This window comes from Curtobacterium sp. UNCCL17 (assembly GCF_000686685.1).
GTDB classification, from domain to species: Bacteria; Actinomycetota; Actinomycetes; order Actinomycetales; family Microbacteriaceae; genus Curtobacterium; species Curtobacterium flaccumfaciens.
In genome coordinates, this window is record NZ_KK366001.1 from 420,957 (window position 1) to 530,948 (window position 109,992).

Here is a 109,992-nt window from a genome sequence, read left to right on the forward strand (position 1 = left end):
AGCAGGAAGAGGTGGCGTTCGGCGAGGTGCACGCCTTCGTCGGTGAGACCTTCTTCCTCGCCGTCGTGAAGGCCGACCCCCGCGGCAAGCAGACCGTTCCACGGGCGCTGCAGCGGTTGAGCGGCAAGCCGGGGCTGGTGACCGTCGGCCCGCAGGCGCAGCTCTGGGCGCTGATGGACTCCATCGTCGACGGCTACGTGCCGGTGATCGACGGACTCGAAGAGGACATCAACCAGATCGAGGACCAGCTGTTCTCGGGCGAGGCCGGGGTGTCCCGGCGCGTGTACGAGCTGTTCGGCGAGGTCGTCGACTTCCAGCGTGCGGCGCGTCCGCTCGTCTACATGATCGAGAACCTGCACCGCGGCGCCGAGAAGTACCACCTGCCGATCGAGATGCAGCGGCGGTTCCGCGACGTCCTCGACCACGCGATCCGGGTGGTGGAGCGCCTCGACACGTTCCGGCAGCTGCTGCAGAACGCCCTGACCGTCGACTCGACCCTGGCGGCGCAGAAGCAGAACGACGACACGAAGAAGATCTCCGGCTGGGCGGCGATCCTGTTCGCGCCGACGCTCATCGCCGCGATCTACGGGATGAACTTCACCCACATGCCCGAACTCGGCTGGACGTGGGGGTACCCGCTGTCGATCGTCGCGATGGTCCTGTTCGCCGCGATCCTCTACGTGGTGTTCAAGGTCAAGCGCTGGTTCTGAGCCGCGCCGCGACCTGAGCCGCAACCGGAGCCGCAACCGGAGCCGCGCCGCAGCCGGATTTGCAGCGGACGGCTCCGGACCGGAAAGCTCTGACGTGCAACGACGCCGACTGGAGCCCCGCATGCCGCACGAACTCGTCCACCTGACCGCCGGTGGCGTCTCGCTCGTCCTGGACTGCCGCGACGCCGCGCTCCCCGCCGTCGTGCACTGGGGAGCGGCACTCGGACCGCTCGACACCGAGGCGCTGACGGCCCTCGCCGACGCCGACGTCGCGCCCGTCGCACCGAACGAGATGGACGACCCGGTCCGCCTGTCGGTGCTGCCCGAGCCGCACCGGGGCTGGAGCGGTCGTCCGGGGCTCGCCGGGCACCGTGACGGCGCCGACTGGTCGCCGGCGTTCACGGTGACGTCGCTCGCGGTCACCGACTCCGCGATCACCGCCGACGCCGAGGACACGGTCGCCGGGCTCACCGTCCGGGTGACCATCGAGATGCTCGGTTCCGGGCTCGTGCGGGCCCGCGCGGGCGTGACGAACACCGCCGACGGCGTCTACACCGTCGACGACCTGACGCTCGCGATGCCGATCCCGTCGGGGGCCCGCGAGATCCTGGACTTCGCCGGCCGCTGGGGCAAGGAGCGGACCCCGCAGCGCCGCGAACTCGTCGTGGGGACCCACCAGCGCGAGGGCCGGAAGGGCCGCACCGGCACCGACGCCGCGACCGTCCTGACGGTGGGGGAGCCGGGCTTCGGCTTCGCGCACGGACAGGTCTGGGGCGTCCACACCGCCTGGAGCGGCAACCACCGGCACCACGCCGAACGCCTCGCCACCGGCCGCCAGGTCATCGGCGGCGGCGAACTGCTGCTGCCCGGCGAGGTCCGGCTCGACACCGGTGCCACGTACGAGGGGCCGTGGGTGTACTTCGCCCACGGGGACGGCCTCGACGACCAGGCCCGACGGTTCCACCGCTGGCTCCGGAGCCGCCCGCAGCACCCGACGACGCCCCGCCCGATGACGATCAACGTGTGGGAGGCCGTGTACTTCGACCACGACCTGGCCCGCCTCGTCGACCTCGCCGAGCGTGCCGCAGCCCTCGGCGTCGAACGCTACGTGCTGGACGACGGCTGGTTCCGCGGCCGCCGCGACGACCACGCCGGCCTCGGTGACTGGTACGTCGACGAGGAGGTCTGGCCGGACGGACTCGGCCCCCTGGTCGACCGCGTCCGTGCGCTCGGCATGGAGTTCGGCCTGTGGTTCGAACCCGAGATGGTGAACGAGGACAGCGACCTCGCCCGCGCCCACCCGGAGTGGATCCTGCAGGCCGACGGTCGGCTGCCCGCGCGTTCCCGCGACCAGCAGGTGCTCAACCTGGCGATCCCCGAGGCCTTCGACCACGTGCTCGAACGGATGACGGCGATCATCGGCGAGTACGCGGTCGACGCCGTGAAGTGGGACCACAACCGCGACCTCGTCGAGGCGGGGTTCCCGGGCGGCGGCGCAGCGGTCCACGAGCAGACCCTCGCCGCGTACCGGTTGATGGCGACGCTCGGCGAGCGGTTCCCGTCCCTGGAGATCGAGTCGTGCTCGTCGGGTGGCGGTCGGGTCGACCTCGGCGTCATCGAGCACACCGCGCGGGTGTGGGTGTCCGACGACATCGACCCGCTCGAGCGCCAGCAGATGCACCGGTGGACGCAGCAGCTCCTGCCGCCGGAGCTGCTCGGGTCGCACATCGCGAGCGGCCGGAACCACACGACCGGTCGCGTCCACGACCTCGCCTTCCGTGCCGGCACCGCCCTGGTCGGCCACCTCGGCATCGAGTGGGACCTGGCCGGCGCGACCGCCGACGAGTCCGCCGCGCTCACCGAGTGGATCGCGCTGTACCGCGAGCTCCGCCCGCTCCTGCACGGCGGTGACCTGGTGCGGTCCGACGAGGTCGACGACGCGCGGCTCGTGTACGGCACGGTCGCGCCGGACCGGCGGCAGGCCGTCTTCTTCCTCGCCGGCATCGGCCGCTCCGAGGTCTCCGGCACCGGTCGGGTCACCTTCCGCGACCTCGACCCCGACACGGCCTACCGCGTCGACCCGGTGGTCATCGGCGACGGTCACGACCTGGTGCGACCGGACTGGTGGTCCGGCCCGCGGGTGTTCAGCGGCCGGGTGCTCGGCACCGTCGGCCTGCAGCCGCCGCTCATGCCGGCCGACTGCGTGGTGCCGTTCCGGGTGACGGCCGTCTGACGGCGGGTGGTCGGGGCTCCCGGCCTGGAGGCCCGTCCCGCGTCCGGCGGCCCGTCGCGGTCCGTCATCGGGTGCGTCCAGCCCGTTAGGCTTCCGGTCATGCCGCACTCCGGACACGCGACCCCGGTCTGGGCCCTCAAGCTCGCCGTCGTCACCGCCCTGGTGGGCGTCTCCGGCGGCATCGCCGGCATCGCGGTCTGGCTCGCGCTCCAGCTCATCCAGTTCGTCGCCTTCGGGTACGGGTTCGGCGGGCACCTCGAGGCCGCCGACGCACCGTCCGGCCTGAACCGGTTCCTCGCGCTCACCGCTGCCGGCGTCCTGACCGGGTTCGCCTGGTGGGCGCTCCGTCGGTGGGGGCGCTCGATCGTCTCGGTCACCGCGGCCGTCGACGGCAAGCGGATGCCGGCCCTGGCGACGCTCGCGAACGCCGGCATCCAGATCCTGGCCGTGGGGCTCGGCGCGTCCATCGGCAAAGAGGTGGCGCCGCGCGAGGTCGGGGCCTGGCTCGCCCAGCTCGTCACCCGTCGTGCGGGGCTGACCGCACGCGAGACGAAGATCCTCGTCGCCTGCGGTGCCGCGGCCGGCCTCGCCGCCGTGTACGACGTGCCCCTCGGTGGCGCGCTGTTCGCGGTCGAGGTCCTGCTCGGGGAGATCAGCTTCGCGACCGCCCTGCCCGCCTTCGCCACGAGTGCCGTCGCCGCCATCACCGCCCGGCTCGTGATCCCGGACGAGGTGCTGTACCACGTGCCCGCGATGCACCTCTCGCCGTCGCTGCTCGTCTGGGCGGTCGTCGTCGGGCCCGTACTGGGGCTCGCCGGGGTCGGGTTCGTCAAGCTGACCAACCGGCTGCAGGGCATCGCCCCGAAGGGCTGGCACCTGCTCGTCGTGCTGCCGGTGGTCTTCGCGATGGTCGGGCTCATCGCGATCCCGTTCCCGGAGATCCTCGGCAACGGTCGGGCGCTCGGCCTCGTCGCGATGAACACCACGCTCGACGACGCCTCGTTCGCCGGCCTCTCGCCGATCGTGCTCCTGCTGCTGCTCGGTGTCCTGCGGACCGTGACCACCTCGGCCACCATCGGGGCCGGTGCGGTCGGTGGCACGCTGACCCCGTCGATCGCGATCGGTTCGGCGATCGGCGGTGGCCTGGGCGGTGCCTGGCTGCTGCTGTGGCCGGCCGACGGTCCGAGTCTGGCGGCCTTCGCGTTCGTCGGTGCGGCGGCCTTCCTCGCCACCACCATGCGGGCGCCGTTCACCGCCCTCGTGCTCGTCGTCGAGTTCACCCAGCAGGGCACCGACATCCTCGTGCCCTCGTTGCTCGCGGTGTCCGGGGCGGTCGCCGTCGGGTACGTGCTCGCCCGTCGTCGCAGCGCGCAGATGGTGTGAAGACCCCGAGCGTTCCGGTACGGACGGCTGCCCGGTGGCCTACTGTCGGCGCCAGGACGGAGCGACGGGCTCCGCACCGAGACGAGGAGCAGCCGATGGCGGGGTTCGACGACATCACGAAGAAGGCCCAGGAGTTCCTGAAGGACGGCAAGGTCCAGGACGCCCTGAAGAGCGAGAAGGCCGAGGGCGTCAGCGACAAGGTGCTCGGCGGCGTGGCCGACGCGGTCAAGAAGGCCACGGGCGGCAAGTACGACGACAAGATCGACGGTGCCCGCGACGCAGCGGACAAGAAGATCGGCAACGAGTAGCGGACGACGTGCAACGGCCCAGGACCCGGCGTGGTCCTGGGCCGTCGCCGTGCCGACTGGACGTGGTCGGGAACAACGGACACCATGGACGGGTTGCTCCGGACAGCAGCACCAGGAGGACGAGACGTGACAGTCGTGGCGCCGAACCAGCCGCTCACCGAGACCGAGGTCGAGGCGATCAAGCGGGACTTCCCGATCCTCGCGCAGGACGTGAACGGGCAGCCGTTGGCGTACCTGGACTCCGGGGCGACGGCTGAACGCCCGCGCCAGGTCCTCGACGCCGAGCGCCGGTTCCTCGAGCACGACAACGCCGCCGTCCACCGCGGGGCCCACACGCTCGCGGCGCTCAGCACCGACGCCTACGAGGACGCCCGCGCCACCGTCGCCGGCTTCATCGGCGCCGCCGCCCCGACCGAGGTGGTGTGGACCGCGAACGCCACCGATGCCCTCAACCTCGTCGCCTACGGCATGGCCAACGCCAGCCGTGGCCGCGGCGGTGCCGACGCCGAGCGCTTCCGCCTGGGCGCCGGTGACGAGATCCTCGTGACCGAGGCCGAACACCACGCCAACCTCGTGCCGTGGCAGGAACTCGCCGCGCTGACCGGTGCCACCCTGCGCTGGATCCCGGTCGCCGACGATGGCACCTGGACCGCCGACGACGCCGCGGCCCTGATCACCGACCGCACGAAGGTCGTCGCGTTCTCGCACGTCTCGAACGTCACCGGGATGATCGCCCCCGTCGAGCAGGTCGTCGGTCTCGCCCACGCCCGCGGCGCCCTCGTCGTGCTCGACGCCTGCCAGTCCGCACCGCACCGTCCCCTCGACGTGCAGCAGCTCGGGGTCGACTTCGCCGCGTTCTCCGGGCACAAGATGCTCGGCCCGAACGGCATCGGCGTGCTCTGGGGCCGTGCCGAGCTGCTCGACGCCCTGCCGCCGTTCCGCACCGGCGGCTCGATGATCACCACCGTGACGATGGAGGGCTCCGAGTTCATGCCGGCGCCCGAGCGGTTCGAGGCCGGCACACAGCCCGTCTCGCAGGCGGTCGCCCTCGCCGAGGCCGTCCGCTACCTGCAGGGCATCGGCATGGAACGCGTCCGTGCTCACGAGGAGCACCTCGCCCGCCGGATGCTCGACGGTCTGGCAGCAGTGCCCGGCATCCGCGTGGTCGGCCCACCCGCCGGCGTCCCGCGCTCCGGCCTGGTCGCGTTCGACGTCGACGGTGTGCACGCCCACGACGTCTCGCAGTACCTCGACGCGCAGGGCATCGCCGTGCGTTCCGGCCACCACTGCGCCCAGCCCCTGCACCGCCGCCTCGGCCTCGTCGCGACGAGCCGGGCGAGCACCTACGTCTACACGACCGAGCACGACGTCGACCGGTTCCTCGCAGCCGTCGCCGAGGTCCGCGACTACTTCGGAGCGACCGCGTGAACGCCCTCGACAGTCTGTACCAGCAGGTCATCCTCGACCACGCGAAGGCGCGTCACGGCGATGGTGTGATGCCCGACGCGGATGCCTCGCACTTCGAGCGGAACCCCACGTGCGGCGACGAGATCACGGTCAGCCTGCGGCTCGAGCCGGGCACCGACCGCATCGCCGGGCTCGCCTGGCAGGGCGACGGCTGCTCGATCTCGATGGCCTCGGCGTCCGTCCTCACCGACATGGCGGTCGGTCGCACCGTGCCCGAGTTCCTCGCACTGACCGAGGAGTTCCGCACCATGATGCGCTCGCGCGGCGTCGGTGAGCCCGACGAGGACGTCCTCGAGGACCTCGTCGCCTTCCACGGCGTCTCGAAGTTCGTCATGCGCGTCAAGTGCGGGATGCTCGCCTGGGTCGCGGCGGAAGCCGCCGCGCGCGAGGCGACCGCGTCCCGCTGACCCGGGTGCGGCTCGCGATCGCGAGCACCGGACAGTCGGGAGGCCCGTTGCGGGCCCGCCCCGCGCCTCCCGTCCGCAGCACGGTCAGGGGCAGACGTCCTGCGTTGCCGCCTTCGTGTCGTTGATGACGATCGTCGTCACGATGTCCTCAGCGCCGGAAGCGCCACCCGTGGTGTCGAAGTGCAGCCAGTGGCCATCCGCGGTCGGTGCCACGTACTCGCGGTAACCGCCGATCGGTGGCTCCCACGTGTCGATCGTCTTCTCGAGCCCGGGGTACGCCGCGCGCACGTCGTCTGCGGTGGAACCGAGCGCGATGCCCGTGGACGTCAGCACGGGCGACGAGAACGCTCCTGGGTCGGTTGCCTGTCCCGCAACGGAGATGTAGCGCACACCGGGCCCGGAGTCGTCGGACGTGACGAGGATCCGGTACCCGGACCCGCTGGGGGTGGACAGGTCGGCGGACTGCCACTCCCAGAACGTCGGGCAGCCGCTCGACGGCTGACGCGAGAACCCGGCAGCCGGCAGCACCGTGCTGGCGTCCGTGGCACCGAGCTGGACGGGGCCGAAGGACGCGTCGCCGAAGACCCAGCTCGCGGGGCCGCTCGGGCTGGACGACGGCCGGACGCTCGTCGGCGTCGGGGTCGGGGTCGATTTCGGGGTCGTCGTCGGCGTGGCGGCCGTCGCACTCGTCTGCGTGGCGGTCGGCGCGCTCGGCCTGGACGCTGTCGCGCAGCCAGCCGCTCCGATGAGGAGCGTGGCGATGCCGACGGTGAGGATGGTGGTGCGGAGCGTGGTCATGATTCTCCCTTCACCTTGCAGTGTCGTCGTCCGGGCGATCCTGACGGACGTCGGCGCGGACTGATGGCGGTCACGAGCCCGAGCACGAGGATGGACCACGTGATCGTCGAGACAGCGCGTCCCGGCGCGGCCGGATCCGACGCGATCGTGCGGGACTACCTGACGGAGGTCGCGTCGCGGTGGTACGGGCGGGCGGCGACGTCGGCCGAGGTCGACCGGGCGCTCGACGATGAACCGTACGACGACCTGCAGGGACACTCCGGGGTGTTCCTCGTCGCCGCCGACGGGGGAGCGGTGGTCGGTTGCGCCGGCGTGCGCTTCGTGGGTGCCGTCGGTGAGCTGACGAAGGTGTTCACGCTGCCGGAGCACCGCGGCCGAGGCGTCGGTTCGGCGCTCCTGCGCCACGTCGAGGACGTCTGCCGGGGACGCGGGATCACGTCGCTGCGGCTGGACACGCGGGCCGAGCTCGCCGAGGCCTGTGCGCTCTACGAACGGCTCGGCTTCGTCCGGGTGGCGCCGTTCAACGACGACCCGTACTCCGACCGCTGGTACGCGAAGGCGCTCGCTCCGGGGTAGCGATCAGGCGATGACGCCGATCTCGCGGAGCGCGTCGCCGACGGTGATGCGCTCGCCGCGTTCCTGCGCCCGTGCCCAGCGGGACTTCGCGAGCGCGACGGCGTCGTCGTCGAGACCGAGGAGTTCGTAGAGGCCGTCCAGCTCTCGGGGAACGAGGTCGGCGAGCGGCACGGGGAACTTCCGTTCGGGGCTCGCGTAGCCCTGCTGGGCGAGCTGTTCGAGCATCTCCGGGTCGGTCTCTCGCTGTTCCATGAGCAGGACGACGGTTCGTGACCTCGTCCCCATGAGGAAGGCGGAACGCACGTTCTCGTCCGGATCGGTCGCCAGTGTGATCTCGACGGCGAGGGGGAGGTCCTCTTCGCACGCGAGCTCCCAGCGCTGCGAGGTGTCCCCGTGGATCGCCGTGAGCATGTCCGGGTGGACGCCGAGGCCGCGCTCGCCGCGCTCCGGTCGCAGCGAGGTCGGGCGGGAGCCGTCCCCGGCGCGGGCCGTGGGGAAGCCGACACCCGTGTACGCGGTGTGGGCGATCGGCAGGAACTGGAGCGCCTGGTGCAGCGCGGTCGCGGCGTCCTGCACGGCCGGAGCGGTCACGTCACCGTCGGCGGCCGCGATGGCGGTGGCGTAGTCGGACAGCGCGGTGTGCTGCTGGTCGATCGCCAGTGCGAACATCTCCTTGCCCCTGGCGGTGTCGCCGAGGAGCCGCGGGTCCAGGTGCAGCGTCACGGCGCTCGGGTCCTGCAGGTGCCCCCGCGGCGTGCCACCGCCCGACATCGTGATCTGGAAAGCCTCGTCGTCTTGCTCGTGGGCATCGGTCACGTCGCTGAGGCTACCGGCTCAGGGGAGGGTGACGACGAGCTTCCGGGCGGAGACACCCGCGCGGAGCTCGGCGAGGGCGTCCGGGATCGCGGCGAGTCCCGATCCGACGACGGATGCGGTCGGGGTGGCGCGGTACCTCCCGGTGCGGAGCGCCTCGGGCAGGAAGTCACGGTAGATCGCGGGGCCGACCTCGGACTCCGTCGGGCGGCCGCCCCAGATCGCGGTGATGATGACCCCGTGTCGGCGCTCGAGGCGTGCACGGATCGTCGTCACCGGCGTTGGGTACGCCGATGCGAGTCGGCCGGAGCCGGTGGCTTCCCGGACGATCGGGAGCGTGCGGGTCAGCGAGCCCTGCCCGAAGGCGAGGGTGCCGGCGAGGTCCCGGTCGGCGAGTGCCTCGAGGATGCGGCGGGCGGCACCGTCGTCGCGGTAGTCGAACACGGCTTCGGCCCCGAGGTCCTGCACGAACGCGTGGTTCTTCGGCGAAGCGGTACCGATCACGGCGTACCCGGCGGCGCGGGCGAGCTGGACGGCGTTGGCGCCGACGCTCGTGGACGCACCCCACACCAGGACGACGCCGTCGCGGTCGATCGCATCGGCCGTGGGGAGCGGCAGCGCGAGCTGGTCCGGTTCGAAGAGCCCGGCGGCGGCGGTCGAGACGGCGAGCGGCAGGACCGCTGCCTGCTCGGCGGGCAGGGCATCCGGAACCGGGGTCGTCACACGGTCGAGCAGCAGGACCAGGTGTTGGAAGGCCCCTTCGGCAGCGCTGTTCCGGTGCTGCTCCTGTCCCGCGGCGTGCCCGACGACCCGGTCGCCGACACGGAACCGCTCGACGCCGGGACCGATCGCGACCACGGTGCCGGCGACGTCCGAACCGAGGACCGCGGGGAACCGCAGCTTCGGGTACACCAGGTGCCGGAAGAGCCCGCCGACGGCGTCGACCGGGTTGACGGCGACGGCCTCGGCGCGGACGACGAGTTCGCCGGGGCCGGGCTGGGGGACCGTGGCGGGCCCGACGGCGAACCGCCCGGTCGACGTGGTCCAGAGTGCTGCGCTGCCCGATGACGACATGGTGTCCCGATCTCTTGCTCGAAGTGGGTCATGACACGACGTGTCATCACCCAGTCAATCATGACACGACGTGTCATCACCAGTACTCTTGCCCCATGCGTTGGTCTCCGGATGCCCGAGGGCGACTCGAGCGAGCGGCGTTCGAGCTCTTCGCCGAGCAGGGCTACCAGGCGACGACCGTGCCGCAGATCACCGCACGGGCCGGCCTGACGACCCGCACCTTCTTCCGGTACTTCGCCGACAAGCGCGAGGTGATCTTCGCCGGCGACGAGATCCCCGATCTCGCCCGGGCCGCCATCGGGGGTGCGCCGGCCGGGATCGACCCGCTCGACATCGTGGTGCGCGGCCTCCGTACCGTCGCCGACGAGCGGTTCGAGGGGCGGCACGGTGAGGTCGGGTCGGTGCGGCGGCTGGTGCTGTCCGAGTCCTCACTGCGGGAGCGCGACGCCCGGAAGCGTGCCGACCTGACGGACGCGGTGCGCGAGGCCTTCGTCGACCGCGGGCTCGATCCGTCCGAGGCAGCGGTGATCGCCGAGACGACCGTGATGCTGTTCCACCTGGCCCTCGAGTCGTGGCTCACCGGACCAGCCGAGCGCCGGATGGCCGACGTCGTCGACGAGCAGCTCAGTGCACTCCGTGGGGTGCTCGATCGGCGGCCCGCAGCGTCATGAACACGTCGACGCCGTCGTCGGTGTCGAGCACGAAGCCGTGGCGTTCGTAGAGTCGGCGGGCAGGGCTGCCCACCAGCACGTTGAGCCGCGTCGGACCGTCGTGGGGCTCGTCGAGGACGGCGCGCAGCACCGTCGACCCGACTCCACGGCCCTGGACGTCGGGTGCGAGGTAGAAGTGCTCGACCCAGCGGACGTCGTCCTCGACCCGCACGGTGACCGACCCGACGTCGCGGCCGTCGACCACGACGATGCGGGTCAGCTGCGCCCGGAACGCGTCGCGGAGGCGCTGGCGGACGCGCGTCTCGTCGAACACCCCGAGCCGTGTCAGGTCGTCGCGCAGCACCACTGCCCGGAGCTTGACGAGCCACTCGAGGTCCTCGGTGGTGCTGTCCCGCAGTGCGACGTCCATCCCCTCAGCCTACGAACCCCGCGAGCGCTCAGGCCGCACTGCGGAGCGAAGCGACCATGCTCCGCAGGATCCGGCGGGCCTCGGTCTGCTGGTCGTCGGTCAGATCGGCGAGCATCCGCTGTTCGACGCCGCGGATCGCCGCGCTCGCCCGCGCCAGGCTCCGACGCCCGCTGTCGGTGAGCTCCGTGGGGAGTGCCTTGCCGACCGACGGCTCGGTGGCGCGGGTGACGAAGCCGTCCCGCTCCAGGGCCTGCAGCAACACGTTCATCGACTGCCGGGTGACGAAGGTGCCCCGCGCGAGTTCGGAGTTCGACAGGCCGGGGCGCTGTGCGAGCAGTTCGAGGCAGGAGTAGTGCGTCACCGTCATGCCGAGTGGGCGCAGTACGGCCTCCATCGACGCGCGGAGAGCGCTCGCGGTCTCCTTGAGCAGGTAGCCGATCGACGTCTCGAGGTGGATGCCGGTGTCGTCTTGACGCATGTCAGTAGTCTGACATAGCTTGTCCTGTGTCAGAAGACTGACACAACCCCGAGGAGCACCACATGCCCGTCACCGGCCCCGACTTCATCTCCCTGCAGACCCGCGACCTCGACACCTCGCAGGCGTTCTACGAGCGGTACCTCGGCCTCGTCCGCTCCGAGGCCGGCCCGCCGCACGCCGTCGTGTTCGAGACCACGCCGATCGCCTTCGCCCTGCGCGACCTGGTGCCCGGCACGGACCTCGACGCGGTGGCGCAGCCCGGCATCGGCGCCGCGATCTGGCTGCACGCGACGGACGTGCAGGCGATCCACGACGCGCTCGTCGCCGACGGGCACCGGATCGTCTCGGCGCCGATCGACGGTCCGTTCGGTCGGACGTTCACGTTCGCCGACCCCGACGGCTACCACGTCACGCTCCACGACCGCGCCTGAGCCCTGGAGCCGGCCCCGCGTCCGACGTGGGCGGCGGGGCGGGCGCGGGTCGCGCCTCCAGGCCGGTGCCGGAGCCGACCGTCACGCTTCGTCACGATCCGTGACGGTCCGAGGTGTCCGACGTAGCGTCTCGACCCGTGACCACCAGCAGCGAACACCGGCAGATCTGCTTCAACGCGTTCGACATGAACTGCGTCGCGCACCAGTCCTCCGGACTGTGGCGGCACCCCCGCGACCGGTCGCGGGACTACCGCGACCTGACCTACTGGACGGACCTGGCGAAGACGCTCGAGCGCGGGGCGTTCGACGGCATCTTCATCGCCGACGTCCTGGGCACCTACGACGTGTACGGCGGCTCGAACGAGGCCGCGCTCCGCACCGGGTCGCAGGTGCCGGTGAACGACCCGATCCTGCTCGTGTCGGCGATGGCGTCGGTGACCGAGCACCTGGGCTTCGGCATCACGGCCGGCACCGCGTACGAGCACCCGTACCCGTTCGCCCGACGCATGTCGACGCTCGACCACCTGACCAAGGGCCGGGTCGGCTGGAACGTCGTCACCGGGTACCTGCCGAGTGCCGCACGGAACATGGGCCAGACCGACCAGCTGTCGCACGACGACCGGTACGACGTGGCGGACGAGTACCTCGAGGTCCTCTACAAGCTGTGGGAGGGCTCGTGGGAGGACGACGCCGTCGTCGCCGACCGCGAAGCCGGCGTCTTCACGGACCCGGCGAAGGTGCACCCGATCGATCACCACGGCACGCACTTCGACGTGCCCGGCATCCACCTGTCGGAGCCGTCCGTGCAGCGCACACCCGTCATCTACCAGGCGGGCGCGTCACCGCGCGGCATCCGCTTCGCCGCGGAGAACGCGGAAGCGGTCTTCGTGGGCGCACCGACGCTCGAGCAGCTCGCGTCGACCGTCGCGAAGGTCCGGGACGCCCTGGAGGTCGCTGGTCGCGACCGGTACGCCGCCCGCGTCTACACGCTGCTCACCGTGATCACGGACGCCACCGACGAACTGGCCCAGGCGAAGTACGAGGACTACCTGTCGTACGCGTCGGAGCTCGGTGCGCTGGTGCTCAACTCCGGCTGGATGGGCGTCGACCTGTCGCAGTGGGACCCGGACCAGCCCCTCGGTGACGTCGAGTCGAACGCGATCCAGTCGGCGGCGGCGAACATCGCGGCGGCGACGGGGGAGGACGGATCGAAGTGGACGATCCGCGACCTGGCGCGGCAGACGGCGATCGGTGGACTCGGCCCGGTGGCGGTCGGCGGGGGAGCGACCATCGCCGACCGGCTGCAGGAGATCCAGGAGCTCACCGACGTCGACGGCTTCAACCTGGCGTACGCGGTGACCCCGGGCACGTGGGAGGACGTCATCGAGTTCGTGATCCCGGAGCTCCGTGCCCGTGGGGCCTACCCGGAGGAGTACGGGTCGGGGTCGCTCCGCCAGAAGCTGCACGGCCGCGGTGACCGGCTGCCCGACGAGCACCGTGGAGCGTCGTTCAGGATCGGGAGCCGGGCGGTCGTAGGCTGATCGGGTGATCGAGTCGTCCGTGGTCGTGCGTCCTGCGACCCCGGACGAGACCGACACCTGCATCGACCTGTGGGCCGCGGCCGTGGCTGCCCGCGACGGTGCCGCCGAGGACCCGGCGGTGCGGGAGCGCGCGCGGCAGAAGTTCGCGGCGGAGCACGTCGCCTGGTTGGTGGCTCCCGGCCCGGACGGTGCGGTCGACGGCTTCGTCCTCGTGACGGCACCCGGCACCGGGCGGTCGACGGACCCGTCGGACGCCGCCTACCTGTCGTTGCTCGCGGTGCGCCCCGGGGTGCAGGCCCGCGGGGTCGGACGGTCGCTGCTGTCCGAGGCGGTGCACGACGCCCGGGCTGCCGGACACCCCCGCGTGGTGCTGCACGTGCTCGGCGACAACGACCGGGCGGTGCGGCTGTACGAGGCGGGCGGCTTCGTGGCGACGGGCGACGAGTTCGCGCACGCGCTGAGCGGGGTCACCACCCGCGTGTACGTCGCGGGCTGAGCGGGCCGAGGCAGGCTCCGCGGGCCGACGCTGGCTCCGCGGGCCGACGCGGGCCGACGCTGGCTCCGCGGGCTGACGCGGGCTGACGCGGGCTACGCGTCCCGACCGCGCACCGGCGTCCACGTCGGGTAGGTCGCCGAGCGCCCGTCGCCCGACGACGTGCGGGTGATCCGACGCTGTACCCACGGCAGGACGTACTCGCGGTAGTAGCGGAGTTCCTCGCCCAGGCGGGCCCGGGCGGCACCGGCGTCCGCGGGCTCGACCGGCGCGGGGCCGTCGAGGACCGCGTGCAGCGCCAGATCCGCGACGCGCTGGTGCCCGGTGGCGTTCATGTGCAGCCGGTCGTCCGACCAGAACTCCGCGCGGCCGAGGTGCGGGTCGCGCGAGACGTCGACGAACGGCAGACCACGGCGTCGGGCGAGCGTGCCGAGTGCTTCGGCCCAGGCGTCACCGCGGCGGTTGATCAGGGAGCCGAGGGGCAGGCGGGCGCTCGGGTCGGCCGGGCTGAGGAGCGCCAGGCGGGCCCCGGTGGCCTCGACGCGGTCGGCTGCGGCCTCCACGAGCCCGATCAGTGCGTCCACGTCGAAGCGCGGGCGCAGCAGGTCGTTGCCGCCGGCGCAGAAGGTGATCAGGGTCGGCGCCGGGTCGAGCGCGAGCGCAGCCCCGAGCTGGCCGTCGAGAACCCCGGCGAGCAGTCGTCCGCGGACGGCGAGGTTCGCGTACGAGACGTGGGCGTCCGAGGCTCCCGCCATCGCGCTCGCGAGCCGTCCGGTCCAACCGGGGAACGGAGCGGGTCCGGCGTCGCCGATGCCCTCCGAGAAGCTGTCGCCGATCGCGACGTAGCGGATGGTGTCCTGCATGCGCCCATCATCGTGCACATGCCTGTGCAGGTTCCCGGCACGGCTGCCGTACCGGGAACCCGCATCAGCGAACCCTCACAGCACCGCCTTCGGCACCCGGTGCAGGGTGACCGCGCCGACGGCGGCGAAGGGGTGCAACGGGTCCGGGGCGGTGGAGCCGGTCGGCCCGCCGAGCTTCGAGTCACCGACCGCGCTGAGCACCGCGTAGGCGTCCTCGGCGGTCCAGCCGTGCTCGTCGACCAGGAACGCGAAGGCGTCCTCGTACCCGCGCCGGACGCTCTCCTGCACGGGGTCGCCGAGGCCGACGAACAGCCAGTCGTCGGCGGTCTCGATGCGGGGTGCGCGGAGCACCGGGCCGCCCTTGACCAGGTCGACGGAGACGATCGCGGTGCCCTGGGCCTCGATGGCGACGAACGATGACTCGCCCTCGGCCATGAGTGCGTGGATGTCGCCGATCGACAGCAGTGCACCGGGGACCCGGACGGGCAGGGACACGGTCGAGCCGGGGCGGGCCTCGGTGACGTCCATGTTGCCGCCCTCCGGGTAGGCCGGCATGATCGTCGAGTTCTCGCCCTCGGCCGGGGCCGTCCCGATGCACCCGATCATCGGCCGGACGGGGAACCGGTGCCGGTCGGACACCTGCACCGAGCCGTCCGAGATCGGGCAGCGGCGGGCGAAGACCCGGTCGCCCATCACGTGCTGCAGGGCCCCGGAACCGGGGAGGGACACCGACCAGCCGTGCGTGGTCAGCTCGATGGCGTGGATGGTCACCACGAGGGTGTCGCCGGGTTCCGCCCCCTCGACGAACACCGGGCCGGTCACCGGGTTGATCGGTGCCTGCAGCTGCGCCATGTCGTGGTGCTGGTCGAGTTCGGCGTAGACGGCGTCGGTGGTCTCGAAGCCGATGGTCTCGCCGGTGCCGGGGCGGACCCGCAGCACGGGCTCCCGGTCGGCCGAGAACCCGGGGCGGCCGAGGGTGTTCGGCAGGAAGTGGTCCGGGGTCATCGTGCGTCCTCCGTCGTCGGTTCTGCTTCGGAGCCGACCTCGGTGGAACGGCCGGTGCGTCGGTAGTACAGGAACACGGCCGCGCCGACGATCAGCCAGATGATCCCGCCGACCTTCGCCTCGACCGCGGCGTTGAGCAGGACGTACCCGATGATCAGGAACCCGATCAGCGGCACGACCAGGTGCAGCAGCCAGTTGCGCGACTTCCCCTTGACGACGTGGTGCACGAAGACGGACACGTGCAGGAGCATGAAGCCGAACAGTGCGCCGAAGTTCACCAGCGACGAGATCGTGTCGATCTGCCCGACGAAGAACAGCACCAGGATCGCGGAGAGCACCGAGACGACGATGATCGCGTTCTGCGGCACCTGGCGCCCGTTGAGCTTGTGCAGGAACGCGGGCAGCTGACGGTCGCGGCTCATCGAGAAGAGCAGACGGCTCGTCGCGGCCTGTGCGGCCATGGCGTTCGCGATGCCGACGGCGAGCACGTTGACGGCGAAGAACGCGGTGGCCCAGCCGCTCGACGAGGCCTGCTCGACGATGGTGAAGAAGGCGTTGCCGGCCTCGCTGTCCGAGAACGAGTCCCGCCCAGCGGCCAGGGCGGACGCGAGCCAGGTCTGCAGGATGAACAGGAACGCCACGATGACGAGCGCCAGGATCATCGCCGTGCCCGCTCCGCCACGACGGCCGGTGGACTCCTCGGACAGCGTCGAGATGCCGTCGAAGCCCAGGAAGCTCAGCACCGCGATCGACAGGGCCGAGGCGATGAGCGGCGCCGACACCTTGGCGGGGTCCCAGATCTGCTCGGTACCGAACGACGCGTCGGGGATCGTGCCACCGGTCAGCGCGACGATCGCGATGACGACGAAGATCGCGACGAAGACGAGCTCGATGAGCAGGAAGATGCGGTTCGCGAGCTTGAGCGAGGACACCCCGGCCAGGTTGATGACGGTGTTGATCGCGACGAACACGAGCGCCCACAGCCAGCGGGGCGTGCCCGGGAAGATGCCGACCATGCTCTCGGCGGCGAACACGTAGAGCAGCGTCGGGACGAGCAGGTAGTCGAGCAGGATCGCCCAGCCGGCGAAGAACCCGGCGGTGGGGTGGATGCCGCGGCCGACGTACGAGAACACGCTGCCGGCGAGGGGGATCGACTTCGCCATCTGCGCGTAGGCCAGGGCGGTGAAGATCATCGCGACGAGGCCGACGAGGTACACCAGCGGCACCATGCCGCTGGAGGCGTTGTAGACGGTCCCGAAGATCGCCCACGGGGCGATCGGGACCATGAAGACCAGGCCGTAGATGAGCAGGTCGGTGGTGGAGACGGAGCGCTTGAGCTCCTGCTTGTAGCCGTAGGCCTCGAGCTGCTGCTGTGCGGAGAGCTCACTGTGCTGCTGCGACATGTCGGGTTCCGTTTCGGGTGGAGGGACGGGTGCAGGGGGGGCGGTGCTGGGGAAGGGGAGCGGGTGGTGTCGTCGGGAAGGCGGGTGCGGCCGTTGTGGGTGGGGACTTCCTTCTCGGGAGGCGCGGGGCGGGCCCGTCCCGCGCCTCCCGAGAAGGTGGTGGCCTGGTCAGGCGTCGTCGTGCGCGGTCAGGAAGGTCGCGACGACCCGGCGGAACTCCGCCGGCTGCTCCAGGTGCGAGCAGTGGCTCGCGCCGGGGAAGACGTGCTGCCGGACGTCGGCGATCCGCTCGACGAACGGGGCCCACGTGGCGGGGGTGGCCTCGTCGTGCTCGCCGGCGACGACGAGCGTCGGCACGGCGATGCGGTCGAGCCGGTCGACGATGGTCCAGTCGCGCATCGTGCCGATGACGTGGAACTCGTTCGGGCCGTTCATCGTGTGGTAGACCGTCGGCTCCCGCTCCATCTGCTCTTCGGAGGCGACGAAGTCCGGATGGCTCGGGACCACGCGGCAGACGTGCCGCTCGTAGAAGACCTGCGTCGCCGCCAGGTACTCGGGGTCGTCGACGGTGCCGGCCGTCTCGTGCCGGGTCAGGGCATCCTGCACGTCGGCGGGCAGCTGCGCGCGGAGCTCGGCGGCGCCGTCGACCCAGAGCTGCATCGACGCGGGGGAGTTGCAGATCGCCAGCGAGCGGAGGCCAGCGGGCTGCCGCACCGCGATCTCGGCGCCGAGCATGCCGCCCCACGACTGCCCGAGGACGTGGTGGTCGCCGAGCCCGAGGTGCTCGACCAGGGCGGCGTACTCGTCGACGAACAGCTGCGGCTGCCAGGTGTCGACCGGAGCGTCCGGGCGGTGGCTGCTCCGGCCGCAACCGAACTGGTCGTGGTGGACGACGCTCCGGCCGGTCTCGTCGGCCAGGGCCGCGAGGTTCCGGAGGTAGTCGTGGGCCATGCCGGGCCCGCCGTGCAGGACGACGAGGGGCAGCGCGCCGGCGATCGGGGTGTCGGGCGTGGTGACCCGGTACCAGGTCTCGCCGTCGCGGAACGGCATCGTGGATTCGGTGATGCTGGACATGGGGGTCAGCATGGAGCGGAAAAAGGTCCCACGCAATACCTTTTCTGCTGCCTTAACGTGGTCGTAACACCGCGAAGGGGGTCCGTGTGTCCGATCGTGCGACCGAGACGCGCGTCGACGAGGTCGAGGACCGCCTCGTGACCGCCGTCGCCGTGGGCGAGTACCTGCCCGGCGCGAACCTGCCGCCGGAACGCGAACTGGCCGGCCTGCTCGGCGTCGCCCGGGTCACCGTGCGGGGCGCGATCGCCCGGCTCGTCGAACGGGGGCTGCTCGAGACCCGTCGAGGCCGGGGCGGTGGCACGTTCGTCCGCACCGAGTGGCCGGACAGCTCATCGGACGCCGTCGGGCGGGTGCTGCTCGCCCGGTGGGAGGCGATCCAGGACACCGCCGACGCCATCGCGCTGCTGCACGGGGCGCTCGCGACGGCCGCCGCGGAACGGGTGACCCCGGAGGACGCCGCCCTGATCCGTGCACGGCTCGAGGTGTTCCGCGACGCCACCTCGGGTCTCGAGAAGCAGCAGGCCGACGCCGTGCTGCACCGGACGATCATCGACGCCGCGCGGAACGACGCCCTGCGGACGGCGCTCGCCGGGTTGGAGGCGCAGATCTCCATCGCCGCTCCGGCGCACCTGTGGGGCACGGCCGAGGGCATGGCGGAGATGGAGACCCGCGCGCTCCGCGAGCACGAGTCGCTGGTGGACGCCGTTTGTTCCGGGCGGGCGCCCGAGGCGGGCGTGATCGCCCGGCAGCACGTCGGGATCGACGTCGAACTGCTCGAACGGGCCGTGCGGCGGACGGGGCAGGTGCCCCGGCACTGAGGCTCGGTCGGTCGGTCGGTCGGTGTGGTGGTCGGTTGGCTGGTTCTTCGGTCGGTCGGTCGGTCGTCAGTGCACGGCGGGTGCCGGCACCGGGTAGACGTCGTCCGGCATCGGCCACGGTGCCCACTTCGGCCGCGGCGCGTACACCAGGTACGGCTGCGGCGTCGGGTAACTGACGAGCTCGAGCGTCGACCCCCACGGCGTGCGGGTGTACACGAACCGGTTGCCGGCCCCCGCCTCGTCACCACGCAGGTCGCGCGGGTCGGAGTTCCGGGTACCGCCGGCCGCCTCGACCCGGGCGAGCGTCTCGTCCAGGTCGTCGGCGTACATCGCCAGGTGCTGCCACCCCAGGTCGGACGGGTGTGCGGCGTTCCGCTGCTCGGGCCCCAGGTACTCGAACAGCTCGAGCCCCGGCCCCTCCGGCAGCGCGAGCATCCGCATGGCCCCCTGCGCCATGGTGCTCGGGATGCCGAGGTAGCCGTGCGCCTCGGAACTGCTGTTCGGCGTCTCGTCACGACGTCGCATGTCGTACAGGACGACGGCGTCGAACGCCGCCTCGAAGAACTGCGTGGCTGCGTCGATGTCCGGCACCGTGACGCCCACGTGGTCGATCCTGATTCCCCTGCTCATGGTCGATTCGTACCACCGGCGGTCACCGCCCCTCGGGTCGGGGCGGCGTCCGTGCGGGGTCGGTGCCCATCGATGCGGCAAGCCGCAGCGCGGCTCCGGGCGCGGTCGGCGCCGGTCTCGGCGGCCGTTCCGGAACGGTCGTTCCAGGACGGGGTCCGGGACACACGACCGTTACACGAGGGAAACGGCGGGGGCGAAGTCGCTCCGTAGCTTCGTGCTCAAGCACGCACCGCCCCGCTTCCCACTCCCTCGGAGGACGCCATGGCTACCGACATCGCGACACCAGTCGCCGCGCCCCACGCCCCCACCACGACCGCCGCTCCCGCCCCAGCGGGTGCCGGTGTCGTCAAGCCCGGGTACGACCCGGCGCTCACGAACGAGGACCTCGCCCCGCTGCGCGAGCAGCGCTGGACGAGCTACAACTTCTTCGCGTTCTGGATGTCCGACGTGCACTCGGTCGGCGGCTACGTCACCGCCGGGTCGCTCTTCGCCCTCGGCATCGCGAGCTGGCAGGTGCTCATCGCCCTGGTGGTCGGCATCCTCATCGTGCAGGTCTTCGCCAACCTGGTCGCCAAGCCGTCGCAGCGCACCGGTGTGCCGTACCCGGTGATCAACCGCGCGGTGTTCGGGGTGCTCGGCGCGAACGTCCCCGCCATCATCCGCGGCCTCATCGCGATGGCCTGGTACGGCGTGCAGACCTTCCTCGCCGCCCAGTCGCTGAACATCATCTTCCTCAAGTTCATCCCGGCGTCCGCGGGGCTGCTCGACCACTCGTTCCTCGGGCTGTCGGCCCTGGGGTGGATCTCGTACGCGATCCTCTGGGTGGCGCAGGGCGCGCTGTTCTGGATGGGCATGGAGGCCATCAAGCGGTTCATCGACTGGGCCGGACCGGCGGTCTACGTGGTGATGATCGCGCTCGCGGTCTACCTGGTCAGCCAGGCGGGCATCGGCAACATCTCGTTCACCCTGTCGGTCGGCGAGCCGCTGTCCTTCGGGGCATCGATCCCGGTGATGCTGTCGGCGGTCGCCCTGGTGGTCAGCTACTTCTCGGGCCCGATGCTGAACTTCGGGGACTTCTCGCGCTACGGCCGGTCGTTCCGTGCGGTCAAGCGCGGCAACTTCTGGGGGCTGCCGATCAACTTCCTGTTCTTCTCGGTCCTGACGGTGCTCTGTGCCAGTGCGACGGTGCCGGTGTTCGGCAAGCTCATCACCGACCCGATCGAGACCGTGCAGGCCATCGGTGCCCCGTTCGCGATCCTGCTCGGCGGCCTGACGTTCGTCACGGCGACCGTCGGCATCAACATCGTGGCGAACTTCATCAGCCCCGCGTTCGACTTCTCGAACGTGGCACCCCGGAAGATCTCGTGGCGGGCCGGTGGCATGATCGCCGCGGTCGGCTCGGTGCTCCTCACCCCGTGGAACTGGTACGGCAACGACCAGGCGATCCTGTACACGCTCGGGGTGCTCGGTGCGCTGATCGGCCCGCTGTTCGGCATCCTCATCGCGGGCTACTACATCGTCGGCAAGCAGCGCATCGCGATCGACGACATGTACTCCACGAGCCGCACCGCCCGGTACTGGTACCGCGGCGGGTTCAACCCGAACGCCATCTGGACCCTCGTGGTCACCGGCGCGGTCTCGGTCGCGAGCGCGGTCCTGCCCCCGGCACTCGGCGTGCTGCCGTGGCTGGCGAGCTACAGCTGGTTCATCGGGTGCGGCCTGGGCCTCGTCGTCTTCTGGGCGCTCGAGCGTGCCCGGCCGAGCATGCCCGTGCTCGACGCGGACGACCCGACGGTCGACGACGGCGCGGCCGTCGGTCGCGCCTGACCGCCGGCGTCGCGGCCCGTCCTCCACAGGGCGGGTCGCGGCGCTCGGTCGTCCACAGATCCGAGACACGGCCGGGAGGCCCGCCCCGCCCCCGCCACGATGGTCACCACCCGGCGTCACCCGTTCCACGGCTCCACTCGCTCCACCGGAAGGACCCCGATGCGCATCCGCGTCGTCAACCCCAACACCACCGCGTCGATGACGCGGGCGATCGGCGTCGCCGCCCGTGCGGTCGCCGCTCCCGGCACGCTGATCGAACCGGTCGAGCCCACGATGGGGCCGGCCTCGATCGAGAGCCACTACGAAGAGGCCCTGGCCGTGCCCGGGTTGCTCGAGCAGATCGCCCGCGGCGAGCAGGACGGGGTGGACGCCTTCGTCGTCGCCTGCTTCGGGGACCCGGGGCTCGACGCCGCGCGGGAGCTCGCGACGGTGCCGGTGATCGGGATCGCCGAGGCCGGGTTCCACGCCGCCGCGATGCTCGGCCGCCGGTTCGGTGTCGTCACCACCCTGGCGCGGACGACCGGCCGCGCCCACGAGCTCGCCCAGCGCTACGGCTTCGCCCCGCTCGTCACGGAGATCCGGGCGTGCGAGGTCCCGGTGCTCGAGCTCGACGACCCCGAGTCCGGTGCCCGTGCGCTCGTGATCGAGGAGTGCCGAGCGGTCATCGACGGGGGAGCCGACGCCGTCGTGCTCGGGTGCGCGGGCATGGCCGACTTCTGCGCCGAGGTCTCGCTGGCGATCGGGGCACCGGTCGTCGACGGTGTCGCGGCGGCCACGGTCCTGGCGGAGTCGCTCGTCCGGCTCGGGTTGTCCACGGGCAAGCGCGGCGAGTACGCCTTGCCGCCGGTGAAGGCGATGTCGGGGCTGCTGGCGGGCTTCGAACGCCACCCGGCTGCGATCGCGACGGCCGGGGCGGGCGCATGACGGGCCTTGCGGCGGGTGACACGGCAGACCTGGTCGTCCGCGCGCAGCGAGCCTGGGCCGACGGCGCCTTCCGCCCGGCCGCGGTCGTCGTCCACGACGGCCGCATCACCGGCGTCCTGCCCGTCGACGCGGTCGTCGACGCCGTGCAGGACCACACCGTGCCGGACGGGCAGGTGCTGCTCCCCGGACTCGTCGACACCCACGTGCACGTCAACGAGCCCGGCCGCACCGAGTGGGAGGGCTTCGCGTCCGCGACCCGGGCAGCTGCGATGGGCGGGGTCACCACGATCGTGGACATGCCGCTCAACTCGATCCCCGCGACGACCACGGTCGAGGCGCTCACCGTCAAGCGTGCGAGTGCCGAGGGCCGGGTGGCGGTCGACGTCGGGTTCTGGGGTGGCGCGGTCCCCGCGAGTCTCGGGTCGCTCGACGCCCTGCACGACGCCGGCGTCTTCGGGTTCAAGTGCTTCACGGCGCCGAGCGGTGTCGACGAGTTCCCGCACCTCGACCCCGGGCAGCTCCGAGCCGCGATCGCCGAGGTCGCCCGGATCGACGCCCTGCTGATCGTGCACGCCGAAGACCCGGAGCACCTCGTGCCGCACCGGGCGCTCGGTGGCCGGTACGCCGACTTCCTGGCCACCCGGCCCGTCGCCGCCGAACGGTCCGCGATCGCGCGGGTCATCGACGGCGCGCGGGCGACCGGTGCGCGGGTGCACGTGCTGCACCTGTCCGACGCGGGTGCGCTGCCGATGCTCCGTGCCGCGAAGGACGACGGCGTCCGGATCACGGTCGAGACCTGTCCGCACTACCTGTCGTTCGAGGCGGGCACGATCCCGGACGGCGCGACCGCCTACAAGTGCTGCCCACCGATCCGCGACGACGCCAACCGCGACGCGCTGTGGGCGGGCGTGCTCGACGGCACGATCGACCTCGTCGTGTCGGACCACTCGCCCTCCACCGCCGACCTGAAGACCGACGACTGGGGTCTGGCCTGGGGCGGGGTCGCCGGCCTGCAGGTCGGGTTCCGGGCGGTGTGGACCGAGGCCCAGCGTCGCAGGATCCCGCTCGAGGCGCTGCTGCCGCTGTTCACGACCGGTCCGGCCGCCCTGGTCGGGCTGCGCGACCGCGGGGTGATCGCTCCCGGTGCCCTGGCGCACTTCGCCGTGTTCGACCCGTCCGCCGAGTCCGTCGTCGACGTCGCCGGGCTCGAGCACCGCAACCCGGTGTCCGCGTTCGACGGGCTCCGCGTGCGCGGCAGCGTCACCCAGACCTGGCTCCGCGGCCGTCGCATCGCCACGGCGGACGGCGGCGTGGTCGGCGTCGAGGGGCAGCTGGCCGGACGGCCCGTGCTCGCGGCGGAAACACCCCTGTAACGATCGTTCCGGTATCGTCGGATCAGGAACGGAAGGAACCAGCATGCTCCCAGTGAACCCACCCGCCCGTCTCCTCATGGGGCCCGGTCCGATCGACGCCGACCCGCGCGTGCTCCGTGCGCTGTCGACGCCGCTCGTCGGCCAGTACGACCCGTGGATGACCTCGACGATGAACGAGACGCAGGCGCTCTACCGCCGCGTGTTCGGCACCCGCAACGACGCGACGCTGCTCGTGGACGGCACCTCCCGTGCGGGGATCGAAGCGGTGCTCGTGTCGCTGCTCGCCCCGGGTGACCGCGTGCTCGTGCCGGTGTTCGGCCGGTTCGGGCACCTGCTCGCCGAGATCGCCGGCCGTGCGGGTGCCGAGGTCCACACCATCGAGACCGACTGGGGCCAGGTCTTCACGCCGTCCGCCATCGAGTCGGCGATCGCCCGCGTCCGTCCGAAGGTGCTGGCGGTCGTGCAGGGCGACACCTCGACCACGATGAACCAGCCGCTCGACGAACTCGGGGCGATCTGCGAGCGGTACGGCGTGCTGCTCTACACCGACGCCACCGCGACGGTCGGCGGCAACCCGCTCGAGGTCGACGCCTGGGGGATCGACGCCGTGAGTGCCGGGCTGCAGAAGTGCCTCGGCGGCCCGTCCGGCAGCGCACCCGTCACGCTGTCGCCGGGGGCCGTGGCCGTGCTCGACGAGCGACGGAGTGTCGAGGCCGGCATCCGCGAACCCGGTGACGACGTCGCCGACGAACCGATCCGCTCGAACTACCTCGACCTCGCGATGATCCTCGACTACTGGGGCCCCCGCCGCCTGAACCACCACACCGAGGCCGCTTCGATGCTCTACGCCGCCCACGAGTGCGCCCGCATCCTGCTCGAGGAAGGCCGCGACGCCGTCGTCGCCCGCCACGAGACCGCCGGGCGGGCGATGCTCGCCGGGGTGCAGGCCCTCGGACTCCGGGTCTTCGGCGACGTCGCCCACAAGATGCACAACGTCGTCGCCGTCGAGATCCCCTCCGACGTCGTCGGCGACCAGGTCCGCGGCGCGATGCTCGACGACCACGGGATCGAGATCGGCACCTCGTTCGGGCCGCTGCACGGACGGGTCTGGCGCATCGGCACCATGGGCTACAACGCCCGCAAGGACACCGTCGTCACGACCCTGGCCGCGCTCGAGCACACCCTGCGCCGGGCCGGGCACGCGGTCCCGCACGGCGGCGGTGTCGATGCCGCACTCGACGTCTTCCGTGACGACACCGCCGCGGTCGCTCCCGCCGGGGCCGAGGTGCTCGCGTGAGCGCCGTGCCCGTCCTGAACGCCACCGCCGTGGGCACCGCCGACGCCGAACTCGTCGCCCGCTGGTGCGACGAGCTCGCCGCCCTCAGCGCCGAACCGGGCCGCATCACCCGCGTCTACCTGTCACCCGAGCACGCCCGGGCGAACGCCCTCGTCGCGGGCTGGATGCAGGACGCCGGACTGTCCACCTGGCAGGACGCCGCCGGCAACCTGCACGGCCGGGCCGCGGGCGCGACGCCCGACGCGCCCGTGCTGCTGCTCGGCTCGCACCTGGACACCGTGGTGGACGCCGGCCGGTACGACGGCGTCGTCGGGGTGCTCATGGCCATCCGCACCGCCGCCCGGCTCACCGCCGACGGTCCGCTGCCCGTCGCGCTCGAGGTCATCGCGTTCTCCGACGAAGAGGGCACGCGCTTCGGCAAGGCCCTGCTCGGTTCGTCCGCGGTGGCCGGCGTCTGGGACGACGCCTGGTGGGACCTGGCCGACGGTGACGGCGTCACGCTCCGGCAGGCCTTCACCGACTTCGGCCTCGACCCGGAGCGCGTCGGCGACGCCGCGGTCGACCCGGCCTCGGTGATCGGCTACCTGGAAGCGCACATCGAGCAGGGGCCGCACCTCGAGCAGGCCGGGCAGGCCCTCGGGGTCGTCACGAGCATCGCGAGTGCCCGCCGGTTCTCGGTCGAGGCCGTGGGAGAGGCCCGGCACGCCGGTGGCACCCCCTACGAGCGCCGGCACGACGCCCTGCTCGCGGCCGCCGAGGCCGCGCTCGCGGTGGAACGCATCTGCCGGGCCTCGCACCAGGTCGGCACCGTCGGCACGATGACCGTCGAACCCGGAGCCGTCAACGTCGTCCCCGGGCTCGCACGGTTCTCCGTCGACCTGCGCGGCGAGTTCGACGACGAGCGCGACGAGGTCTGGGACGAACTCACCAAGGCCTTCACGCTCATCGGAGAACGGCGCGGGGTGAGCGTCACCCCGACCGAGGTGCACCGTGCGCCCGCGGTGTTCTGCGCGCCCCGGCTGATGGACGCCGTCCGCGCCGGGATCGCGTCGACGGGCGAGAGCGCGCCCACGGAGCTGTTCTCACGAGCCGGCCACGACGCGATGTCACTCGGGCTCGTGACCGACGTGGCGATGCTGTTCCTCCGGAACCCCGACGGCATCAGCCACCACCCGGACGAGTTCGTGTCGACGCCGGACATCGCCCTCGGCCTCGACGCCCTGGCCGTCGCCGTCGACCGGGTGGCCCGCGCATGAGCACCGCCGGCCCCGACGTCCGCGCCCGGATCGACTCCGTGTGGGAACAGCTCTCGCCCGCCGAACGACGCGTCGCCGCCATGGTCCGCCACGACCCCGAACTCCTGCTCGTCGGCACCTCCGCCGAACTCGCGGCCGAGTCTGGTACCTCGAAGGCCACGGTCTCGCGACTCGTCCGGTCGCTGGGGTTCCAGGACGCCGCCGAGGTCCGGCAGAACCTGATGTCCGCACGGGGCTCGGGCCTGCCGTGGGTCGCCGAGGACGCCGCCCACGTCGACCAGCGCGCGGTCGAGGCGCGCAACCTCGACGCGGCCTTCGCGTCCCTGGGCCGAGCGGACCGCCCGCGGCTCGCCCGTCGGATCGTCCGTGCCCGCCGCGTGCTCGTCCTCGGTGAGCGCGGCGCCTACCCGATCGCGCTGCAACTGCGGTCCCAGCTGGCGCAGGTGCGGTCCGACGTCCGGGTCGGTCCATCGCCCGGGCAGCGGCTCGGGGAAGAGGTCGCCGATCTCGACCGGCACGACCTCGTGGTCCTGGTGACCGTGCGTCGGCACACCGCCGGGGTCGAGCGGATCGTCCGGCACTGCGTCGACTCCGGGGCCGACGTCATCGTCCTCGGCGACCCGACGGCCGCGGTCATCGCCGCCCCCGCGGCCACCGCGATCCTGTGCCCGGTCGACTCGCCGTCGGCGTTCGACTCGATGGCCGCGCTGTTCGCCGTCGTCGCCGCGATCACGAACGACGTCTACGACGCCTCGGGCCCCGGTGGCCGGGTGCGGGTCGACGCCGTCGCCGCTGCCTACGACGCGCTGGGGGAGCTCGCTGCGCCCTGATCGCCGTCGGATCCGGCGCGCTGCTCGGCACGCAGTTCGGCGGCGAGCGAGGCGTTGCGGTCGGCGATGAGCCGCGGCATGTACCGGGCCAGCGCGAGCACCTCGGCCAGGCGGCCCAGCGGGCCGAGCGGCGCGCGGAACGTGATGGTGTCGACCATGCGCGTGCCGCCGGCCGACGGCTCGAAGCGGTGCTCGTGGTGGAACCGGGCGAACGGCCCACGCACCTGTTCGTCGACGAACCGGTGGGGCGCCTCCAGGTCGGTGATCTCGCTCGTCATCCGCCAGACGATCCCGAAGTGCCGCGCACGCCAGGTGACGGTCTCGCCCAGGCCGATCGTGCCCGTCGTCGTGCCGGCGACGGCGCGTTCGTCGGTCGCGGCCATCGATCGCTCGTGCGCGCCGATGTCGAGCGACAGCGCAAAGGCGCGCTCCGGCGGAACCGGCAGGTCCGTCACGACCCGGAACGAGACGGTCACGACGCCGGCCAGACCGTCGCGGCGGACCGATCGTCGTCGTGCAGCGCGGCGGCGAGCAACTGGTCGTGCCGGCTGCCGCGGTGCAGAACACTCGACCGGGTACGTCCTTCGAACCGCAGACCGAGCCGTTGGGCGACCGCGGCCGACGCGGTGTTCGTGGCGATCGCGCGCCACTGGACCCGGAGGAGACCGAGTCCCTCGGGCACTCCGGCGAAGGCCCAGTGCAGCACGCGCTCGGCGGCCTCGGTCATGATGCCGGAGCCGCGACCGTCCGGGTGCATGGCGTAGCCGATCTCGGCGGCCCCGTCGGCGAGGGCGAACAGGCCGACCGTGCCGAGCAGCCGGAGGTCGTCCGCGCGCCGGATCCCGAACTCGTACCGGCTGTCCGCCGCCCAGCCGGCCGCGACGACGTCCGTGATCCAGTACCGTGCCTCAGCATGCCCGTACGGCACCGGCACCGGGGTGTACGCGATCACGTCCGGGTCGTTGGCGTAGGCCACCACGTCGTCGGCGTCGCCGAGCTCCGGGGCCGAGAGCACCAGTCGATCGGTGCGGAGGGTGACGGGCTGCACGGTTCGAGCCTAGCCACGACGGCGCGGGCGGTAGCGTCGGGGGATGACGTTCGACGCGCTCCCGTTCCCGGTCATCGACGGCCACAACGACCTGCCGTGGGAGCGTCGTGACAGCCACGACTCCGGTGTCGAGGGCATCGACACCGAGACCGACTCGCTGCACACCGACATCCCGAAGCTCCGTGCCGGCGGCGTCGTCGGGCAGTTCTGGTCGGTGTTCGTGCCCGCGGACGACCCGGACCCCGTGACGACGACACTCCAGCAGGTCGACCTCGCACACCGGATCATCGAGCGCTACCCCGACGACCTCGCGCTCGCCCGCACCGCCGCCGAGGTCCGTGCCGCCGTCGACTCCGGCCGGATCGCGTCGCTGCTCGGCGCCGAGGGCGGGCACTCGATCGGTGACGACCTCGCGGTCCTGCGGACCCTCGCGCGGCTCGGCGTCCGCTACATGACGCTCACCCACAACGACGACACCCCCTGGGCCGACTCCGCGACCGGTGAGCGGGCGCACGGCGGCCTGACCGACCGCGGGCGCCAGATCGTCGCCGAGATGGAGCGGATCGGCATGCTCGTCGACCTGTCCCACACCGCACCGGCCACCATGCGGGACACCCTCGACGTGGCGACCCGGCCCGTCGTGTTCAGCCACTCGTCGACCGTCGCGATCGACGACCACCCGCGGAACGTGCCCGACGACGTGCTCGCCCGGTTGGCCGACAACGGCGGCGTGGTGATGATCACGTTCGTGCCGAAGTTCGTGTCGCGAGCATGGGCGGACTGGGAGGAGTCGGGCATGTCCGGCGAGCCACCCCTGGTCACGGTGTCGGACGTCGCCGACCACGTCGAGCACGCCCGTGACGTCGCCGGTGTGGCGCACCTGGGCCTCGGCGGGGACTACGACGGCACCCCGGTGCTGCCGCCGGACCTGCGGGACGTGTCGCGGTACCCGGTGCTCGCGGCGGAGCTCGTCCGGCGCGGCTGGGGCGAGTCGGACCTGCGTGCGCTGGCCGGCGGCAACGTGCTGCGGGTGCTCGAGGCGACCGACGAGCGGTTCGCCCGGACGGCGTTCGTGCGCTGACGCGGTGGGGCGCGGAGGCGTGGCCCGAGGAAGCGGCAATTGGTCCACAGCGTGTGGACCGATTGCTGGGCGCGCACGCGCCGTCGCGGACAGGACCGCCTGGGGTCCGGTCGCTAGGATCGGGCGCACACCGCGCCTCCAAGAAGAGCGATGCGCGACCTGAGCTGCGAAGGACGGACCGGATGAGCGGCACCATCTACGAGAACATCTCCCAGGCATTCGGCAACACCCCCCTCGTCAAGCTGAACCGGCTGCCGAAGGCGGGCGGGGCCGAGGTGCTCGCGAAGCTCGAGTTCTACAACCCGGGCGCCAGCGTGAAGGACCGTCTGGGCGTCGCGATCATCGACGCGGCCGAGGCCTCCGGTGCGCTGCAGGCCGGCGGCACCATCGTCGAGGGCTCGTCCGGCAACACCGGCATCGCCCTCGCCCTGGTCGGCGCTGCTCGCGGGTACCGGGTCGTCATCACGATGCCCGAGACGATGAGCGTCGAACGCCGTGCGGTGATCCGTGCGTACGGGGCCGAGATCGTCCTGACCCCCGGGCCCGAGGGTATGAAGGGTGCGGTCGCCAAGGCCGAGTCGATCGTCGCGGAGACCCCCGGTGCGATCCTCGCCCACCAGTTCGAGACGGCTGCGAACGCCGAGATCCACCGGAAGACCACGGCGGAGGAGATCCTCCGTGACACCGAGGAGCACGTCGACGTGTTCGTCGCCGGTGTCGGCACCGGCGGCACGATCACCGGTGTCGGGCAGGTGCTCAAGGAGCGCGTGCCCGGCGTGCAGATCGTCGCCGTGGAGCCGAAGGACTCGCCCCTGCTCACCGAGGGCAAGGCCGGTCCGCACAAGATCCAGGGCATCGGCGCGAACTTCGTGCCCGAGGTCCTCGACCAGAGCGTCATCGACGAGGTGTTCGACGTCGAGCTCGACGACGCGCTCCGGGTGGCCCGTGCCCTGGCGACGCAGGAGGGCATCCTGTCGGGCATCTCGTCCGGCGCGATCATCCACGCGGCGCTCGAGATCGCCGCACGCCCCGAGAACGCCGGCAAGCGGATCGTCGCCATCGTGTGCGACACCGGAGAGCGCTACCTGTCGACGGTGCTCTTCGAGGGGCTCACTGCGTGAGTCGTCCTCTTCGACGAGGCGTGCTGCGGACCATCCGGGAGGACCTGTCCGCAGCACGCCGCGGTGACCCCGCCGCCCGGGGCGACCTGGAGAACGCGATCGTCTACTCCGGGTTGCACGCCATCTGGACGTACCGGGTGACCCATCGTCTCTGGAACGCACAGGGGCTGCCCGGGTCCCGGTTCGCGGCCCGGCTGCTCGGGCAGGTCGCACGGTCGGTCACCGGCATCGAGATCCACCCCGGCGCGCGCATCGGCCGCCGGTTCTTCATCGACCACGGCATGGGTGTCGTCATCGGCGAGACCGCGGTCATCGGCGACGACGTGCTCGTGTTCCACGGTGTCACCCTGGGCGGACGCGGGGGCGACCACGGCCCGGGGGCCCGTCGGCACCCGGTGGTGGGGGACCGCGTGGTGCTCGGCGCCGGGTCGTCGCTGATCGGGGCGATCACGATCGGTCCGGACTCCGTCGTCGGCGCCAACACCGTGGTGACGAAGGACGTCCCGGCGGGGTCGGTCGTCACCGGGGTCGCCGGGACTCCGCGTCCCCGGTCCGGGCACGAGGGCGTCCCGACGCTCTGACCGCGCCGGGCGCACGCCGGCCGCGTCGCGCCACGGCCCGGGCGCACGCCGGGCCCGCAAGACACCGGTGTTCGCGCATCGCACCGCGGTGTGCGGGTGTTCAGCACGCGAACACCGGTGTCGTGCCGGTGTCACCGAGCGCGAGCGAGCGTCAGCTCTTCTCGCAGGCGATGCCGTCCTTGTCGCGGTCGAGCTTGGCGTTCGCCTTGTACAGGGCGTCGTCCTTCTTGACCGTGCCCTTGAGCGCACGGGTGGTGGTCTTGCCGCCGGAGGCGACCTTGTTGCTCGTGACGGACTTCTTGGCGATGCCACCGGAGTACACCTTCTGCACCGCGGTGCAGTTGGCGTAGGACTTCGGTGCCGCCTGCGCGGTCGAGGTCCCGCCGACGACGACGGTGGTCGCGAGGACGGCGGTGGCGGCGGCGATGCCGAGGGTACGGATGATGCGCACGGGTTCCCCCTGGAACTGGTGGTGATCGCGCGAGCGACCGCCGCGTCGGGTACGCGGCGTGGTGATCCTACGACGTGATTGAGGCTCACGACCCGCCCCCGAACGGGGTGCCCTGTCGGCGGCCTGCGGCATCCTGGTCAGATGGACGGCGAGCAGCTGCACGAGATCGCGAGCAGCACGGCCCTGGGGCTGCCGGCGGCACTCGAAACCCAGCCGTTCGGCGAGGGCTCGGTGGTCTACAAGGTCGTCGGCAAGATGTTCGTGATGGTGACCGAGGTCCGTGGGACCCCGATCGTGAACCTCAAGTGCGCGCCGCCGCACGGGGCGGCGCTGGTGCGCGACCACGACGAGATCACGCCGGGGTGGCACATGAACAAGCGGCACTGGATCACGTTGGCACCGGGCGACGGCATCGACGAGACCCTGGTCGAGGACCTCGTGGCGAACGCCTACGATCTGGTGGTCGCCGGGCTGCCCGTGGCGAAGCGTCCGATCGACCCCTCGCGCGGCGCGCTACCGGCCTGAGTCCGGCTCGACGGGCTCGTCGGGATCAGACTCGCGCGGCGACCTTCGACAGGTCCTGGACGACCTTCGGCGCCAGGCGCTCGCCCGATTCGAGCACGGCCCGCGCACGATCGGGTGCCAGGTCGCCGAAGATCTCGCCGATGGTCACCCCGTGTTCCGGCCGGTACGTCACCTCGATGGGGTCACCCGCGGCGACCGAACCGGACTTGACCACGCGGAAGTACGCCCCCGGCCGCCCCTCGTCGGCGAACCGCTTCACCCACTTGTCGACCCCCATGCGCCGGGCGAAGGTGCCGCAGGGCGTGCGGGGGACCGTCACCTCGAGCACGAGGGTGTCGCCGATCCGCCAGCGTTCCCCGGTCACGGCCCCGGTCACGTCGATGCCGCTGGTGCGGAGGTTCTCGCCGAACAGGCCGGGCGGGACCTCGCGCTCGAGCAGGTCGGCGAAGTACGCGGCGTCCTCGTCGGCGTAGGCGTACACGGCCTGGTCCACACCGCCGTGGTACTTGCGGTTCGCCTGCACGTCGGCGCGCAGGCCGAGCGGCCGGACCCGGACGCTCCCGGTGACCGGGCGCTTGTCGATGGCGGTGACGCCGATGATGCCGGAATCCGGCAGCAGGCGGTCGACGCGGCAGACGGCGGTGACGAGCGACATGGTGCCAACTCTGGCGCACACACGCCGCCGCACCAAGCAGGGCCGCGCACGGCCCGGCGGATCGGGATGAATGACCCAAGCGGTCGAGCGAGCACCGGTCCTACGGTGAAGGGGCTTCGGTCTCCCGCCGATCGGGAGGCAGCGGCCAGTCCGCGTCACATGTGGAGCAGGAACTCACGGAGGTTCACGATGGCGTTCGTCACCACGAGCGATGGTGCAGAGATCTTCTACAAGGACTGGGGGCCGCGCGAGGCGCAGCCGATCGTCTTCCACCACGGATGGCCCCTGTCGTCGGACGACTGGGACGCGCAGATGCTGTTCTTCCTGGGCAAGGGCTACCGCGTGGTCGCGCACGACCGCCGTGGGCACGGGCGTTCGTCGCAGATCGGCACCGGTCACGACATGGACCACTACGCGAGCGACACGGATGCGCTCGTGCAGCACCTCGACCTGCGGAACGCGGTCCACATCGGGCACTCCACCGGTGGTGGCCAGGTCGCGCGGTACGTCGCCCAGTACGGCGAGCCCCAGGGCCGGGTCGCCAAGGCCGTCCTGGTGTCGTCGGTGCCGCCGATCATGCTGCAGAGCGACACCAACCCCGAGGGCACGCCGATCTCGGTGCTGGACGGGTTCCGGAGCGCACTCGCCGCGAACCGCGCCGAGTTCTTCCAGGCCGTCGCCGAGGGACCGTTCTACGGGTTCAACCGTCCCGGCGTGGAGGTCTCGGCCCCGGTCGTCGCGAACTGGTGGCGGCAGGGGATGACGGGCAGCGCCCTGGCCCACTACGAGGGCATCAAGGCGTTCTCCGAGACGGACCAGACCGAGGACCTCAAGGCGATCTCCGTCCCGGTCCTCGTCACGCAGGGCGATGACGACCAGGTCGTGCCGTACAAGGCGGCCTCGCTCAAGCAGGCCGAGCTGCTCAGCAACGCCACGCTCAAGATCTACGAGGGGTACCCGCACGGGATGCTGACGACCCACGCGGACGTCATCAACCCCGACCTGCTCGCCTTCATCCAGCAGTAGGACGAGCCGACAAACACGACGTCAGGGGCGCACACCGGAACCGTCCGGGTGCGCCCCTGACGTCGTGTGTGACGAAGCGGGTGCGACGCACGTCCCATCGGTGACCACACCACGAGGAGCCGACGTGACCCGCACCGCTGCAGTCCCCAGGAACGCCCCCGCACACGTGCTCGCCCTGGCACGTGTCCGCGCGCTCGCCGCCCGGCCGGCCGGACCCTTCAGGGTCGTGCCGGCACACCGCCGCACCCAGCCGTTCACCATCCACCACCAGTAGAAGGAACGCGTGCACCACCAGTCCCTCGCCGAGCTCGACGACGCGGTCCTCGCCGGCCGGTCGTCCGACGGCGACGTCCGGGCCTTCGAGGTCCTGATCCGTCGCCACACCCCGCTGCTCCGCGCCTACGCCCGTCGGACCCTCGGTTCCACCGACGAACTCGACGACGTCGTGCAGGAGACCTTCATCACCGCGTGGGACCGCCTCGACTCCCTCGAGGACCTCGCGCGCGTGAAGTCGTGGTTGATGCGCATCCTGAGCCGGAAGTGCCTCGACCGGATCCGCGCGCGGCGCGTCCACGACGACGTCACCGAGCTCGAGGTCGCCGCGCCGGCCGACGACGCGCCCGACCGGGTCGCCGAGGCGCGCTCGCGCGAGGACGCGGTCGAACGTGCGCTGGCCGAACTGCCCGAAGCCCAACGACGGTGCTGGATCATGAAGGAGGTGCTCGAGTACCGGTACGACGAGATCGCCGCCGAACTCGACCTGCCGCCCTCGACGGTCCGGGGACTGCTGTCCCGAGCGAGGAAGAACATGATCCGACTCATGGAGGGATGGCGATGACCGACCACGACGGCATCCGGCCGGACCTGCCCGACAGCCCCGAAGCACTCGACGCCCTCGAACCCGGTGACCTGGACGGCCACTCGATCGACGAACTCGCCGACTACCTCGACGCCGGCATGCAGCCGGCGGACCCGAGCATCGACGACTCGCCCGCCTGCCAGAACGCCCTGGCCGCGATCATCCGCGTCCGCCACGCGTCGCTCCGCTCGCTCGAGGCGGCCGCCCGCGACGAGGCCCCGGCCGACGAGTCCTGGATCAGCGGCGTCCTGGCGAACATCTCGATCGAGTCCCGCTCCGGTCGCGACGTCCCGCTCCGCCCCCTGTCCGAGACCGAGCGCCCCGTGATGACCGAGGGGGCCATCCGTTCCCTCATCCGCCGCACCGGTGACGAGGTCCCCGGTGTCCTCGTGGCACGCTGCCACCTCGACGGCGACGTCACCGAACTCGCGTCCCCGATCCGGGTGGTCGTCGAGATCGCGATCGCGTCCGGTCCGTCGATCCCCGCGACCGCCGAGCTGGTCCGCACCGCCGTGGCCGGCGCCCTGGCCGAGCAGACCGACCTGCTCGTCGAGGCGGTCGACGTCGTCGTCCGCGACCTGCTGCCGGACCCCGAGCCCGGCACCGACCCCGAGGGGGCCCGATGAGCACCACCGACGAGACCCTCGCCGCGATCGAGGCCGCCGTCCTCGAGGTCCCCGGCGTCACCGACCTGTACCGCTCCCGCCCGACGGTCGCGAGCGCCGTGCAGGTGGTCCGCAGCATCGCCACGAGCACCGGACCGCTCCGGATCGTCGTCGACGACGGCGCCCTGCGTGTCGTCATCGGCACCGACGGCTTCCGCCCGGCCCCCGAGGTCGCCCGCGCCGTCCACGACGTCGCCCTGGCGACCGCGGCGGCGCACGGTCTGGCGCTCAGTCGCGTCGACGTGCGCGTCGCGCGGGTGGGCTGACCGTGACCACCGATCGGACGGGAGGCCCGTGGCGGCGTCGCCACGGGCCTCCCGTCCGCCGTGGGCGCAGCTGACCCCGGCACACGCGACCCGACGCCGCCCGCGGCGCCGAAGGAGACCCTCGCAGGACCACGTGCGGAGCGCCGGCAGTCCGTAGCGTGCTCGTGAGGGAGCGGCAGCAGTTCCGCACCGATCGTCGTCGCACTGACCGGAGGAGCCATGGAGACCGACGCCGCCGTGCTCCCGTCACGTCGCGTCCGCGTGTACGGACGGCCGTTCGACGCGGACTCCTACGCCCTGCGGGACTTCCTGTCGCGCTCCGTGGTGCAGTTCGACTGGTTCCCGGTCGACGTCGACGGGGTCGGGGGCGCCGACCGGGTCGATCCGTCGCGGCTCCCGCTCGTCGTGTTCCCCGACGGCACGGAACTGGTCGCACCCACGCTGCGCGAGGTCGCCGACCGGCTCGGGTGGATCCACGCACCGCGCCGCCAGGAGTACGACCTGTCGATCTACGGCGCCGGTCCCGCCGGGCTGTCCGCGGCCGTGTACGCCGCCTCCGAAGGGCTCGACGTCGTCCTGCTCGAGCGGGACGCCGTGGGCGGGCAGGCCGGGTCGAGCAGCCTCATCGAGAACTACCTGGGGTTCCCCGAGGGGATCGCCGGAGCGGACCTCGCCGAGCGCGCCCGGGAACAGGCCGTCCGGTTCGGCGCCGAACTCCTGGTGATGCGCGAGGGTGTGCGCGGTGTCTTCCACGACGGCCGCATCCACGCCGACCTCGCCGACGGCGGCCACGTCGTCGCCCGTGCGAACATCTGCGCGACCGGTGTCGAGTGGCGTCGGCTGGGGTTGCAGCGCGAGCAGGAGATGCTCGGCTGCGGTGTCTACTACGGTGCCGGGACGAGCGAGGCGGACGGCTGCGCCGGCGAGCAGGTCTTCGTGGTCGGCGGGGCGAACTCGGCGGGCCAGGCGGCGATGAACCTGTCCCGCTCCGCGGCGCACGTCACGATGCTCGTGCGGGGCGCGTCGCTGTCGGCCACGATGTCGGAGTACCTGAGCGCCAGGATCGTGGCCGCACCGAACGTGACGGTCCGGACGGGCTGCCAGGTCTCGGCGCTGCACGGGGACAGTCGACTCGAGTCGATCGAGGTCACCGACGGCGACGGCGCCACGGTGTCGCTGCCGGCCACGCGGTTGTTCATCTGCATCGGCGGACGACCGGACACGAGCTGGGCCGAACAGACGCCGATGGTCCGTGACCGGCTCGGGTACCTGGTCACCGGCCCGGACCTCGACGCCGTCGACGGCTCGCTCGAGCACTGGCCGCTCGAGCGGCGTCCCTTCTGGCTCGAGACGAACGTGCCCGGGTCCTTCGCCGCCGGGGACGTCCGCGCCGGGTCCGTCAAACGCGTCGCCGCAGCGGTCGGCGAGGGCGCCATGGCCGTGACCTTCGTCCACCGCCACCTGGCGACGAGCGACTGACCGAGGAGCCCTGTGATGCCCGACGAACCCGACACGACACTGCCGACCGCCGCCGAGTCGATCACCTCCCTGGACCGACCGACCGCCTTCTTCAACGCCCTGATGACCGAGCACTTCGTCCTCGAGAGCGCGCGGAGCATCACGGTCAGCGAGTCGAGCAGCCGCTCCTCGCTGTACCTCACCACGCTCTCCAGCTCGCTCGTCGCCTTCGGGTTCCTCGCGCACACGCCCTTCGCGCTCGGGTTCCTCGGCGCGATCATCCCGGTGATCGTCCTGCTCGGCGCGTTCACCTACGAACGCCTCGTCGAGACCTCGCTCGAGGACGTCGCGGCACTCGCCGCGATGCAACGCATCCGTCGCTACTACGGCCGCCTGCTGCCCGAGGCCGACACGTACTTCCCGATGCCCCGCGGGCGGCACGCGGCGAACGAGCTGCTCGACATCGGCCGGGCTCCGTCGTGGTACCGGCTCCTGTTCACGATGTCGTCCGCGATCGCGGTGGTGAACTCGATCGTCGCCGGTGCCGGGGTCGCCATCCTGGTCGACCAGCTCGGCGTCGACGACCCGGGTTCGATCGTGTGGGGCGTCGGATCGGCGGTGGTGCTGGCCGTCGCACACCTGTCGTACCAGGTCCGGTCGCACACCACGATGCACGAGCTGATCGCCCGGTCGGAAGCACTGGACACCGACCGACGGCTGCCCTGACCGGCCGCGACCGGCCGCGACCGGTGTCAGCGTCGCTCGGCCAGCTGCTCCGACCAGTCGCGGGGGAGTCGGTCGGCCGGACCCGGGACCGACTGGGTCGTCGGGTGCGCCTGCGGGTCGGCGAGGCGGGGTCCGTCCACGAAGTCCTGCGTGACGAAGTCCCAGAACCACCCCTCGCCCGGCTCGAACGACTGCATGACCTCGTGCCCGGTGACCGCGAAGTGCGCGGTGGCGTGACCGTTCAGGGAGTCGTCGCAGCAGCCGACGTGTCCGCAGGCGGCGCACCGACGCAGGTGCACCCACCACGAGCCCGTCGCGTCGCACTCCACGCACCCCGCGCCGGACGGGGGGACGGACGGGGAGACCATGTTCGCGCGTGCACTCATGGTCCAACCGTGCGCCGCGCACCCACCCGGGCGCTTGAGTCAAACGGCGCTGGTACCGCGCGGTCGGAGTTCCTACGGTCGAACCGAGGACGGACGAGGAGCACGGTGCGGGAGACGACGGATGACGGGACCACGTCCCCGGCGACCCTCGCCGCATGGGCGCACCGGGCCGTCGACGATCCTCGACGCGGGCGACCGGCCGTCCACGTCCCGGTCACCGTCGCGGCCCTCGGTCGGCACGGCACCCTCGGACTCGGTGCGCTCGCCGGCGGCGACGCCGGACCCCGCGGCCTGGTCGTGTGCGAGCGCCGGTGCTTCCGGATGCTGCCGGACGGCACCGCGGCGGTCGCGGACGCGGCCGACGCGGTCGCGTTCGCCGTGGTCTCGACGTTCTCGCCCGACCTCGCGGTGACGGTCGCGTCCGTCGCTTCCGTGGCCGACCTGGAGGCCCGGATCACCACGGTCCTGCCGCCGCGCGACTTCGCGGTGGCCGTCTCGGTCGACGGCGTCTTCGACGAGGTCCGGACCGAGGACGGCGCGACCGGGACGACGGTGCACCGCGCGGTCGCGGGTCGCCTCGTCGGCTTCCGGACGCCGGGCCCGGGCGGGACCGGTGCCGACCTGCACCTCGCGTTCCTCGACGCCACCCGCACCCGCGCCGGAGTGCTCGCCGGGTTCGCGGGGTTCTCCGGACGGATCGAGCTCGGGTTCTCCACCGCGCCGCACCTGGCGGTCCGTGCGCTCGGCGCCGGGCTCGACGGCGGACCGGTGTGACCCGAGCGGTGGTCAGCCGGATCGGTGCTGCCGGAACCGTGCCGCGAGCTCCCGGCGAGAGGCGACGCCCCACTTCGCGTAGACGTGCCGGACGTGGCTCGTCACCGTGTGGGTCGAGATGAACAGGTCGGACGCGATCTGCTGCGTCGTCAGGCCGGCTGCGACCCGTTCGACGACCTGCGCCTCGCGGGCGGTGAGGCCCGAGATGCCCGAGATGCCCGGGTCGGCGGGGGTCGCTCGGACGGTGACACCGACGCTGCGCAGGTGCCCCCGCGACCGTTCGGCCTCGCGCAGGGCACCGGCACCGTCGAACAGCTCCGTCGCCTCCCGCCACACCTCGACGGCCGCGGGCACGGAGCGCCGCCGCAGGGCGCACCCGAGGTCCTTGAGCGCTGCGGCCAGCACGAGCCGGCGGTCGACCCGGCGCAGGCGCTCGACCGCGTCGCCGAGGCTCTCCACGGAGTCGTGGACGAGTCCGTGCACGTGCAGCCAGGTCCCGCCGCACAGGTCGTTGTCCGGGTTCGCCGTGGCCCTGCGTCGCGCCACACGTTCGATCCGCTCGAGTCGGTCCTGTCGGCCCCCACGGATCGCGATGCGCGCGAGGTGGACGTCGTCGGCGAAGTCGGCCGGGCTCGACATCGACGCGATCGGTTCCTCCAGGCTCCGCCACGCCACCTCGCTGCGGTCGACGGCGGCTCGGACGTCGCCGTGGGCGTCCGCTTCGAGTGCCAGCAGCCACGATCCCGAGCGCGCCGATGGGGGATCGGCGAGCAGGGCCTCGGCGAAGTGCCGCGTCCGGTCGGCCGCCCTGCGGTCCCCCTGCAGCAGCGCCGTACGGAAGAGGACGGTCCCGGCAGTGAGTGCCGCGAACCGACCGAGTTCCAGGTCCTCGGCCAGGTCGAGGACCGACTCGGCCGACGTCTTGGCGTCCTCCAGCCGGCCCTGGTCGAAGAGCACCCTCGTGCGCAGCATCATCCAGGCGGCGGTCGGGCGGGCCAGGTGGTTGCGCCGGGTCTCGATGGCGTTCGCCTCGGCGATGCGTCCGGCACGGTCGGTGTCGCCGAGTGCCCCCGCGAGGAACGCCACCCAGAGCCCCTCGGGCAACCAGGTGCTCGACGACCCCCCGGTGGCTGCGACCCGGCTCATCGCCGACGTGATCGCCTGCGTCGCGTCCGCGAACCGGCCCTCGTTGAAGGCGAGCACGGAGGCACTGGCCTCGAAGGTGGCGACGGCGACCGGGTCCGCGTCGCCGTCGACCGTCGCCCGGGCCTCCCGCAGTGCGGCGGCGAGGTCCGCGTGCCGTCCCGCCTGGGCGAGGTTCAGCGCGCGCACGGCGAGCAGACGCGACCGCACGCCGGCGCTCACGCCGGGCAGGGCCAGTGCGGTCTCGACCGTCCGCAGTGCTTCCGGCGTCGAGCCCTCGGTCTGCAGCCGCGCCAGGGTCAGGTGCAGCCGTGCGTCGTCCTCCGGAGCGAGGCGGCCCTGCAGGTCGTGGAGCAGCGCGCGGGCCTCGGCCGTCCGGCCGCTGTGCCAGAGCAGCGGCAGGACGTCGACGACGATGCCGGGCAACGCCGGGGTGCCGTGCGCGAGGTCGGCGGCGCGGAGGGCGAGCGCCCCGGCCTCGGCGGCGTCCGTGCTCGCGAGGTCGATCGCCACCGTGCGCAGGACCTCGGCGGCGCGGACGTCCCCGCGCTGCGCCACCGTGGCGATGCGCGCGGCGATCGAGACCGGTGGGACACCCTGCCGCAGGAGTTCGTCCACCGCTTGCCGGAGCAGGTCGTCGCGGACGGCCGCGGGGATCATCGACTCCGCCGCCTCGCGGAGGACGTCGTGACGGAACGACAGGTCCGTGCCGTCGTCGACGAGCACCCCCGCCTCGATCGCCTCGTGCAGCCCGGGGAGCAGTCGCTGCACCGGCTGGTCGAGCATCGCCGACAACGACCGCACCGAGAACGAGCGTCCCAGGGTCGCTCCGACCTGCACGAGCTGCTGCGTGGGCTTCGACAGGCGTCGGAGGCCCTCGCGGATCGACGCACCGAACCTCGCGGGCAGCGCGGCGCCCGGCATCGTGGCGACGCCGTCCGCGATCGCCAGCAGGCCTTCGTCGACGAGCCCGCGGACGAGTTCGGCGACGAGGATCGGGATGTGCTCCGTCCGTCGGGCAACACGCAGCACCGAGCCGTCCGGCGTCGCGCCGACCAGGTCGCTGATCATGGCGGCGGTGGCCTCCTCGTCCAGCGGGTCGAGGTCGACGATCCGTCCCGTCGCGGCGAGCTCGTCGACGGTCGCCGTCACCGGCGGGTCCTGGTGCTCGGTCCGGACCGCGACGACCCAGAGCACGGGGACGTCGGCGAGTCGGCGCGACAGCGATCGGAGCACCGCCAGGGACGTCGTGTCGCACCACTGCAGGTCGTCGACGACGACCACGACGCCGTCCGACGCCGCGGCTCGCTCCAGGTCGTCCTGGAGCTGCTGGAGGAGCCAGTACCGTGCCTCCGGGTCGAGCGTCACCGCGCTGAGCCGGACGCGGTCGGAGATCGGCCGGGGCCCGGCGCCGAGCGCGTCCATGATCGGTGCGAGCGGGATCAGGCGTGCGTCGCGGTCCGTGCGACCGACGGCCACGCGGAGGCCGGCCGCGGTCGCCTGGTCGACCACGTCCTCGAGCAGACGCGATTTGCCGACGCCCGCAGCGCCGCGGACGACGAGCACGTCTCCCGCGCCCCGTGACAGACCGGCCAGGGCATCGGCGGCGACGCCCCGTTCGACGCTCCGGCCGCGGATCGGCAGCCCGTTGCCGGGCACGGCGGACACCGGCGCGGAGAACTCGTCTCCGCGGGGGAGCAACTCCTCGTCCGTCAACACGGCGGCCACCAGTCCTCGTCGGTGGCTGGAGTCTACGAACGGACCGAGCGCGGGCGACGGGCCCTGCCGTTACCCCGGCGGCGGGTTCCGGTGACGCTCCCGGGCCGTCCGCCCGGGGTGTCGCGAGTGGTGGCGGGAGCATCCGGGGCCCACGGGGCGGGCGGCCGGCGAGGGTGTCCCTGACAGGGTCACGTCCGGGCGTTGCCCGTCGCGTCGCCTCCCAGTCGCAGGAGTGCATCCCGGAGTCCGGCCCGTGTCGTCACACCGAGCTTCGGGAACAGCCGGTACAGGTGCCCGCTCACGGTGCGCGGGGAGAGGTACAGCTGCCCGGCGATCTGCTTGTTGGTCAGTCCGGCCGCGGCGAGGGACGCCACACGGCGTTCCTGTTCGCTCAGGTCGACCGCCTCCAGCGCCGTCGGCAGCGGACGGGCGGCACCGGCCGCGCGCAGCTCGCGTTCTGCGCGGCCCTGCCAGTCGCCGGCCCCGAGCACCTCGAAGGCGCGCGCCGCCAGCCGGAACTGGCTCCGGGCCTCCAGTGCGTGCATCCCACGACGCAACCACTCGCCGTACGCCAGACGGACGCGGGCCACCTCGAACGGCGAGACGTCGCCGTCGACGCTGGCCAGCGCGTCCTCGAAGAGGGCGCGGGCACCAGGCGTCTCGTCGACGACCGCTCGGCAGGCGAGCAGCACCAGGGAGCGGCGCGGGGTCGGCTGGTCGGTGAACGCCCGTTCTGCCCGGGCCACCAGCGCGGCCCCGTGGTCGGCCAGGCGGAGCCGCGCAGCCGACTCCACCGCATCGAGCAGCTCGATCGGTCCGTAGCTGCTCTCGAGCCACCGCCCCGCCCCGCCCGGTCGCGTCGCCGAGCGGCTGTGGGCCTCCTCGAACCGGCCCGTCGCGACGTCGAGTGCCGAGCGGGCGTGCTCCGCTGCCCGAGCGACCAGCGGCGTGCCGTGCTGGGCCGCCCACCGTGCTGCGCGGTCGGCCTTCCACGCTGCCCGCTCCGGCTCGCCCTGCACCGACAGGACCAGGGCCTGCAGCGCCTCGGTCAGCGCGACGAAGGTCCCCGCCTGCCAGCGCTCCGCTGCTCGGTGCACGTGGTCGAACGCCGCGCCCGCCGCGTCGAGCCGCCCCGCCTGGTAGTGCGTCACGGCGGCACGGCACGAGCTGAAGTAGTCGAGGAGCCCGGCGTCGCCCGCCCCTCGGAGCGCTGCCTCCACGTGGTCCCGGCGCGGATCCGTCGAGTCGAGCAGCGTCCACGCGATGTGCAGTGCCACGGCCTTCCACGGTTGCGTGTCGGCAGCGGATCCCAGCACTTCGCGGTACAGCGCGGCACGCTCGTGCTCGGTCCGGCCGGAGCCGTCCACGCAGTCCTCGACGAGCCGCAGCACCGGGTCGAGGTCGCGGTCCGCGGTCAGCGCCAGCGCCTCGTCCCACCAGGAGTCGTGCCCGCCGAGGTAGCAGAGCACGTGCAGCGTCGCGACCAGGACGTCGTCGGCCCCCGCCCGGTCGGGCTCCCCGAGCGCGGCCAGGACGCTCCGCCTGCCGGCGTGTACATCACCGGACCGGGCCGCCCGGACGAACTCGACCGCCGCCACCAGCGACGGACCGGGTCGGGTGCCACGGCGCACGGCCCGTTCGGCCTCGGCGTCGACCAGTCCGAAGTCACCGGTGAAGGCGGCCGTGACGGCGACGGGGACGTCGGCCGACGGCAGCCGGGTGCCCGATCCGGCCCGGCCCTCGCCCACCGCGACCACCACGACCGTCCCGAGGTCCTGCGCCAGCGCGGCGAGCAGGTCGTGCAGCACGGACCTGGCGTCCTCGTCGAGCGCGTCGAAGTCCTCGACGAGGACGACGCTCGGGTCCGGCCGCGGCGTCCCGGCGTCGTGCGCCCGGACGAGCGCGAGCCACGGGGCCAGCGACGCGGCCTCGATGACGGGGTCACCGCCCACCGCGCGCCACCGGACGACCGTGTGGCCGTCCGCCCGGGCAGCGTCGGCGACGTCCGCGAGCGCCCGCGCCCGGCCGGACGCGTCCGGTCCGGTGACCACCACGAAGGGATCGGTGTCGCCGGACGGCGAGCGCAGCGATCGCCCGATGCCGTCGCCGTGCGCCGGTCGTGCGTCCGAGATGCTGATCGTCATCGTCGCTCCTGGATCGTCGGTCGTCCGCCGCCCGGGAGGCCCGTGGCGGCTGCTCCGGACGCTATCGACGACGACGCGGTCACCACATCACCCCGTGGTCGCCCGGGCATCCCCCCTGTCGGAGCGGGTCATCCGACTCAGGCGTGACGAGGGGTCGGGTGGCGATGCTCGACGGGAGACACCCCACGGCACCGAACCGCACCGTCAGGACGGCTGCGGAGGAAAGGCGGACACCATGGCCTCCGTCCACGTCGCAGCCTGATGGTCGGCACACCGGGCAGCCGCGTCCCCATCGACGCGCAGAGCGTCGACGCGCCGCTGTCCCGTTCGGCGGTGTTCCTGACCCTCGACGTCGGCCCGGACGACGACGACCTGGCCGCGGTCCGCGACGTCCTCAGCGACCTCGACGGCCTGTTGAAGACGGTCGGGTTCCGTGCCCTCGACGCGCACCTGTCCTGCGTCGTCGGGATCGGGGCGGTGGCGTGGGACCGTTTCTCGCCGCACGCCCGTCCGGACGCGCTGCAGCCCTTCCCCGCCCTGACCGGGCCGGTCCACTCCGCGCCGTCCACCGGGGGAGACCTGCTCTTCCACATCCGGGGCGAACGCACCGACGTCTGCTTCGAGTTCGAACGCCTGCTGCTCGCCGCGCTCGGGGACCACGTCACCGTGGTCGACGAGGTCAGCGGCTTCCGGTACTTCGACACCCGCGACCTGCTCGGCTTCGTGGACGGCACGGCGAACCCGGTCGCGCAGGACCTGGCAGCCTCCGCACTCGTCGGTGCGGACGACCCGGACTGGGCCGGTGGCAGCTACGTCGTCGTGCAGAAGTACCTGCACGACCTGGCGGAGTGGAACGCCCTCGGGACGGACGCGCAGGAGCGGATCATCGGCCGGTCGAAGTCGGACAACGTGGAGCGTGACAGCGCCACCGAGGTCCGGCCGTCGCACAAGTCGCTCGCGACCATCGTCGACGACGACGGGGTCGAGCACGACGTCCTCCGCGACAACATGCCCTTCGGTCGCCCCGGCAGCGGGGAGTACGGCACCTACTTCATCGGCTACAGCGGTGAGCTCTGGGTGCTCGAACGGATGCTGGAACGGATGTTCGTCGGCGATCCACCCGGGACGTACGACCGGCTGCTCGACTTCTCTCGCGCGATCACCGGAGCGACGTTCTTCGCCCCCGCACGCGATCGTCTGGTGGACCTCGCCGCGCTCGCGGCACCACCGTCGCCGTCCGTGGTGACGGCTCCCGACGCCACCGGTCCCGGTCTCGGCATCGGTTCACTCCGCAGCACGGAAGGGCACACGCCATGAACCACCTCCTCCGCGAACTCGCGCCGTTCGGTGCCGACACCTGGGCGGTGCTCGACGCCGAAGCCCGTGACCGGCTGGTCCCGGCGCTCGCCGCGCGGCGCATCGTCGACTTCGACGGACCGCGCGGCTGGCAGTGGTCCTCGGTCGACCTCGGCCGCACCGACGCCGTGACCGGCGGGGTCGCCGACGGCATCACCGCACGGCGCCGCAGGGTCCTGCCGCTCTGCGAGGTCCGTGCGACCTTCACCGTCGCGCTCGAGGAACTCGTGGACTCGTCCCGCGGCGCCACCGACGTCGACCTGGGCGACCTCGACGCGGCCGTGCTGCGGCTCGCGGCCCACGAGAACCGGGCGACGCTCCGGGGGTGGCCGGAGGGCGGCATCACCGGGGCCGGGCAGGCGTCGACCCAGCCCGCACAGTCGCACGACGGCTCACCGGGTTCGTTCCGGGCCGCGGTCACGGCTGCGGTCGCCGCGCTCCGTGACGTCGGCGTCGCCGGGCCGTACGCCCTGGCGTGCAGCCCGCGTGACTGGGCGGACATCGTCGAGACCGACGACGCCGGCACGCCCCTGCGTGAGCAGCTCGAAGGCATCACCGGCGGTCAGGTCGAGCGGGCGCCGGGCATCGACGAGTCGCTGCTGATCAGTCAGCGCGGCGGGGACTTCGTGTTCACCGTCGGCGAGGACCTGGCCCTCGGCTACCTGGGCCACGACACCGTCGACGTCACGATGTACGTCGAGGAGACCTTCGCGTTCCAGGTGAACACCCCCGAGGCGTCCGTCGTCCTCCGCCGGTCACTCTGACGAGCCGCACTGACGCCGACTCGCGCCGACGTGCGCGTCGCGCGGGTGGGCTGACCGCGACCAGACAACGCAACGGGAGGCCCGTGGCGGATCCGCCACGGGCCTCCCGTCCGTCTGCCGGTCGCCTTCGCGACCCGCGCCGATCAGTAGAAGTTGTTCGCCTGCGAGTGCCCCCACGCCGCGCACGGGGTGCCGTACGCCGAGCTGATGTACCGCAGGCCCCAGGTGATCTGGGTGGTGGCGTTGGTGCGCCAGTCCGCGGCGATCGTGGCCATCTTCGAGCCGGGGAGCGCCTGCGGGATGCCGGTCGCGCCGCCGTTCGCGTTGACGGCCTGGTAGTTCCAGCCGGACTCCTTGGTCCACAGGTTGTCCAGGCACTGGAACTGGTCGGCACCCCAGCCGTACTCCGACGACGCCAGCGAGGTCGCCGTTGCCTTCGCGCCGGCGACGGTGTTGCCGGCGGCGAGCTTCCGGGCGGCCTCCGCTGCCTCGGCGGCAGCCTTCCGCTCGGCTGCGGCCTTCGCTGCGGCCGCGGCCTTCGCGTCGACGTCCCGCTTGTCCTGCGTGGCGCTCGCCTGCGCGACGTCGGTGGCCGACGCGACCGTCGTCGAGATCCGGTTCGTCAGCGCAGCGCCGGACAGGTCCGGGTAGTCGCTCAGGGCGTCGACGCGCTGTTCGAGCGCCGAGGTGTCGACCTTGTCGTTCGCGGTCTGCATGACGGTCTGCGCCGTGGTGATCGTGGCGGCGGCCTGGGCGCGGTCCAGCGCGGTGCCGCGCAGGGCGGGCTCCGCGGTCGCCGAGGCGCTCGCGGTGCCGGTCGGCATGCCGAGGGCTTCGCCGATGACGGGCTGCGTGCCGACGGTCAGGGCGCCACCGGCGACGGCGAGGACCGCCGCGCCGCCGGCGATCAGCGTCGCGCGGTGCCGCAGGGCCCGACGCATCCGGCGGGTGGGGGTGTTCAGGGCCTCACGTCGGGTCGAGGCGGTCGTGGTAGGGAGCTCAGGGGTGTGTCGCATCGGTTCCGCAGGTCGGCGGCTCGGTGGGGGAGGGACTCCTGCTCGCGCGACCGAGGTCGTACGGGCACACCGGAGGCTGGCGGTGTCGGTGACACCGTCGGCGACGACGAGGAGTCCTCGAGCCGGTGAGGACCGGACGGTGGTGTGGGGCCCGTCCGTCCGCCGGGAGCAGCCGTGGGGTGGCCGCGGTCAGGCGGAGCCGACACCATGACCGGTCAGACTGGGCAGCGCGTCCAGGAACGCTGGCAGAACGGTCCGTCCACCGCTTGGTAACGGTTCGGTAACGGTCGTGTGGAGCCTAGAAGGTGTGAGGTTCCTGGGCGTGCTCGCCCTGGGCGACACGCTCGAGCGCGGCCAGGGCGCCGGCGATCGCCTGGACGTCCGACTCGTCGAGCTCGGCGATGAGCTCGGCGACGATCCCGGTGCGGTTCGCGCGGGCCTGCTCGACCGCCTCGATGCCCTCCGGCGTGGCCGTCACCATGAACGCCCGGCCGTCGCGCGGGTCGGCCTCGCGCTGGATGAAGCCGCGCTGCTCGAGCTCGGTCAGGATGCGGGTCATCGTGGGCTTCGTGACCACCTCGATCCGCGACAGGTCGCCGGGGCGCAGGGGCCCGTGCCGCTGGATCGATGCGAGCGCAGACACGATGCCGTACCCGAGCGAGGCCGAGTCGGTACGGGCCCGGCGGTTGATCCGACCGACCGCGGCGGCCAGGCGTGCGGCGACCTCGGTACGGTCCGTCGGGCGGGGGTTCATGTGCTGCTCCGGGTGCCTGGTTCAGGTGGTCGCCAGCGATGCTATCGGTCCGCGCGGCCCCGGGACTGGGAGCGTCACGCGCGTGCCCGGGCCACCGACCGGGAGGCCCGTGGAACGTCGACCGCCCGCCTCGCGTCGGCGAGACGGGCGGTTTCTGTACGCGGGTACAGGTGGACTCAGTGCTTCTCGCCCGGCAGCTGGTGGATCGCCTCGGTCGCGAGCTCGGCCGCGACGTTGTCGCCGGACTCGGTCGCTGCCCGGAGGCGCCGGAAGTCCTCGGTCATCCGGTCCCAGTCGACCAGCTCGTCGAGGTTCGGCAGGCGCAGCCGGAAAGCGAGGCCGTCCATCGTGTCGCGGCAGACGCGCTGCAGGTTCTCGTTGCCGCACTCGGCGACGTACAGGGCGAAGACGTCGAGCGCGTCGTGGTTGACGGCGGCGACCTCGTGGGCCTCGAGCTCGGTGATCGTCTTGTCGAGCTGCGCGAGGATCTTCTTCCGGGCAGCCGACCCCAGGCGCGGGACCGCGAGTCGGACGACGCCGCCGAACAGCACGCCGAGGGTCTGCATCGCCTGGACGACCTCGGTCGGGTCCGGCGTGGTGACGCGGGTGTACCGGTTCGGGGCCATCTCGATCAGGCCGGCGCGGGACAGCTGGCTGAGGGCCTCGCGGATCGGCGTGCGGGAGACACCGAGCCAGGAGATGAGCTCGTCGTCGTTCAGGCGTTCGCCGGGCAGGAGCGTGCCGTCCATGATCGCGTCGTGGATCTTGTGGCGGACGGTGTCACGGAGCAGCTGGTGCTCGGTCGGGGCGCTGCGGGGGACCGGCATGCGTTCTCCTTCGGGGGCGGTGGCGTCGGGGCGCCGGGCGAACGGGCACGGTCGGCATCGCACGTGCTCGCATCACCGTACCTGATATGACAACGGCGTTCCGATCGGCTCAGGGCGTGTCAGTGTGGACGTTCAGATGCCGGTCACGTGCGTGTGCGTCGTGTGCGTCGCGTGCGTCACTCCTGTTCCGAGTGCTCTCCGAGCAAGCGGAGCGTGGCCGGGTCCTCGGCGCCGTCTTACCAGCGGTCGAGCACGGCGACGAACGGCCCCGGGTCGGCTGCGATCCGGGCGAAGAGCGTCATCGACGACCGGAGCTTCACCGCGTCGATGCCCCCGAGCAGGGCGTCGGCGGAGTGGGCGGGGGCGTGGCGTGCGACGTCGGTCGCCGCGAGCAGACGGGGCCGGAGCACCGGGTGTGCCAGGTAGGCGCGGGCTTCGTCCGTCCCGGTGATCGCGTAGCGCACGGCCGTGGCGCTCCGCCCCAGGCCGGCCAGCTGCGGGAACACGAACCACATCCAGTGCGACGACTTCCGGCCCCGACGGAGTTCGTCGAGCGCGACGTCGTGGACACCCTGCTGGGCCCGGACGAAGCGGTCGAGGTCGAACGGGTCGTCGGCCTGTGCGTCGGAGCGTGCGTCGGTCACCGGACGACCCCGCCCCAGCCGTACCGGACGGTCGTGCCGTCGACCACGAGCAGGGAGTCCGGGGCCCGGTCGAACAACCCCGGCATGCCCACGGCGTCGGGCAGGTCACCCTCGAGCCGGTCGAGCGTGGCCGAACGGGTGGTGAGCACCGGGTGCTGTCGCTGCCAGAACAGGGTCTGCGCCAGGTACCGCGCATGGATGCCGGCGCGGGTGGTGAGCTCGGCGGCCAGCGGGGTGTCGACGACCTCGCCGGCGGTCACCCGGACCGAGGCCGCGTGCTTCGGCCGCGCCGCGCCAGTCGGGCGTTCCTGCCGGAGCGACCGCGCCCACCGCACCGGGTGCAGTGCGCGGGTCGGGTGCCGGACGGATCGGTGCGCCACCGCGTCACCGCGGCGACGGGAACGTGCGTGCGCGAACGTGTACGGCACGCCGAGCAGCGCGTGCGCGGCCACGATGGCGGGCACGTTCGCGGTGTCGACCGTGCGGTAGGTCACCCCGCGCCGGCCCTGGTCGTCCACCGTGAGCACCTCGATCGTGACCTCGGTCATGGTGCCGAGCCGCCCGGCAGAGGGGAACGGCGGCACCCGGGTCTCCCGGAACACGTACGCCGACAGCCCCACCCAGGCGCTGCCGTCGACCACGTCCGGACGGGTCCCGCGGGGGACGAGCCGCTGCAGCGACGCCGGGTCGTGCCGCCAGTGCGCGAACACGATGTCCTCCCAAGCGTGCTGGGTCACCGGGCGGTGCAGCAACGGCACCGCCGCGCGGGTCCACGACGGCTGGGTCACTGCTTCGGTGCGTGCCGACCGACGCGCACGCCCCACAGCACCAACGGGGCCTGCAGCGGGAGCCGCAGCACCGAGACCACCCGCATCGCCCGGCTCGAGCGGGGGTGGTCGAGCAGGTCGTTCGCCATGTTCACGTTGGCCGGGAACACCGCCGCGAACAGCGCCGCGGCGGCCCACCCCGAGGCGCGGCGGGTCGCGGGGAACGCGAGCCCGGCGGCGATGCCGAGCTCGGCCACGCCGGAGGCCAGCGTGGTCAGCCGCGGGGGCAGCGCGTCCGGCACGATCCGGTCGAAGTGGGTCGGGCGCAGGAAGTGCATGGTGCCCGCTGCACCGAGGGCCACCGCCAGGATGGTGGCCGTGCGGTTGGCACGTCGGATCCGCTCACGTCGTCGCATGCGGCCCATCGTGCCTGCCGGTCCTCGGAACCACGTCAGTGCCCGTTCACGTCAGTGCGGTCGCGACGAGGTCGAGGACCGCCGTCGCCACCTCGGCCTTCGTGCCGGAGGTCTCGCGGACCACCTCGCCGCCGGGCACCAGGACCTCGATCGCGTTCTCCTCGCGCTCGAACCCGGCCGACCAGCCGACGTGGTTCACGACGAGCAGGTCCGCGGGCTTCCGGCTGATCTTGGCGCGCCCGAGCTCGATCCGCGCGTCGCGGTCGGGTTCGGTCTCGGCGGCGAACCCGACGATGATCTGCCCCGTCCGCCGTGCCGCCACGAGGTCGGCGAGCACGTCCGGGTTCCGCACCAGCTCGAGCGTCATGCGCTCGCCCTGCGCGTCCTTCTTGAGCTTCTCGGTGAGCACCTCGGCCGGACGGTAGTCGGCGACGGCGGCGGTCATCACGACGACGTCGGCTTCGGCGGCGGCGGTGTGCACGGCCTCGGCGAGCTCGAGCGCGGACCCGACGGGCACCACGGTCGCGTCCAGCCCCGCGGTCAGCGAGCCCTCGACGTTCGCGGCGACGAGGGTCACGGACGCCCCACGACGGACGGCGTCGGCGGCGATCGCGATGCCCTGGCGGCCGCTCGAGCGGTTGCCGACGAACCGCACCGGGTCGAAGGGCTCGCGGGTACCGCCCGCGCTGACGACGACGCGGACGCCGGCCAGGTCGCCCTGTTCGCCACGGGCTCCGGTGCCCGCCCCCGTGCCGTCCGTGCCCCGTCGGCCGGCCGGTGCGGGGTGCTGGTCGAGCACGGCGAGCGCGGCGGCGACGATCTCCTCGGGCTCCGCCATCCGACCGATGCCCGCATCGTCGCCGGTGAGTGCGCCGACGACCGGTCCGACCAGGTGGACGCCGCGGTCACGCAGCGTGGCGACGTTCGCACGGGTCGCGGGGTGCTCCCACATCTGCGGGTGCATCGCGGGGGCGACCACGACGGGTGCCTCGGTCGCGAGCAGCGTCGTGCCGAGCAGGTCGCTCGCCAGGCCGTGCGCCATCCGGGCCAGCGAGTCCGCGGTGGCGGGGGCGATGACGACCAGGTCCGCCCGGCGACCGAGCGCGACGTGGCGCACCTCGGCGACGTCGTCCCACACGCTCGTGGTGACGGGGTTGCGGCTGAGGGCCTCGAGCGTCGGCAGTCCGACGAAGCGCAGGGCGCCCTCGGTCGGGACGACGTGCACGTCGTGGCCGCGCTTGACCAGGTCGCGGACGACCCCGACGGCCTTGTAGGCGGCGATGCCCCCGGTGATCCCCACGATGACGGTCAGGGCGCGCTCTGCTGCTGCGTTCACCTGGCTCACGCTACCGGGGCCACGTGCGAGGATCGACGGCATGTGCACCGTCGTCGTCCGCGTCGACCCCGGGTCCGCGTGGCCCGTCACCGTGCTCGCCCTGCGGGACGAGTCGCCCGAGCGTCCGTGGGACCCGCCCGCTGCCTGGTGGCCGGACCGCGACCCGGACCTCCGTGGTGTCCGTGACCGCTCCGCCGGCGGTGCGTGGCTCGCCGCGTCCGACCGAGGCGGCCTGGCCGTGGTGCTCAACCGCGCCGAACCCGTGACGAGCGTCGACGGCACCTGGACGACCCGTGGTGTGGTGCCGGTGGACGCCGTCGCCGACGACCTGCTGCCCGGTCACGACGGCACACTGCCGACCACGCGGGCCTTCAACCTGGTGCGCGCCACGGCCGAGGGCGCCTCGGTGCTGACCTGGGACGGCGAACAGGTCCGCGCCACCGACCTCGGCCCCGGCGTCCACATGGTCACGCACGGTGCGGCCGACGACCCCGCGGCGCCGCGCATCGGTCGGTGGCTCGAGGCCTTCCGTGCCGTCGACGCCCCGTCCGGCCCGCCGGTGCTCGGCCCGTTCGACGAACTCCGCACCGTGGACTCCGGTGGCGACGCCGGGGACGGCTGGGGTGGCTGGTTCGGCGTGCTGGCGGAGTCCGCAGCGCTGCCGAGCGACCACCCCGACGCGATCCTCCGGGACGTGCACGAGGCCGAGGGCCACATGACGACCCTGTCGATCGTCGCCGCGGCGATCGCGCCGGGCCGCACCGTCCTGCAGCACGCCCGCCTGACCGAACCCGGTCGGCTGGACGGGTCGGTGGAGCTGCACCGCGCCTGACGCCGGCGGCGTGCCGGACCCGCCCCGGGCCTCCCGACCGCGCCCCGCGCCCGCGTCCCGGCGCGCACGACGTCCGAGTGGTGCGAGGTTGCGCCCTCGGTGCGACCCGCGCCCCCTCGCACCACGTCCGGAACCTCGCACCGGACGCGGTGCCTCTCGCACCGTGCGAGGGGCGCGACCAGCGCGGCCAGCACGACCCCCGCGAGCGCGGCTAGAGCGGTGGGCGCGTCCCGGTGAGGTCCTCGGCGACGGCCCAGAGCGAGCGGGCGAGGTCCGCACTCCGCGCGGACCCGGGGATCGACACGGTGGTGGTCGGACCGGTCATGCCGAACGGGCCCGAGGGGCCGTAGTACGCGCCGCCCACCGCGTTCGGCCCGACCGCCGCGTACAGCAGCGGCTCGGTGCCCTGCTCGACGGCCTGGGTGAACGGCAGGGCGCGGTTGCTCGACCGCACCGGCTTCGACCGACCGAGCGAGCGTCCCGCGGCCTGCAGGTTCGTCCGGGTGTAGCCGGGGTGGGCGGCGGTGCTGACCAGGGGCACGTCGGCCTCGACGGTCAGGCGGTGCAGGTGCAGCGCGAGGAGCAGGTCGGCGAGCTTCGACTGCGCGTAGGCGCGCCAGCCGTTGTAGCCGCGCTCCCACTGCAGGTCGGCGAAGCGGATCCGGCCGGGGATCGCGGCGAGGCTCGACATCGTGACGACCCGGGGTGCCTCGGCCAGGGGGCCGTCGGCGAGGGGCGTGCGCGCACGCAGCAGCGACGGCAGCAGCAGGTTCGTCAGGGCGAACGGGCCGAGGAAGTTCGTGCCGAACTGCAGCTCGAAGCCGTCGACGGTCTCGAAGCGCTCCGGCGGCGCCATCACGCCAGCGTTGTTGACCAGGACGTCGATCGGACGTTCCTCGTCGACGATGCCGCTGGCGAAGCGGCGGACGCTCGCCAGGTCGGCGAGGTCGAGTTCGCGGACCTCCACGTCGGCTGCGGGGTGGGCGGCGCGGATGCCGGCGGCGGCGGTCTCGCCCTTCTCGGTGCTGCGGACGGCGAGCACGACGCTGGCGCCGGCTCCGGCGAGGCGCAGGGCGGCCTCTTGTCCGGTGCCGCTGTTGGACCCGGTGACGACGATGCGGCGTCCGGTCTGGTCGGGGAGGTTCGGCATGCGGGTGACCGTACTCGTCCGGGCTGGCCGACCCCGGCCGCGCGCCGCCCGGGCCCAGCCCCGGTCCGGCCGCTGACCCCGTGCGCGCACGCCGCCGCCGTGCTATGTTGATGCAAACGCATGGAAGTGCGACCAGGAGGACACCATGAGCAACGCATTCGGCACCGACCGTCCCTCGGACGTCCCGCCGCCCGCACCCGACCGGATCGGACCGCTGCAGCTCGGCCTCGACACCTTCGGAGACGTCACCGAGCGCGCCGACGGCAGCCTGCAGTCCGACGCGCAGAGCATCCGCGACGTCGTCGACCAGGCCGTCCTCGCCGACCAGGTCGGCGTCGACTTCATCGGCGTCGGGGAGCACCACCGAGCCGACTTCGTCGTGAGCGCCCCCGAGGTCGTCCTCGCCGCGATCGCCGCCAGCACCGAGCGCATCCGGATGGGTTCAGCGGTCACGGTGCTGTCCTCCGACGATCCTGTTCGCGTGTACGAGCGCTTCGCCACCGTCGACGCCCTGTCGAACGGCCGCGCCGAGGTCATCCTGGGTCGTGGCTCCTTCACCGAGTCGTTCCCGCTGTTCGGCTACGAGCTGAGCGACTACGAGGTCCTGTTCGAGGAGAAGCTCCAGCTCTGGGCGGCCCTGCGCGGCGGCGACGCCGTCACCTGGTCCGGCACGAAGCGCGCGGGCCTGGTCGACCAGGACGTCTTCCCGAAGCTCGAGCACGGTGCCATCCCGACGTGGATCGGCGTCGGCGGCTCCCCGCAGTCGGTCATCCGCGCGGCGTCGTACGGCCTGCCGCTGTTCCTCGCCATCATCGGCGGGCAGCCCGCCCAGTTCGCCCCGTTCTCCCGCCTGTACCGCCAGGCCCTCGCGCAGCTCGACCTGCCGCAGCAGCCCATCGCGATGCACTCGCCCGGCTTCGTGGCCGCCACCGACGAAGAAGCCGCCGAGCGCTACTGGCCGTACCACAAGGCCGTCACCGACCAGCTCGGCCGGGAGCGCGGCTGGCCGCCCCTCGACGTCGCCGGGTACCGCGCGAGCCTGTCGGCCGGCGGTTCGCTCTACGTCGGCTCCCCGGAGACCGTCGCCCGGAAGGTCGCGCGCAACATGCGGATCCTCGGCGCCTCGCGCTTCGACATGCGGTACGCCACGGGTCGTCTGCCGCACGCCGACATGATGCGCTCGATCGAGCTCTACGGCACCGAGGTCGCACCCCGCGTGCGCGAGCTGCTGGCGCAGCCCGTCCCCGTCGCCTGACGGACGCGGGCCCGTCCGGGTCCGGTCCGGTCCGGTCCGCAAAACACCGGTGTTCGCACTCTGCACCACCCTTCGCGGGTGTTCACAGCGTGGACACCGGTGTCTTGCGTGCAGGTTCCGGCGGGCAGGGAGTGCGCTGGCAACGGCCGGGAGGCCCGGGTCGGCCGCCGAGATCGGCTCACGGGGGCCGCGGGTACGGTCCAGGGCATGTCGTCACGCCCCGACCACGCCTCCGGTCCCGCTGCTGGTCACGCCTCCGACTCCGTCGTCGAACGCCGGTTCCGCGGCCGGATCATGGGCGTCGGCACCACCTCGGGCGTCCGGATCGTCGTCGGGATGTGGGACCGCTCGCCGTTCGGCCCGTTCACGGACGTGTTCCTCGAACTCCCCGACGGCACCAGCGTGCTGCTCGCACCCGACGAGATCGTCGCCGCGTACGTCTCCGGCACCTACCGCTTCGACACCGTCTCGGTCGTCGACGTCCGCGCCCGCCGCACCGCTGGCGGCCTCGAGCTGTCCGCCGGGGCGCTGCAGGCCTCGATCGACGTCGGCGGCATCTCGCCGCTCGGCCGGATCCTGCGCATCGTCCCGAAGCCGATCGCCCGCGACCCGCGCTGGCTCGCCGCGATCGACCCCGTGGCACGGCTGCTCGCGCCCGGGTCCGGCGCGGCGGGATCGGCGGGCAACGTTCGGCGCGAGTACTACGGCGTGACCGGCGCGCACGACGTCACCGGCGTGCGGGGGACCTGGGCGGGGGAGCCGCTCGGGGACCTGGCCCCGCTCGACCCGCCCGTGGCGTTCGGCTTCGCCTCGATGCCGAAGATCCCGCAGGTCGTCGACGTCGAGACCACCATCCGCGAACCCGCCTGACCCCGGCCTCCCTGCCGCGCGCCCGGCCCCTGTCCCACTTCGTGAGCAGGAACGGTCGGTTCGCCGGTGTGGAGGCGACATCGTGTGCTCACGATCCCGACGTCGTGGACAGCACGCGTGCCGGGCGGGGGCGGCGTGGCGGACGTGTGCCGGGCCTCCAGGCCGACCTGGACCGGACCACCTCGACGCGCGGGGCTGACGCGTCCAGCGCCGGAGGGGCACACTGGTCGGAACGGTACGGCCCCGTGCACCGACGGTCGCACGTCGAGCGGAGCGGGGCGCATGACGCAAAGGAGCACCATGACCGACACACAGACGGACCAGCGCGCCGCCATCTCGGACATCGTCCACGGCGCCCACACGGCACTGCTCACCACGGTGAGTGAGGACGGGAACCTGCACGCCAGGCCCCTCGCGGTGCAGGACAAGACGTTCCACGGGACCCTGCGGTTCCTGGTGCAGGACGGCAGCGAGAAGGTCGAGGACATCGCGCGGAACCCGCACGTCAACGTCTCGATCGAGTCGCAGGGCGGGTACCTGTCCATCGCCGGGACCGCGACCGTGACCCGGGACGACTCGGTCGTCGACGAGCTGTGGTCCCCGTTCGCCGAGGCCTGGTTCCCGGAGGGCCGCCAGGACCCGTCGATCCGGCTGCTGACGGTCGAGGGGGTCTCGGTCGAGTACTGGACCCAGGACACCGGTCCGGTCGGCAGCCTGGTGCAGATGTTCAAGGCGGCGCTCGGCAAGCAGAGTCAGCCGGACACCGGCGACCACGGCACGATCGAGCTCTGAGGCGCGACGCCTGAGACGCGACGCGCGACGCACGACGCACGACGCACGACGCCGCCGTCCTGTTCGGACGGCGGCGTCGTGTCGGGGCGGGTGCCTGCTGAGGCTGCGCGTCAGCCGCTCACGGAGGGCCGAGCAGCCACAGCACCGCGACCAGCACCGGCTGCCCGGCCAACGCGCCCGTCACGAGGGTCCACCGCATCCAGGGCTTCGCGACCAGCTCGGGTGACCCGAACAGCGGCGCGAGCGGCATGAGCAGCCGCGGGGTCGAGGCCATCGGCAGCGACACCGCGAAGATGTACAGCGCGTACGCGGCCGAGTACAGCACCGTCGTGGGCCCGAGCCGCAGCGTCGACCGGCGCAGCAACCAGATCGGGTAGGTGACGAGCAGGAACACCACGATGAGGATCCCGCCCACGCCGAGCCAGCGGCCCGCGATCAGGAACCACGGCGTCAGCGGCACGAAGTCCACCCGGCCGATGAAGTTCACCCACCAGGACATCTCGGTCTCCAGGTAGGCGTTCGGTGTCCCGGTGGCGTGCGAGGCGATCACCGGCCAGGCGAGCCCGGCGAGGACCATGGTCAGCCCCGCGGCGACGACCCGGACCTGCTCGCGGAGCGGGAAGCCCTCGAACACCCGGCCGGTCTCGCGCCGTGCACGGACCCACCGCACGAGTGCGACGACACCGAGCACGAGCGGGATCGCCAGGGCGCCCGGGCGGGTGAAGGCCGCGGCGACGCCGAGTGCCGTCAGGAGCCCGTAGCGCCGACGTTCCAGGGCGAGCAGCGCCCCGAACGACAGTGCGAGGAACATGCTCTCCGCGTACCCGACCTGCAGCAGGAACGACAGCGGACCGCAGCTGAAGAAGAAGACCGCCCACATCGCCGCGGCGTGCCCGGCGCGGTCCCGCACCAGACGGTGCAGCAGGTAGGTGGCGAGCAGTCCGGCGACGATCGCGACGAGCGGGGCGCCGAGTTCGAACGGCACCCCGGTCGAGGCGGTCAGCGCCCGGATCGTGAAGGGGAACGCCGGCAGGAAGGCCCAGGCGTTCTGCGCGACGTTGCCGGCGGCATCGAGCGGCAGCGCGTCGGGGTACCCGTGCAGCGAGATCTGCTCGTAGTACTGCCCGTCCCACGCCACCAGGAAGGCGCCGAACCCGTGCTCGTTGCCCCAGATCGCGTTGCCCGGGAGCGCACGATCGATGAGCGGGTAGGCGAGCGCGAGCCACAGGGTCGACAGGACCCGGCCGCCCGTCCAGACGAGCAGGACCGCCGCCCACGCCGGCAGGGAGGCCACGGTGTCCAGGACACGTCGTCGGCCGCTGGCCACGCCCGCGGCGACCACGCCGGCGCTGTCGGTGCGGCTCACGCGCGAGGTCCTCGGCGTTCGGGTGGTCGGGTCGGCACCCGGCCAGGGTAGTCGGCCCGAGCATGAGGATCGCCCGGAACCGCGCCTGGAGGCCCGTCCCGCGTCGTGCGCGCGGCGTCGCGCCCGGTGGGCGGCCGGTGCGGCGTCCGGCGGGCGGCCCGTCCGTGACGGCGCGGACGTCCGCGGGCATAGTCTCGGTGGGCGATGACGACGACGGCGACGACACCCAGACGACGGACGGGCAGCACGGCGGTCGCCGTGCTGGTGGCCGGGACCTTCTTCATGGAACTCCTGGACGGCACGATCCTGGCGACCGCCGCCCCGGCCATGGGGCGTGACCTCGGGGTCGACTCCGCCGCGGTGGGCGTCGCCATCACCGCGTACCTCGTGACGCTCGCGGTGTTCATCCCGGTGTCCGGCTGGCTCACCGACCGGATCGGCTCCCGGACGGTCTTCGCCGGGGCCATCGCGCTGTTCACGATCGCGTCAGCCCTGTGCGCGCTGTCCACCGGGCTGGTCGAGCTGACGCTGTGGCGCATCCTGCAGGGCCTCGGTGGGGCGCTCATGGTGCCCGTCGGCCGCCTCGTCGTGCTCCGGAGCGCCGGGCGCGAACAACTCGTCACCGCCATCGCCATCCTGACCTGGCCGGCCCTCGCCGCACCGATCATCGCGCCGTTCATCGGCGGGGTCCTCGTCGAGACGCTGACGTGGCACTGGATCTTCCTCATCAACATCCCGCTCGGCGTCATCGCCTTCGTCGCCGCCCTGGTGCTCGTGCCGCAGGAGCGTGCGGCGCAGCGCGTGCCGTTCGACTGGTTCGGGTCGCTGCTCGCCTGCGTCGGGCTCGGCTCGCTCGTGGTCATGGCGTCCTTGCTCGCGCTGGAGGTCGTCCCGGTCACCGCGGTCGCCGTCTCCGGGGTCCTCGGCGCGGTGTGCTGCTGGCTCGCGATCCGGCACTTCCGCCGGGCTCCGCACCCGATCATGGGGCTCGACGCGTTCCGACTCGAGACCTTCCGGGTGTCGCACGCAGGCGGCAGCCTGTTCCGCCTGGCGGTGTCCGCGGTGCCGTTCGTGCTCCCGCTGCTGTTCCAGGATGCCTGGGGCTGGAGCGCCGTGCTCGCCGGGTCCGCGGTGCTGTGGGTGTTCGTCGGCAACCTCGGCATCAAGCCGATGACGACCCCGTTCCTCCGCTGGTTCGGCTACCGCCCGGTGATCATCGTGTCGTCGGCCGTCGCCGCGCTGACCGTGGTCGCGATGGCGTTCATGACCGAGGACACCCCGTTCTGGCTGCTCGCCGTGCTGCTCGTCGTCAGCGGCGCAGCCCGCTCCGTGGGCTTCACGGCGTACAACACCATCGCCTTCGCCGACGTCGAGCAGGCCGACATGACCCCCGCGAACACACTGTCGTCGACGCTGCAGCAGACCGCCGCGGGCTTCGGTGTCGCCGTCGCCGCCGTGGTCATCCGCGCGGCCTCCGGCCTGGGCGGCGACGGACCGTACGCGGCCGCGTTCTGGGTCATCGCCGCCCTGCTCGTCGTCGCCTGCGTCGAGGGCATCCTGATGAGTCGCACAGCGGGCGACACCGTCCGCCCGGTCCGCCGTGTCCGCGCCTGATCCCGCCGCTGTCCGTTTCCGTCACGGTCACACGGACGAAACCCGGCAGGCGTTACAGTCTCAGCAACCGTCCGCGGTACCCGAGTACGGTGACCGCGGCAGGGTGACCGGAACACCCGGACAGGAAGGCAGCATGGCCGCGCCAGAGCAGCAGAGCACGATCGCATCAGAGCAGACCGTGCAGCCCACGCAGCTCCGTGTCGTCAGTTACAACCTCCGCGAGCACACCGCGAACAGCGAGCTCGCCGCACTGGCCGAGGCCTCCGAAGCCGACGTCCTGTGCGTGCAGGAGTGCGACAGCAACGACCTCGCACCGTCGATCGGCGGCCTCTCGCTCGCCGCGTCGACCCGCACCAACCGACTCGGGCTCGCGATCTACAAGCGTGACGACCGCTTCGAGGTGCAGGACTTCAGCATCCACTCCCTGCAGAAGTCGCTGCACGACCGGGTCCTCGCACCCGCGCACGAGCGGCTCATCGCGATGCACCTGCGCGACACCGAGGCCGACGCCGAGGTCGTCGTCGCCTCGTTCCACGCCTCACCGCTCACCGCGACGAACTCCCTGCGCCGCAAGCAGATCGAGGCGGCGCACCAGTTCCTGCGCGAGCTGGCGAAGGACGTCCCCGCGGTCATGGTCGGTGACTTCAACTACCCGTGGTTCCAGACGAACCTGCGCCGCAAGATCGAGCAGCACGGCTTCGCCCTGTCGCTGTCCGACCAGCCGACGTACCTGCGCTACCGCAAGTTCACCGGCCACTTCGACTTCGCCACGAGCGTCGGCCTGCACATCGCCGGCGTCGAGACCCTGCCGGCCGGCATCTCCGACCACCGCCCGATCCTGGTGCGTGCCCACTACGAGCACCCGGGCGAGACCGGCGCTGTCACCACCGTCGAGGCTCCCGCCGCCTGACCTGGCGCTGCCGCTGCCGCTCGCCGCTCGTGCCGAGGTCGCTCGACGTGCCGCGGGTGTGGCGTCGAGTGGTCGGGAACTGTCGGTTGCGGGTGCGTCGGGCGACGGTTCGTGCACCTTCGGCGGAGGTGAGCGGGGAGTCGTGACCGCTTCGCAGTCGGTGCCGTGCGCGTCGTCGGGCGGCGGCCGCTCGTGCCGAGGTGGCTCGACATGCCGAGGGTGTGGCGTCGAGTGGTCGGGATCTGTCGGTTGCGGGGGCGTCAGGCGACGGTTCGTGCGCCTTCGGCGGAGGTGAGCGGGGAGTCATGACCGCTCGGCGGTCGGTTGCCGGGCGCGTCGGCGGTTCCTCGGTGGCGTGTGCCGAGGTTGCTCGACGTGCCGCGGGTGTGGCGCCGAGTGGTCGGGAACTGTCGGTTGCGGGGGCATCGGGCGACGGTTCGTGCACCTTCGGCGGAGGTGAGCGGGGAGTCGTGACCGTTCGGCGCGCGACGCTGGGCGCGTCCGTCGAAGCGGCGACGCACCGGAGGCCCGGTGCCGGTCTCGTGGACCGGCACCGGGCCTCCAGGGCGGTGCACCGGCGCCCCGCGAGCCCGCGTCAGCGACGCAGCGTCGCGCGCGCCAAGCGGTTGCCGATGAACTGGCCGAGCTGCACGATGACGACGATCGCCGCCACCGAGACGTAGACCACCCACCAGTCGTAGCGCTGCGAGCCGTAGGTGATCGCGTACTCGCCGAGTCCGCCGCCACCGATCAGCGCGCCCTGAGCCGTCATGTCGACGATGCCGATGTAGATGAACGTGTACCCGAGGATCAGGGGGCCGAGACCCTCGGGGATGAGCACCGTCAGCAGGATCGACACGGGGTGCGCACCCGAGGCCCGGGCCGCCTCGACGACGCCCGGGTCGACGGACAGCAGGTTCTGCTCGACGATCCGGGACACCGCGAAGGCCGCGGCCAACGAGATCGCGAAGGTCACCGCGGGGACACCGATCGTGGTCTGCACGACGACCCGTGACAGTGGCGCGATCGCCGCGAGGAAGATCACGAACGGGATCGGGCGAATCAGGTTCACGAACACGTTGAGCACCGTGTACGCGGTGCGGTTGCCGAGGACGTTGCCCGGCCGGGTCGCGTACAGCAGCAGGCCGAGCGCGAGGCCGATGACCCCGGCGATGACCAGCGAGATCAGCGACATCACGATGGTGTCGCGGATGGCGGCGAGGAAGACGTCGAACGTGTCGATCACGCTCTGGAACGAGTTGTTGTTCACGCGGCGGCCTCCTCGTCGGTCGTGACGCCGTCGGCGCGGAGTGCGGCGATCGCGGCGTCGATGGCGCCGGACGCACCGGGCGCGCCCGACCCGCCGGGACCGCCTGGCCGGCCTGGCCCGCCGCTGGCGTCGCTCAGCTCGTAGGTGAGCGACCCGATCCGACGCTCCCGGATCTCGCCGACCCCGCCGTAGACGAGCTCGGCGGTGACCCCGGCGGCGCGGAACGCGGCGTCGATGCGGTTCTGCAGCCCGGCCTCGTCGGTGATCTGCACCGTGACGAGCCGACCCGGGTGGCGGTCCCGCAGGCGCCGGAGCGTCTCGGGGGAGGGCCGGTCGTGCAGCGCGGTGCGGACGAAGCGCTGCGCGGCGCCGGTCTTCGGGGTCGAGAACACGTCGTAGACGTCCCCGACCTCGACGACCCGTCCCTGCTCCATCACGGCGACCCGGTCGGCGATCTGCCGGACAGCGTCCATCTCGTGCGTGATGACGATGATGGTGACGCCGAGCTCCCGGTTGACCCGGCGGAGCAGCGCGAGCACCTCGGACGTGGTCTCCGGGTCGAGGGCGCTGGTCGCCTCGTCGGCGAGCAGCAGGTCGGGCGACGCGGCGAGGGCGCGGGCGATGCCGACGCGCTGCTTCTGGCCGCCGGACAGCTGCTCCGGGTAGGCGTGGGCGCGCTCGAGCAGGCCGACGAAGTCGAGCAGCTCGGCGACGCGGCGGTTCCGTTCGGCCTTCGGCACGCCGGCGACCTTGAGCGGATACGCGACGTTGCCGGCGATCGTGCGGGACCGGAACAGGTTGAACTGCTGGAAGATCATCCCGATGTTGCGACGCGCCAGACGGCGGTCCCGCTCGGGGATCGCCGTCAGTTCGCGGCCCGCGACGGTCACCGTGCCGGAACTCGGCAGTTCCAGCGCGTTGACCAGGCGGACCAGGGTGGACTTGCCGGCACCGGAGTACCCGATGACGCCGAGGACCTCTCCCTGGTGCACGTCCAGGGAGACGTCCTCGACGGCCACCACGGTCTCGCCGGTGTCGGCGCGGCGGTAGTGCTTCGAGACGCCGCGGAGTTCGACGAGGACCGGCACTACTGCTTGGCCGCCTTCGCGTCCTGCTCGACCTGGGCGAGCTCGTCCTGCAGCTTCGAGGCGCTCTCGTCGCGGGCGACGGCCTCGGGCAGGTCCTTCGCGAAGGCCTTCTGCACGGCGTCGTCCTGGAACAGCTCCGCCAGCTCGAGGTAGGTCTTGTTGCCCTTGTCCTCGTCGCGGACGGCGAACACGTTCACGTACGGGGCGGCGCTCGCGCTCGAGGGGTCGTCCTGGTAGATCGCGTCCGAGATCGGCAGGCCGGCGGCGGTGGCGAAGTTGTTGTTCACGACGGCGGCGGCGACGGAGCCCTGCTGCAGCGCGTTCGCGGTCTGCGAGGCGTCGAGGGGCTGGACGTCGACCTTCTTCGTCTCGATGTCGTCCGCGGTGGAGAACGCCGAGCCGCCGTCCTTGAGCGTGATCAGGTCCGCCGCCTGCAGGATCAGGAGCGCACGGGCCTGGTTGATCGAGTCGTTCGGGATCGCGACCTTCGCGTTCGCGGGCAGCTCGGACGGCTTGTCGTACTTCGTCGCGTAGAGCGGCAGCGGGTACACGGCGGTCGAACCGATCGGCTGCAGGTCGTCGTCGGAGGTGACGTTGTAGTCCGCCAGGTACTGGATGTGCTGGAACTGGTTGATGTCCAGCTGGCCGTCCTTGAGGGCGGGGTTCGGCAGCGAGTAGTCCGAGAAGTTCGTCAGCTTGACGGTGACGTTGAGCTTGTCCTTCGCGAGCTTCGTGTACGTGCTCCAGTAGCCGAGCGACTTGTCCGCGACACCGATCGTGACGGTCTTCGGGGCGGCGTCACCGGCGGCACCGGCGTCGTTGCTCCCGGAGCGGACGGCTCCGACGATGACGGCGACGACGATCGCCACGACGACGATCGCGGCGGCGACGATCCAGCCGATCGGGCGCTTGCCCTTCGGCTTCTCGGGCAGTGCGGGGGCTGCGGACATGCTGGTGCTCCTCGTGGGCCGTGCGTGTGGGGGAGCCGCGGTGGTCCGCGGCGTGGAGACGAGTGTGACGTGCGGTCCACCCCCGGGGCGAGTTCCGTTCCGCTGTGTTACATCGCCGCCAGTGCGCGGCCCGCTGAACCGTCACGGGGCACCTCGCGGTCCGGGTTGGTTGACTCGGACCGTGCGCAGCATCGAACTCGTCCTCGGTCCGGAGTCGGACGCGGCCGTGCGGTCCGCCTGGCAGGCCCTGATCGACGTGGACCTGCCGAGCCTCGGCCGGCACCCGTCGCCGTCGAACGCCCCGCACGTCACCCTGGCCGCCGGGGACACCCTGCCCGTGCCTGCGGGGTTCCGCACGTCGGTGCCGACCTCGATCCGGCTCGGCGGGCTGCTGCTCTTCCCCGCGGGTGCCGGTCGGTCGGTCCTCGTGCGCGCGGTGGTCGTCGACGCGGCGCTCACGACCTTCCACGGCGAGGTGCACGCGGTCGCCCCCGGCGGCGTCGAGACGTCGCTGCCCGGGCACTGGTCGCCGCACGTCACGCTGGCCCGTCGGGTTCGTGACGAGGACCTGCCGCGCGCCGTCGCTGCGCTGCGGGCCGTGCCGCTGCCGGAGACGCTCGACGTCGGCGGCGTCCGGCACTGGGACGGCGAGACGCGGACGATCACGCCGCTCGCGTTCACGTCGATCTGACCGCTGGAGGGGGTCGCGTCGGGCGCGTTCCCGCACCGCGAACCAGGTTCCGGACGCCGCACCGCGCCGTCCCGCGGTTCCGTGTCCGGAACCTGGTTCCGACGCGTGGGCGCGGGGCGCGGGGCACGGCCTGGAGGCCCGGCTCAGGTCCCGAGCACCCGCTCGCCGAACGCGGATGCGAACGTCCGCTCCGGGTCGGCCCGGGCGACGAGGTCGCGGAAGTCCGCCAGCCGCGGGTACAGCCCGGCGATCGCCGCCTGGTCGAGCGAGCTCATCTTGCCCCAGTGCGGTCGGCCGTCGAAGGGCGCGAGCCGGGACTCCAGGTCGGGCAGGAGCGCGGCGACCTCGCCCGGGTGCTTCTTCCAGGTGAACGCGATGCAGAGCACGTCCTCGCCCTGGGTCGGGCTGAGCCAGAGGTCGTCCGCCGACATCGTCCGGAGTTCGCAGACGTGCAGGTGCGGCTGGATCCGGTCGGCGAGCCCCCGGAGCGCGTCGAGGGCGGCCGCCGCGTGCCGGAGCGGGACGAAGTGCTCGCTCTGCACCTCGGACCCGTGGCTCGGGACGGACCCGATCGGGAAGTGCGGCAGGCGGTCCCACCACGGGCCGACCGAGCCGTCGCGCGCGGTCCGGTGGTCGTCGCCGGCGGTGCCGGGCAGGCGGCGTGCGCCGGCCAGCGCTTCGGGCACCGGCACGTCCTCGGCGCCGTCGGGCACGCGCGACTTCACCAGGACCTCGGTGATCGCGTCGCCGAACACCGTGTAGGCGCACACCGAGTACGCGGCGGCGTGCACCTCGGCGACGTTCGCCGTGAAGGTCTCCCAGGGGATCGCGCCGTAGACGTCCTGACGCATCCGGTAGGCAGGTTCCACGTCGAGGGTCACCCGGGTCACGATGCCGAGCAGTCCGAGGTGCAGCACGGCACCGTCGAACGAGGGGTCCGTCCGGTCGACCGTCCGGGCGGAGCCGTCCGGGCCGAGCACCTCGAACGCGCGCACCGCGGTGGCGAGCGACCCCAGTGTCGTGCCGGAGCCGTGGGTGCCCGTCGCGACCGCACCCCCGACCGAGATGTGCGGCAGGGACCCCGTGTTGTGCAGGGCGAACCCGGCACGGTCGATGTCGGCCGCGACGTCGCCGTACCGGGTGCCGGCCCCGAGCGTGACGGTGCGGTGCTCGGCGTCGACGACCAGGTCGGTGGGGATGCCGGTCAGGTCGAGCAGGGTGCCCGCGGTGTCGGCGACGTCGTTGAACGAGTGCCGGGTGCCGAGGCCGTGCACCCGATCGGCGTCGGCCACGACCTGGGCGGCCTCGTCGATCGACGACGGGCGGACGACCCGTTCGGCCGTGTACGTGACCGTGCCGGACCAGTTGAGTTCGCTCGTCGTCGACCGCATGGCGCCCACCCTGCCACGCGGGCCGGAGACGGGAGCGGGCCGGGCGCCGGTCCCGTCACGGGTTCGGCGTCCGGCCCTGCTCGTCGGTCAGTGCGCGAAGCTCGTCGGTCAGTGCACGGGCGGGGGCGTCGGCGCGCCTTCGGGCACCTCGGGCCGGCGGACGAACACCGACGCCAGGATGCCGAACAGCGAGATGATCGCGCCGACCATGAAGGCGGTACCGACGCCCGACGCGGTGGCCACCTGGACCCCACGGGCACCGGAGCCCTCGACGGCGGTGGCCGCACCGATCGTCAGCAGCGTGACGAACAGGGCGGTGCCCGCCGCACCGGCGAGCTGCTGCGCCGTGCCGAGCACCGCGCTGCCGTGCGAGTACAGCTTCGGGGGCAGCCCACCGAGCGCCGCGGTGAACAGCGGCGTGAAGGTCAGGGCCAGGCCGATGCTCAGCACCACGTGCGCACCGAGGACGAACCACACGCTGGTGTCGACACCGACGGTGGAGAGCGCCCAGAGCACGGCGCTGACGATGATCGATCCGGGGATGAGCAGCACGCGCGGGCCACGGCGGTCGTAGATGCGACCGACGATGGGGGAGAGCAGGCCCATCAGCAGACCACCGGGGAGCAGCAGCAGGCCGACCTGCAGGACCTCGAGGCCGAGGACACGCTCCAGGTAGATCGGCAGCAGGATGAGCGTGCCGAACATCGCCATGAAGCTCAGCCCCATCGCGACGATCGGCACCGTGAAGCCACGGGTGCGGAAGGTGCGCAGGTCGAGCAGGGCGCTGTCGGTGCGCTGCAGGCGCGTCTGCCGGACGATGAACACCGCGAGGGCGACGGCACCGACGACCAGGGCGGTCACCGGGACGAGCGGACCGGTCGTGCCGGCTTCGCCGATGCTAGACAGGCCGTAGACGATGCCGCCGAACGCGAAGGCGGAGAGCACGACCGAGACGACGTCGATCGGCGCCTTGCGTGGCGTCGAGACGTTCTGCACCTTGACCATGCCGAGGATGAGCGCCGCGATCGCGATGGGCAGCACGAAGCCGAACAGCCAGCGCCACGAGAACGCGTTGAGGATCAGGCCGGAGATCGTCGGGCCGATGGCCGGCGCGACCGAGATGACGATCGAGATGTTGCCCATGATGCGGCCACGGTGCGCGGGGTCGACGAGGGTCAGGACCGTCGTCATCAGCAGCGGCATCATGATCGCGGTGCCGCTGGCCTGCACGATGCGGCCGACGAGCAGGACGGTGAAGCCCGGCGCGAGCAGGGCGATCAGCGTGCCGACCGAGAACAGGCCCATCGCCCAGACGAACACCGGTCGGGTGTTGAAGCGCTGCAGCAGGAACCCGGTGATCGGGATGACGACCGCCATGGTGAGCAGGAAGCCGGTGGTCAGCCACTGGCCGGTCGCGGCGCTGATGTCCAGGTCGTCCATGAGCCGGGGCAGGGCCACGCCCATGATGGTCTCGTTGAGGATGACGACGAACGCAGAGACGAGCAGCAGCCCGATCACGAGTCGGGTCTCGGCAGCGGACGGCTGCGAGACGCTTCCCGTGCGGGGGGCGGAATCGACGGCCTGGGTCATGCGGGTGCTCCTGGTGGGTCACGACGGGTGGAACGGGTGTGGCGCAGGACGCGCAGACAGGCCAACTCCCTGAGTGGATGCGATTATTCCGCTTCGCTCCGACATCCGCAGGTGAACGATCGGTGCCGAGCACGTCGGGCGCCGGCACCGCTCCCACGCACGTCCGCTCAGTGCAGGATCGCGAACCCGTCGGCGTCCCCGTGCGGCACGACCGACCGCAGGGTGACGTCGGTCACGGTCGCTGACGGCGGCCCGGTGCGCAGGCACTCGACCAACGAGTCCACAGCGACCGAGGGTCCCTCTGCCTCGACCTCCACCGTGCCGTCCCAGAGGTTCCTCGCGTAGCCGACGAGGTCGAGCCCGTCGGCCTTCCGAGCGGTCCAGTACCGGAAGCCGACCCCCTGGACCGTCCCCGACACCACGGCATGCACCCTCGTCACCGTCGTCATGTCCTCCACGCTAACCGCGGCGGCCTCCCGGGAGTTTTCGGCCCCGTGACGATCTGTTTCCGGCTCGTGACGAGCGCACCGCGTCGGCAGTGATAGTGTCATCCCAACCCGAACACTTCGAGTCAGATTGACACTATCTTCACCATGGACGAAGCAGGCATCCGCGTCGCGGTCTCCACCGTGATCGTCGCACTGCGCCCGCACCCCGACACCGGGGCCCCGGCGCTGTGGATGCCGCTCGTCCGTCGCGTCGCCGAACCGTTCGAGGGTTCCTGGGCGCTCCCCGGCGGCTGGGTCGGCGACGACGAGGGCCTCGAGGACTCCGCGGCCGCCCGACTGCGCGAGACGACGAACGTCCAGCCGCGGTACCTCGAGCAGCTGTACGCGTTCGGTGACGTCGGACGCTCCCCGAGCCGCGTGGTGTCGATCGTGTACTGGGCGCTCGTGCACCCGGACGAGGCGAACGTCGTGCCCGACGACTGGAACGTCCGGTGGTTCCTGGCCGACGAGCACCCGCCGCTCGCCTTCGACCACGACCGCATCGTCGAGTACGCCCTGTGGCGGCTGCGCAACAAGATGTCGTACTCGCGGATCGCGCAGGCGTTCCTCGGCGACCGCTTCACCCTCGCCGAACTCCGGGGCGTGTACGAGGCGGTGCTCGGCCGAGCACTCGACCCCGCGAACTTCCGTCGGCAGGTCGAGAAGACCGACGCGGTCCTGCCGACCGACGAGACCACGAGCGGGGGCCGGCACCGTCCGGCCCGGCTGTACCGCTCGAACCCCGACCTGGCCTACGCGGACAACGGCCCGCTGCAGACCGGGGCCGATCAGCACCAGCAGCGGAACCGATAGGAAACCCCGTGTCCATCGCCACGACGATCGAACTCATCTCCAACGGCAGGGCCGCCGGCAGCACCTGCACGCCCGACCTCGCGATGCCGACGTGGGACTTCGACTCCCGCCCCGGGTACGGCCCGGGGTCGTCGATGTCCGACGTCATCCCGACGAGTGCCCCGCGCCAGGGTGTCCTGCCCGACGAGTACAAGACGGCCCCGACCGACGAGCTCCACGAGCGCATCGAGCGGGCGAAGGCCACCCTCGGCGACCGGGTCGTCGTCCTCGGGCACTTCTACCAGCGCGACGAGGTCGTCCGGCACGCGGACTTCCTCGGCGACTCGTTCCAGCTCGCGAACGCCGCCCTGACGAAGCCCGACGCCGAGGCGATCGTGTTCTGCGGGGTGCACTTCATGGCCGAGACCGCCGACATCCTGGCGCGCGACGACCAGCGCGTCATCCTGCCGAACCTGGCCGCCGGCTGCTCGATGGCCGACATGGCGGACATCGACAGCGTCGAGGCTGCGTGGGCGGAGCTGACGGCGGTGTACGGCACCGAGCCCGACGCCGACGGTCGCGTCCCCGTGATCCCGGTCACCTACATGAACTCCGCCGCCGACCTCAAGGCCTTCTGCGGTCGGAACGGTGGCATCGTCTGCACCTCGTCGAACGCCGCGACGGTGCTCGAGTGGGCCTTCGAGCGCGGGCAGCGCGTCCTGTTCTTCCCCGACCAGCACCTCGGCCGCAACACCGCGAAGGCGATGGGCATCAGCACCGACCTGATGCCGATGTGGAACCCCCGGCTGCCCGGTGGGGGCAACACCGCCGCGGAGCTGCTCGAGGCCAAGGTCATCCTCTGGCACGGCTTCTGCTCGGTGCACCGCCGCTTCACCGTCGACCAGATCGACCAGGCCCGCCGCGAGCACCCGGGCGTGCAGGTCATCGTGCACCCGGAGTGCCCGATGGCCGTCGTCGACGCCGCCGACCACGCCGGCAGCACCGACCTGATCCGGAAGACCGTCGCCGCGGCCACCGAGCCGACCACCTTCGCGATCGGCACCGAGATCAACATGGTGAACCGGCTCGCCGCCGAATACCCGCAGCACACGATCTTCTGCCTCGACCCGGTCGTCTGCCCCTGCTCGACGATGTACCGGATCCACCCGGGCTACCTCGCCTGGGTGCTCGAGGCACTCGTCCGCGGCGAGGTCCTCAACCAGATCGTCGTCCCCGCCGACGTGCAGGCCGACGCCAAGGTGGCGCTCGAGCGGATGCTCGCCGCCAAGCCCCGCGGCTGAGACGCGGACCCGACCGAACGAGGGAGACCACCGTGCACGTCGTCATCGTCGGCTCCGGCATCGCCGGCCTGACCGCAGCGATCCGCGCCAGTGCCCTGCACGACGTCACCCTGGTGACGAAGGGGGCGCTCGCCGACAGCGCCACCGCGTACGCCCAGGGCGGGATCGCGGTGGCACTCGGCGCCGACGACTCCGCGGCGCTGCACCAGGCCGACACCCACGTCGCCGCGGCGGGCAGCGCCGACGCCCGGGCCGTCGAGGTCCTGTGCACCGACGGCCCGGCCCGCGTCCGCGACCTACTCGCCCTCGGGGTGCCCTTCGACCGGTCGTCGGACCCGGCGACCCTCGACCGGTACGGCGACGACCTCGCCCGCGGTCGTGAGGCCGCGCACGGGCGGTGGCGCGTCGTGCACGCCGATGGTGACGCGACCGGAGCCGCCATCGAACGCACCCTCATCGCGGCGCTGCACCGCCGACACGTCACGATCCTGGAGCGCACGAGCCTGACCGACCTGGTCGTCCGCGGCGGCGTGGTCGTCGGCGTCGACGTCCTCGACCTGCTCGGCGAACCCCGCCGGCTCGACGCGGACGCCGTCGTCATCGCGTCCGGGGGAGCCGGGCACCTGTACCGCGAGACGACGAACCCCCTGGTCGCGACCGGTGACGGGGTCGCCGCCGCATGGCGCGCCGGCGCCGTCCTCGCCGACCTGGAGTTCGTCCAGTTCCACCCGACGCGGCTGGCCGTCCCCGGTGGCGGCCTGGTGTCCGAAGCCGTCCGCGGTGAAGGTGCCGTCCTCCGCGACGCCGCCGGGCACCGCTTCATGACCGACGTGCACCCGGACGCCGAGCTCGCTCCGCGCGACGTCGTCGCCCGGGGGATCGCCGCCGCGGTGCGCGACCAGGGCGGCGCACCCGTGCTCCTCGACGCCACCGGCCTCGACGCCGCGTTCCTGGTCACGCGCTTCCCCGGACTCACCCGGGCCACCCGCGCCGCCGGGTTCGACTGGACCCGCGAAGGCGTCCCCGTCGCACCGGCCGCGCACTACTCGATGGGCGGCATCGCGACCGACGCCGAGGGCCGCACCAGCCTGCCCGGACTGCTCGCCGTCGGCGAAGCCGCCTGCACCGGGGTCCACGGCGCCAACCGGCTCGCCTCGAACTCCCTGCTCGAGGGACTCGTCTTCGCGGTCCGCGCAGCGGACGCGGTCGCCGCACCGCGACCCGGCCTGCTCCGCCTGCGCGGGGACGCCGGCCTCCACGTCACCAGCGTGCCCCGAGCGGCCGACGCGATCCGGGCCTCTCCCCACCTGCTCGGCCGTCACGCCGCTCCGCAGGCTCCGCAGCGCGCCGGAACCGGCAGGCGTGGGCCCAGTCCGACCCTGCCTGGAGGCGCGACCCACCTCGACGACGTGGGTGCCGTCCGGCAGGCGGTGCAGTCCGTCATGACGGACCGCGTCGGGCTGCTCCGTGACGCCGTCGGGCTGGCCAGCGCACGCCGCGACCTCGACGCGCTGACGGCGCCGACCGGCGGCGGCGTGCGCGAGCACGAGGACCGTGCGCTCCTCGACCTGGCGCGACTCGTCGCGCTCGCCGCCGAGGCCCGCACCGAGTCCCGCGGGGCGCACGCCCGCACCGACCACCCCGACACCGACCCCACCGCCCCGGCCTCGTACGCCTGGGTCGCCGACCACACCGACGCACACCCCGACGCACACCCCGACGAGCACACGGACGAACGCGCCGACGGCTCCGCAGCCGTCCCGCAGGAGGTACCCGCATGACCACCGACCCCGGCACCATCCCGCCGCACGCGCTCCGTCGCGTGATCGAGACCGCGCTCGAGGAGGACGCGCCCTGGGGCGACGTCACCAGCGAGACCCTGATCCCCGCGGAGGCGGCCGCGACCGCGACCCTCGGCGCGCGCGAGCCGGGCGTGCTGAGCGGCGGGGCGGTGTTCGTCGCCGTGATGCACGCCGTCGACCCGTCGATCCAGGCCGTGGTGCACGTCGCCGACGGCACGCGCTTCGCGGCGGGCGACGTCCTCGCGACCGTGACCGGGTCGGCGCGGGCCGTGCTGCGGGCCGAACGGGTCGCCCTCAACCTGGTCCAGCGGATGTCGGGCATCGCGACGACCACCGCGGCCCACGTCGCGGCCGCCGCGGGCACCGCTGCGCGGATCGTCGACACCCGGAAGACGACGCCGGGCCTCCGAGCACTCGAGCGGTACGCCGTCCGGTGCGGTGGCGGACACAACCACCGCACCTCGCTCTCCGACGCCGTGCTCGCCAAGGACAACCACCTGGCGGTGCTCCTGGCCGGCGGGATCGGCATCGGCGACGCGATCGCCCAGGCCCGCCAGCGCCTCGGGCACACCGTGCACGTGGAGGTCGAGGTGGACCGCATCGACCAGATCGAACCCGTCGTCGCGGCGGGGGTCGACACGATCATGCTCGACAACTTCACCCCGGACGAACTCGTGACCGGGGTCGGCATCGTCGCCGGGCGCGCGCTCGTCGAGGCTTCGGGAGGCGTGTCGCTCGACACCGTCGCGGCGATCGCGGCGACAGGCGTCGACGTCATCTCGGTCGGGGCGCTCACCCACTCGGCGCGGGCGCTCGACCTCGGGCTCGACATCGACGTCGCGGTGCCCGAGCACGTCGCGGTGCCGACGGAGCACGTCGCGGTGCCCGTGCGGGACTAGTCGTGTTCTACCTGGACCGCGCCGCCACCACCCCGGTCCGCCGCGAGGTGCTCGAGGCGATGTGGCCCTACCTGACGGGGGTGTTCGGCAACCCCTCGTCGACGCACGGCGTCGGGGACGAGGCCGCGCGGGGACTCACCGCCGCACGGGCCGCCGTCGCCGGGGTGCTCGGGTGCCGGCCCGCCGAGGTCGTCTTCACCACCGGCGGCACCGAGGGGGCGAACACCGCGATCAAGGGGATCGCCCTCGCCGCGCCCCGCGGTCGGCACGTCGTCACGAGCGCCATCGAGCACGAGGCGGTGCTGGAGAGCTGCGCGTACCTCGCCCGCTTCCACGACTTCGACGTCACCGTGCTGCCCGTCGGGTCGGACGGCCGCGTCGACCCGGCGGCGCTGCGAGCGGCCCTCCGTGCGGACACCACGCTCGTCTCGATCGCGCACGCCGACAACGAGATCGGCACCGTGCAGGACGTGCCGGCCCTCGCAGCGGTGGCGCACGAGGTCGGGGCACGGTTCCACACCGACGCCGTGCAGTCCGCGCCCTGGCTGCCGATCGGTCTCGGGGCCCTGGGCGTCGACGCGCTGTCGTTGTCGGGGCACAAGCTCGGTGCCCCGAAGGGCACCGGCGTCCTCGCCGTGCGCTCCGGCGTCCCGCTCGAGCCGCTGCTGCACGGCGGGGGACAGGAGCGGGGGCGGCGGTCCGGCACCGAGGACGTGGCCGGTGCCGTGGCGGTGGCGACCGCACTCGGGCTGGCGGCGGAGACGGTGTGGTCGGGGGAGGGTACGGCGACCACCGTGCGCGACGCGGTGCTCGACGGCGTGCTCGACGCGGTCCCCGGCGCGTTCGTCACCGGGTCGCGGGAGCACCGGCTGCCCGGGCACGCGTCGTTCTGCTTCCCGGGCGTCAACGGCGAGACCGTCCTGCTCGAGCTCGAGCAGCGCGACGTGGTGTCGTCGTCGGGCAGCGCCTGTGCCGCGGGCAGCACCGAGGCCTCCCACGTGCTCACGGCGCTCGGGATCCCCGAGGACGTGGCGCGCACCGCGCTGCGCCTGACGTTCGACGCGGCCCTGACGTCCGACAACGTCCCGGTCGTCGTCGGGGCCGTGGCCGACGCCGTGGCGACCGTCCGCGCTCTCGGCTGAGGTGTACTAGACGTTCTACTCCATCTCTGGGTACGTGTCCCCCCTTCTGCGGACAACCGATCTGCGTCAGAGTGTCGTCATGGCAAACGCGATGATGACCCGGTCACGACGGGACGACCGCTTCCGAGCGGTGCAGCTCCTGCCGGCGCCGGCCACCCTCGTCGCGCTCGCCCTGGCAGCGCAGCACGACCTCGGCACGGCCCCGCTCGGGATCATCGCCGTGGTCGGAGCGCTCGCGACCGCCGGGAGTGCCCTGCTCCCGATGGTCCGGCCAGCCGCCGCCCACCGGTCGATGCCCGCACCGACCGAGACGGACCGGTACCGAGAGGACACCGAACACCCTTGAGGTCCACCACCGTGCGGTTCCCCTGAACCGAGCCGCGCGGTGGACCCAGACCGGATGTCGACCCCCTGATCGACGTCCGGCGCGGGGCGCGACGTTCCCCCTGTCGTCGTGTCCCGCCGTACACCGCGATCCCGCCGTGGGTCGACGTCCGCACCCCTGAGCGGCGTCGGTTCCCCTGCAGCCCACGGCGGGGTCCGGTTCCCCGGTAGCGTCGTCGCATGCCCTCGTACCGCGTGACCCTGGCGATCGGCGCCCTCGCGCCCGGCACGGCACCGGACGCCGTCCTGCCCGCCGCTGCCGCCCTGGTGCGCGAACACGCCGTGGTCGAGGCCGAGGACGTTCGGCTGCTCCGTGGCGTCCCGTGCGCGGTCGTGCGCTTCGAGGCCGAGGACGACCGTGTCGCCGCGGCCGTCCGCGATGCCGCCGTCGACGGGCTGCGGGACGTGGTGGAGATCCGCTCCGACGTCGTCACCCGGCGCGAGGGCGGTCGCTGGATCCCGGTCGCCTGACGGCCTGGCGGTCGCCTGATCGTCAGACGGTGTGCGTCGCCGGCTCGGGGGTCCCCGGCCAGACGTAGTCCAGGTCGTCCGGCACGTCGGGGAACAGCTCCCGGTAGTGCTCCGGCGCCTTCTGCACGAGCTTCGACCGGTGCGAGACGTGCAGGGCCTCGTCGTCGTTCCACGGCGGGATCGGCACGTCGCCGCGCTCGTACGTCGCCAGGTCCTCCGGCACGCGGCCCAGGTCGAGCAGGGTCTTCTCGAGACACGTGTCGGCGTACCCGCGCTCGGCCCAGACGCGGCACGTGGCCTCCTGGTACGCCATCAGCGCCGGGCGGTAGCCGCGCCACATCGCCGTCACCGGGTGGTGCTGCCAGCCGTAGTCGGGGAGCGTCAGCGCTCGCATCACCTGCAGTGTCTCGACCCGCTGCTTGCCGAGCCGCCGGTCGTCGAGGACCTCGGCGGATGCCCGGAAGTCGGCGTACGGCAGGAAGGTCTGCATGGCGCGGACGCTACCCCGACCGACTGGCACCCGACACATGTCGTCACGAACGTGCCGCCCGCCCCGGCAGCGTGTGAGCATCGACCGCATGAGCGGAGAACTGGTCGTCGGCGTCAGTGGCAGCCCATCGGACCCCTCGCGGACCTCGACCCTGGTCGCGGCGACGGTGGCCCGGTTGGCCGAGGAGATCGACGGCGCCCGGACCGAGACGATCGAGATCGGCCCGCTGCTGGCCGACCTCGGAGCGGCCTCGGGTCGCGAGACGATGTCCGACCGCACCCGCCGGGCCCTCGAGACGGTGGAGGCCGCGGACGTGCTCGTCGTCGGCAGCCCGGCCTTCCGGGCGGCCTACTCCGGTGCCTTCAAGCTGTTCTTCGACTGGGTCGGCCAGTACGACCTCGTCGACACCCCGGTGCTCCTGACCGCCACCGGTGGCAGCGACCGGCACGCCCTGCTCGTCGAGCACCAGATGCGCCCGCTGTTCGGGTTCTTCCAGTCCACCACCCTGCCGCTCGGGGTGTTCGGGAACGAGCGGGACTTCACCAAGCGCGAGGGTGGCTACGACATCGCGAGCGTCGACCTGGAGCTCCGCATCGACCAGGCCGTGCGCCGGGCCGTGCCGCTCATCCGCGGCGGCTTCGCCACCGCCGGCCTGACCGACGTGCGGCGCCCCGCCGAGTTCTGATCAGCGTGCCCGCGCCCGGCTCTTCCGGGCGAGCCTGGTGCTTCCGGGCGTACCGGGTCGGAACTCCTCATCAGGTACGCCCGGAACCACCGTGCATCGCGCGTGCGATGGGAAGGAACGGGCGCGACCCAGCGCGACCAGATGGCGGACTGGAGGCCCGTGGCGACGCCGCCACGGGCCTCCCGTTCGGTCGTTGGCTCAGCCGAGCAGGGACGCGACGTGCGCGACCGCCAGGCGGTAGCCGTCGGCGCCCGCGCCGGCGATGACCGCGGTCGCGGCGGTGGCGACGTGGTCGACGTGGCGGAACGGCTCGCGCTTCCACGTGTTCGACAGGTGCACCTCGACGACGGGGACCCACAGGGCCTCCACCGCGTCGTGCAGCGCGACCGAGGTGTGCGCGTAGGCGGCGGGGTTGATGACGACCGCGGCGAAGTCGTCGAGCGCCTCGTGCAGCCACTCGACGAGCTCGCCCTCGCGGTTCGTCTGGCGGAAGTCGGCCTCGAGCCCGTGCACGGCCGCCTCGGTGTGCACGATCGCCTCGATCTCGGCGAGCGTCACGGTGCCGTACTGCTCCGGGTCGCGGCGCCCGAGGATGTCGAGGTTCGGGCCGTTGAGGACGAGGATGCGCGACGCGTCGGTCATGGGCCGAGCGTAGCGAACCGGGGGAGCGCTGCGCGGCTCGGACGATGCATGCGCTGGCTATGTGAACGGTCACAAATCGGTGTAACGTCTCCGTCCGGGTCGGCAGAGTTGTCGACTGCAACACACTGACGTGGAGATGTGAATGGTTCTCGCTGCAGCGAACGAAGGGATCCGGCTCGACTTGGGCTGGGTCGACTACCTGATGATCATCGTGTACTTCGCGGTCGTCATCGGGATCGGGTTCACCGCCCGCAAGCAGGTCCGGACGAGCATGGACTTCTTCCTGTCCGGGCGCTCGATGCCGGCGTGGATCACGGGCCTGGCGTTCGTGTCCGCGAACCTCGGTGCGACCGAGATCCTCGGCATGGCGGCCAACGGTGCCCAGATCGGCATGGCCACCCTGCACTACTACCTCGTCGGCGCCGTGCCCGCGATGGTGTTCCTCGGCCTCGTGATGATGCCGTTCTACTACGGCTCGAAGGTGCGCTCCGTGCCGGAGTTCATGCTGCGCCGCTTCGGCAAGGCGCCGCACCTGGTGAACGCGATCGCGTTCGCGGTGTCGAACGTGCTCATCGCGGGCATCAACCTCTACGCGATGGCCATCGTCATCGAGGCCATGCTCGGCTGGCCGGAGTGGCTGGCGATCATCGTCTCCGCCGGCTTCGTGCTCGTCTACATCACCCTCGGCGGGCTCTCGAGCGCGATCTACAACGAGGTCATGCAGTTCTTCGTGATCATCGCGGGGCTCATCCCGCTGACGATCGTCGGTCTGCACCGCGTCGGCGGCTGGGACGGCCTGTCGAAGGCCATCACCGAGACCCAGGGCGTGCAGCACCTGCAGGCCTGGGCCGGCACCGGCTTCGGCGACGTCACCAACCCGATCGGCGCCAACTGGCTCGCCATCGTGCTCGGCCTGGGCTTCGTGCTCGGGTTCGGCTACTGGACCACGAACTTCACCGAGGTGCAGCGCGCGTTCTCGGCGAAGAACATGTCCGCGGCCCGCCGCACCCCGCTCATCGCCGCGATCCCGAAGCTCTTCATCCCGGCCATCGTCGTGATCCCGGGCCTCATCGCCGCGGCCGTGGTGGGCAACCAGTTCGCCGACGGCACGCTGACCTACAACGACGCGATCCCGAAGCTCATCCAGATGTACCTGCCGACCGGTGTGCTCGGCATCGCGGTGACCGGCCTGCTGGCGTCCTTCATGGCCGGCATGGCGGCGAACGTCTCGTCGTTCAACACCGTCTTCACCTACGACATCTGGCAGCGCTACATCCGCCCGAACATGCCCGACCTGCACTACCTGAAGACCGGCCGCTGGGTCACCGTCGTCGGCGTCGTGGTCGGCATCGCGACCGCGTTCATCGCGGCCCAGGCGTCGAACATCATGACGTACATGCAGACGCTGTTCTCGTTCTTCAACGCACCGCTGTTCGCCGTGTTCATCCTCGGCCTGCTGTGGAAGCGCATGACGACGCAGGGTGCGCTCTGGGGCTACGTCCTCGGCATCGTGACCCCGACGATCACCTGGATCGCCTACCTGCTGAACCCGGACCTGTTCGCCACCGCGACCGCGGAGACCCTGTACGGCGCGATCATCTCGTTCGTCACCGTGCTGGTCGTCGGCTTCGTCGTCTCGATGCTCACCAAGCCGAAGGACGAGAAGGAGCTCGGTGGGCTCGTCTACGGCGTCGGCAAGATCGACCTGCACGGCGACTCGGTCGCGACGGACACCGCCTGGTACCGCTCGCCCGCCCTGCTCGGCACCGTCGCGCTCGTGCTGTGCGTCGTCCTGTACCTCCCGTTCCTCTGATCCGCGAAGGAGACCACTTCTCATGAGTGACACCACCACCCCCGGCGCGATGACCGAGGAGCAGAAGGCAGCCCTCGTCCGCTCCACCCGCCGACTCGACCTGCGCCGCATCCTCGGCGGCCTGTTCGTGCTCTACGGCGTGATCACGACCATCGTCGGGATCGTGCACTGGAACACCGACCCCGAGAAGACCGGCGGGATCCACATCAACCTGTGGGTCGGGATCTCGCTGCTCGTCGGCGGCGGCCTGTTCTTCCTCTGGGACCGCCTGAACCCGGTGCCCGCCGAGGACATCATCGGCCAGGCCGAGGCCGAGTCGCACCAGCGTGCCGCTGGCGAGGGACGCGAGCTGGCCTGAGGCTGCTCGGGTCGGGCGTCCCCGGCCTGACACGGAACGACGAAGTCGCTGTCGGACGACAGCGACTTCATCGTTTCCGGCCTGGGCTGCGCACGTCTTGACCGGAGCCGAGCACGGCGGGTAGCATTGATATGTCGATCGGGTGCTGCTCGGTCGAAAGTGATCCTCGGATGTCCTGCAGCCAGCGCGGGCCCGAGGATTTGCGCTTTCGGGGGCGTGCGTCAGGAAACCAGGATCGGGCTCGTCAGTCCGTGGTCCCCGGCGTGGCCGGCAACATGAGCCCCGCAGGCGATGTCGGCCAACGCGAGGAGCGGCTCTTCGGACGGGTTGAGGTGCTCGAACCGCACTCCATGACCGACTCCACGATCGCGGAGCGCATCGAACATCGCCCGGTCATCCTTGTCCCGGGCGGGTCCGCGCGTCTCGAGGACCACGTGGCCGACCTTCCGCAGCTCGAGTTCGTGCACGAGGCGTTCGATACACCGTCTTCGCCGACGTTCCGTCCGTGCCACGGCGCCGTCGTACCGGACCACGATGACGGTCACCGCACGCCGGAGGAGATCGAGCCACGAGATGCGCTGAGCTGGCAGCGCCTCGTACCAGTGCAGCTTCCGCATGCGCCGAGGGGTCGCCCGTCGAACCGCCTCGCGAGCTTCTTCCTCGCCGTTGATCCGCATGATCACCGCGGCGAGGACGTACGCGGTGTGGTCCCGCCCACCACCCGGTTCTGACCCGTCCACGAAGGCCCGCATCACGCCAGCATATTGTGTACCGGTTGGTTCCCCCATGAAACGGTTGCGCGCTGCTCAAGGTGGGTCCAGGTTGAGCGTGACGAAAGGAACCGCCATGGACACGATGGTCTTCATCAACCTGCCCGTCACGGACCTCGAGCGCTCGAAGGCGTTCTACGAGGCGCTCGGGTACTCGATCAACCCGGCCTTCAGCGACGACACCGCGGCGTGCGTGGTGGTGTCCGAGACGATCTCCGTGATGATCCTGACGACGGCGAAGTTCGCCGAGTTCACCGACAAGACGATCGCCGACGCCGACACGATCGAGGTCATCAACTCGCTCAGCGCCCCGTCGAAGGAGGATGTCCACCGCGTCGTCGACGCCGCGGTCGCTGCCGGCGGCACCGAGGACCGGCCGGAGATGGACCTCGGCTTCATGTACCAGCGGAGCTTCACCGACCCGGACGGACACCGCTGGGAGTACGTCTGGATGGACGAGCAGGCGACGCAGGACGGCCCGCCCGCCGAGTGAGCCAGGCGCTGTCGGCGGCGCCCGCCAGGATGGACGCATGAGCACCGAGCCCGTCGACGCCCCGTCCGTGCCCGACCTCGTCACCGGCGACGACGGCCTCGCCCGGCCGGTCTGGGCGTCGTCGGACGAGCTCCTGCGCGAGTACTACGACACCGAGTGGGGCATGCCCGTCCGCGACGAACGCGGGGTGTTCGAGCGGCTCTCGCTCGAGGCGTTCCAGTCCGGTCTGTCGTGGCGCACGATCCTCGCGAAACGACCGGCGTTCCGTACCGCCTTCGCCGACTTCGACGCCGACACCGTCGCGGCCTTCGGCGAGGACGACGTCGCACGGTTGATGGCCGACGCCGGGATCGTCCGGAACCGCGCGAAGATCCTCGCGACGATCACCAACGCGAATGCCACGATCGCCCTGCGGCAGGACGGTGGGCTCGCCGACTTCGTGTGGTCGTTCCGGCCGACGACCACGCCCGAGCCGCGGTCCGCCGCCGAGGTGCCGACGAAGTCGGACGAATCCCTCGCCCTGTCGAAGGCACTGCGGAAGCGCGGCTTCGCCTTCGTCGGACCGACGACGATGTACGCCCTGATGGAAGCGCTCGGCATCGTCGACACCCACCTGATGGGCAGCCACCGGCGCGGGACCTCCGGCGTCTGGAGCTGACGGGCAAGCCAGCGAGTACGAGAACGGGAACGGGAACGCCGGGACTATGGTCGCGACATGGCCGACGACATCCGGATCGCGTTCCTGCTGTTCCCGCACCTGACCCAGCTCGACCTGACCGGTCCGGCGCAGGTCCTCAGCCGCGTGCCCGGCGCACGGGTCGAGTACGTCGCGGCGACGCTCGACCCGGTGCCGAGCGACTGTGGCCTGTCACTCGTCCCGACGACCACGATGAGCGAAGCCCGAGCGGCGGACGTGCTCGTGGTGCCCGGTGGTGACGGTGCCTTCGACGCGATGCTCGACCCGGACGTCGTGGCCTTCGTGCGGCGCCAGGCCGAGCACGCGACGTGGATCACGTCGGTGTGCACCGGCGCCTTCGTGCTCGGTGCCGCCGGGCTGCTCGCCGGCAGACGCGCGACGACCCACTGGGCCTCGAAACCGATGCTCGAGGCCTTCGGAGCGCAGCCGGTGGACGCCCGGATCGCCCGGGACGGCGCCGTCGTCACCGCCGCCGGCGTGAGCGCGGGCATCGACATGGCGTTGTGGCTCGCGGCCGAGCTCGCCGGACAGTCCGCGGCCGAGGCGATCCAGTTGCAGATCGAGTACGACCCGCAACCGCCGTTCGACAACGGATCGGCCGAGCGTGCAGACGCCGTCGTCGTCACCCGGGCCCGCGCAGCAGCCGAGGAATCGCGCGGCGCGAGGGTGACCCGCGCCGCCGCAGCCGTCCTGCGCTGACGCGGACCTTCGGACGGTCACGAATCCCCGCTGGCCTCCGCCGAGTGGTCACGACACGTCGATCCGGGCGCGGCCAGTCGACACTTCGTGACCGCTCGGGGCCATGCACGCGGGGTGTTGTGACCGGGCGGTGACCCGAGCCGCAGCCGCAGCCGCAGCCGCAGCCGCAGCCGCAGCCGCGCCGCCGCCGCGCGCTAGACCAGCGGCTTCCGCATCTGCGCCGACGTCACCTGGTACCCGAGCGCCGCGTAGAGCTCCTGCGCCCCGGTGTTGTAGCCGAACACGTTCAGCCCGATGCTCGTCGCACCGTTGTCGGCGGCGGCGCGGTGCCCGAGTTCGAGCGCCCGACGCGCGTGCCCGCGGCGCCGGTGCGCCTCGTCGATCTCGACGTTGAACACCCACCAATCGGTGCTGCCCGGCGTGAGCGGTCCGATCCACAGGTACCCGATGACGGTGTCGTCCTGGTCGATGACGTCCCACACGAGGTGCCCGTCGGCGGGAGACCCGCCCGGGAACCAACGGTCCCGCGACTGCTGTTCGTTCGCCTCGGCCTGCTCGCGGGTCTCGCCCGCCTGCATCCGTGACTCGACGTACTCGGCCATCGTGCGCCGGAGCCAGGCCGGGAGGCGCGTGGCCGGCATCGGTGCCAGCCGCGTGTCCGTCATCGGTTGCCCTTGGAACCCCGGCTCGGCTTGCCGCGCATCTTGCCGCGACCGGGCGTGGGCCCCTTGCCGGTGTTCGACTTCTTGCCGCTGCCGGACTTCCCGCTGCCGGGCGACTTGGCTTTGGCCTTGCCGCCGGCGCCGCCGCCGCCGGCGGAGCCGCCCTTGGAGCCCGGCGCACCCGACCCGCCCGACCCACCGGACGAGCCCTTGGCGGCCGACCCGGCCTTGGTGCCGCCACGAGCCGGACGCGAGCCGTCGTCGTCGTCGCGATCCGTGCCTCCCGGCTGGCGCGAACTGTTGGCGGTCCGCCCACGCACCACGCCGATGAACTCCTCGGTGGTCTCGGTGGCGTCCTCGTCCCGCCAGACCAGCGCGATGCGCGTGCCCTCGGCGTTCATGAGCGGACGACCCACCAGGTCCTTGCGGCTGGCGGCGCGGAACAGCGACTGGGGCAGCACGACGACGCCGACGTTCGCCTCGACCAGGTCGAGCGATCCGTCGATGTCGGCCGGAACCGGGCCGGCGTCGATCACGTGGACCTCGGCGTCGGCGAGGTCGACCTCGGCGAGTTCGGCGAGGGGGGAGTCCTTGGGCATCGCGACGACGGCCGTCTCGGTCCAGAGCGGGATGGCGTTGTGCTGCTCGGACACGGGCATGCGTGCGAAGACCATGTCGGCCTCGCCCGCCAGCGTGTCGTCGACGTCGTCGGCGCCGATCGGCCGCAGCCGGAGCTCGACGGAGGGGAAGCGTTCCCGCCAGACACGGGCCCACTTTGCGGGGGAGACCCCCGGCACGAAGGCGATGGTGAGAGCCGCGGTCATGCAGACGAGCATAGGGGCCGTACCCTTGTCCTCATGGCGCAGGAACAGACCATGAAGCCCGAGACGGCTGCGAAGAAGCTCGGCATCTTGCTGACGGCCGCTCCGGAGTCCTTCCAGAGCGCTCCCCTCACGCGGACCGCCTTCGACGAGCTCCGGACCGAACCCCCGACCTGGCTCGAGGACCTCCGACGCGACGGCCCGCACCCGCGACCCGTCGTGGCGCAGAAGCTCGGGATCTCCATCTCCGGCCTGAGCCGTGCGGGGATCGACGACGCACTGACGACGGCGGACATCAAGACGCTGCTCGAGCAGAAGCCCGAGTGGCTCGTCCGCGAACGCGCGACGCAGGCCGCCGTGCACGCCGAGAACGCCCGCGTGAAGCAGGAGCGCGCCGCCAAGGCCGCTGCCCGCGCCGAGGACTGACCCCACCCCGCACCACTCCGCCGCACCGAGGACGCCCCACGTGCACGAGACCGTCGCCGACGCCATGCTCGTCGTGCCGCAGTTCGCGTCCGTGTGCTGCATCGTCGGTGACCGCTACCGACCGCGCCCGGGCGTGATCGTGCCGGCGGGCGTGATGCTCGTCGCGATGCTCATGCCCGTCGTCGACGCCGGTGCGGTGTGGACCCTGTTCGCCGCGACCCTCCTGCTCCTGCTCGCGCCGTTGCCCGTGATGCGTCGCCGCCGCGCCGACGGTCGCCGCGCGGAGCCGATGGACGTCCACCGCGCGCTCTCCGCCGTCGTGATGGCCGGGATGCTGCTGATGGGTCACGCCTCGGGCGTCGCCGGCGACCACGCCGGGCACGGCATCGCCCTGTCCGCGGTGCTCGGCGCCGGTGTGATCGGCTACTGCGCGTTCAGCGGTTGGCTGCTCCGGTACGAGTGGGGCCGCGAGGACCGGCGGGCCGTCCGCAGCGGCGAGGTCTTCGCGATGACCGTCGCCGTGGTGGGCATGACCCTGGCGATGTAGCGGAGCCCGCGCCGGTCACGGCCCCCGCAGCCGGTCCGTCGAGTCCGTCAGTCGCGCGCGGCGCCGTCCGCCCGGGCATCCGCGTGCGTCACCCGCTGCTTCGCCGCCTGGATCGTGTCCTTCGGCACCGGCGGCACACCCCGCCGGATCCCGCGCAGGCCGACGACGAACAGAACAGCGGTCACGATCGCGAACACGACGAACGTGATCCCGGTCGCCGCCCACAGCGGCAGCGCCAGGGCGAGCAGCGCCACCGCGAAGCCGGCCAGCGCGACCAGGGTGGTCACGGCGAACCCGACGGCCACCCCGGTGAGCACCAGCCCGGTCTTCGCACCGCTCGCGCGCTCGCCGATCTCGCGCCGCGCCGAGGCGACCTCGTCGCGCACGGCCCGCAGCACCGGTTCGAGGGCCTTCTGCACGAGTCCCGCGGTCACCGTGTCGCGGAACGACGGCCGTCCGGGAGCGGTGGTGTCGTCGTGGTCGGTGCTGCTCATGGGGTCTCCTGTCCGGGCGCGGCGGTCCGCGTCCCCTGACGGGACGCGACCGTTCCGATGATCGTCACGCCTGCTCGCGTGCGCCCGGTGCGTTCCCAGGTTGTGCGACGGACGGGAGGCCCGCCCCGCGTCGACGACGCTGGACGGGCCTCCCGGGTGGTCGGGCCCACGGCCCTACTCGGTGACCTCCTCGAGGTCGTCGATCCCACGGGCGACGGCCGCTGCGCGGCGGGCACGCATCGACGGCGCGGCGAGCGCGGCGAGCACGGCCACGACCGCCACGCCGGTGCACGCCCAGAACCCGATGGTGAACGCGTCGTCGGTCGGCAGTCCCTGCGGCGTGCTGTGCGAGGTGATCAGCGCTGCGATGACGGCGGTGCCGACGCTCGAGCCGATGGTGCGGACGACCGTGTTGGCGCTGATGGCCTCACCGGTCTGGTTCGCGGGGACGCTCTCGATGATCGCGTTCGAGCAGGCGGCGAGGGCCATGCCGATGCCGATGCCGGTCAGGACACCGGAGGCCACCACCTGCCACAGCTCGGCGTGTGCGATCGCCGGCAGCACGAACGCGGCGACGATGGCGAACCCGCCGATGAGCATCGGCGGCTTCGGGCCGACCTTGCGCACCAGGATGCCCGCGATGGGCCCGGCGACGACCATCATCACGACGGTCGGCAGCAGGAAGAGACCGGCCTGGGTGACGTCCTTGCCGAAGCCGTAGCCGAGCGCCGTCGGGAGCTGCAGGAGCGTCGGCACGAGGACGAAGGTGCCGAACATCGCGAACCCGAAGACGAGTGCGACGACGTGGGCGGTCCAGACCCCGCGGACCGCGAAGAGCCGGACGTCGATGAGCGGCTCGGCGACCCGGAGCTCGACGAGGACGAACACGACCAGAGCGACGGCGCCGAGGACCAGCAGCCCGATGGTCTTGCCGTCGCCCCAGCCCCAGGTCTCGCCCTCGCTGACGGCGAGCAGGATCGCGACGAGCGACACCGCCAGGACGAACGTGCCGGCCATGTCCAGGCGGCCGGGCTTCCGCACCGGGGACTCCGGCATGCCGAAGACGGCGCCGAGCAGTGCGATGACGACGAGCACGGCGGGGAGCCAGAACAGCCAGTGCCACGACAGGTGCTCGACGATGGGTCCGGCGGCGACGATGCCGACACCGGCACCGATGCCGAAGATCGCGGACAGCAGGCCGATGGTGACGCTGACCTTCTCCTTCGGCAGCTCGTCACGCACGATGCCGATCGACAGCGGCATCACGGCTCCGGCGGCACCCTGCAGCGCGCGCCCGACGATCAGGACGCCGAGGTTCGGAGCGAGGGCGGCGAGCACGGCGCCGACGAGCAGGATCGACAGCACCACGATCAGGACCTTGCGCTTCCCGATCATGTCGCCGAGGCGACCGAGGATCGGCGTGAGCACCGAGGCGGAGAGCAGGTAGGCGGTGAGCACCCAGCTCGTCGCACTGGTGGAGGCGCCGAGGTCCTGCCCGATGGTCGACAGTGCCGGGGCGACGAGCGACTGCAGGACGGCGAAGGACAGGCCGCCGAGGGACAGGTAGACGATGATCGCCGTGCTGTTCGGCCGGCGTCCGTCGGTGGTGGGGTGCGAGCCGGTCCGTGGGCTCTGCATGGTGTCGGTCATCGTGCTCCGTGTCGTCGTGGTCGTCAATGTAAACAATTGCTGACATGACGAGCGTACGCGCTCGGGGGAGCATGTCAACGCTTGCTTACATCCCTGTGAGGACCGATAGGCTGCGCTCCATGAGCAAGGACGCCGCGGCCACCCGACTCCTGCTCGTGCAGGCCGCCCGGCGTCGGTTCGCCTTCGACGGGTACCGCGGGACGACGGTGCGCGACATCGCCGGGGACGCCGGGGTGAACGTGGCCCTCATCAACCGGTACTTCGGCTCGAAGGAGGGGCTCTTCCGCGCCTGCCTCGACCGGGTCGTCCGCGACCTGGGGGCAGAGGAGACGAGCCAGCAGGGACTCGAACGGGCGCTGACCGGCATCATCACGCACATCGTGCGCGCCCCGACCGACGACGACTCCCTGCAGCTCATGCTCCTGCTCCGGTCCTCCGGCGACGACGGTGCCGATGCCATCCGCCGGGAGACGCTGCGCCGGTACGCCGAACGGCTCGCGGGCACGGTCGGCGGCGCGGGGTCCGAGGAACTGCTCGTCCGTGCCGAGATCGCGCTGGCGGTGGTGCTCGGGATGTCGATGCTCCGTCAGTCCACCGCGGTGGAACCGCTGGCATCCGCCGACGACGCCGTCGTGTCGGCCGCGCTCGAGGACGCCCTCCGCGCCCTGCTCGCACCGCCGCGGTAGCGTCGAGCCGTGTCCGACCGTCCCGCACGTCGCCCCGACCCCGCTCCGCGCCTCGACGAGGTCGACGAGCGCATCCTCTGGACCCTGTCGGCCGACGCCCGGATCCCGAACAACCGGCTCGCCGCCGCCGTCGGCATCGCGCCGTCGACCTGCCTGGCACGGGTCCGCGCGCTCGAGGACGCCGGGGTGATCCGCGGCTACCGGGCCGAGGTGGACGTCGCCCGGCTCGGGTTCTCGATCGAGGCGATGGTGTCCGTCCGGGTGCACGCCGCGGCCCGCCACGAACTGCGGGACTTCGCCAAGCGCCTGCTGCGGGTGCCTGTCGTGCAGGACGTGTCGTTCCTGGCGGGGGACAAGGACTTCCTCGTGCACATCGCGTGCGAGTCGACCGAGCAGCTCCGCGACTTCGTCGCCGACGAACTCAGCGGCGACCCCTCGGTGGCGACGACGCAGACGAACATCGTGTTCGAACGCCTCGTCGCCGACCGGGCCACCCAGGGCCGCTCGTTCGACGAACTGCGGCGCTGGCGGGCCTGACGCGCGGAACCAGGGTCAGCGCTTCCGGGTCATCGGGATGTGCGGGATGCGGTCCTCCAGGTACTCGTCGCCCGAGCGCACGAAGCCGAAGCGGCCGTACCACTGCTCCAGGTGCGACTGGGCACCGAGGGCGATGCTCGGCGAGCGGGACTCGGCGATCGCGGCTTCCATGAGCTGCGCGCCGAGTCCCTGGCCGCGGGCGTGCTTCGCGGTGGCGACCCGGCCGATGCGCTCGGTGCCGTCGGGCTCGCGGAGCAGGCGGAGCGTCGCGTCCACCGAACCGTTGCCGGCCCAGAACTGCACGGTGCCCGGCTCGAGGTCGCGGCCGTCGATGTCGCCGTACGCGGCCTCCTGCTCGACGACGAAGACGTCCTGGCGGAGCCGCAGGATCTCGTGCAGCGTGACGATGTCCAGGTTGCGGGTCGGAGCGTTGAAGATCGAGACCACGGACGGCCCTTCCTGAGAATTTCTTCCGAAACAGGGTGTGTTCCGGACCGGATCGGCGTACATTGCCGGTCAACCACTCTACGTGCGCAGCCGAGATCAGGAGGTGAGCGCATGGACCACCCGTTGCGCGCACCCTGGCGCGCCGCACTCCGCATCGTCCTGCTGGGCGTCGGGACCCTCGCCGCCCTGGTGCTGCTGTCCCTGCTGCTCGGCGCGCGACCGGCCTCCGCCGCGACGACCTCGGCCGTCCCGACCGAGCAGCGCGGCCTCGTCGGCAGCGTCGTGGACGGCGTCGGTGGCACCGTGCAGGGCGTGACCGGCGAGGTCGGCAAGGTCGTCGGCGGCGTGACGGCTCCCGTCCGCAAGGCCGTGGCACCCGCACCTGCACCTGCACCTGCTCCTGCTGCGCCCGCACCTGCTGCGCCCGCTCCGGCCCCCGCACCCGCACCCGCTCCGGTGCCCGCGGCGCCCGCACCTGCCCCGGCTCCCGCGGCCCCCGCCGCGCCGTCGAGCCCCGCTCCGGTCGCGACCACCCCGGCTGCCGCGCCCACCACGACCGCCCCCGCGGCCGGCCCGGCCACGCGCCCGGTGCGACAGGTCGTCGACCAGGTGACCAGTGCCTCCCGGCCGGTCACCGACACCGTCGCGAACGTCCTGCGCCCCGTCACCGGCACCGTGGAACGCGTCACCGACACGCGCCCCGTGACCGCCGTCGTCGACACCGTCGACGACGTGGTCGGCAGCGTCCCGGTGGTCGGCACGGTCCTCGGTGACGACACCCTCGGCACCGTCACCGGTCCGGTCACGGGCCTCGCCGACGACACGCTCGGCTCGGTCGGCACGACCGTGGGCACCGTCCCCGACGTGGTCGGGGGCGTCGTCCCGTCCGTCGGCGGCACCCTGCCAGGAGGCACGGCCCCCGTCGTCGACGTCCCCGCGCTCCCGGTGGGCGGCGGTTCGAACCCGTCCGCCGGGCCCGTCCCGTCGGTGCCGGTCGCGAACGCCCCCGTCCGGCCCGGAACGGTCCCCGCGCAGGGCACCTCGGCGCCCGCACGCGCCGTCGCCGCCGATGCCCTGGGCCACCGCTCTGCCGGGCTCCGCCCGTCGGAGCCGGTCGTCGCAGTCGCCACGACGGTCACGGTCGGCCCGCTCGCCGCGGCCGTCGAGGCGCAGGACGCGACCCTCGGTGGGCGCGCGCTGCTCGTCCCCGCGGACGGCGAGGGCCACGGGCTCCCGTTCGACGGAGCCGACGCCGGTGTGCTCGGCGGCAGTGCCTCCTCGACCTCCGGCGGCGCAGCAGCCGTCGGCATCGTCGGCTCGACCGACGACATCGTCTCCCTCGCCGCGGGGTCTCGCGGCACGCTCTCCGACGACGCGGTCCCCGCATCCGTCGTCGGCGAGCACGACGTCGCCCCTGACTGAGATCGGTGCGCCTGTCCGCCACGGCAGGCACGCACACATCCCGGCTGCGTCCGCGGTCGGTGACGATCTCGATCAGGGAGTACGACCATGAACAAGTACGTCTCCAGAGGGCTCTGGTTCGCCCTCTTCGTCGGCGGGCTCACGCTCGGCGGCACGGCTGCGGCGAACGCGGCCACGACATCCGGTGCCGACGGCATCGTCTCGGGCACGCAGGTGGCCCCCGCCGTGGACGCCCCGGTGTCCCTCGGCGGCAACGCGATCGCCGTACTCGGCGACGCAGTGTCGACGGCGACCGGGTCCATGCCCGCCGCTCCGGCTCCGGCCACGACCGCTCCTGCCCCCAGCACCTCGGGCGAGGACGGCACGCTCTCGGGCACCCAGGTGGTGCCGGACGTCGCGGCACCGGTGACGGTCGGCGGCAACGCCGTGGCCGTCGCCGGTGACGCCGTCTCGGCCGCCGCACCCGCGGCAGCTCCGGCACCTGCAGCACCGGCTCCGGCTCCGGCTCCGGCGCCTGCCGCTCCTGCCGCTCCGGCTCCGAGCACCTCGGGCGAGGACGGCACGGCTTCCGGCACCCAGGTCGCCCCGACCGTGACCGTCCCCGTGACGGTGGCCGGCAACGGGATCGGCGTCCTCGGCGACGGCACCTCCACGTCGACCGCCCCGGCGGCGACCACTCCGGCGCCGGCTGCCGAAGCACCGTCGGCACCCAGCACCTCGGGCACCGACGGACTGCTCTCCGGCACCCAGGTGACCGGCCTGGTCGACGTGCCGGTGACGATCGGTGGCAACGGCATCGGCGTCCTCGGTGACGGGACCTCGACGGGCACGACGCCTGCCGCGGGCACGGGTACCGGGACCGGGACTGCGCCGGCGGCCGGTGGTTCGACCTCGGGTTCGGACGGCACGGCCTCTGGCACGCAGGTGTCCCCGGTGGTCTCGATCCCGGTCACGGTGGCGGACAACGGCATCGGACTGCTCGGGACGGGCACCGCGACGGGCACCGCGACGGGCACAGCGCCCGCCGCGGGCACGGGGACCGCTCCGGTGGCCGGTGGTTCGACCTCGGGTTCGGACGGCACGGCATCGGGCACACAGGTGTCCCCGGTCGTCGACGTCCCGGTGACGATCGGTGGCAACGGCATCGGCGTCCTCGGCGACGGCACGAGCACCGGCGGCACGACGGCTCCGGCCACCGGCACCACGACCCCGACGACCGGCGGTTCGACCTCCGGCGACGGCGGCCTGCTCTCCGGCACCCAGGTCACCCCGGTGATCAGCCTGCCGATCACCATCGGCGGCAACGGGATCGGCATCGTCGGTGACGGCACCAGCACCACTCCCGGCACCGGCACCGGCACTGACCCCGGTACGGACCCGGGCACCGACCCCGGCACCGACCCGGGCACGGACCCGGGCACGGACCCGGGAACCGTCCCCACCGACGGGACGGGCACCGACACCGGCACCACGCCGGGCACGGCGACCATCCCGGTCGGCGTGGTCGGCGTCGTCGAGCCGACCCGGGCCTCCACGGCGGGTGTGGTGACCACCACGACCGCTGCCACCGGCGGGGCCCGGGCGAGCGCCGCGACCGTCGCGGCAGCCGCCGCGGCCGGTGACGGCCAGCCGGAGCTCGCCTACACGGGAGCCGGCTCGCCGGTCCTGCCGGCCGGGTTCGCGCTCCTGCTGCTCCTCGCCGGAGCGGGCACGCTCGTGCTCCGTCGCCGGCACTGACCGGCGGGTGACCGAGGGGCGTCACACCGTGGCGCCCCTCGTCACCATGCCCGGGGGAGACGCCCGGTTACGACGGCGCTGACACCGTGGCGCGGCCGTCAGCGGCCTGGGGTATCGTTCCGACTACGCAAGCGCTCCGGGGTCGGTGTAATTCCGAGCCGGTGGTGACAGTCCACGAACTGATGACGGGTGCGAACCCGACAGAGGTTGACCCGGTGGGATTCCGGGACCGACGGTGAAAGTCCGGATGGGAGGCGCGCTGGGCGGACAGGACGACCCCACGACCCGTGGAGTGCGACCCGTCCGTCGATGCCGACGATCGTCGAACGCCCCCGGAGTCCCGTTGAGAGGACACCAGTGTTCACCGGCATCATCGAGGAACTCGGCACCGTCACCGCCGTCGAGCAGCAGGGCGACTCCGTCGCGCTCACCGTGCACGGCCCCGTCGTCGTGCAGGACGCCCGGCACGGCGACTCGATCGCGACGAGTGGTGTCTGCCTGACCGTCGTCGAGCAGACCCCCGAGACCTTCACCGCCTTCGTCATGAAGCAGACCCTCGACATGAGCGCCCACGGCGCACTCCGGGTGGGGGACCGCCTGAACCTCGAGCGCGCCGCCTCGGTGGGCGACCGCCTGGGCGGGCACATCGTGCAGGGTCACATCGACGGCACCGCCACCGTGCTCGAGACGGCCGACGGTGACGGCTGGCGGCGCGTGCGGTTCTCGCTCGCGCCGGCGCTCAGCCCGCTCGTGGTCGACAAGGGTTCCATCGCGCTCGACGGCGTCTCGCTCACGGTCAGCGCGGTCTCGCCCGAGGGCACCGCGCCCGACGCGGCCTGGTTCGAGGTGAGCCTGATCCCCGAGACGCTCGAGGCGACGACGCTCGGGCTCCGCGTGCCGGGCGACCGGGTGAACGTCGAGACCGACGTCCTGGCACGGCACGTCCGCCGCATGCTGCGGCTCGACGCCGCGGCGCAGTCGCTCGAGACCGTCGGATCGGAGGCCCGGTGATGGTCGCCGAGGTCGGTGCCGCCCCGCAGGCACTCGGGTTGTCGAGCATCGAGACCGCGATCGCGTCGATCACGGCCGGTCGCCCGGTGATCGTCGTCGACGACGAGGACCGCGAGAACGAGGGCGACGTCATCCTGTCCGCCGAGCTCGCCTCGCCGGAGTGGATCGCGTGGACCGTCGCGCACTCGTCCGGGTTCATCTGCGCGCCGGTCAGCACCGAGATCGCCGACGCACTCGACCTGCCGCCGATGGTGGCGCACAACGAGGACGTCCGCGGCACGGCCTACACGGTCACCGTCGACGCCGCCGTCGGCGTGACCACGGGCATCAGCGCCCACGACCGCGCCCGCACCCTGCGGGTCCTCGCCGACCCGGCTTCGGTGCGCGACGACCTGCACCGCCCCGGACACGTGGTGCCCCTGCGTGCACGACCGGGCGGGGTCCGCGAGCGCGCCGGGCACACCGAAGCAGCGATCGAGCTCGTCACCGCGGCCGGACTCCGGCCCGCTGCGGCGATCTGCGAGATCGTCGACGAGGACGGCAGCATGATGCGGCTGCCGGCGCTCGTCGGACTCGGGGCGCGCGAGGGCGTGCCCGTCATCACCATCGCCGCGCTCGCCGAGTGGCTGGACGCGGCAGACCGGGCGGCGGCAGCGACCGCAGCGCCCACGGAAGGAACGACACGATGAGCGGAGCAGGCGCGGCGGACCGCGACCAGGTCGACGGCACCGGGATCCGGGTGGCCATCATCGCCGGACAGTGGCACGACACGATCGCGGCGGGCCTGCTGGCCGGGGCGCAGCGCGAGGTCGAGCGGCTCGGGGCGACGGCCGACGTCATCCCCGTCCCCGGCAGCTTCGAGCTGCCCGTGGTCGCGAAGACCGCGCTCGAGGCCGGTTTCGACGCGGCGGTCGCGCTCGGCGTGATCATCCGCGGTGGCACCCCGCACTTCGAGTACGTGTCGGGCGCGGCGACGAGCGGCCTGACGCAGGTCGCGATCGACACCGGCAAGCCCGTCGGGTTCGGTGTGCTCACGCTGGACGACGAGCAGCAGGGACTCGACCGCGCCGGACTGCCCGACTCCAAGGAGGACAAGGGCGCCGAGGCGGCACACGCGGCGATCAGCACCGCGGTGACGCTGCGGTCCCTGCGCGTCCTGGTCTGAGGCGCCGGACACCCCACACAGAACGGCCCCGCACCGGTGAGGTGCGGGGCCGTTCTGTGCTTGCTGGTCAGTGCTTGCTGATCAGCGTTGCTGGTCTGTGCTTGCTGGTCAGCGCTTACCGAACACGTGGATCGGCAGGAAGAAGGAGAGGCTCATCAGGAGCACGCCGGCCATGAAGACGAAGGCCTGGCCCGACTCCACCTGGAAGGCGAACCCGAACAGGTACATCGACACCAGCAGCAGCAGGATCGAGAAAACAGCGGCGATGACGCGGCCCACGGGATACCTCCGGGTGTCGACGAGTGGATCGTTCCCCAGTCTATCCCCAGCCGGGGGTGTGCCGGTTCACGCTCCCGGTCGCGTCGCGATCAGACGGTCGACGACGGTGAGCAGGGTCTCCATGTCGACGCTGCCCCGCTTCGGTCGCACCTCGCTCGCGGCACCGAGTGAGGCCTGGTGGTACAGCCCGTCGCCGAGGAGCTTGACGGCCTGCGCGGTCGGCTCGTCGCCGAGGGCGTCGACGAGGGTCGCGAGCCAGGCGTTCTCGGTGTCGTCGAGGGTGCGTCCGGCCTCTTCGTAACCGGCCTGCTGCAGGCGGCTCGCTGCGAGCAGGGCGAGGTCCAGCTCGCTGCCGACGAACAGGCAGTTGCGGACGAAGTAGCGCGCGGCGCCGTCCTCGGCCTCCTGCATGCGCTCGACGTCGATCGCGGACAGGTCCGACAGCCGTTCGCAGAGCCCCTCGACCAGGGCGGCCTTGGAGCCGAAGTGGTAGAGCAGCCCGCCCTTCGAGACACCGGCGCGCGCGGCGACGGCGTCGAGCGTGGCGGGACGCTCACCTTCCTCGCACACGATGGCGACGAAGCTGTCGAGGACACGGTCGCGGGCACTGGCCATGCCGAGAGTCTAGGAGCAGTTCCGGGGGGCGCGGACGCCAGCTCCTCCGTGGCCGCCGTGAACGCTCACGAAGTGCCGCGGGACCGTTGCTCATCGTTCCGGCACCGGCTAGCGTCGAGCCGACCGTGAAGGTTCACGAGACGACAAGGATCCGCATGTCAGCGCAGACGGCGAACACCGCCACCACCCCGACCTCGACCACCACCGACCGCCCCGGGTGGGCCGTCCTCGGCCCCGGCAGCATCGCGCGACGCTTCCTCTCGCAGCTGCCCGCCAGCGGGGGTGTCCTGGTCGCGGCCGGCAGTTCGTCCGCCGAGCGGGCGCAGGGCTTCGCCGACGAGGCCGCCGGGTTCGGGTTCGCGAACGTGACCGCCGGGACCTACGACGAGGTCCTCGCCGACCCGCGGGTGGACGCCGTCTACGTGTCGACCGTGCACACCGGGCACGCCCGACTCGTGCTCGCCGCACTCGAAGCCGGCAAGGCCGTCCTCTGCGAGAAGCCCCTCGCCGTGAACCACGGCACCGCGATGGCGCTCACCGACGCCGCACGCCAGGCCGGCCTGCCGCTCGTCGAGGCGTTCATGTACCGCTTCCACCCGCAGACCGCGGCGCTGCTCGAGCTGATCCGCGACGGCGTGATCGGCGACGTGACACACGTCGACGCCTCGTTCGCCTTCCGGACGGGCGAGCGCACCGGTCGCCTGTTCGACGTCGACACCGCCGGCGGCGGGATCCTCGACGTCGGCGGGTACCCGGTGACGATGGCCGCGGCGATCGTGCAGGCCGCAACCGGGGTCGCCGTCGCCGAGCCGGTGGACCTCACCGCCACGGGCACGCTCGGGCCGACCGGGGTCGACGAGTGGACGGTCGCGCAGCTCACCTACAGGGGCGGGACCACGGCGACGGTCCGGACAGGCGTCTTCGTGCAGGACGACAACGCCGTGTCGGTGTACGGCTCGCGCGGTCGCATCGTGCTCACCGACCCGTGGACCCTCGGCGACGACCCCACCATCGAGATCCACACCGTCGACGAACCCCCTCGCTCGCTGTCGTTCGCGGGTGAGCACCCCTACGCCCGAGAAGCCGACGCCACCACCGACGCCCTGCGTGCCGGCGGGGTCGAAGCGGCGCAGATGACCATCGACGAGACCCTCGCCACGGCCCGCACGCTCGACAGGTGGCGCGCGGCGATCGGCCTGCGCTACCCCTTCGAGGCCGAGACCGCTGACATCCCGACGGTGTCCGGCCGACCGCTCACCGTGCAGGACGGCAACCCGATGCGCTACGGCGAGGTGCCGGGCGTCGGCAAGCGGATGTCCCGCCTGGTGATGGGTGTCGACAACCAGTCCGACCTGGCACACGCCAGCGCGATCTTCGACCTGTTCGTCGAGCAGGGTGGCAACGTGTTCGACACCGGGTACATCTACGGCGGCGGGGTGCTCGAGGGCAGGCTCGGCAGGTGGATCCAGAACCGGGGGATCCGCGAGGACGTGGTCGTCATCACGAAGGGCGCCCACACCCCGCACTGTGACCCGGAGTCGATCACCCGGCAGCTGCTCGAGAGCCTCGAGCGCCAGGGAACCGACTACGCCGACATCTACATGATGCACCGCGACAACCCCGACATCCCGGTGGGGGAGTTCGTCGACGTGCTCGACGAGCACCGCCGAGCCGGGCGCATCCGCGTGTACGGCGGCTCGAACTGGACCCCCGCACGGTTCGACGAGGCAAACGCCTACGCACGGGCCAACGGCAAGCACGGGTTCGAGGTGCTCAGCAACCACTTCGGTCTCGCCGAGGCGTACGACGTGCCGTGGGACGGCTGCGAACACGCGACCGATGCGGCATCGAAGGCCTGGCTCGAGGAACGCCAGGTCCCGCTGCTGCCGTGGTCGTCGCAGGCCCGCGGGTTCTTCACCGGCCGCGCGACGCCCGAGGACACCAGCGACGCCGAACTCGTCCGCTGCTACTACTCGGACGACAACTTCGAGCGGCTCCGGCGTGCGCGCGAACTCGGCGAGCAGTTCGGTGTCCCCGCGACGGCGATCGCGCTGGCGTACGTGCTCAACCAGCCGTTCCCGACGTTCCCGCTCTTCGGACCCCGTACGATCGCGGAGGCCCGGTCGTCCATGACCGGCCTCTCCGTCGACCTCTCCCCGGAACAGGTGGCATGGCTGGACCTCCGCGCCTGACCCCGGGCGGCCGCGCGACGATCATCGACGTCGCCGCGGCCGCCGGGGTGTCCCGGCAGACCGTCACCCGCGCGATGAACGGCATGTCCGGCATCAGCGCGGCGACCAAGGACCGCGTGCTCCAGGCCGCGGCTGCGCTCGACTACCGTCCGTCACGGTTCGGCCGCGGGCTCGTCACGGGTGGCGACCACCAGCTCGGGCTCGTCGTCAACGATTTGCGGAACCCCTACGCACCGGCACTCGCCTCCGCGGTGCTCGGCCTGGCCGCCGCCCGCGGGTGGAACGTCATGCTCGCCGACGTCGGGCTCGCGAGCGACTCGGACCGGATGGTGGAGTCCCTCGGTGCGCAGACCGACGTCGTGATCGGCTACCTCGGGTCCCGTGCGCCGGAGTGGATCGAACGGCTCGGCTCGGTCCCGGTCGTCGAGCTCGACCCCTCGGGGCCGGTGACCCGCGCCGCGGTCCGGATCGACCCGACCGCCGCGATCGAGGACCTCGCCGACCACCTCGTCGACGTCGGGGTGAAGCACCCCGTCGTGCTCGACGCCGCTGCCGACGGCGTGCCGAGCCAGCGCGGGGAGCACATGGTCGCGGCACTCCGACGTCGCGGGTACCTGCCCGACCTCGTCGTCGCGTCCGCACCCACCGCCGAGGCCGGCGCCGGACAGACCGAGCGGATCCTCGCCGAGCACCGGCGGGTGGACGCGGTCCTGGCGTTCAACGACGTGCTGGCCCTCGGTGTGCTGTCGGCCTGCCGTCGTGCCGGCGTCGACGTCCCCGGTGGCGTCCGCGTGGTCGGCGTCGACGGCCTGCCGCTCGGGACGCTCGTCGCACCGACACTCACCACGCTGGCCGTCGATCTCGACGAGGTCGCGGGTCAGGCCCTCGACCTGGCGCTCGGCATGCTCGCGGGCGAGCTGCCGCGCTCGGGCGAGGCCGTCGAGCGCACGGTGCGCCACCGGTTGCTGCTCCGCGAATCGGCGTAGGCCCGACGACGCGACCAGTGGGCCGACGCAAGGCCCGTGGCGGGACCGCCACGGGCCTCCCGGCCGTCGTCAGTTGCATTTGCAACCAAAACCGTCCGGACGGTACACTAACGGAGTCCTGACGGGGCGCGTGTCCATCCCGCGTCCCGTCTCGTCTGCCCCACGTACCACCCGCCGTCGACCTGGTCCGGCTCGAAGTCCCAGGAGTCCGCCGTGTCCGCACTGCTCACCAGCCCCGTCGCCACCCGCGTCACCGGGAGCCGCGCCCGACGGTTCCTGGCGCTCGCCGTGCTCATGCTGCCGGTCCTGCTCATCTCGGTCGACAACACCATCCTGAGCTTCGCGCTGCCGTCGATCAGTCGCGCGCTGAACCCGGACGCCACCACGCAGCTCTGGATCGTGGACGCGTACCCGCTGGTGCTCGCCGGCCTGCTCGTCGTGATGGGCAGCATCGGTGACCGCATCGGCCGACGGCGGATCCTGGTGATCGGCGCGACCGGCTTCGCACTGTTCTCGGTGGCCGCGGCCTTCGCGACCGACGCCTGGATGCTCGTCGCGGCCCGGATCGCGATGGGCGTGTTCGGCGCGATGCTCATGCCCGCCACGCTCTCGATCATCCGCAACGTGTTCGTGGACGCGGGGGAGCGGCGGATGGCGCTCGCCGTCTGGTCGACGATGTTCGCGGCCGGCAACGCGCTCGGCCCGCTCGTCGGCGGCGCGCTGCTCGCGCACTTCCACTGGGGCAGCGTGTTCCTGGTCGCGGTGCCGATCCTCGTGCTCATGCTCGTCGGTGTGCCGTTCTGCGTGCCGGAGTCCCGCGACCCGATGCCCGGGCCGGTCGACCTGCCGAGCATGTTCCTGTCCCTCGGTGCCCTTGCACCCATCGCGTGGGCCATCAAGTCGGTCGTGCACCCCGAGGAGCGCGGCCTCGCGATCGCCATGCTCGCGGTCGGTGTCGTGTGCGGCATCGCGTTCGTCCGTCGGCAGCTGCGGTCCCGCACGCCGATGCTCGACCTGCGGCTGTTCCGCAGCACCGCCTTCACGGGCAGTGTGCTGATGAACCTGGCGGCGATGTTCTCGCTCACCGGGTTCCTGTTCTTCATCGCCCAGCACCTGCAGCTCGTGGCCGGGCTCGACCCGTTCGCATCCGGCGTGGTGCTCATCCCGGGTTCGGTCCTGACCATCGTCGCCGGGCTCGCGGTCGTGCCGATCGTGGCGCGTGTCGCCCCGCGCTGGGTCGTGTCGGTCGCGCTGCTGTTCTCGGCGGCGGCGTACGCCCTCGTCGCGGTCCTCGGACACCACGCCTCCATCGCCGCCCTGGCGTTCGCGTTCGTGCTGCTCGGCATCGGGATCGGGGCGTCCGAGACGGTGACGAACGACCTCATCATCTCGACGGCTCCGGCGGACAAGGCGGGTGCGGCCTCGGCGATGTCCGAGACGGCGTACGAGATCGGGGCCGTGCTCGGGACCGCGGTGCTCGGCACGATCCTGGCGACGACCTACCGGGCGCACGTCGTGGTGCCCGACGGGCTGTCCTCGGCGGCACACGTCGCGGCGCAGGAGACCCTCGGCGGGGCGGTCGCCGCGGCGGGGCAGCTCGGCGGCAGCGCCGGGCAGGTGCTGCTCGAGTCGGCGCGGGCGGCCTTCGACTCCGGCGTGACGATCACGGCGGGCGTCGCCGCGGTGCTCATGGTGGTGGCGGCCGCGGGTGCGCTCGTCATGCTCAAGCGCCGCTGAACGGCCGCGCTGCACTGCGGGCGCGAGCTGCGCTTCGTGAGCTGTGCTTCGTGAGCAGGAATGGTCGGGTCGCCGTGCGTGACCCGACCATTCCTGCTCACGAAGTGCCACCGCGGCGCGCCCGGCCGCGCCCGAACCTGTGAATCGTTGACCTCAACCATGGTTCAGGTCATACGTTGGGTGACAGCCGCCGAGTGACGGCAGCCCCTCCCGAAGGAACGACCACGATCACCATGCCCGACGAAGCACCGGCAACCATCGCCGACGCGTACAAGTCCGCCTTCCGCGGGCACCCTGCCGGCGTCGCCGTCATCACGGCCGAAGGCCCGGACGGACCGACCGGCCTCACCGCCTCGAGCGTCGCGAGCGTGGCCGTCGACCCACCCGTGCTGGTCTTCTCGCTCTCGACGAACTCCGGCTCGGCCGGGGTCGTGCTCGGTGCGCCGTTGTTCGTCGTGCACCTGGTCGACTCCCTCGGGGTCGCACTCGCCAAGCGCTTCGCGTCGACCGGCAGCCCGGCCGCCGACGACCCGATCTGGGGCACCCTGCCGTCCGGCGACCGCTACCTGCCGAGTGCGGCGAGTGCGCTCCGCTGCCGACCGCTGTCGACGACGCCCATCGGCAGCTCGACCGTCGTCGTGGCCGAGGTGCTCGACATCATCGTCGGCGCCGACCGCGGCGAGCCGCTGGTCTACCACAACCGGGAATTCCACTCCCTCACCGATCGTTCCCGGCTCTCGTGAGCCGCGGAGCCGCGTCCACAACCCCACTGATCGAAAGGACCTCACATGGCTGAGTACACCCTGCCGGAACTGCCGTACGACTACGCCGCGCTCGAGCCGCACATCAGCGGCAAGATCATGCAGCTGCACCACGACAAGCACCACCAGGCCTACGTGACCGGTGCCAACACCGCGCTCCAGCAGCTCGGCGAGGCCCGTGAGTCCGGCAACTTCGGCGCGATCAACAAGCTCGAGAAGGACCTCGCGTTCCACCTCGGTGGCCACGTGAACCACTCGATCTTCTGGACCAACCTCGGCCCGGACACGAAGGTCCCCGAGGGCGAGCTCGCCGCAGCGATCGACGAGTTCTTCGGTTCGTTCGAGAAGTTCCAGGCGCAGTTCGCCGCCGTCGCGAACGGCATCCAGGGCTCCGGCTGGTCCGTGCTGGCCTGGGACACCGTGGGCCAGAAGCTCACCACGTTCCAGCTCTTCGACCAGCAGGGCAACATCCCGTTCGGTCTCGTCCCGATCTTCATGCTCGACATGTGGGAGCACGCCTTCTACCTCGACTACCTGAACGTCAAGGCGGACTACGTCAAGGCCGTCTGGAACATCGTCGACTGGGAGAACGTCGCCGCTCGTTTCGAGAACGCGAAGTCGCAGCGGTTCGTCACGCTCTGATCCGCGTCGGCGGGTCACCACGGTGACCACCTGACGAACGGGAGGCACGGTGCCAGCTGGCACCGTGCCTCCCGTTCGTGGTCCGGGTGCCGTTCCGGACCGCACGCCGTCACCGGGTCCGCGACCGGTCCTCGGACGCGGGCGCGGTCGCGCGCAGCGCGGGGTCGGCGCCGGTCGTGCTCGAAGCCAGGTCGTGGGCGATGCGACGCAGTGCGGCGTCGGCCTCGGTGTGCGCGCGGTCGACGAGCGCGCTCCACTGGGCTCCGCGGGCGGCCATCACCGTGTCCTGGGCCGCACGTTCGGCGAGGACGGGGTCGGCACCGTGCGCCCGGCACCACGCCCGGATGGCCGCCACGTGGCAGCGGTGTGCACGGCGCTGGCGGTCCCGCCCGTCGAGGGACTCGACCGAACCGAGTTCGAAGGTGAGTCGCGCGGCCAACGCGCGGTGTGGGTCGTCGAGCCCGCCGAAGGCCGCGACCAGGTGATCGGCGAGGGCGTCCGCATCGGCGTCCGGCTCGAGTGTCGCCACCGGACGTGCGGCCGCCAGGTGTTCGACGACGGAGTCGATCAGGGCTTCGCGTGAGCCGAAGTGGTACACGACGGGGTAGGCGCTCGTCCCGAGCACGCGGCCGAGGCCCCGGACCGTGACGTCCTCGATCTTGGTCTCGACGAAGTGGTCGACGACCTTCTCGAGGATCGCGGGTTTGCGGGTGGGGTCGGGCTTCCTGGGCATGGCATCTCCGTCGTCGGGGCGGTGGTCGCGCGACCGCCCACATACTAGCAGCCGGTATTTCAGTGGCACCATGGTCGTCGTGTGTGATCTCTCCGCGAAACCTCCGTTTTCACCGATAGAAACGGAGAAAAACTCGGCTACGGGTACACTGTTTCGGATGTCCATGCCGTACGAGGGCGCTCCGCCGCCGTCCCGGCCCGAAGGGACCCGCGCCGGACGGGTGGTCACGGGCCGTCGTCGTGGCGCCGGAAAACGCTTCCTGGTCGTCGGCGACGTCCTGGACGGTGTCCTCGTGCACACCACCGCACACCGGATCGGGGTGCACGACCCCGCTGCGGAGATCCGCCACCGTCCGACCGGCGCCGGTGGCAACACGGCCACCTGGCTCGGCTGGCTCGGGGCCGAGGTCGACGTCGTCGCCCGGGTCGGGGTCGACGACGTCTACCGCCACGAACGCGCGCTCGAGGACGCCGGGGTCCGCGCCCACCTGCGGTACGACGCGATGACGTCCACCGGGGTCGTCGTCTCGGTCCGCAACGACCACGGTCGCACCGCGATGTCCGACCCGGCCGCGAGCGGGAAGATCAGTGCCGGCGACGTCCCGCCGTCGGTGGTCGCCCGCGCCGACATCGTGCACCTGACCGGGGCCGCCATGCTCGGCGGTGGGGCCGACCGGCTCGCCGACCTGGTGGCGTGCGCCCGGACGGGGCCGGCGCGCGTGGCGGTGGACCCATCGTCGGTGGCGGTGATCGAGACGATCGGTGCCGACCGGTTCCTCCACGCCCTGCGGGGCGTCGACGTGCTCTTCCCCGACCAGCACGAGGCGCTCGCCCTCGGCGGGGGCGACGACCTCGACGCCGCGGTGCGGCGGTTGACGGAGCACGTCCCACTGGTCGTCGTCACGGCGGAGGCCGACGGCGCGCTCATCGGACGCCGGGGCCGCAGCGTCCACCGGGTCCCCGCGACACCGGCGACCGTCGTCGACACCATCGGCGCCGGGGACGCCTTCGTCGCCGGGTTCGTCCGTGCGTGGGCGACGGATCCGGTCCGCGTCGGTGCGGCAGCCCGCGAGGGCACCCGGGTCGCCGCGCGGGCACTCGGCTTCGTGGGCGGTCGACCGCCGGTCTGAGCCGACGGGTTCTCGGTCGGCACCCCCGGGTCAGGGCTCCGTCGGGTCAGTGCCCGGTCAGCGCTCCGTCGGGTCAATGCTCCGACGGTTCGGGGACGACGTTCAGGGTCTGGACGCGCCCCGCGGCGGCGGGCGCGAGCCGGATCTCGACGCGCAGTCGCCCGCAGGTGCCGGGGAGCCACCAGCGCAGGTGCGACGGTGCCGCCGAGTACTCGGACACCGGTGCGGCACCGAGGTCGGCGCCGACGTCCGCGACGGCCTGCGCCACCCCCCGCCGTCGGCGGTCGTAGGGCACGTCCATGGCCACGTTCGGTGTGCAGATGGCGTCCGCCAGGTCGTCGCGCCAGTCGGCCAGGAGGCGCGTCACGGCGGCCTGGGCGGCTCGCGTCGCGCGGGTGGTCGCCGCCACCCCGCTGGTCGCTCCGGCCACGTCGGTGCCGGCTTCCGCCGGGTCGGGTGTCCGAGCCGTCAGTGCCGCGTCGAGCACGAGGTCGTGCGCCTGCTGCGCGGCCGCGGAGACCTTGGCCTGCGTGGCGTTCTCGAACGCGACGACCCCGAGGCCGTCGCGCACGGACCATCGCATGTGCGCGGAGAAGCCCGGGTAGCCGCCGGAGTGCGAGACGAGCTCGCCGAAGCGGTCGTCCTGCTCGACGAACAGCCCGAAGCCGTACGCCGTCGCGCGGGCCGAACCCGGCACGACGGACGACGGGACGACCCGCATCGCCTGCTGCATGAGCCGGCGATCGGCGGGGGAGACCGGGCCGGGTTCCGGCGCAGCGGAGAACGCCGAACCGAGGTGCGTCGCCCAGCGCGCCAGGTCGCGGACGGTCGAGAAGAGCCCGCCGATCGACGAGAACGCGCCGGGGCCCGTCATCGGCAGGGGTTCCCAGTCGCCCTCGTGTCCGCGGACACCGGTGACGACGAACCCGGTGGACTCGTCGGCGCTGAACACCGTGTCGATGAGTCCGAGGGGACGGAGCACGGTCTCGTCGGCGGCCACGGTGAAGGGCCGCCCCGTCACGACGGCGACGACCCGGCCGAGCAGGGCGTAGCCGAGGTTCGAGTAGGCGAAGCGGGTGCCGGGCAGCGAATCGAACAGCAGGCCGCCGCGCAGGACCTCGTCGAGCTCGGCGTCCGAGATCGACTCCTGCCGGTCGGCCCAGGGATCGTCGGTGGGGAAGCCCGCCGACATCGTCAGCAGCATCCGCACCGTGGGGACGGGGGAGTCCGGGGCCGGCAGGGTGACGGCGCCGAACGCCGGCACGAAGTCGGTGATGGGCGCGTCGAGATCGAGCGCACCCCGTGCGACGAGGGTCAGCAGGGTCGCGGCGGTGACGCTCTTGGTGCAGGAGGCGATGCGGTAGACGGTGTCGGCGTCCGGCTGCCGGCCGTCCCCGCGGTCGCCGTGCCCACCGGACGCGACGAGCCCGGAGCGGTCGAAAACGCCCCACACGCTGCTCGGCGCGATGCCCTGTTCGACACGAGCACGGAACAGCTCGTCGACCTGGTCGACGACGGCGGCGACCGCGGGGTGCGACCCGGTCACGATCGCCGCATCCGTTCGTAGGCGTCGAGCGCCCGCTGCCGCGACGCCTTCAGGTCGACCATCGGCTCGGGGCGCAGCTCGTCGGCGGGGACCCAGCGGTGGACGTACTCGCGGTGCGGGTCGAAGCGCTCGAGTTGCCGGTCCGGGTTGAAGACCCGGAAGTACGGGGCGGCGTCGAAGCCGGAGCCCGCGACCCACTGCCAGTTCGCCGCGTTGTTGGCGGGGTCGGCGTCGACCAGCGTGTCCCAGAACCACTGTTCCCCGACGCGCCAGTCGACGAGCAGGTTCTTCACGAGGAAGCTCCCGGCCGCCAGCCGGACCCTGTTGTGCATGGCGCCGCTGTGCCAGAGCTCACGCATGCCCGCGTCGACCAGGTCGAAGCCGGTCAGGCCCTGCCGCCAGCGGTCGAGCTCGGCCGCTTCCGGGTCACGCCACGGGAACGCGTCGAAGTTCCGACGGACGTTGACGGTGGCGATGTCGTCACAGTGGAAGTACTCGTTCCAGTTGAACTCCCGCCATGCCAGCTGCCGCAGGAACGCGGCGGCGTTCTGGCGCTGCGCGGGCTCGAGCCGCTCGTGCAGGCGGTGCCACACCTGGTACGGGCTGATCTCGCCCCACCGCAGGAACGGCGACAGGCTGCTGGTGGCTTCCGTCGCGGGCTCGTCGCGCTGGTCGTAGTCCTCGAGCGCGTGCTCGACGAAGTGCTCGAGCTGCTGCTGGGCGCCGTGCTCACCCGGGGTCCAGGCGTCACGGAGCCCGCCGGCCCAGTCGGGCTTCGTCGGCAGCAGTGCCCAGTCGGCCAGGGCATCACCGGTGACGTCGGCCGCAGCGGGCAGGTCGTCGGGGTCGGGCAGGGGGTGGCGCGGTTCGGGCAGAGCCTGGACGGCGTTCCAGAACGGGGTGAAGACCTTGTACGGCTCGCCCTGCCCGGTGAGCACGGTCCACGGTTCCCAGAGCAGGTTCGCGGCGAAGCTGTGCGCCTCGACGCCACGGTCGTGCAGGGCCGCCTTGATGCCGGCGTCGATGTCCCGCTCGACGGCGCCGTACCGACGGTTCCAGTACACGGCGTCCGCCCCGGTGTCGGCGACGAGCTGGTCGATGACCGTCGCCGCGGCACCGCGTCGGAGGACCAGCCGGGAACCGCGCTCGCGCAGGTCGGCGTCGAGGGCGGTCAGCGATCGGTGCAGCCACCAGCGGCTCGCGGCGCCGATCGGCCGGAGCCCCGGGGACTGCTCGTCGAGGACGACCACCACGGTGACGTCGCCTCCGTGGTCGATCGCCGCACGGATCGCGGGGTTGTCCGACAGCCGCAGGTCGTCACGGAGCCAGACGATCGCGCCGGTCACACCGTCGCCGCATCCGGAGCGGCCACCGGGCGGGTCGTCGACCGCCGGCCCGGTGCGGTGCCGACCGCCAGCCGGAGCTTCGTGCAGAGTTCGGTGAGGGTGCGCAGTTCGGGGTCGGACAGCCCGGCACCGACCTGCTGCGCGATGCTCGCCGCGTGCTGCACGGCGACCTGCCGGTAGACGTCGAAGCCGTGGGGGGTCAGCGCCACGATCACACCGCGGGCGTCGGTGGGGTCCGGCTGCTTCTCGACGATGCCGCGGGCGAGGAGCCGGTCGACCAGGCGGCTGACGCTCGGCTGGGTGAGGAGCAGGTGCCCGGTGAGGTCGCGCATCCGGCAGCGGCGGCCGGGCTGGGTCGACAGGTTGAAGCAGACGTCGTACTCGTTGAACGAGATCTCGTCGCCGGGGAAGTCCGCGTTGAGACTCCGCATCACGGCGACCTGGGCGCGGAAGAGCGCTTCCCAGGCGGCGACGGCGGTCGCCTTCTCACTGCGGCGTGTCTCGCTCACGTTCGCGTTCCCTCCGGTCGTACGGTCTGACCACACTACCGACGGGGTCCGACAGGAGCCGGGCGACATGCACGAGGGCCGGCCGCCTGTCGGCGACCGGCCCTCTCCCTTGCACCAAGAGTTTCCTGCAATCACATTCCGCAGGCGGTGCCACAGCAAACACCGTCTGCACCACCGACTGTATAACGAAGCGGTAACGGCGCGCCAGCCTCTCCGTGGCTGGTTCGCTGCGAGTTCACCAAGAGCAGTCGATCAGGCTCAGAAGAGGTCGGGCGACGGGGTCGACGCGTACCGCACGGCGACGTCCGCGTGGCGGTCGAAGCGGTAACCGACGCCACGCACGGTGCGGACGATCTCCTCGAACGCGCCGAGCTTGGAGCGGAGCCGACGCACGTGCACGTCGATGGTGCGCTCGTTCGGGGTCTCGTCCTCCCCGTCCGACCAGAGGCCCTCGATGATCGCGGAACGATCGACGGTCTGGCCCTCGCGGAGGACCAGGAACTGCAGGAGTTCGAACTCCTTGTAGGTCAGGGGTGCCGCTTCGCCGTCGAGGGTCACGCGCTTCCGCGAGATGTCGATGACGACACCGGTTTCCTCGGGCTCGGGCTTCTCGGCCTGCTTGCGGGCGGCCACCGCGGAGCGGTCCTGCAGGGCGAGCCGGACGACGTCGACGTCACGGCCACCGGAGTGCTCGGCGGCGACGGCGACGGCCGCGTACGTCTCGGACGACGGGACGAGCTGCGCGGTGAGGGCCTTCAGCTGCTCGACCACCGCGGCCAGGGTCGTGCCGGCGGCTGCGGCCTTCGCTTCGTCGATGCCGACGTACAGGGCGAAGCCGCGGGCCTCGGTGCCCTCGGGGAGCGCGCGGTTCCGCTGCGGTGCGACCACGGGGCTCGTCGGCACGGTGGCCGGTCCGGTGGCTGCCGGGGAGGCCGGGCGCGGGCGGATCGGCGTCACGGTGCCGAGGTCGGTCGGGGCCGGTGCGGTGCGGAGCGCGGTGCGGGGCTGGGCGATGGTGAGCGACATGGTGGTTCTCCGGGCGGTGTGGCCGGTGCGCGGGTGGCGCGGCGGCCGGTGTCGAATGCGTCATCCCGGGTACGGCGGTACGCCGATGTGCCCTGCGGTCCTGCTGCGGACCGGGGCCGACCCGGGGGAACGGGAGACAGACCTCGTGACGTGGTGCGCGTCGCCGACGGTGTCCGTCACCCGGGGATCACGCGCTCGCGACGGGGGTGGTGTCGCGGGGGATCCGGCTGGAACGGGTGCCGATCAGGCACACATTCGACAACGCATGACCGGCATGGTCGGCATCATCACGCCGACGGTCCCCACTGCCCCTGCGGAGGAGCACGCCTCGGAGAGGACGCGGGTGGACACGGTTGCAGTCATGTGACGAGTATCTGCGGTATACCAACGCGGTGTCAACCGTCCGCACGGACGGTGCGGTGGGCGCGACCGCACGGGCGTCGGGCGCCACGCCCGTTCTTTCCCATTTCGCACGCGATGGAAGGTCGAATCGGGCGTACCTCGTGGAAAGAAACGACCTGGTACGCCCGGAACGGGCAGGTACGCCCGGAACGGGCAGGTACGCCCGGAACGGGCAGGTACGCCCGGAACGGGCGGGTGCGGCGGGCGCGACCGCACGGACGACAGGAGGCGCGGTGCCAGCCGGCACCGCGCCTCCTGTCCGAGACGTGTCGGGTCTGCGCTACTCGGCCAGGCCGTACAGGCGGTCGCCGGCGTCGCCGAGGCCCGGGACGATGTACCCGTTCTCGTCGAGCTTCTCGTCGAGCGCACCGAGGACGATCGAGACGTTGCGGTCGCCGACGGCCTGCTCGACCATGGCGAGCCCCTCGGGGGCACCGAGGATGCACACGCACGTCACCTCCTGCGCACCGCGGGCGAACAGGAAGTCGATCGCGGCGGCGAGGGTGCCACCGGTGGCGAGCATCGGGTCGAGCACGAAGCACTGTCGACCGGACAGGTCGTCGGGCAGGCGCTCGGCGTAGGTCTGCGGCTCGAGCGTCTGCTCGTTCCGGGCCATGCCGAGGAAGCCGACCTCGGCCGTCGGGACGAGCTTGACCATGCCCTCGAGCATGCCGAGCCCGGCGCGGAGGATCGGGACGACGAGCGGCCGCGGCTTGGCGATCGCGACGCCCATGGTGTGCGCCACCGGCGTGTCGATCGGCGTCGCCGTGACCCGGACGCCCCGCGTGGCCTCGTACGCGAGGAGCGTGACGAGCTCTTCGGTCAGGGCGCGGAACGTGGGGGAGGGCGTCGTACGGTCGCGGAGCACCGAGAGCTTGTGGGTGATGAGCGGGTGGTCGGCGACGTGGACTCGCATAGGGTCGAGCCTAGCGTGCCGCCGACCGTCAGGAGGTCCCGTGGAGGAGCCCGCAGCCCGCCCGTTCGTCCCGGCGATGGAGCGTGCGCTCGACGAGGCCCGACGGTGCCTGGAGACCGACGACGTACCGGTCGGCGCGGTGGTGCTCGACCGCGACGGCGTCGTGGTCGCCACCGGCCGGAACGAGCGCGAGGCGCGGCAGGACCCGACGGCCCACGCCGAGGTCCTGGCGCTGCGTGCTGCGGCGGCGGTGACGGGGGGATGGCACCTCGAGGAGCACACGCTCGTGGTGACGCTCGAGCCCTGCCCGATGTGCGCCGGCGCCGTCATGGCCGCACGGGTGCCCCGTGTCGTGTTCGGCGCGTGGGACCCGAAGGCGGGCGCCAGCGGCAGCGTCTACGACATCGCCAGGGACCGCCGGCTGCCGCACCGCTCCGAGGTCATCGGGGGCGTGCTCGAGCAGGCGTGTGCCGAGCTGCTCGACGACTTCTTCAGTCCGCGGCGAGGATGACGATCGCCTCGGTCGGCGGCTGCGGCCCGGTGCGTAGGACGTCGGGTTCGACGTAGATCACCCGGGCGATCGGCACGGCGCTCCGGACACGCTGCTCGACGGTGTCGATGCCGGCGGCGACGTCACCGAGTCGGCGGTCCCCGTCGACGGCGACCTTCACGCCGACCATCAGCTCGTCCGGTCCGAGGTACAGGGTCTTCAGGTGGATGATCGCGTCGACCTCGGGGCCGTCGAGCACCGCCTGCTTGATGCGCTCGACGTCGGCGGCGGTCGCGCCCTCGCCGACGAGCAGGCTCTTCGTCTCGATGCCGAGCACCACCGCGACCGCGATGAGCAGCGCCGCGATGAGCATCGTGCCGATCGCGTCGAACACCCCGTTGCCGGTGATCGCCGTCAGGCCGACGCCGAACAGGGCGAAGACCAGGCCGAGCAGGGCCGCGGTGTCCTCGAGCATCACGACGGGCAGCTCGGGGGCCTTCGCACGGCGCACGAACTGCACCCAGCTCTGCGAACCCTTCTGCGGTCGGGCCTCGTGCAGGGCGGTGCGGAGCGAGAAGCCCTCGAGACCGATGGCGATGACGAGCACGACGAGGGGGAGCCACCAGTTCTCGAGCGGGTGCGGGTGGGCGAGCTTCTCGATGCCCTCGTAGAGCGAGAAGACACCGCCGACCGAGAACAGGATGATGGAGACGACGAACGCGTACACGTAGCGTTCACGCCCGTAGCCGAAGGGGTGTTCCTGGTCCGCCGCTCGCCGGGCCTTGCGGCCACCGAGCAGCAGCAGGAGCTGGTTCGCGGAGTCGGCCAGGGAGTGCACGCCCTCGGCCAGCATCGACGCCGATCCGCTGATCGCCGCCGCGATGAACTTCACGATCGCGATGCCGATGTTGGCACCGAGTGCGGCGAAGATCGCCTTCGTGCCTCCGGAAGCGCTCACAGCTGTCCCCTTCTCGTGGTCTGCGACACGATCCTAGGCGGGTCGCGTCGGTAGGGTCGGGAGCATGACGATCGACCTGCCCCGCACCGCCCTGCTCGGCGTCGGCTCCATGTCCGGCGCGGTCCTCGACGGCCTGCTCGCCGCGGGACTCGACCCGGCCACCGTGACCCTCACCACGAAGTCGGAGGCGTCCGCCGCTGCCCACCGGGAGCGCGGCCTCGACGCCACCGCGAGCGACACCGACCCCGACGCCAACCGGGCGGCCGTCCGTGGCGCGGCCCTCGTCGTGGTCGGCGTGAAGCCGTACATGATCGCGGACCTGCTCGACGAGGTCGCCGACGACCTGGAGCCCGGTGCCGTCCTGGTCAGCGTCGCCGTCGGCACCACCACCGCGAGCATGGAGGCTCGGGTGCCCGCCGGCGTCCGGGTCGTCCGTGCCCTGCCGAACACCCCGATCGGCGTCGGCCACGGCGTCACCGGCATCAGCGCGGGCACCTCGGCCGACGCCGAGGCCGTCGCACTGGCGTCGTCGGTGTTCACCGCCTCGGGCGAGGTCATCGAGGTGCCGGAGGAGCAGCTCGACGCACTGTCCGCCGTGTCCGGCTCCGGTCCCGCCTACGTCTTCCTGCTGGTCGAGCAGTGGCAGCGTGCCGCCGAGGAGCTCGGGTTCACCCACGAGCAGGCGGCGACGATGGTGCAGGGCACCGTCCGCGGCGCGGTCGAGCTGCTCGAGCGGTCGGGCCGTGAGCCCGCCGACCTGCGCCGTGCGGTGACGAGCCCGAAGGGCACGACGGAACGTGCTGTCGCGGTGCTGCAGGACGCCGA

118 protein-coding genes and 1 riboswitch (2 of these 119 running past the window's edge) are annotated in these 109,992 nt (G+C 72.3%); of the genes, 70 read left to right on the plus strand and 48 right to left on the minus strand.

Annotated elements, in window-relative coordinates:
- From BR70_RS0111800 to sufU, 6 genes are all read left to right on the plus strand, one after another.
- Positions 1-710 carry the 3' portion of a magnesium and cobalt transport protein CorA gene (locus BR70_RS0111800; RefSeq protein WP_027466235.1) on the plus strand. 274 nt of this gene lie to the left of the window's left edge, so the window shows 710 of its 984 coding nt (coding positions 275-984); its start codon lies off the left edge, out of view; it ends in the stop codon at positions 708-710.
- 121 nt (positions 711-831) lie between these two features.
- The gene (locus tag BR70_RS0111805) at positions 832-2,943 is read left to right on the plus strand and encodes an alpha-galactosidase (RefSeq protein WP_027466236.1); all 2,112 of its coding nucleotides are present in this window, start codon (positions 832-834) and stop codon (positions 2,941-2,943) included.
- A gap of 99 nt (positions 2,944-3,042) precedes the next feature.
- Complete coding sequence (locus tag BR70_RS0111810; RefSeq protein WP_027466237.1) at positions 3,043-4,326, plus strand: chloride channel protein; 1,284 nt, start codon at positions 3,043-3,045, stop codon at positions 4,324-4,326.
- Between the two features lie 95 nt (positions 4,327-4,421).
- Positions 4,422-4,634: an Rv0909 family putative TA system antitoxin gene (locus BR70_RS0111815; protein WP_027466238.1), complete on the plus strand. Its 213-nt coding sequence runs from the start codon at positions 4,422-4,424 to the stop codon at positions 4,632-4,634.
- Positions 4,635-4,769: 135 nt separating this feature from the next.
- A complete protein-coding gene (locus BR70_RS0111820) occupies positions 4,770-6,062 on the plus strand; it encodes an aminotransferase class V-fold PLP-dependent enzyme (RefSeq protein ID WP_027466239.1) in 1,293 nt (430 codons plus the stop codon).
- A complete protein-coding gene (sufU, locus tag BR70_RS0111825; protein ID WP_027466240.1) occupies positions 6,059-6,508 on the plus strand; it encodes a Fe-S cluster assembly sulfur transfer protein SufU in 450 nt (149 codons plus the stop codon). The genes BR70_RS0111820 and sufU overlap by 4 nt, the downstream gene beginning before the upstream one ends.
- Positions 6,509-6,592: 84 nt before the next feature.
- Here sufU and BR70_RS22410 read toward each other — a convergent pair whose 3' ends face one another.
- Positions 6,593-7,306, minus strand: a complete 714-nt coding sequence (locus BR70_RS22410) for a hypothetical protein (RefSeq protein WP_051596872.1) — start codon at positions 7,304-7,306, stop codon at positions 6,593-6,595.
- 99 nt (positions 7,307-7,405) lie between these two features.
- On the opposite strand from BR70_RS22410, the gene BR70_RS0111835 reads away from it, so the two are divergent.
- Positions 7,406-7,882 (plus strand): GNAT family N-acetyltransferase, encoded by a 477-nt coding sequence (locus BR70_RS0111835; protein ID WP_197019648.1) that lies wholly within the window; start codon positions 7,406-7,408, stop codon positions 7,880-7,882.
- A gap of 3 nt (positions 7,883-7,885) precedes the next feature.
- Here BR70_RS0111835 and BR70_RS0111840 read toward each other — a convergent pair whose 3' ends face one another.
- On the minus strand, positions 7,886-8,698 hold the full coding sequence (locus tag BR70_RS0111840; RefSeq protein WP_027466242.1) for a hypothetical protein: 813 nt from the start codon (positions 8,696-8,698) through the stop codon (positions 7,886-7,888).
- An 18-nt stretch (positions 8,699-8,716) separates the two neighbouring features.
- Entirely contained in the window at positions 8,717-9,769 is a 1,053-nt protein-coding gene (locus BR70_RS0111845; protein WP_027466243.1) for a zinc-binding alcohol dehydrogenase family protein, read from the minus strand.
- A gap of 95 nt (positions 9,770-9,864) precedes the next feature.
- Between BR70_RS0111845 and BR70_RS0111850 the strand changes: the two genes are divergently transcribed.
- A complete protein-coding gene (locus BR70_RS0111850; RefSeq protein ID WP_027466244.1) occupies positions 9,865-10,440 on the plus strand; it encodes a TetR family transcriptional regulator in 576 nt (191 codons plus the stop codon).
- Here BR70_RS0111850 and BR70_RS0111855 read toward each other — a convergent pair.
- Positions 10,394-10,849, minus strand: a complete 456-nt coding sequence (locus BR70_RS0111855; RefSeq protein ID WP_027466245.1) for a GNAT family N-acetyltransferase — start codon at positions 10,847-10,849, stop codon at positions 10,394-10,396. The two genes, BR70_RS0111850 and BR70_RS0111855, sit on opposite strands and share 47 nt — an antisense overlap.
- 28 nt (positions 10,850-10,877) lie before the next feature.
- Positions 10,878-11,327 carry a MarR family winged helix-turn-helix transcriptional regulator gene (locus tag BR70_RS0111860; protein ID WP_027466246.1) on the minus strand — a complete coding sequence of 150 codons (450 nt, stop codon included), beginning with the start codon at positions 11,325-11,327 and terminating at the stop codon, positions 10,878-10,880.
- Between the two features lie 62 nt (positions 11,328-11,389).
- Between BR70_RS0111860 and BR70_RS0111865 the strand changes: the two genes are divergently transcribed.
- The 3 genes from BR70_RS0111865 to BR70_RS20745 all read left to right on the plus strand — a co-directional run bounded on the left by BR70_RS0111865 (position 11,390) and on the right by BR70_RS20745 (position 13,795).
- On the plus strand, positions 11,390-11,758 hold the full coding sequence (locus BR70_RS0111865; RefSeq protein ID WP_027466247.1) for a VOC family protein: 369 nt from the start codon (positions 11,390-11,392) through the stop codon (positions 11,756-11,758).
- Positions 11,759-11,895: 137 nt separating this feature from the next.
- Positions 11,896-13,299, plus strand: a complete 1,404-nt coding sequence (locus BR70_RS0111870; protein ID WP_027466248.1) for an LLM class flavin-dependent oxidoreductase — start codon at positions 11,896-11,898, stop codon at positions 13,297-13,299.
- A gap of 4 nt (positions 13,300-13,303) precedes the next feature.
- Positions 13,304-13,795 (plus strand): GNAT family N-acetyltransferase, encoded by a 492-nt coding sequence (locus BR70_RS20745; RefSeq protein ID WP_051596874.1) that lies wholly within the window; start codon positions 13,304-13,306, stop codon positions 13,793-13,795.
- Positions 13,796-13,887: 92 nt separating this feature from the next.
- Here BR70_RS20745 and BR70_RS0111880 read toward each other — a convergent pair whose 3' ends face one another.
- The 4 genes from BR70_RS0111880 to BR70_RS0111895 form a co-directional block, all read right to left on the minus strand.
- On the minus strand, positions 13,888-14,655 hold the full coding sequence (locus tag BR70_RS0111880) for an SGNH/GDSL hydrolase family protein (protein WP_081827364.1): 768 nt from the start codon (positions 14,653-14,655) through the stop codon (positions 13,888-13,890).
- Positions 14,656-14,730: 75 nt separating this feature from the next.
- Positions 14,731-15,660: an acetamidase/formamidase family protein gene (locus tag BR70_RS0111885; RefSeq protein ID WP_027466250.1), complete on the minus strand. Its 930-nt coding sequence runs from the start codon at positions 15,658-15,660 to the stop codon at positions 14,731-14,733.
- On the minus strand, positions 15,657-17,063 hold the full coding sequence (locus tag BR70_RS0111890) for an APC family permease (RefSeq protein ID WP_027466251.1): 1,407 nt from the start codon (positions 17,061-17,063) through the stop codon (positions 15,657-15,659). The genes BR70_RS0111885 and BR70_RS0111890 overlap by 4 nt, the downstream gene beginning before the upstream one ends.
- Positions 17,064-17,231: 168 nt before the next feature.
- Positions 17,232-18,137 carry a proline iminopeptidase-family hydrolase gene (locus BR70_RS0111895; protein WP_231495700.1) on the minus strand — a complete coding sequence of 302 codons (906 nt, stop codon included), beginning with the start codon at positions 18,135-18,137 and terminating at the stop codon, positions 17,232-17,234.
- Between the two features lie 86 nt (positions 18,138-18,223).
- Between BR70_RS0111895 and BR70_RS20750 the strand changes: the two genes are divergently transcribed.
- A complete protein-coding gene (locus tag BR70_RS20750) occupies positions 18,224-18,955 on the plus strand; it encodes a FadR/GntR family transcriptional regulator (RefSeq protein ID WP_035808810.1) in 732 nt (243 codons plus the stop codon).
- Positions 18,956-19,021: 66 nt separating this feature from the next.
- Here BR70_RS20750 and BR70_RS0111905 read toward each other — a convergent pair whose 3' ends face one another.
- On the minus strand, positions 19,022-19,585 hold the full coding sequence (locus BR70_RS0111905) for a VOC family protein (RefSeq protein WP_035808811.1): 564 nt from the start codon (positions 19,583-19,585) through the stop codon (positions 19,022-19,024).
- A gap of 261 nt (positions 19,586-19,846) precedes the next feature.
- On the opposite strand from BR70_RS0111905, the gene BR70_RS20755 reads away from it, so the two are divergent.
- From BR70_RS20755 to BR70_RS0111935, 6 genes are all read left to right on the plus strand, one after another.
- Positions 19,847-21,412 (plus strand): NCS1 family nucleobase:cation symporter-1, encoded by a 1,566-nt coding sequence (locus tag BR70_RS20755; RefSeq protein WP_035808813.1) that lies wholly within the window; start codon positions 19,847-19,849, stop codon positions 21,410-21,412.
- Between the two features lie 159 nt (positions 21,413-21,571).
- The gene (locus tag BR70_RS0111915) at positions 21,572-22,336 is read left to right on the plus strand and encodes an aspartate/glutamate racemase family protein (RefSeq protein WP_027466254.1); all 765 of its coding nucleotides are present in this window, start codon (positions 21,572-21,574) and stop codon (positions 22,334-22,336) included.
- Entirely contained in the window at positions 22,333-23,709 is a 1,377-nt protein-coding gene (allB, locus tag BR70_RS0111920; RefSeq protein ID WP_027466255.1) for an allantoinase AllB, read from the plus strand. Before BR70_RS0111915 ends, allB begins: the two co-directional genes overlap by 4 nt.
- 43 nt (positions 23,710-23,752) lie before the next feature.
- Positions 23,753-25,006 carry a pyridoxal-phosphate-dependent aminotransferase family protein gene (locus BR70_RS0111925; protein WP_027466256.1) on the plus strand — a complete coding sequence of 418 codons (1,254 nt, stop codon included), beginning with the start codon at positions 23,753-23,755 and terminating at the stop codon, positions 25,004-25,006.
- The gene (locus BR70_RS0111930) at positions 25,003-26,262 is read left to right on the plus strand and encodes an allantoate amidohydrolase (protein WP_027466257.1); all 1,260 of its coding nucleotides are present in this window, start codon (positions 25,003-25,005) and stop codon (positions 26,260-26,262) included. Before BR70_RS0111925 ends, BR70_RS0111930 begins: the two co-directional genes overlap by 4 nt.
- Positions 26,259-27,092 carry a MurR/RpiR family transcriptional regulator gene (locus tag BR70_RS0111935; RefSeq protein ID WP_027466258.1) on the plus strand — a complete coding sequence of 278 codons (834 nt, stop codon included), beginning with the start codon at positions 26,259-26,261 and terminating at the stop codon, positions 27,090-27,092. The genes BR70_RS0111930 and BR70_RS0111935 overlap by 4 nt, the downstream gene beginning before the upstream one ends.
- Here the strand turns inward: BR70_RS0111935 and BR70_RS0111940 are convergent.
- The gene (locus tag BR70_RS0111940) at positions 27,059-27,568 is read right to left on the minus strand and encodes an SRPBCC family protein (protein ID WP_035808815.1); all 510 of its coding nucleotides are present in this window, start codon (positions 27,566-27,568) and stop codon (positions 27,059-27,061) included. The two genes, BR70_RS0111935 and BR70_RS0111940, sit on opposite strands and share 34 nt — an antisense overlap.
- The gene (locus tag BR70_RS0111945; protein ID WP_027466260.1) at positions 27,565-28,140 is read right to left on the minus strand and encodes a GNAT family N-acetyltransferase; all 576 of its coding nucleotides are present in this window, start codon (positions 28,138-28,140) and stop codon (positions 27,565-27,567) included. Before BR70_RS0111945 ends, BR70_RS0111940 begins: the two co-directional genes overlap by 4 nt.
- A 43-nt stretch (positions 28,141-28,183) precedes the next feature.
- Between BR70_RS0111945 and BR70_RS0111950 the strand changes: the two genes are divergently transcribed.
- The 3 genes from BR70_RS0111950 (at position 28,184) to epsC (ending at position 30,923) form a co-directional block, all read left to right on the plus strand.
- A complete protein-coding gene (locus tag BR70_RS0111950) occupies positions 28,184-29,221 on the plus strand; it encodes a dipeptidase (protein WP_027466261.1) in 1,038 nt (345 codons plus the stop codon).
- Positions 29,222-29,403: 182 nt separating this feature from the next.
- The gene (gene cysK, locus BR70_RS0111955; protein WP_027466262.1) at positions 29,404-30,342 is read left to right on the plus strand and encodes a cysteine synthase A; all 939 of its coding nucleotides are present in this window, start codon (positions 29,404-29,406) and stop codon (positions 30,340-30,342) included.
- Positions 30,343-30,362: 20 nt separating this feature from the next.
- Entirely contained in the window at positions 30,363-30,923 is a 561-nt protein-coding gene (gene epsC, locus BR70_RS0111960) for a serine O-acetyltransferase EpsC (RefSeq protein WP_027466263.1), read from the plus strand.
- A gap of 151 nt (positions 30,924-31,074) precedes the next feature.
- Here epsC and BR70_RS22860 read toward each other — a convergent pair whose 3' ends face one another.
- Positions 31,075-31,374: an excalibur calcium-binding domain-containing protein gene (locus BR70_RS22860; RefSeq protein WP_197019649.1), complete on the minus strand. Its 300-nt coding sequence runs from the start codon at positions 31,372-31,374 to the stop codon at positions 31,075-31,077.
- Between the two features lie 141 nt (positions 31,375-31,515).
- Here BR70_RS22860 and BR70_RS0111970 point away from each other — a divergent pair, with 141 nt between their 5' ends.
- Positions 31,516-31,899, plus strand: a complete 384-nt coding sequence (locus tag BR70_RS0111970; protein WP_027466265.1) for an MmcQ/YjbR family DNA-binding protein — start codon at positions 31,516-31,518, stop codon at positions 31,897-31,899.
- A 25-nt stretch (positions 31,900-31,924) separates the two neighbouring features.
- On the opposite strand, the gene BR70_RS0111975 is transcribed toward BR70_RS0111970, so the two are convergent.
- The gene (locus tag BR70_RS0111975; protein ID WP_027466266.1) at positions 31,925-32,554 is read right to left on the minus strand and encodes an MOSC domain-containing protein; all 630 of its coding nucleotides are present in this window, start codon (positions 32,552-32,554) and stop codon (positions 31,925-31,927) included.
- Positions 32,555-32,743: 189 nt separating this feature from the next.
- On the opposite strand from BR70_RS0111975, the gene BR70_RS0111980 reads away from it, so the two are divergent.
- From BR70_RS0111980 to BR70_RS0112010, 7 genes are all read left to right on the plus strand, one after another.
- Positions 32,744-33,580 carry an alpha/beta fold hydrolase gene (locus BR70_RS0111980; protein WP_027466267.1) on the plus strand — a complete coding sequence of 279 codons (837 nt, stop codon included), beginning with the start codon at positions 32,744-32,746 and terminating at the stop codon, positions 33,578-33,580.
- A gap of 124 nt (positions 33,581-33,704) precedes the next feature.
- A complete protein-coding gene (locus BR70_RS23315) occupies positions 33,705-33,854 on the plus strand; it encodes a hypothetical protein (RefSeq protein ID WP_155896873.1) in 150 nt (49 codons plus the stop codon).
- Positions 33,855-33,863: 9 nt separating this feature from the next.
- Positions 33,864-34,418, plus strand: coding sequence for an RNA polymerase sigma factor (locus BR70_RS0111990; RefSeq protein WP_027466268.1), 555 nt, complete (start codon positions 33,864-33,866; stop codon positions 34,416-34,418).
- On the plus strand, positions 34,415-35,065 hold the full coding sequence (locus tag BR70_RS20760) for an Asp23/Gls24 family envelope stress response protein (protein WP_155896874.1): 651 nt from the start codon (positions 34,415-34,417) through the stop codon (positions 35,063-35,065). The genes BR70_RS0111990 and BR70_RS20760 overlap by 4 nt, the downstream gene beginning before the upstream one ends.
- Entirely contained in the window at positions 35,062-35,370 is a 309-nt protein-coding gene (locus BR70_RS0112000) for a hypothetical protein (protein ID WP_027466269.1), read from the plus strand. Before BR70_RS20760 ends, BR70_RS0112000 begins: the two co-directional genes overlap by 4 nt.
- Positions 35,371-35,589: 219 nt before the next feature.
- The gene (locus BR70_RS0112005) at positions 35,590-36,849 is read left to right on the plus strand and encodes an NAD(P)/FAD-dependent oxidoreductase (RefSeq protein WP_035808816.1); all 1,260 of its coding nucleotides are present in this window, start codon (positions 35,590-35,592) and stop codon (positions 36,847-36,849) included.
- Between the two features lie 15 nt (positions 36,850-36,864).
- Positions 36,865-37,554: a hypothetical protein gene (locus BR70_RS0112010; RefSeq protein ID WP_027466271.1), complete on the plus strand. Its 690-nt coding sequence runs from the start codon at positions 36,865-36,867 to the stop codon at positions 37,552-37,554.
- A gap of 26 nt (positions 37,555-37,580) precedes the next feature.
- Here BR70_RS0112010 and BR70_RS0112015 read toward each other — a convergent pair whose 3' ends face one another.
- Positions 37,581-37,940, minus strand: coding sequence for a UBP-type zinc finger domain-containing protein (locus BR70_RS0112015; RefSeq protein ID WP_027466272.1), 360 nt, complete (start codon positions 37,938-37,940; stop codon positions 37,581-37,583).
- Positions 37,941-38,045: 105 nt separating this feature from the next.
- Here BR70_RS0112015 and BR70_RS0112020 point away from each other — a divergent pair, with 105 nt between their 5' ends.
- Positions 38,046-38,714, plus strand: coding sequence for an acetolactate decarboxylase (locus BR70_RS0112020; protein ID WP_027466273.1), 669 nt, complete (start codon positions 38,046-38,048; stop codon positions 38,712-38,714).
- Between the two features lie 12 nt (positions 38,715-38,726).
- Here the strand turns inward: BR70_RS0112020 and BR70_RS20765 are convergent, their stop codons facing one another.
- A complete protein-coding gene (locus BR70_RS20765) occupies positions 38,727-41,585 on the minus strand; it encodes an AAA family ATPase (protein WP_035808818.1) in 2,859 nt (952 codons plus the stop codon).
- Positions 41,586-41,764: 179 nt separating this feature from the next.
- Positions 41,765-43,720 carry a LuxR family transcriptional regulator gene (locus BR70_RS0112030; RefSeq protein WP_027466274.1) on the minus strand — a complete coding sequence of 652 codons (1,956 nt, stop codon included), beginning with the start codon at positions 43,718-43,720 and terminating at the stop codon, positions 41,765-41,767.
- Positions 43,721-43,981: 261 nt separating this feature from the next.
- Here BR70_RS0112030 and BR70_RS20770 point away from each other — a divergent pair, with 261 nt between their 5' ends.
- Both BR70_RS20770 and BR70_RS0112040 read left to right on the plus strand, forming a co-directional pair.
- Positions 43,982-45,037 (plus strand): Dyp-type peroxidase, encoded by a 1,056-nt coding sequence (locus BR70_RS20770; RefSeq protein WP_081827366.1) that lies wholly within the window; start codon positions 43,982-43,984, stop codon positions 45,035-45,037.
- Positions 45,034-45,840 (plus strand): family 1 encapsulin nanocompartment shell protein, encoded by an 807-nt coding sequence (locus tag BR70_RS0112040; RefSeq protein ID WP_027466275.1) that lies wholly within the window; start codon positions 45,034-45,036, stop codon positions 45,838-45,840. Before BR70_RS20770 ends, BR70_RS0112040 begins: the two co-directional genes overlap by 4 nt.
- Positions 45,841-45,983: 143 nt before the next feature.
- Here BR70_RS0112040 and BR70_RS22865 read toward each other — a convergent pair whose 3' ends face one another.
- The 7 genes from BR70_RS22865 to BR70_RS0112075 form a co-directional block, all read right to left on the minus strand.
- Positions 45,984-46,856, minus strand: coding sequence for an aggregation-promoting factor C-terminal-like domain-containing protein (locus tag BR70_RS22865; RefSeq protein ID WP_081827367.1), 873 nt, complete (start codon positions 46,854-46,856; stop codon positions 45,984-45,986).
- A 298-nt stretch (positions 46,857-47,154) separates the two neighbouring features.
- The gene (locus BR70_RS0112050) at positions 47,155-47,610 is read right to left on the minus strand and encodes a MarR family winged helix-turn-helix transcriptional regulator (RefSeq protein WP_027466277.1); all 456 of its coding nucleotides are present in this window, start codon (positions 47,608-47,610) and stop codon (positions 47,155-47,157) included.
- Between the two features lie 176 nt (positions 47,611-47,786).
- The gene (locus BR70_RS22420) at positions 47,787-48,437 is read right to left on the minus strand and encodes a GntR family transcriptional regulator (RefSeq protein ID WP_051596876.1); all 651 of its coding nucleotides are present in this window, start codon (positions 48,435-48,437) and stop codon (positions 47,787-47,789) included.
- Between the two features lie 236 nt (positions 48,438-48,673).
- Positions 48,674-49,081 carry a DUF1810 domain-containing protein gene (locus BR70_RS20780; RefSeq protein WP_051596877.1) on the minus strand — a complete coding sequence of 136 codons (408 nt, stop codon included), beginning with the start codon at positions 49,079-49,081 and terminating at the stop codon, positions 48,674-48,676.
- Positions 49,078-49,869 (minus strand): YqjF family protein, encoded by a 792-nt coding sequence (locus BR70_RS20785; RefSeq protein WP_051596878.1) that lies wholly within the window; start codon positions 49,867-49,869, stop codon positions 49,078-49,080. Before BR70_RS20785 ends, BR70_RS20780 begins: the two co-directional genes overlap by 4 nt.
- Positions 49,866-50,264, minus strand: a complete 399-nt coding sequence (locus tag BR70_RS0112070) for a DoxX family protein (RefSeq protein WP_035808821.1) — start codon at positions 50,262-50,264, stop codon at positions 49,866-49,868. Before BR70_RS0112070 ends, BR70_RS20785 begins: the two co-directional genes overlap by 4 nt.
- 46 nt (positions 50,265-50,310) lie before the next feature.
- The gene (locus tag BR70_RS0112075; protein ID WP_027466279.1) at positions 50,311-51,576 is read right to left on the minus strand and encodes a bifunctional phosphopantothenoylcysteine decarboxylase/phosphopantothenate synthase; all 1,266 of its coding nucleotides are present in this window, start codon (positions 51,574-51,576) and stop codon (positions 50,311-50,313) included.
- Positions 51,577-51,640: 64 nt separating this feature from the next.
- On the opposite strand from BR70_RS0112075, the gene BR70_RS20790 reads away from it, so the two are divergent.
- Positions 51,641-52,432, plus strand: a complete 792-nt coding sequence (locus BR70_RS20790; protein WP_035808824.1) for an NRDE family protein — start codon at positions 51,641-51,643, stop codon at positions 52,430-52,432.
- Between the two features lie 211 nt (positions 52,433-52,643).
- Here BR70_RS20790 and BR70_RS0112085 read toward each other — a convergent pair whose 3' ends face one another.
- On the minus strand, positions 52,644-53,582 hold the full coding sequence (locus BR70_RS0112085) for an SDR family oxidoreductase (RefSeq protein WP_027466280.1): 939 nt from the start codon (positions 53,580-53,582) through the stop codon (positions 52,644-52,646).
- Between the two features lie 145 nt (positions 53,583-53,727).
- On the opposite strand from BR70_RS0112085, the gene BR70_RS0112090 reads away from it, so the two are divergent.
- From BR70_RS0112090 to BR70_RS0112100, 3 genes are all read left to right on the plus strand, one after another.
- Positions 53,728-54,837, plus strand: a complete 1,110-nt coding sequence (locus tag BR70_RS0112090) for an LLM class flavin-dependent oxidoreductase (RefSeq protein WP_111233255.1) — start codon at positions 53,728-53,730, stop codon at positions 54,835-54,837.
- A 207-nt stretch (positions 54,838-55,044) separates the two neighbouring features.
- Entirely contained in the window at positions 55,045-55,707 is a 663-nt protein-coding gene (locus BR70_RS0112095; RefSeq protein ID WP_051596879.1) for a hypothetical protein, read from the plus strand.
- A gap of 300 nt (positions 55,708-56,007) precedes the next feature.
- Positions 56,008-56,499: a pyridoxamine 5'-phosphate oxidase family protein gene (locus tag BR70_RS0112100; protein ID WP_027466283.1), complete on the plus strand. Its 492-nt coding sequence runs from the start codon at positions 56,008-56,010 to the stop codon at positions 56,497-56,499.
- 118 nt (positions 56,500-56,617) lie between these two features.
- On the opposite strand, the gene BR70_RS0112105 is transcribed toward BR70_RS0112100, so the two are convergent.
- Positions 56,618-57,865 carry a hypothetical protein gene (locus BR70_RS0112105; RefSeq protein ID WP_051596880.1) on the minus strand — a complete coding sequence of 416 codons (1,248 nt, stop codon included), beginning with the start codon at positions 57,863-57,865 and terminating at the stop codon, positions 56,618-56,620.
- 204 nt (positions 57,866-58,069) lie between these two features.
- On the opposite strand from BR70_RS0112105, the gene BR70_RS20795 reads away from it, so the two are divergent.
- Together BR70_RS20795 and BR70_RS0112115 are read left to right on the plus strand one after the other, a co-directional pair.
- On the plus strand, positions 58,070-59,479 hold the full coding sequence (locus BR70_RS20795; protein ID WP_035808826.1) for an MFS transporter: 1,410 nt from the start codon (positions 58,070-58,072) through the stop codon (positions 59,477-59,479).
- A 133-nt stretch (positions 59,480-59,612) separates the two neighbouring features.
- On the plus strand, positions 59,613-60,389 hold the full coding sequence (locus BR70_RS0112115; RefSeq protein ID WP_051596881.1) for an endonuclease/exonuclease/phosphatase family protein: 777 nt from the start codon (positions 59,613-59,615) through the stop codon (positions 60,387-60,389).
- A 595-nt stretch (positions 60,390-60,984) separates the two neighbouring features.
- On the opposite strand, the gene BR70_RS0112125 is transcribed toward BR70_RS0112115, so the two are convergent.
- From BR70_RS0112125 to BR70_RS0112135, 3 genes are read right to left on the minus strand one after another with little or no spacing between them, the layout of a single operon-like run.
- Positions 60,985-61,659: a methionine ABC transporter permease gene (locus BR70_RS0112125; protein WP_017888525.1), complete on the minus strand. Its 675-nt coding sequence runs from the start codon at positions 61,657-61,659 to the stop codon at positions 60,985-60,987.
- On the minus strand, positions 61,656-62,747 hold the full coding sequence (locus tag BR70_RS0112130) for a methionine ABC transporter ATP-binding protein (protein WP_027466288.1): 1,092 nt from the start codon (positions 62,745-62,747) through the stop codon (positions 61,656-61,658). The genes BR70_RS0112125 and BR70_RS0112130 overlap by 4 nt, the downstream gene beginning before the upstream one ends.
- Positions 62,747-63,697, minus strand: a complete 951-nt coding sequence (locus tag BR70_RS0112135; protein WP_027466289.1) for a MetQ/NlpA family ABC transporter substrate-binding protein — start codon at positions 63,695-63,697, stop codon at positions 62,747-62,749. The genes BR70_RS0112130 and BR70_RS0112135 overlap by 1 nt, the downstream gene beginning before the upstream one ends.
- Before the next feature lie 181 nt (positions 63,698-63,878).
- Between BR70_RS0112135 and BR70_RS23615 the strand changes: the two genes are divergently transcribed.
- Positions 63,879-64,388 (plus strand): 2'-5' RNA ligase family protein, encoded by a 510-nt coding sequence (locus BR70_RS23615; protein ID WP_027466290.1) that lies wholly within the window; start codon positions 63,879-63,881, stop codon positions 64,386-64,388.
- Between the two features lie 143 nt (positions 64,389-64,531).
- Here the strand turns inward: BR70_RS23615 and BR70_RS0112145 are convergent, their stop codons facing one another.
- From BR70_RS0112145 to BR70_RS0112155, 3 genes are all read right to left on the minus strand, one after another.
- Positions 64,532-65,779 carry a D-arabinono-1,4-lactone oxidase gene (locus BR70_RS0112145; protein ID WP_027466291.1) on the minus strand — a complete coding sequence of 416 codons (1,248 nt, stop codon included), beginning with the start codon at positions 65,777-65,779 and terminating at the stop codon, positions 64,532-64,534.
- A 108-nt stretch (positions 65,780-65,887) separates the two neighbouring features.
- Positions 65,888-67,369, minus strand: coding sequence for an MDR family MFS transporter (locus BR70_RS0112150; RefSeq protein WP_027466292.1), 1,482 nt, complete (start codon positions 67,367-67,369; stop codon positions 65,888-65,890).
- 167 nt (positions 67,370-67,536) lie between these two features.
- Positions 67,537-67,818, minus strand: a complete 282-nt coding sequence (locus tag BR70_RS0112155; protein WP_035808828.1) for an acylphosphatase — start codon at positions 67,816-67,818, stop codon at positions 67,537-67,539.
- A gap of 144 nt (positions 67,819-67,962) precedes the next feature.
- Here BR70_RS0112155 and BR70_RS20800 point away from each other — a divergent pair, with 144 nt between their 5' ends.
- The 7 genes from BR70_RS20800 (at position 67,963) to BR70_RS0112190 (ending at position 74,648) form a co-directional block, all read left to right on the plus strand.
- Positions 67,963-68,670, plus strand: a complete 708-nt coding sequence (locus BR70_RS20800) for an NUDIX hydrolase (RefSeq protein ID WP_035808830.1) — start codon at positions 67,963-67,965, stop codon at positions 68,668-68,670.
- Between the two features lie 8 nt (positions 68,671-68,678).
- Complete coding sequence (nadA, locus tag BR70_RS0112165; protein ID WP_027466294.1) at positions 68,679-69,950, plus strand: quinolinate synthase NadA; 1,272 nt, start codon at positions 68,679-68,681, stop codon at positions 69,948-69,950.
- A 32-nt stretch (positions 69,951-69,982) separates the two neighbouring features.
- Positions 69,983-71,731: an L-aspartate oxidase gene (locus BR70_RS0112170; RefSeq protein WP_027466295.1), complete on the plus strand. Its 1,749-nt coding sequence runs from the start codon at positions 69,983-69,985 to the stop codon at positions 71,729-71,731.
- Positions 71,728-72,651 carry a carboxylating nicotinate-nucleotide diphosphorylase gene (gene nadC / locus BR70_RS0112175; RefSeq protein WP_027466296.1) on the plus strand — a complete coding sequence of 308 codons (924 nt, stop codon included), beginning with the start codon at positions 71,728-71,730 and terminating at the stop codon, positions 72,649-72,651. The genes BR70_RS0112170 and nadC overlap by 4 nt, the downstream gene beginning before the upstream one ends.
- Positions 72,652-72,653: 2 nt before the next feature.
- The gene (locus BR70_RS0112180; RefSeq protein ID WP_027466297.1) at positions 72,654-73,793 is read left to right on the plus strand and encodes a cysteine desulfurase family protein; all 1,140 of its coding nucleotides are present in this window, start codon (positions 72,654-72,656) and stop codon (positions 73,791-73,793) included.
- Positions 73,794-73,872: 79 nt separating this feature from the next.
- On the plus strand, positions 73,873-74,139 hold the full coding sequence (locus BR70_RS0112185; protein WP_155896877.1) for a hypothetical protein: 267 nt from the start codon (positions 73,873-73,875) through the stop codon (positions 74,137-74,139).
- 218 nt (positions 74,140-74,357) lie between these two features.
- Positions 74,358-74,648: a hypothetical protein gene (locus BR70_RS0112190; RefSeq protein ID WP_017888538.1), complete on the plus strand. Its 291-nt coding sequence runs from the start codon at positions 74,358-74,360 to the stop codon at positions 74,646-74,648.
- Positions 74,649-74,670: 22 nt separating this feature from the next.
- Here BR70_RS0112190 and BR70_RS0112195 read toward each other — a convergent pair whose 3' ends face one another.
- Positions 74,671-75,138: an MSMEG_6728 family protein gene (locus BR70_RS0112195; protein ID WP_027466299.1), complete on the minus strand. Its 468-nt coding sequence runs from the start codon at positions 75,136-75,138 to the stop codon at positions 74,671-74,673.
- 88 nt (positions 75,139-75,226) lie between these two features.
- On the opposite strand from BR70_RS0112195, the gene BR70_RS0112200 reads away from it, so the two are divergent.
- Positions 75,227-75,823, plus strand: coding sequence for an NAD(P)H-dependent oxidoreductase (locus tag BR70_RS0112200; RefSeq protein ID WP_027466300.1), 597 nt, complete (start codon positions 75,227-75,229; stop codon positions 75,821-75,823).
- A gap of 198 nt (positions 75,824-76,021) precedes the next feature.
- On the opposite strand, the gene aroQ is transcribed toward BR70_RS0112200, so the two are convergent.
- A complete protein-coding gene (aroQ, locus tag BR70_RS0112205) occupies positions 76,022-76,465 on the minus strand; it encodes a type II 3-dehydroquinate dehydratase (RefSeq protein WP_027466301.1) in 444 nt (147 codons plus the stop codon).
- A 142-nt stretch (positions 76,466-76,607) separates the two neighbouring features.
- On the opposite strand from aroQ, the gene BR70_RS0112210 reads away from it, so the two are divergent.
- The 6 genes from BR70_RS0112210 (at position 76,608) to BR70_RS0112235 (ending at position 81,295) form a co-directional block, all read left to right on the plus strand.
- On the plus strand, positions 76,608-78,278 hold the full coding sequence (locus BR70_RS0112210; protein WP_027466302.1) for a sodium:solute symporter family protein: 1,671 nt from the start codon (positions 76,608-76,610) through the stop codon (positions 78,276-78,278).
- 22 nt (positions 78,279-78,300) lie between these two features.
- The gene (locus BR70_RS0112215) at positions 78,301-78,636 is read left to right on the plus strand and encodes a hypothetical protein (RefSeq protein WP_027466303.1); all 336 of its coding nucleotides are present in this window, start codon (positions 78,301-78,303) and stop codon (positions 78,634-78,636) included.
- A gap of 263 nt (positions 78,637-78,899) precedes the next feature.
- A complete protein-coding gene (locus tag BR70_RS23325; protein WP_155896878.1) occupies positions 78,900-79,367 on the plus strand; it encodes a hypothetical protein in 468 nt (155 codons plus the stop codon).
- A 115-nt stretch (positions 79,368-79,482) separates the two neighbouring features.
- Complete coding sequence (locus BR70_RS0112225) at positions 79,483-79,899, plus strand: VOC family protein (RefSeq protein WP_027466305.1); 417 nt, start codon at positions 79,483-79,485, stop codon at positions 79,897-79,899.
- A gap of 37 nt (positions 79,900-79,936) precedes the next feature.
- A complete protein-coding gene (locus BR70_RS0112230; RefSeq protein ID WP_027466306.1) occupies positions 79,937-80,557 on the plus strand; it encodes a DNA-3-methyladenine glycosylase I in 621 nt (206 codons plus the stop codon).
- Between the two features lie 57 nt (positions 80,558-80,614).
- Positions 80,615-81,295: a DJ-1/PfpI family protein gene (locus tag BR70_RS0112235; RefSeq protein ID WP_027466307.1), complete on the plus strand. Its 681-nt coding sequence runs from the start codon at positions 80,615-80,617 to the stop codon at positions 81,293-81,295.
- 194 nt (positions 81,296-81,489) lie between these two features.
- On the opposite strand, the gene BR70_RS0112240 is transcribed toward BR70_RS0112235, so the two are convergent.
- Both BR70_RS0112240 and BR70_RS0112245 read right to left on the minus strand, forming a co-directional pair.
- On the minus strand, positions 81,490-81,960 hold the full coding sequence (locus BR70_RS0112240; protein WP_051596882.1) for a GNAT family N-acetyltransferase: 471 nt from the start codon (positions 81,958-81,960) through the stop codon (positions 81,490-81,492).
- A complete protein-coding gene (locus tag BR70_RS0112245; RefSeq protein ID WP_027466309.1) occupies positions 81,957-82,781 on the minus strand; it encodes a LysR family transcriptional regulator substrate-binding protein in 825 nt (274 codons plus the stop codon). Before BR70_RS0112245 ends, BR70_RS0112240 begins: the two co-directional genes overlap by 4 nt.
- A 33-nt stretch (positions 82,782-82,814) precedes the next feature.
- On the opposite strand from BR70_RS0112245, the gene BR70_RS0112250 reads away from it, so the two are divergent.
- Both BR70_RS0112250 and BR70_RS0112255 read left to right on the plus strand, forming a co-directional pair.
- Entirely contained in the window at positions 82,815-83,204 is a 390-nt protein-coding gene (locus tag BR70_RS0112250; RefSeq protein WP_017888549.1) for a DUF5997 family protein, read from the plus strand.
- A gap of 40 nt (positions 83,205-83,244) precedes the next feature.
- A complete protein-coding gene (locus BR70_RS0112255) occupies positions 83,245-83,751 on the plus strand; it encodes a hypothetical protein (protein WP_017888550.1) in 507 nt (168 codons plus the stop codon).
- A gap of 47 nt (positions 83,752-83,798) precedes the next feature.
- Here the strand turns inward: BR70_RS0112255 and BR70_RS20805 are convergent, their stop codons facing one another.
- Both BR70_RS20805 and BR70_RS0112265 read right to left on the minus strand, forming a co-directional pair.
- The gene (locus BR70_RS20805) at positions 83,799-84,245 is read right to left on the minus strand and encodes a phage holin family protein (RefSeq protein ID WP_035808831.1); all 447 of its coding nucleotides are present in this window, start codon (positions 84,243-84,245) and stop codon (positions 83,799-83,801) included.
- Between the two features lie 174 nt (positions 84,246-84,419).
- Positions 84,420-85,895, minus strand: a complete 1,476-nt coding sequence (locus tag BR70_RS0112265; RefSeq protein WP_027466310.1) for an MFS transporter — start codon at positions 85,893-85,895, stop codon at positions 84,420-84,422.
- A 119-nt stretch (positions 85,896-86,014) separates the two neighbouring features.
- Here BR70_RS0112265 and BR70_RS23860 point away from each other — a divergent pair, with 119 nt between their 5' ends.
- Together BR70_RS23860 and BR70_RS0112275 are read left to right on the plus strand one after the other, a co-directional pair.
- Positions 86,015-86,581 (plus strand): TetR/AcrR family transcriptional regulator, encoded by a 567-nt coding sequence (locus BR70_RS23860; protein WP_027466311.1) that lies wholly within the window; start codon positions 86,015-86,017, stop codon positions 86,579-86,581.
- A gap of 9 nt (positions 86,582-86,590) precedes the next feature.
- A complete protein-coding gene (locus BR70_RS0112275) occupies positions 86,591-87,118 on the plus strand; it encodes an Lrp/AsnC family transcriptional regulator (protein ID WP_027466312.1) in 528 nt (175 codons plus the stop codon).
- Between the two features lie 15 nt (positions 87,119-87,133).
- Here the strand turns inward: BR70_RS0112275 and BR70_RS0112280 are convergent, their stop codons facing one another.
- Positions 87,134-87,565 (minus strand): GNAT family N-acetyltransferase, encoded by a 432-nt coding sequence (locus BR70_RS0112280; protein WP_027466313.1) that lies wholly within the window; start codon positions 87,563-87,565, stop codon positions 87,134-87,136.
- A 111-nt stretch (positions 87,566-87,676) separates the two neighbouring features.
- On the opposite strand from BR70_RS0112280, the gene BR70_RS23620 reads away from it, so the two are divergent.
- From BR70_RS23620 to ribH, 5 genes are all read left to right on the plus strand, one after another.
- A complete protein-coding gene (locus BR70_RS23620) occupies positions 87,677-88,987 on the plus strand; it encodes a hypothetical protein (RefSeq protein WP_027466314.1) in 1,311 nt (436 codons plus the stop codon).
- Positions 88,988-89,074: 87 nt separating this feature from the next.
- Positions 89,075-90,724 carry a hypothetical protein gene (locus BR70_RS0112290; protein WP_027466315.1) on the plus strand — a complete coding sequence of 550 codons (1,650 nt, stop codon included), beginning with the start codon at positions 89,075-89,077 and terminating at the stop codon, positions 90,722-90,724.
- A gap of 128 nt (positions 90,725-90,852) precedes the next feature.
- A riboswitch (FMN riboswitch) is annotated at positions 90,853-90,987 on the plus strand.
- Positions 90,988-91,081: 94 nt separating this feature from the next.
- Positions 91,082-91,735: a riboflavin synthase gene (locus BR70_RS0112295; protein WP_027466316.1), complete on the plus strand. Its 654-nt coding sequence runs from the start codon at positions 91,082-91,084 to the stop codon at positions 91,733-91,735.
- Entirely contained in the window at positions 91,735-92,424 is a 690-nt protein-coding gene (gene ribB, locus BR70_RS20815; RefSeq protein ID WP_081827371.1) for a 3,4-dihydroxy-2-butanone-4-phosphate synthase, read from the plus strand. The genes BR70_RS0112295 and ribB overlap by 1 nt, the downstream gene beginning before the upstream one ends.
- On the plus strand, positions 92,421-92,900 hold the full coding sequence (gene ribH, locus BR70_RS0112305) for a 6,7-dimethyl-8-ribityllumazine synthase (RefSeq protein ID WP_027466317.1): 480 nt from the start codon (positions 92,421-92,423) through the stop codon (positions 92,898-92,900). The genes ribB and ribH overlap by 4 nt, the downstream gene beginning before the upstream one ends.
- A 108-nt stretch (positions 92,901-93,008) precedes the next feature.
- Here ribH and BR70_RS23335 read toward each other — a convergent pair whose 3' ends face one another.
- Complete coding sequence (locus BR70_RS23335) at positions 93,009-93,179, minus strand: hypothetical protein (protein ID WP_017888559.1); 171 nt, start codon at positions 93,177-93,179, stop codon at positions 93,009-93,011.
- Between the two features lie 66 nt (positions 93,180-93,245).
- Entirely contained in the window at positions 93,246-93,794 is a 549-nt protein-coding gene (locus BR70_RS0112315) for a TetR/AcrR family transcriptional regulator (protein WP_027466318.1), read from the minus strand.
- 155 nt (positions 93,795-93,949) lie between these two features.
- On the opposite strand from BR70_RS0112315, the gene BR70_RS0112320 reads away from it, so the two are divergent.
- The 5 genes from BR70_RS0112320 (at position 93,950) to BR70_RS0112340 (ending at position 100,112) form a co-directional block, all read left to right on the plus strand.
- Entirely contained in the window at positions 93,950-95,986 is a 2,037-nt protein-coding gene (locus BR70_RS0112320; protein WP_027466319.1) for an aldo/keto reductase, read from the plus strand.
- The gene (locus BR70_RS0112325; protein ID WP_027466320.1) at positions 95,965-96,972 is read left to right on the plus strand and encodes a LacI family DNA-binding transcriptional regulator; all 1,008 of its coding nucleotides are present in this window, start codon (positions 95,965-95,967) and stop codon (positions 96,970-96,972) included. The genes BR70_RS0112320 and BR70_RS0112325 overlap by 22 nt, the downstream gene beginning before the upstream one ends.
- A gap of 213 nt (positions 96,973-97,185) precedes the next feature.
- Entirely contained in the window at positions 97,186-98,709 is a 1,524-nt protein-coding gene (locus BR70_RS0112330) for an MFS transporter (protein ID WP_027466321.1), read from the plus strand.
- A gap of 233 nt (positions 98,710-98,942) precedes the next feature.
- Positions 98,943-99,452, plus strand: coding sequence for a flavin reductase family protein (locus tag BR70_RS0112335; RefSeq protein ID WP_027466322.1), 510 nt, complete (start codon positions 98,943-98,945; stop codon positions 99,450-99,452).
- Between the two features lie 45 nt (positions 99,453-99,497).
- The gene (locus BR70_RS0112340; RefSeq protein WP_027466323.1) at positions 99,498-100,112 is read left to right on the plus strand and encodes a superoxide dismutase; all 615 of its coding nucleotides are present in this window, start codon (positions 99,498-99,500) and stop codon (positions 100,110-100,112) included.
- Positions 100,113-100,221: 109 nt separating this feature from the next.
- On the opposite strand, the gene BR70_RS22430 is transcribed toward BR70_RS0112340, so the two are convergent.
- Complete coding sequence (locus BR70_RS22430; protein ID WP_027466324.1) at positions 100,222-100,845, minus strand: TetR/AcrR family transcriptional regulator; 624 nt, start codon at positions 100,843-100,845, stop codon at positions 100,222-100,224.
- A gap of 157 nt (positions 100,846-101,002) precedes the next feature.
- On the opposite strand from BR70_RS22430, the gene BR70_RS0112350 reads away from it, so the two are divergent.
- Complete coding sequence (locus BR70_RS0112350) at positions 101,003-101,974, plus strand: carbohydrate kinase family protein (RefSeq protein WP_197019650.1); 972 nt, start codon at positions 101,003-101,005, stop codon at positions 101,972-101,974.
- A 73-nt stretch (positions 101,975-102,047) separates the two neighbouring features.
- Here the strand turns inward: BR70_RS0112350 and BR70_RS20825 are convergent, their stop codons facing one another.
- From BR70_RS20825 to upp, 5 genes are all read right to left on the minus strand, one after another.
- On the minus strand, positions 102,048-103,520 hold the full coding sequence (locus tag BR70_RS20825; protein WP_051596884.1) for a serine hydrolase domain-containing protein: 1,473 nt from the start codon (positions 103,518-103,520) through the stop codon (positions 102,048-102,050).
- Positions 103,517-104,866, minus strand: a complete 1,350-nt coding sequence (locus BR70_RS0112360; RefSeq protein ID WP_027466326.1) for a cryptochrome/photolyase family protein — start codon at positions 104,864-104,866, stop codon at positions 103,517-103,519. The genes BR70_RS20825 and BR70_RS0112360 overlap by 4 nt, the downstream gene beginning before the upstream one ends.
- The gene (locus BR70_RS0112365; RefSeq protein WP_027466327.1) at positions 104,863-105,375 is read right to left on the minus strand and encodes a MarR family winged helix-turn-helix transcriptional regulator; all 513 of its coding nucleotides are present in this window, start codon (positions 105,373-105,375) and stop codon (positions 104,863-104,865) included. Before BR70_RS0112365 ends, BR70_RS0112360 begins: the two co-directional genes overlap by 4 nt.
- A 258-nt stretch (positions 105,376-105,633) precedes the next feature.
- Positions 105,634-106,401 (minus strand): winged helix-turn-helix domain-containing protein, encoded by a 768-nt coding sequence (locus BR70_RS0112370; RefSeq protein WP_027466328.1) that lies wholly within the window; start codon positions 106,399-106,401, stop codon positions 105,634-105,636.
- A 682-nt stretch (positions 106,402-107,083) separates the two neighbouring features.
- The gene (gene upp, locus BR70_RS0112380; RefSeq protein ID WP_027466329.1) at positions 107,084-107,719 is read right to left on the minus strand and encodes a uracil phosphoribosyltransferase; all 636 of its coding nucleotides are present in this window, start codon (positions 107,717-107,719) and stop codon (positions 107,084-107,086) included.
- 76 nt (positions 107,720-107,795) lie between these two features.
- On the opposite strand from upp, the gene BR70_RS0112385 reads away from it, so the two are divergent.
- Entirely contained in the window at positions 107,796-108,230 is a 435-nt protein-coding gene (locus BR70_RS0112385; RefSeq protein WP_027466330.1) for a nucleoside deaminase, read from the plus strand.
- Here the strand turns inward: BR70_RS0112385 and BR70_RS0112390 are convergent.
- Complete coding sequence (locus BR70_RS0112390; protein WP_027466331.1) at positions 108,211-109,167, minus strand: cation diffusion facilitator family transporter; 957 nt, start codon at positions 109,165-109,167, stop codon at positions 108,211-108,213. The genes BR70_RS0112385 and BR70_RS0112390 overlap by 20 nt on opposite strands.
- Positions 109,168-109,231: 64 nt before the next feature.
- Here BR70_RS0112390 and proC point away from each other — a divergent pair, with 64 nt between their 5' ends.
- Positions 109,232-109,992, plus strand: the 5' portion of a protein-coding gene (gene proC / locus BR70_RS0112395; RefSeq protein WP_027466332.1) for a pyrroline-5-carboxylate reductase. Its footprint extends 70 nt past the window's final position; only the first 761 of its 831 coding nucleotides appear in the window; the start codon lies at positions 109,232-109,234; its stop codon lies off the right edge, out of view.

Coding starts and splice junctions, on each gene's coding strand:
- BR70_RS0111805 (WP_027466236.1), top strand. CDS start 832: ATGCCGCACGAACTCGTCCACCTGACCGCCGGTGGCGTCTCGCTCGTC.
- BR70_RS0111810 (WP_027466237.1), top strand. CDS start 3,043: ATGCCGCACTCCGGACACGCGACCCCGGTCTGGGCCCTCAAGCTCGCC.
- BR70_RS0111815 (WP_027466238.1), top strand. CDS start 4,422: ATGGCGGGGTTCGACGACATCACGAAGAAGGCCCAGGAGTTCCTGAAG.
- BR70_RS22410 (WP_051596872.1), bottom strand. CDS start 7,306: ATGACCACGCTCCGCACCACCATCCTCACCGTCGGCATCGCCACGCTC.
- BR70_RS0111845 (WP_027466243.1), bottom strand. CDS start 9,769: ATGTCGTCATCGGGCAGCGCAGCACTCTGGACCACGTCGACCGGGCGG.
- BR70_RS0111850 (WP_027466244.1), top strand. CDS start 9,865: ATGCGTTGGTCTCCGGATGCCCGAGGGCGACTCGAGCGAGCGGCGTTC.
- BR70_RS0111855 (WP_027466245.1), bottom strand. CDS start 10,849: ATGGACGTCGCACTGCGGGACAGCACCACCGAGGACCTCGAGTGGCTC.
- BR70_RS0111860 (WP_027466246.1), bottom strand. CDS start 11,327: ATGCGTCAAGACGACACCGGCATCCACCTCGAGACGTCGATCGGCTAC.
- BR70_RS0111865 (WP_027466247.1), top strand. CDS start 11,390: ATGCCCGTCACCGGCCCCGACTTCATCTCCCTGCAGACCCGCGACCTC.
- BR70_RS0111880 (WP_081827364.1), bottom strand. CDS start 14,655: ATGCAGGACACCATCCGCTACGTCGCGATCGGCGACAGCTTCTCGGAG.
- BR70_RS0111885 (WP_027466250.1), bottom strand. CDS start 15,660: ATGACCCCGGACCACTTCCTGCCGAACACCCTCGGCCGCCCCGGGTTC.
- BR70_RS0111890 (WP_027466251.1), bottom strand. CDS start 17,063: ATGTCGCAGCAGCACAGTGAGCTCTCCGCACAGCAGCAGCTCGAGGCC.
- BR70_RS0111895 (WP_231495700.1), bottom strand. CDS start 18,137: ATGTCCAGCATCACCGAATCCACGATGCCGTTCCGCGACGGCGAGACC.
- BR70_RS0111905 (WP_035808811.1), bottom strand. CDS start 19,585: ATGAGCAGGGGAATCAGGATCGACCACGTGGGCGTCACGGTGCCGGAC.
- BR70_RS20755 (WP_035808813.1), top strand. CDS start 19,847: ATGGCTACCGACATCGCGACACCAGTCGCCGCGCCCCACGCCCCCACC.
- BR70_RS0111915 (WP_027466254.1), top strand. CDS start 21,572: ATGCGCATCCGCGTCGTCAACCCCAACACCACCGCGTCGATGACGCGG.
- allB (WP_027466255.1), top strand. CDS start 22,333: ATGACGGGCCTTGCGGCGGGTGACACGGCAGACCTGGTCGTCCGCGCG.
- BR70_RS0111925 (WP_027466256.1), top strand. CDS start 23,753: ATGCTCCCAGTGAACCCACCCGCCCGTCTCCTCATGGGGCCCGGTCCG.
- BR70_RS0111935 (WP_027466258.1), top strand. CDS start 26,259: ATGAGCACCGCCGGCCCCGACGTCCGCGCCCGGATCGACTCCGTGTGG.
- BR70_RS0111950 (WP_027466261.1), top strand. CDS start 28,184: ATGACGTTCGACGCGCTCCCGTTCCCGGTCATCGACGGCCACAACGAC.
- cysK (WP_027466262.1), top strand. CDS start 29,404: ATGAGCGGCACCATCTACGAGAACATCTCCCAGGCATTCGGCAACACC.
- BR70_RS0111970 (WP_027466265.1), top strand. CDS start 31,516: ATGGACGGCGAGCAGCTGCACGAGATCGCGAGCAGCACGGCCCTGGGG.
- BR70_RS0111975 (WP_027466266.1), bottom strand. CDS start 32,554: ATGTCGCTCGTCACCGCCGTCTGCCGCGTCGACCGCCTGCTGCCGGAT.
- BR70_RS0111980 (WP_027466267.1), top strand. CDS start 32,744: ATGGCGTTCGTCACCACGAGCGATGGTGCAGAGATCTTCTACAAGGAC.
- BR70_RS20760 (WP_155896874.1), top strand. CDS start 34,415: ATGACCGACCACGACGGCATCCGGCCGGACCTGCCCGACAGCCCCGAA.
- BR70_RS0112000 (WP_027466269.1), top strand. CDS start 35,062: ATGAGCACCACCGACGAGACCCTCGCCGCGATCGAGGCCGCCGTCCTC.
- BR70_RS0112005 (WP_035808816.1), top strand. CDS start 35,590: ATGGAGACCGACGCCGCCGTGCTCCCGTCACGTCGCGTCCGCGTGTAC.
- BR70_RS0112010 (WP_027466271.1), top strand. CDS start 36,865: ATGCCCGACGAACCCGACACGACACTGCCGACCGCCGCCGAGTCGATC.
- BR70_RS0112015 (WP_027466272.1), bottom strand. CDS start 37,940: ATGAGTGCACGCGCGAACATGGTCTCCCCGTCCGTCCCCCCGTCCGGC.
- BR70_RS0112030 (WP_027466274.1), bottom strand. CDS start 43,720: ATGACGATCAGCATCTCGGACGCACGACCGGCGCACGGCGACGGCATC.
- BR70_RS20770 (WP_081827366.1), top strand. CDS start 43,982: ATGGTCGGCACACCGGGCAGCCGCGTCCCCATCGACGCGCAGAGCGTC.
- BR70_RS0112040 (WP_027466275.1), top strand. CDS start 45,034: ATGAACCACCTCCTCCGCGAACTCGCGCCGTTCGGTGCCGACACCTGG.
- BR70_RS22865 (WP_081827367.1), bottom strand. CDS start 46,856: ATGCGACACACCCCTGAGCTCCCTACCACGACCGCCTCGACCCGACGT.
- BR70_RS0112050 (WP_027466277.1), bottom strand. CDS start 47,610: ATGAACCCCCGCCCGACGGACCGTACCGAGGTCGCCGCACGCCTGGCC.
- BR70_RS22420 (WP_051596876.1), bottom strand. CDS start 48,437: ATGCCGGTCCCCCGCAGCGCCCCGACCGAGCACCAGCTGCTCCGTGAC.
- BR70_RS0112070 (WP_035808821.1), bottom strand. CDS start 50,264: ATGCGACGACGTGAGCGGATCCGACGTGCCAACCGCACGGCCACCATC.
- BR70_RS20790 (WP_035808824.1), top strand. CDS start 51,641: ATGTGCACCGTCGTCGTCCGCGTCGACCCCGGGTCCGCGTGGCCCGTC.
- BR70_RS0112085 (WP_027466280.1), bottom strand. CDS start 53,582: ATGCCGAACCTCCCCGACCAGACCGGACGCCGCATCGTCGTCACCGGG.
- BR70_RS0112090 (WP_111233255.1), top strand. CDS start 53,728: ATGAGCAACGCATTCGGCACCGACCGTCCCTCGGACGTCCCGCCGCCC.
- BR70_RS0112095 (WP_051596879.1), top strand. CDS start 55,045: ATGTCGTCACGCCCCGACCACGCCTCCGGTCCCGCTGCTGGTCACGCC.
- BR70_RS0112100 (WP_027466283.1), top strand. CDS start 56,008: ATGACCGACACACAGACGGACCAGCGCGCCGCCATCTCGGACATCGTC.
- BR70_RS20795 (WP_035808826.1), top strand. CDS start 58,070: ATGACGACGACGGCGACGACACCCAGACGACGGACGGGCAGCACGGCG.
- BR70_RS0112115 (WP_051596881.1), top strand. CDS start 59,613: ATGGCCGCGCCAGAGCAGCAGAGCACGATCGCATCAGAGCAGACCGTG.
- BR70_RS0112135 (WP_027466289.1), bottom strand. CDS start 63,697: ATGTCCGCAGCCCCCGCACTGCCCGAGAAGCCGAAGGGCAAGCGCCCG.
- BR70_RS0112145 (WP_027466291.1), bottom strand. CDS start 65,779: ATGCGGTCGACGACGAGCGAACTCAACTGGTCCGGCACGGTCACGTAC.
- BR70_RS0112150 (WP_027466292.1), bottom strand. CDS start 67,369: ATGACCCAGGCCGTCGATTCCGCCCCCCGCACGGGAAGCGTCTCGCAG.
- BR70_RS0112155 (WP_035808828.1), bottom strand. CDS start 67,818: ATGACGACGGTGACGAGGGTGCATGCCGTGGTGTCGGGGACGGTCCAG.
- BR70_RS20800 (WP_035808830.1), top strand. CDS start 67,963: ATGGACGAAGCAGGCATCCGCGTCGCGGTCTCCACCGTGATCGTCGCA.
- nadC (WP_027466296.1), top strand. CDS start 71,728: ATGACCACCGACCCCGGCACCATCCCGCCGCACGCGCTCCGTCGCGTG.
- BR70_RS0112185 (WP_155896877.1), top strand. CDS start 73,873: ATGGCAAACGCGATGATGACCCGGTCACGACGGGACGACCGCTTCCGA.
- BR70_RS0112190 (WP_017888538.1), top strand. CDS start 74,358: ATGCCCTCGTACCGCGTGACCCTGGCGATCGGCGCCCTCGCGCCCGGC.
- BR70_RS0112195 (WP_027466299.1), bottom strand. CDS start 75,138: ATGCAGACCTTCCTGCCGTACGCCGACTTCCGGGCATCCGCCGAGGTC.
- BR70_RS0112200 (WP_027466300.1), top strand. CDS start 75,227: ATGAGCGGAGAACTGGTCGTCGGCGTCAGTGGCAGCCCATCGGACCCC.
- aroQ (WP_027466301.1), bottom strand. CDS start 76,465: ATGACCGACGCGTCGCGCATCCTCGTCCTCAACGGCCCGAACCTCGAC.
- BR70_RS0112210 (WP_027466302.1), top strand. CDS start 76,608: ATGGTTCTCGCTGCAGCGAACGAAGGGATCCGGCTCGACTTGGGCTGG.
- BR70_RS0112215 (WP_027466303.1), top strand. CDS start 78,301: ATGAGTGACACCACCACCCCCGGCGCGATGACCGAGGAGCAGAAGGCA.
- BR70_RS0112225 (WP_027466305.1), top strand. CDS start 79,483: ATGGACACGATGGTCTTCATCAACCTGCCCGTCACGGACCTCGAGCGC.
- BR70_RS0112230 (WP_027466306.1), top strand. CDS start 79,937: ATGAGCACCGAGCCCGTCGACGCCCCGTCCGTGCCCGACCTCGTCACC.
- BR70_RS0112235 (WP_027466307.1), top strand. CDS start 80,615: ATGGCCGACGACATCCGGATCGCGTTCCTGCTGTTCCCGCACCTGACC.
- BR70_RS0112240 (WP_051596882.1), bottom strand. CDS start 81,960: ATGACGGACACGCGGCTGGCACCGATGCCGGCCACGCGCCTCCCGGCC.
- BR70_RS0112245 (WP_027466309.1), bottom strand. CDS start 82,781: ATGACCGCGGCTCTCACCATCGCCTTCGTGCCGGGGGTCTCCCCCGCA.
- BR70_RS0112250 (WP_017888549.1), top strand. CDS start 82,815: ATGGCGCAGGAACAGACCATGAAGCCCGAGACGGCTGCGAAGAAGCTC.
- BR70_RS20805 (WP_035808831.1), bottom strand. CDS start 84,245: ATGAGCAGCACCGACCACGACGACACCACCGCTCCCGGACGGCCGTCG.
- BR70_RS0112265 (WP_027466310.1), bottom strand. CDS start 85,895: ATGACCGACACCATGCAGAGCCCACGGACCGGCTCGCACCCCACCACC.
- BR70_RS23860 (WP_027466311.1), top strand. CDS start 86,015: ATGAGCAAGGACGCCGCGGCCACCCGACTCCTGCTCGTGCAGGCCGCC.
- BR70_RS23620 (WP_027466314.1), top strand. CDS start 87,677: ATGGACCACCCGTTGCGCGCACCCTGGCGCGCCGCACTCCGCATCGTC.
- BR70_RS0112290 (WP_027466315.1), top strand. CDS start 89,075: ATGAACAAGTACGTCTCCAGAGGGCTCTGGTTCGCCCTCTTCGTCGGC.
- ribB (WP_081827371.1), top strand. CDS start 91,735: ATGGTCGCCGAGGTCGGTGCCGCCCCGCAGGCACTCGGGTTGTCGAGC.
- ribH (WP_027466317.1), top strand. CDS start 92,421: ATGAGCGGAGCAGGCGCGGCGGACCGCGACCAGGTCGACGGCACCGGG.
- BR70_RS0112315 (WP_027466318.1), bottom strand. CDS start 93,794: ATGGCCAGTGCCCGCGACCGTGTCCTCGACAGCTTCGTCGCCATCGTG.
- BR70_RS0112320 (WP_027466319.1), top strand. CDS start 93,950: ATGTCAGCGCAGACGGCGAACACCGCCACCACCCCGACCTCGACCACC.
- BR70_RS0112325 (WP_027466320.1), top strand. CDS start 95,965: ATGGCTGGACCTCCGCGCCTGACCCCGGGCGGCCGCGCGACGATCATC.
- BR70_RS0112335 (WP_027466322.1), top strand. CDS start 98,943: ATGCCCGACGAAGCACCGGCAACCATCGCCGACGCGTACAAGTCCGCC.
- BR70_RS0112340 (WP_027466323.1), top strand. CDS start 99,498: ATGGCTGAGTACACCCTGCCGGAACTGCCGTACGACTACGCCGCGCTC.
- BR70_RS22430 (WP_027466324.1), bottom strand. CDS start 100,845: ATGCCCAGGAAGCCCGACCCCACCCGCAAACCCGCGATCCTCGAGAAG.
- BR70_RS0112350 (WP_197019650.1), top strand. CDS start 101,003: ATGTCCATGCCGTACGAGGGCGCTCCGCCGCCGTCCCGGCCCGAAGGG.
- BR70_RS0112370 (WP_027466328.1), bottom strand. CDS start 106,401: ATGTCGCTCACCATCGCCCAGCCCCGCACCGCGCTCCGCACCGCACCG.
- upp (WP_027466329.1), bottom strand. CDS start 107,719: ATGCGAGTCCACGTCGCCGACCACCCGCTCATCACCCACAAGCTCTCG.
- BR70_RS0112385 (WP_027466330.1), top strand. CDS start 107,796: ATGGAGCGTGCGCTCGACGAGGCCCGACGGTGCCTGGAGACCGACGAC.